Here is a 110,665-nt window from a genome sequence, read left to right on the forward strand (position 1 = left end):
CTGCAAGCGGCCGGTGCTGATGTTCCGGTGAGCCGAGGCAGCGACTCGGCGGCGCCGGACCGGCCAATGAACCCGAACACCAAGCTGTGCGTTGTTTCCCCAAGGACGTTGATGTCGGGGCCCGAAGGGCGTAATTCGGCCTTCGATCGCCGAGCCAGCGGCCGGCTTCCTCCAACAACAAGCGGTTAGACCAATCTTGAAGCCCAAGGATGCGGATTTCGTGGAGCGCCGGAATGCGGCGAAGGATGCCAAGGCGGCGCTTCTCGAGAAGATGAAGGCAAAGAAGGACGATCCGGCCGCCGAGGCGCGGCGGGCCGAACGTGCGGCGATCGTCGCGGCGCGCGAAGAGCGCGAGGCGGCACGGCGCGAGGCGGCCGAGCAGGCCAAGCGCGAGGAGGCCGAACGGCTGGCGGCCGAGGAAGCGGCCAAGAAGGCCGAAGCCGACAAGCTGATCCAGCGGATGGTCGAGGACGAGGCGGCACGCAAGGCCGCCCGCGATCAGCGCTACGCCGCCCGCAAGGCGCGCAAGGGCGGCTGATGTGCAGCCGGGCGGATGCTTCGGCACGTCGGTCCGGTGTCGCAAGACCTCCACTTCGCTCCCTGCCGCCCGTCATGCGGCAGCTTGCCCCCTCAGACGGCGAAGCCGGCCGTGCGCGCGAGCTTGGTCGGCAGCGCGGCCTCGCGCGGCGCGTCCGGGCGAAGCCGGGGCGGCAGCGATGGCGTATCCAGGCGCGCGGCGATGAACGGCCGGACCTCCGCCTCGCGCATCGGCCGGGCGAAGAAGTAGCCCTGGCCGAGCGAGCAGCCGCTCGCGCAGGCGAGATCGAGGTGGTCGGACGTCTCGATCCCCTCCGCCACGACTTCGGCCGACAGGGTCCCGGCCAGGGAGCAGATCGCCGAGACGATGGCGAAGCTGTTGTTGCCGGCGGCCATGTCGGCGACGAATGAGCGATCGATCTTGATCTTCTCGAAGCTGTACTGCCTGAGATAGCTCATCGAGGCATAGCCGGTGCCGAAGTCGTCGAGCGCGATGCGCACGCCGATGTCGCGCAGTTCGGCGAGGATCCGCTGCGCCGCGCCGTTGCTGACGAGGACGCTCTCGGTGATCTCGAGGGTGATCCGGGCCGGCGCGACGCCCCACCGCCGCAGCGCGCCGGAGACGCATTGCGACAGGCCGGGGTCGGCGAACTGGATCGCCGAGACGTTCAGCGACAGGAAGACGTCCGCCGGCCAGTCCCGGGCGATTCGGCATCCCTCGTCGATGACCCAGCGCCCGATCGCGCTGATGTCGCCGCTCTCCTCGGCGAGCGGGATGAAGGCGGTCGGGGGAATGGCGCCGAGCTCCGGGTGGTCCCAGCGCAGCAGGGCCTCGAAGCCGCGGGTGCTCCCGTTCGAAAGGTCCACGATCGGCTGGAAGACGAGGTGGAACTCCTGCTGCGCCAGAGCGGCCGGCAGGTCGTGCTGGAGCTGGCGGCGATAGTCCGCGTCCTTGCGAAGATCGGGCGTCAGGATGACGTGCTGCGCCCGGCCCGCGCCCTTGGCGGCATAGAGCGCGACGTCGGCATCCTTCAGGAGGTGCAGGAGGTCGAAGTCCTCGCCATGCTGCCGCAGTGCGATCCCGATGCTCATGCTGGCATTGATCCGCTCGCCGTCGAGGAACAGCGGCTTGCGCAGGGCCTCCGCGGCGCGCTCGGCGAAGGCCCTGGCGCGGGCCTCGGCGTGATCGCCGGCGATCAGCACCGCGAACTCGTCGCCGCCGAGACGCGCGAGGAATGCGTCGCTGCCCGCGACCTCCAGCAGGCGCTGGGAGATCGCTGTCAGCACCCGGTCGCCGCCGGTGTGGCCGTGCGTGTCGTTGACGTCCTTGAAATTGTCGAGGTCGAGGAAGATCAGCGCGTGGTCCTGGCTCCGGTCGAGCGTCGCCGCGATCTCGTGGAGCGCGGCGCGGTTGGGAAGCCCCGTCAGCCAGTCGCGTTTGGCGGCCTTCTCCATCTGCCGCGACTGCCGCGCCATCAGGCCAATCAGTGCCAGACCGCACAGCACCAGCCCGAGGATGATGACGCAGATGACCGAGAACACGCGGTCGAGGTCCCGCTGGTTCCTCGCTACCACATCGCCCGACAGGGCGTTGGACAGCGAGGCGAGGCGCGCCAGCTGGGCGTTCAGCGGCGACAGGATCTGGAGAATGGCGGCCGCCGTTTCCGGCTCGGCCGCGCGGGCGATCAAGGGATCGATGGCGTTTACGGCGCGGGCGAGAGCCGCGACCTCCCCGCGATGCGTTCCCACCACGTCATGAGAATAGACGCCGGGCCCCTGCAGGACGGACAGGCGGGTCTTCAGGATCGCGAAGCGGAGCGCGACGTCCCCGTCGTCGATCGGCTTGCCCGAGACGAACTGCGCAGCGACGGCCAGCTGCAATCGAAGCGCTTCGGACCGGGCCTGGCTCAGATCGAACGTCCTGTTGTAGCGGGAGGCGTCGATCACGTCGTCCTGGAAGCGGACGGCGAGCGCCGAGCACAGCACGGCCAGCGCCGCCAGCAGCGCCGTGACGGCACCGAGGATCGCGACGCCGCGCCCCTTCCTGCTGAGGATCGAAGCCAGCCGGGGCTTCACAGCAGTTCGATCCGGCACAGCTGCCACACGGCCCGGCTGTAGTAGCTCTGATGCTGAAGACGCGGGTCGTTGTCGAACGGGAACATCAGGAACACCGGGCCCTTGTCGGTGAGAGGCATCAGCGTGCCGTTCTCGCGGATCGCCAGCACGGCGCCCAAATTCTCCACGTCCGCGATGTCGGTTTCGACGACATAGTCGTTGAGCGCGATCAGGCGCAGGCGCCGGATGTTGCCGCCGAGCGTCTCGAGGAAGCTGTCGAGCGGGACGCCGCTGAAGCGTTCGACGCCGGCATGCCACGGGGTGTGGGTCGAGATCGACGCCTGGGGAAAGGCCTCGAGATCCGCGCGCGAGAAACGGCGTTCTTCTGCCGAGCCAGGCCAGAGGACGGTGAGCACCGGCGCGGGCGTGCTCGCCGCCGCGCGGGCACCCTTCTGCAAAACGAATGGCGCGAACGGCATGGTCATCGTCGCGATCACCATTTGACGTCTTGATAATAAACTGCGCATACGGTCGACGCTCCGGCGGTATCTACTGTCATCTACTGGCCGGGAGTCTGCGGATTGTTAACGGCCGGATGAAAGTCCGAGCGACCGGGTGGCATTTGTTCGTAGACGCGACGGCAGGTCGCAGCTTGGCTGCCGCAGCGGTGGTTTCAGATGATGCGGATCATCGGGTGCCGGATATCGGTCCGGTTGCGGCCGCGCGGAAAGTGGGGGCGTAGCGGCTGACCGATCTCACAGGTGCAGACCCTTCCCCGTCGCGAGGAAGGCCGCTTCCTGCAAGGCTTCTCCCATCGTCGGATGGGCGTGGATCGTGCCGGCGACGTCATCGAGGCAGGCGCCCATCTCGATCGCCAGCGTGAAGGCGGCGGAGAGCTCCGAAAGGCCGGAGCTGACCGCCTGGATGCCGAGGACGAGATGATTGTCGGCGCGCGCCACGACCCGCACGAAGCCGTCGTCGCGGGCGAGCGTCATCGCGCGGCCGTTCGCCTGGAAGGGGAAGCGCCCCGTCGCCGTCTCGATCCCGGCGGCCTTCGCCTCTGCGGGCGACAGGCCGACCGAGATGATCTCGGGATCGGTGAAGGCGATGGCCGGGATGGCGCGCGGATCGAAGCGGCGGGGGTGGCCGGCCGCGATCTCCGCCACCATCTCGCCTTCCGCCATTGCCTTGTGCGCGAGCATCGGCTCGCCGGCGACATCGCCGATCGCATAGACGCCGCGCATCGCGGTGCGGCGGGTGTCGTCGGTGCGGATGAAGGGGCCGTCCATGTCGAGCACGAGTTCCTCGCGGCCCCACCCCTCGGTCACCGGCCGGCGCCCGATGGTCACCAGCACCGTGTCTGCCGCGAGTCTGCGCTCGCCGCCGTCCGGCGAGGTCAGCAGAAGGTCTTCCGCCTCTCCGGTAAGGCCGGCGGCCTTCGTGCCGGTGAGGACCTCGACGCCGAGCGCCGCCAGCCGCGCGCGCACCGGCTTGACCAGTTCGGCGTCGTAGAGCGGCAGGATCTCGTGCGCCGCCTCGACGATGGTCACAGCCGAGCCGGCCTTGGCGAAGGCGGTGCCGAGCTCGATGCCGATATAGCCGCCGCCGACGACGGCGAGGCGCCGCGGCGGCGCGGGCAGGGAGAGGCCTTCCTCGGAGGAGATCACCTTGCCGCCGAAGGGCAGCGAGGGCAGCTCGACCGGTTCGGACCCGGTGGCGATGACGATGGTCGTGGCGCTGATGCGCTGCGTCCCGGTCTCGCTCGTCACCAGCACCGTCTTGCCGTCGAGGAAGCGGGCGCGGCCCTCGACCAGCTTCACCCGCGCCTTCTTCAGAAGGCCGGTGACGCCGTTGTTCAGCCGGTTGACGATGCCGTCCTTCCAGCCGACGACGGCGCCCCAGTCGAGCCCCGGTTCGGCCGCGGTGAGGCCGGGTATGGCGCAGCGCTCCGCCGCCTCGCGCATTCGGAAATACTCGTCCGCCGCGTGGATCAGCGCCTTCGAGGGGATGCAGCCGATGTTGAGGCAGGTGCCGCCCGGCTTGCGGTCGTCGACGATGACGGTGTCGAGGCCGAGCTGGCCGGCACGGATCGCCGCGACATAGCCGCCGGGGCCGGCGCCGATGACGAGGAACTGGCAGGTGATGTCGGCCATTCTCGCCTCTCAAGCGTCCGCGAAGATCAGGGCGGGCGTCTCCAGGAGCGCCTTGATCCGCTGGATGAAGACGGCCGCGTCGAAGCCGTCGATCACACGATGATCGAAGCTGGAGGAGAGGTTCATGCGCTTGCGCGGCACGAAGCGCACGCCGTCCCAGACCGGACGCACCTCCATCTTGTTGACCCCGACGATCGCGACCTCCGGATGGTTGATCACCGGCGTCGTGACGATGCCGCCGAGCGCGCCGAGCGAGGTGATGGTGATGGTCGAGCCGGACAGCTCCTCGCGCTTGATGCTGCCGGCCTTCGCCGCCTCCGACAGACGCGCCACCTCGGCTGCGCAGCTCCAGACGTCGCGCGCCTCGCAATGGCGCACGACGGGCACGACGAGCCCGGCTTCGGTCTGCGCGGCGATGCCGATGTGGACGCCGCCATGCTGGCGGAGGACGTTCGCCTCGTCGTCAAAGAGCGCGTTCATCTGCGGCCGGTCGCGGATGGCGATCACCATCGCCCGCATCAGGAAGGGCAGGAGGGTCAGCTTCGGGCGGTCCGTGCGGCGCGTCTCGTTCAATGCGGCCCGCAACTCTTCCAGCGCCTCGACATCGACCTCGTCGACATAGGTGATCGGCACGATGCGATCGTGCGCGAGCGCCATCTTCTCGGCGATGCGGCGTCTGAGGCCGACGATCTTGATCTCGCTGACGGACGTGTCGGCGGCGGGACGTCCGCCGGCCGCGGGTTCGCCGCCGCCCTCGATGTAGGCGTCGAGATCGTCGTGCCCGATACGGCCTGCCGGTCCGGAGCCCGGCACCCGACGCAGATCGACGCCAGCCTCCATCGCCCGGCGCCGCACGGCCGGCGAGGCGAGGGGCTTTTCGCCGGGCTTGCGGGAAGGATGGGGGCTGGATGCGGCTTTCGCGACTGGCCCGATCTTCCCCCTTGCGGTGGGGCCGAAGGACGGGCGAGACCCGTGGTTCGCCCCCTCGGGCGGCAGCCCGGAGGGGGGCGAGCCGCCGCTACCGTTCTGCGCGTCTGATTCGAAAGGATCGCGCTCTTCGGCGCCCCCGTCTGCCTTGCCAGGCATCTCCCCCGCCGGGGGGGAGACCGGCGGCTTCGTCGGCATCGCCTCTTTCGATGTCGCGGCGTTTTCGTCGGGAGCCGCCGGCTCACGCGCGCCGCCGGCCTCGCCGCCCGCCACCTCCAGCCGCACCAGCGGCGAGCCGACGGCGAGCGCTTCGCCGATCGCGCCGCCGAGCCATGTCACGGTGCCGTTCACAGGCGAGGGGATGTCGACCGTCGCCTTGTCGGTCATCACGGCGGCGAGAACCATGTCCTCGGTGACGGGGTCGCCGACGCTCACATGCCATTCGACGAGTTCGGCCTCGGCGACGCCTTCCCCGACGTCCGGCAGCTTGATGGTGTAGCTGCCCATGGCTCAGGCCTCCGCCATCACGCGCTTCAGCGCGCCGCCGATGCGCGCCTGGCCGGGGAAGTAGTCCCATTCCTGCGCATGCGGATAGGGCGTGTCCCAGCCGGCGACTCTCAGGATCGGCGCCTCCAGATGATAGAAGCAGGTCTCGGCGACGAGGGCGGCGAGTTCGGCGCCGAAGCCGGAGGTGAGCGTCGCCTCGTGCACGACGACGCAGCGGCCGGTCTTCTTGACCGAGGCCTCGATCAGCTCGAGGTCGAGCGGCACCAGCGTCCTGAGGTCGAGGATTTCCGCGTCGATGCCGACGGAGGCGGCCGCGGCCTCGGCGACATGCACCATCGTGCCGTAGGCGACGACGGTGACCGCCGCACCCTCGCGCCGCACGATGCCCTTGCCGAGCGGCACCGTGTAGCGCCCGTCCGGCACCTCGCCGAGCGGATGCTTCGACCAGGGCGTCACCGGCTTGTCGTGGTCGCCGTCGAAGGGGCCGTTGTAGAGCCGCTTCGGCTCCAGGAAGATCACCGGGTCGTTGTCCTCGATCGCGGAGATCAAGAGGCCCTTGGCGTCGTAGGGATTGGACGGGACGACGGTCTTCAGGCCGGAGACGTGGGTGAACAGCGCTTCCGGCGACTGCGAGTGGGTCTGGCCGCCGAAGATGCCGCCGCCGGTCGGCATGCGGATCACCATCGGCGCGGTGAAGTCGCCGGCCGACCGGTATCGCAGCCGTGCCGCCTCCGAAACGATCTGGTCGTAGCCGGGATAGACGTAGTCGGCGAACTGGATCTCGACGACGGGCCTCAGACCATAGGCGGCCATGCCGATCGCGACGCCGACGATGCCGCCCTCGTTGATCGGGGCGTCGAAGCAGCGGTTCTTGCCGAACTTCTCCTGCAGCCCGGCGGTGCAGCGGAAGACTCCGCCGAAATAGCCGACGTCCTCCCCGAACACGACGACGCGCTCGTCCTCGGCCATCTTGACCGCATGCGCATCGCGGATCGCCTCGATCATCGTCATGCGCGGCATGGCGACACCGGAACTGCGAAGCGGTCCCTGAAGGAGGTGGTAGCGGCCTTCGCGCCCCCCTCTGCCCTGCCGGGCATCTCCCCCTCAAGGGGGGAGATCGATCTCGCGCAAACGTCTCGCCCCCCTTCGAGCAAGGCAAGCGGCACGCGCCTCTCAAGAAGGAGCCCGGAGGGCAAGACAGCCTGATCTCCCCCCTTGAGGGGGAGATGCCCGGCAGGGCAGAGGGGGGTGCCTCGGCGCTCGCGGACGTCGTTTTCGTAGGGTCGCGCGGAACACCGCGGGAAAACCTGAAACGCCCTCAATACCCCGCCTCCTGGCGCTGGCGCCGGAGATGGTCGGGCATCACCTCGTAGACGTCCTCGAACATGTCGCGCACCGAAGGCTTCGGCCCGGTATGGAGCGTGCCGTGGCTCTCGGCCTCCTTCTGCGCGGCGAGGATTTCGGCGTCGATTTCCGCCTCGGCCTGGACATGGCGCTCCTCGCTCCAGGCGCCGCGCAAGATCAGGTGGTTCTTCAGCCGCTTCACGGGGTCGCCGAGCGGCCAGGCGTCGCTCTCCTCCTTCGGGCGATAGGCGGAGGGATCGTCGGAGGTCGAATGCGCCGCGGCGCGGTAGGTGACCCATTCGATCAGCGTCGGCCCGAGATTCCTGCGTGCCCGTTCCACTGCCCATTGCGCCACCGCATGGACCGCGAGGTAGTCGTTGCCGTCGACCCTGAGCGACGGGATGCCGAAGCCGAGGCCCCTTGCGGCGAAGGTGCCGGCGCCGCCGCGGGCGATGCCCTGGAAGGTCGAGATCGCCCACTGATTGTTGACGATGTTGAGGACGACCGGCGCCTTGTAGGTCGAGGCGAAGACCATCGCGGCGTGGAAGTCGCTCTCCGCCGTGGAGCCGTCGCCGATCCAGGCGGCGGCGATCTTGTCGTCGCCCCGGATCGCCGAGGCCATCGCCCAGCCGACCGCCTGCACGAACTGCGTCGCGAGATTGCCGGAAATCGAGAAGAAGCCGTGCGCCTTCGACGAATACATGATCGGCAGCTGCCGGCCCTTCAACGGGTCGCGGCGGTTTGAATAGATCTGGCACATCATGTCGACCAGCGGGTAGTCGTCGGCGATCAGCAGGCCCTGCTGGCGATAGGTGGGGAAGTTCATGTCGCCGGGGCGCAGCGCCTTGCGCACCGCGCAGGCGATCGCCTCCTCGCCGAGACACTGCATGTAGAAGCTCGTCTTGCCCTGGCGCTGCGCCATCAGCATGCGCCGGTCGAAGGCGCGCACGCGCATCATCGTCTTCAGGCCGGCAAGCAGTTCCGCGTCGGCCAGCGTTCCCGCCCATTCGCCGACCGCCTCGCCGGCGCGGTTGAGGACGCGGATGATGGAAAAGGCGAGATCCCGGATCTCGGCGGGATCGACGTCCACCGGCGGGCGCCGCACCGAGCCGGCCCTGGCGATCTTGACGCCGGAAAAGTCCGGCGCGCCGCCCGGCCGCACCGCGGGCTCCGGGACATGCAGGCTCAGTCGCTCGTCCATGCGTGGCTCTCCCATGCCGGGCGAGCGCGACCGACCGCATCCGCCCGCCGACCTCCCAACCGGCTTCTGCTATGATGACGCCGAATTTCGCAAAGGGAAGGGGATCGTCATGGCAGGGCGTCTTTACGAGGAGTGGACCGTCGGGGATCGTCTGACCCACGACATCCGCCGGACGGTGACCGAGACCGACAACCTCCTCTTCTCCACCATGACCCACAATCCGCAGCCGCTGCATCTCGACGCGGAGGCGGCGAAGGCGAGCGAGTTCGGCCAGATCCTCGTCAACGGCACCTTCACCTTCGCGCTGATGGTCGGCCTCACCGTCGGCGACACGACGCTCGGCACGCTCGTCGCCAATCTCGGCTATGACAAGGTGGTGATGCCGAAGCCGGTGTTCATCGGCGACACGCTGCGCGCCGAGACCGAGGTGTCGGACAAGCGCGAGAGCCGGTCGCGGCCGGAGGCGGGAATCGTCACCTTCTCGCACCGGCTGCTCAACCAGCGGGACGAGGTCGCCTGCCAGTGCCTGCGAACGGCGCTGATCCGGCGGGCCCGGCCATGAGGCTGCGCTCGCTGCTCTTCGTGCCGGGCGACCGGCCCGACCGCTTCGAAAAGGCGATGGCGAGCGGCGCCGACGCGGTGATCCTCGATCTGGAGGATTCGGTGGTGCCGGGACGCAAGGCGGCTGCGCGGGAGGCGGTGGCGGCGTTCCTCTCCGGCCGCGCCGACGGCAGCGACGAAGCACTTCGCTCCGCCGAAACCTCGGTCTTCGTCCGCATCAACCCGCTCGGTCTCGACATGGCGGACGAGGACCTAACGGCGGCCAAGGGCGCGGACGGGGTCGTCCTGCCGAAGGCGGAGGGCAGCGCCTCGCTCGCGGCGCTGGACGCGCTGCTCGCCGACGATCCCGCCGTGATCCTGCCGATCGCGACGGAGACGCCGGCGGCCGTCTTCCAGCTCGGCAGCTATGGCGGCGTCACGCGGCGCCTCTGCGGCCTCACCTGGGGCGCGGAGGACCTGCCGGCGGCGATCGGTGCGGCGGCGAGCCGGGAGCCGGACGGGCGCCTGACGGAGCCATACCGGATCGTGCGCACGCTCGCCCTCTTCGGCGCACATGCGGCGGGGGTTCCGGCGATCGAGACGGTCTACCCCGACATCAAGGACGCAGACGGTCTGCGGGCGACGGCGCAACTCGCCGCCCGCGACGGCTTTTCCGGCATGATGGCGATCCACCCAGCGCAGGTCGGCGCTATCAACGCCGCCTTCACGCCGTCCGATGCCGCCATCGCTGCGGCGCGTGCGATCGTCGACGCCTTCGCCGCGCAACCCGAGGCCGGTGCGCTGCAGGTGGAGGGCCGCATGGTCGACGCTCCGCATCTGAAGCAGGCGCGCCGCGTGCTGGCGCAGGCGGGGAGCGACCGCCCATAAGCACTTTCAGGGCGTGCGGCGGTCCGGTGAGCTACTGCGCAGGCGACGGCCTCGCCGGCACGAGCCCGGGGACGTTCTGCGTCGGCGGCGGCGAGGACACGGAAATCCCGTCCTGCCGGCCGAGGGCCCACCAGAGGACCAGGACAATCACGATGAGGGCCAGAACGACCCAGAGCAGCGTCGATCGGCCCTTGCGCTCGTGGGCCGGGAGTTCGGAGTAGGTCGGCGGCTTGTCCTGCGGGTCACTCATCGCCGTTCGAGCTCGATCGTCAAGGGAGAGAGCCGCGGGCGACCGCTTCGGCCGCCTGATCGCGTCTTCCCGCTGCAGACGACCGGATAAGATCGCGAAGCGGCGTTTCGTTCCCGGCCACCTATCCTGCCCTCTGCTGATGCCTGCGGCAGGAGCCGCAGCGACCGTCCGGAATGGATCGGCGAAGCGTGGAGAATTCTTTGTCCGGGCCTCGCCGGACTAACCGAACGGTAAGAAAGCTTCTCTACAACTGTCCTCGACGAGACAACGTCGCGAGCCCCGGCAAAGGTATTGCGTTCCGGGTCTGCGCCGTCCCGTCGACGGAAAACCGCGCCAGATCTCTCGGCGCGGTTTTGCTGTTTGTCGGGCTGCCTGGGACGTCTCGCTCGGCGAGAGGAGCCGCGATGCGAGCGGCGATCGGGCCCCGCATCGGTTTCCACGGATCTCTCAGGCTGCCATCGGGAGAACGCTCTCGACATCCCGCGTTCGATACGGCTTGGCGATCTTCGGAACGCAGCGGAACGTCGCCGGCAGTCGCTCAAGGCTGCCGGAGACGAAGCAGAACGGAATGTGCTCCTGCATCAGTCTGTGCGCGAGCGGCAGCGACGTCTCGTCTTCCCGCCCGAGATTGACGTCCAGCAGGACGAAGTCGACGCCTGCCTCGACCTGGCGCAACGCCTCGGCCGCATTCGATGCCAGCACGACGTCTGCCGCGACCGAGTTCAGCACGATCTCTTCCAGGTCGATGGCGATGATCGGCTCGTCTTCGACGATGAGTACCTTCATGGCGACTGTCCCTTCTATTACGGGTGCAATGCCACAACGACAACATTGGTTGCAGCGCTCAATCGAATTTTCGAGTAATTGTCGGAATCGCCCTGTCCGGACAATAATCGCATAAAGCAACTGTTAACTATCGCTCGGCCGTTTGCTGCCCGAGGGACGGTCGTCGCGGCCATGCGGCCCGCATGTCAGGCGCAGCGGCGCACCGACTGCAGGCGGTTCGGGCTGCCGGCCGGCTTGCGCTCGGCGAGACGGAACTTGGTAAAGACGTCGGCCGCGACGTCGCCGGCCGGGATCGGGCGGCCGAAGTAGTAGCCCTGGATCTGGTCGCAGCCCAGCCGGCGGAGAAGCTCGACCTGTTCCTTCGTCTCGACGCCTTCCGTCGTGACCTTCATCCCCAGGTGATGCGCCATCGCGATGATGGTCTCGACGATCTGCGGCACGTTCTTCTCGCCGTTCTCCAGCGCCTTCATGAAGCTCTGATCGATCTTCAGCTTGTCGAAGGGGAAGCGCCAGAGATAGCCGAGCGAGGAGTAGCCGGTGCCGAAGTCGTCCATGTCGACCGAGATGCCGAGATCGCGCAGTTCCTTCAGCTGGTCGAGAACCGTGTCGGAGCGCTCGAGCAGCAGCGACTCCACCACTTCCACCTCGAGCCGATGGCCGGCGATCCCGGCGCTCTTCATCGCCGCGCGGATGATCGACAGGAGATCGCCGTCGGCGAACTGGACCGCACTGAGGTTGACCGAGACGAAGAGCGGCTCCGGCCAGAGCGCGATCTGGCGGCAGGCCTCCTGAATGACCCAGGTCCCGATCGTCTTGATATAGCCTCGGGCCTCGGCGATCGGCACGAAGACCGTCGGCGAAATGTAGCTGCCGTCAGGCGCGCGCAGGCGCAGAAGCGCCTCGAAGCCGAGCAGGCGGGCGTCCTCGCCGCTGACCAGCGGCTGGTAGAAGAGCTCGAAGCCGTCCTTCTCGATCGCCTTTCGCAGCAGCGCTTCCACCTCGCGCTTGCGATGCGTCTCCTCGTCCATCCAGCTTTCGAAGAAGGCGAGCGCGTTGGCCTTGTCGCCCTTGTGGTGGTAGTGCGCGATCTCCGCGTGCTTGACGAGTTCGGAATGGGTCCGCCCGGCCTCGGGAACCAGGGCGCAGCCGATCGAGATCTGCGGGATGATCGTGTTGCCGCCGAGATCCACCGGCTCGCACACCGCCTCGGTGATCCGCCGGCTGAGGGACGACACATCCTCGCGCGAGACGACGCGGCGAAAGAGGATCGCGAAGTCGTCCGCGCCGATCCGCGCCAGGATGTCGTCGTCGCCAGTTGCCGAAGCCAGCCGGTTGGCAACGACGCGCAGGAGCTCGTCGCCGCAGGCCTGGCCATAATTGTCGTTGACCTCGGAGAGCTCGTCGAGGTCGATGTAGAGAAAGGCCATGCGCTCGCGCGTCGCGCGGATCGTCGACAGGATCTGGTCGGCTTCCTCCTGCATGCGGCGGCGATTGAGCAGGTGCGTCAGCGGGTCGTGATTGGCGAGGAAGAGGATCCGCTCGTCGGCCTCGGCGATCTTCCGCTTGCGCCGGATGTAGAGAAGAAACGGCGCGCCGGTCGCGATGAGCAGCACCAGCACCACCAGCATCGACGTGCGGGCGAGGGTGACCTGGTAGTGACGGCGTTCGGCGATCATGTTGGCGACGACCGACACATAGGCGACCGTGCGACCGTTGCGGATCAGCGGCTCGATGACGGAAGGATTGGCGCGGCCGTCGTCGTAGACGATCTGCCAGTCGCCGGGGGTCGCCAGCACCGACGGGCCCAGGCGGTCGCCCGAGCTGATGCCGCCCGGCCTGTCGCGCAGCAGCCATTCGTAGCGGTCGGAGCGCGAGCGGAACACTTCCTTCCCGTGCCGGTCGAAGATCGCGAAGCTGTCGATGCCCGCGAGATTGGCGACTTTGCGGACCGTCGCCTCTGCGTCCGGATCGCGCGCGATGCCGGTCAGGAAGGCGTCGAGCTGGCCGTCCGGCGTCAGGAGAAGGTGTGCGAAATTGCTGCCCCGGCTGCGCATCTCCGCCCGGACCAGATTGCCGACCGCGCTCTGTCCGAGGCCCAGCACCGTTGCGACGACGAAGCAGATCATCGCGGCGCCGCCGAGTAGCAGGGTCCAGTGCCGTTTGAGAAAAAGAAGGGCCATCGATCCTTCGCATCCAGAATCGCGGGCAGACTAGGCAAGAGAAGTAAATTTTTTGCCCAGCCTGTGTGCGACTACGATGGAGGCAGGTATCTGCCTTGTCGGACGCTCTGGCGTCGGATCTCCAAACCCGAACGACTTTCGCCACTTGTCAGCCGGCGGATTTCCCCTGAGTGCCCGACGGCGAGCGGTCGAGTTGTGAGATGACCTAAAGGAAAGCCCGCCGTGCCCGGGGGCAATCTGCCGGAAACCATGATCCGGGGTCGACGTAACCATGAAAACGATCGGGCGCGGCGTTCACAACTTCGGCAATTGACCGGCTGGTCCTCCGCCCTTAGTGTTTTTTCTGCGGCGAAAAAAAGTCAGAGTTGAGGCTGGAGCGTAAAATGAAAAGGTTCGCCTTGGCGATCGCCATGATCGCCGGAACTCTCGGGCTCGGCATCGGCAATGCCGAAGCGGGGCTGGTCGCGCGCGTCGATCTCTCGTCGCAGACCCTGACGGTGATCGAGGACGGCGAAGTCATGTACCGCTGGCCCGTTTCCACGGCGCGCCAGGGCTATGTCACGCCGACGGGCTCCTGGCATCCGAAGCGCCTGTATCGCATGTGGTACTCGCACAAGTACGAGATGTCGCCCATGCCTTATTCGGTCTTCTTCCTCGGCGGCTACGCGATCCACGGCACCGGCGAGATCAGGCATCTCGGCCGCCCGGCCTCGCACGGCTGCGTGCGGCTGCACCCGGCCAATGCGCGGATCTTCTATTCCCTGGTGAAGCAGGCCGGCCTGGAGAACACGCGGGTGATCGTCCAACGCTGATCCAGCGCCTGCCTCAGCAGGCAGCGGCTGGTGCGCCCGCAGAAGGGGCCTGAGAGGTCGGCCCCTTTGCCGAATAGAGGTGCGTACGCTTGGAACAGACGCGGGGACGTCTTCCGGCCCCGGAACAGGGATCGCGACCGCTCAAAACCGGATACGGCCGCACCAATGTGCGGCCGCATGCGGCGCGTCCGTGACCGCCGCCAGCGGCTCCTCATAGGCCGGTCAGCGCGGGGCCCGGCAGCGGGCGATGCGTCATTGATGCGGCCGGAGCACCCGTTCGCCGAGCGACGGCGCGCCGGAGGGCCGGGACACCGTCACCCTGACGGTGTGGCCGAGGCGGCCGACGCGGGTCGCATCGTCGACGGCGAACCGCATCGCCTCGACCCGCCGCGGGAACAGGCCGTGCGGCTCGTGGCAGAACGAGACGGCCCAGCGCTCGCCGGCCGGCTCCACGCGAAACAGCAGATCCCGAGAATGCATTTCGGTTCTCCCATCCGGCATGATTCAATGCGCCATCAGAATCGGGATTGGGCTGGATTTCAACAATTCGCGCGTGACGCCGCCGAAAATCGATTCACGAAAGCGCGACCGGCTGTAGGCGCCCGAGACGACGAGGTCGGCACCGACGGCGCCGGCCTCGTTGAGCAGGCCCGCGCCCGGATGGTGCCATTGCGGCACGTTGCGAATCTCGACCGCCACGCCGTGGCGGGCAAGATGCCGCGCCATGTCGGCCGCCGGCTGCAGATGCCGCTCCTCGTCGGCGACATCTTCGGCGACGGAGATCAGGTGGACCTCCTCGGCGCGCATGAGGAAGGGCAGGGCCGCGGCGACCGCGCGCGAGCATTCGCGCGTGTCGCGCCAGCCGATGGCGATCACCTTCGGCTCGCGCGGGCTCGGCGGCGCCTTCGGCACGATCAGCGTCGTGGCACCGGCGGCGAACAGGACGGCCTCGAGGATCTGATCCGAATGGTCGGGATCGGGCACCGGCTGAGCGACGACGAACAGATCCGAGGTGCGGGCGAGCCGCGCCGCCGCCAGCGACAGATCCGCAATCTGGCCGTCGACGCGGCGAAGCTCGTGGATCGGCTCGACGCGTTCGACCCGCTTCTTCAGTGCTTCCTCGAAGGCGTTGCCGGCCTTCTCCGCATTGTTCCAGATCTCGGCGACCAGCCAGTCGGAGCCCGGGCCGAGCGGCATGGAAACGCTGGGGACGACGTTGGCAAACAGGAAGTCCAGATGCGCGTCGAAGACGTTGGCGATGGTCTCGGCATAGGCGATCTTCGCCTCGTCCCGCCCGCTGCCGTCGAGATGGACGGCGATGTCGGCGATCGCGCGGGTGCGCCGCGCACCACCCGTTGCCGCTCCGGCGATGCCGGCTGCCGCGGCTTCGGGGGCTTGGCGCTGGAGTGTCTCTGACATCGGGCAGGTCCTTCGGCCGGTGTGGAAACCATTTGGTCACCATCACTGTGCCGGTTCTGCCTGCAGGATCATTGATCCTGATCAACCATGGCCTTGTGCCGGCGGGAGACCGCCGTTCCGGCCGGTCAGCGCGTGTTGCGCTTGCGCTTCGTCGCCCGCGACTTCGCGTTCCAGCGGTCGTGGAACCACATCCATTGTTCCGGATATTCGCGCACCCAGCCCTCGACGACGTCGTTGAGGCACTGGCAGCTCGCCGCGACATCGATCTCGCCGGCGGCGTTGCGCGGCAGGTCCAGCCGCTTCTGCAGTTCCAGCCGGTAGCGCCCGTTCGGCAGCCGGATCGAGCGGGCGGGATAGACTTCCGCGTCGAACTGGCGGGCGAGCTTCGGCAGGAGCGGGTTCGTCATGCAGGGCCGGCCGAAGAAGGTCGTCTCGACCCCTTTCTTGAACTTCTGGTCGACCAGCATGCCGACGGCGCCGCCGCGCTGCAGGATGCCGGCGAGCGTCCACGCCGCACCGGCCTTGGAGGGGACGAGGTGACCGCTCGCGGTGCGCCGGGCCGACTGCACCTCCTTGGCGATGTAGCGGTTGTTCGGCTGGCGGAAGAGGGCGGTGAACTCCAGGCCGAAGGCGGCGGCGCCGATCGGCAGGAGCTCGAAGCAACCGAGATGGCCGGTGAAGAAGATGAACGGCCCCTTCCGGTCGCGCAGCTCGACGAAGGTCTCGATCCCCTCGACCTCGACGCGGCCTTCGCCCGGCCGCTCCGGGTCGAAGTCGAAGAGGTCGTCGAGATAGACGAATTCGGCGGCGATCCGGCCCATCTGGCCCCAGTTCTCGCGCGCCGTCCGCTCCACCCAGGCGGCATCCTTCTCCGGGAATGCGTGAGCGAGATTGTCCTTGGCGAGGCGATGGCGATCGGTCAGCGGTCCGAGCAGCCGTGCCGCGCGGTCGGCCGCCGCCAGTCCGGCGCGGGCCGGCAGCCGGCGGACGAGCCGCAACAGGGCGAACAGCACCTGTGCGACGAGCCAGTCGTTCCAGCGCTGGGCCCGTAGTGCGAATTTGGCGACCTTCGGGTTCATGCGAGGATGGTGTCGCCGTCCCTGTCGAGCCGCAGGATGATCTTGCCGAAGACCTCGCGCGCTTCCATCCGCTTCAGGGCGAGGCCGATGCCGTCGAAGCCGATCTCGGTGTCGATCACCGGATGGACGAGCCCTCTCGCCATCTTCTGCATGGCGTCCGCCATGTTCTCCATGCGGCAGCCGAAGGAGCCGAGGAGCTTCAGCTGCTGCTGAAAGAGCTGCATCAGGTTGATTTGCGTGGAGACGCCCGATGTCGAGCCGCAGGTGACGAGCCGGCCGCCGCGCTTCAGGCAGAGCATGGAGCCCGCCCAGGTGTCCGCGCCGACATGCTCGAAGACGACGTCGACGCCCTTCTTCTTCGTCAGCTTCCGGGCGACGCCCTCGAAGCGATCGACGCGGTAGTTGATGACGTGATCGGCGCCGAGCGCCTTGGCGCGCTCGATCTTGTCGTCGGAGCCGACCGTGGTGATGACGGTCGCGCCGTGGCGCTTGGCGAGCTGGATCGCCGCCGAGCCGATGCCCGAGCCGCCGGCATGGATCAGGATGGTCTCGCCCGGCTCGAGCTTGGCGTTGTCGAACAGCATGTGCTCGACCGTGCCGAAGGTGACCGGCGCGAGCGCGGCGCCGACGGCGTCGCAGCCCGGCGGGGCCGGGACGAGCAGGCGCGCCGGCAGGTTGATCTTCTCCTGCGCGAAGCCGTCGAGATGGAAGCCGTGGACGCCCGAGACGTGTTCGCAGAGATTGTCGCGGCCCTCGCGGCAGGGCCGGCAGAGGCCGCAGGTCTGGGCGCCGTAGATCGAGACGAGCTGTCCGGGCAGCACGGAAGCGACGCCCGGGCCGATCGCCTCGACCACGCCGGCGGCTTCAGCGCCGACGGTCAGCGGCAGCTTGCGCTTGGCGAAGGCCATGCCGCGCCAGCCCCAGACGTCGATGTGGTTCAGCGCCACCGCCTTGATCGCGACGGTGACCATGCCGGCCTCCGGCGCCGGCGGGGGAGGGATGTCCACCGCCCGGAGATCGCGGTCGCCGAAGAGCTGCAATGCTCGCATGATCTGTCCCTAATGCGTGTCCGGCTCAGGCGCGCGGCTCGCGGCCGATGACGAGGCAGGCGTTCTGGCCGCCGAAGCCGAAGGAGTTCGACAGGACCGTGGCGATGTCGGCGGAGCGCGCCTCGTTCGGCACCACGTCGAGGTCGATGGCCGGATCCGGATGATGATGGTTGATCGTCGGCGGCAGGATGCCGTCGCGCAGCGACAGGACCGAGAAGGCGGCCTCGATCGCCCCGGCCGCCGTCAGCGTGTGGCCGATCATCGACTTGTTGGAGGAGATCGGCGTCGACTTGAGCGCTTCCCCGAACACCGCTCCGAGGCCTGTCGCCTCCATCCGGTCGTTCTCCGGCGTCGAGGTACCGTGGGCGTTGATGTAGTCGATGTCCTCCGGCCGCATGCCGGCGTCGGTGATGCCGGCCTTGATCGTCGCGATGATCGGCGAGCCGTCGGGCTTGGAACGGGTCCGATGGAAGTCGTCGGCGCGCTCGCCGCAGCCGTGGATGATGCCGAGGATCGTCGCCCCGCGCGCCTTGGCGGCTGCGAGCGGCTCCAGCACCAGCGCGCCGGCCCCCTCGGCCATGACGAAGCCGTCGCGGTCCTTGGAGAAGGGCTTGGAGGCCCTTTCCGGCACCTCGTTCTGCGTCGACAGGGCCGAGAGCAGCGAGAAACGGATCAGCGATTCCTGGGTGATCGAGCCGTCGGTGCCGATCGCCAGCGCGCGGTCAGTTTCGCCGCGGCGGATCGCCTCGACGCCGAGCTGGATGGCGCTGGCGCCGGACGCGCAGGCGGTCGACAGCGTGATCGGCAGGCCGCGCGTTCCGAGCTTGTCGGCGAGGAGTTCGGAGATGCGGCTGCACTGGGTGAGATGATAGATCGCGGGGTTCGGCCGGCGGCGGGCGATCTCGAGCAGCCGGTCATAGCCAGCCTCTTCGCGCTCGGCGCCGTCCAGCGCATCGAGTTCCAGCCGGTGCTGCCATTCCATCTCGACCGGCGGCGCGGCGAGGAACAGGGGCCCGCCGAAATCCGTCACCGGCAGGCCGGCCATCGCGACGGCTTCCGTGCCGGCGGCTTCCGCCATGGCATAGGACAGGCCCGTCGAGGTGGACGCTTCCGGCCCCATGAAGTCGACGCTGCCGGAGATGGTGGTCCTCAGGCCCTCGGTCGAGAAGCGCTCGATCCGGTGGATGCCGGAGCGGCCAGCCTTCAGCGCCGCCCAGTTGTCGTCGACCCCGCGCCCGAGCGAGGAGACGATGCCGAGGCCGGTGATGGCGATCACCGGCCGGCCCAGGAAATCGGTTCCGCTGTCACTCATCTGCGTGACCTTTCAAATCTCGTCAGCTGCGGCCGTCGATGGCCTCGATCAGGCACGCGCCTTCGGCATGCAGGTGACCGATGGCGGTGACGACCGCCTGACGCGGCGCCGCCCCGGCCGCCCGCTCCTCGCCGGGATCGAGGGCCGGCACCGCGAGCCCGCGCGCGAGCGCTCCCGCCGCGAGGGCGACGCCGGCCGGCATCTGCGTCTCGAAGGAATGGCCGAGGATCGTGCCATAGGCCCGAACCGGGCTGCCGGGAAGGTGGTCGTTCAGGACGCGCCGTTCAATATCGGCAAGAGGCGAAAGGCCGGTCGCGCCGGAGAACACCAGGGTTTCCTCCGCCGGTGCCGTCGGCTTCGGCAGCACGCCGGCGAAGCGACTGGCGGTGGCCTCCGCGTCGCGCCGGCCACGATCGCCCGAAGCGGCGACGAAACGCGCATAGGGCGTCGCGTGTCGCGCGGCGGCGTGCTCGGCCGCCTCCAGGATCAGGAAGGCGCCGACGCTGCCGACGGCGATGCCGTCATGCGGCGCACGGCGCGAGAAAACCGGGCGCCATTCGTCCTTCAGCAGCAGGCCGGCGAGGTCGAAATTGAGGATCAGGTCCTTGCGCTCCGCCGAGAAGGCGCTGCCGACGAGGCAGATCTCGCTCTGGCCGGCCGCGATCCGCGCCCGCGCCGAGGCGAGCGCCGAGATGCCGGCGGCTTCCTCGCCCATGAAGGTGCGCGACGAGCCGGTGACCTTGTGGACGATGGAGATGTTGCCGGCGAGGAGGTTGGAGAGCTGCGCCAGGAACAGGGTCGGCCTGAGCTCGCTCGACAGCGTCTCGTTGATCACCGCGTCGCGGTCGTTCGCGGACCGGGCGCGCTCCATGACCAGGGCGTCCACCGCCGCGTCGCGTTCGCCGCCGCCGGCCGCGACGATCATGTCGATCTTGCTGCGCACAGCTTCGTCGGCTGGGATGCCGGCATCCTCCAGCGCCAGCCCGGCGGCATAGGTGCCGAGCTTCTGCCAGGTCTCCATCTGCCGCTGGTCGCCCTTCTTGGGGATCTGCTTCGACCAGTCGAGCGGCGGCAGCGGGTGGACGAAATACGGCGCGTAGGCCTCCGTCTCGACATGCGGCTGCAGGCCGGGCCCGCGGGAAAGGCTGTCGAGATGGGCCGCGATCCCCTCACCGAGAGAGGACACCAGCCCGATCCCGGTGATCACGACGTCCCTGGCCCGCTCAGTCATCACAATCGTCCATCAGTCCCGCGCGCGCCCCGGCGGCGAGGCGCGCCGCATCGTTTGAGTCCGCCCGAAGGCGCCGTTGCCGCTCCGCCTTAGCCGGCGGCCTTGGCTGCGCGCAACTCGTCGATCTTGGCGCACAGGTTCTTCAGGACGAAGTATTCCTCGGTCGGAACCTCGCCGTCATTGACTTCCTGCGTCCATTTCTCGAGCGGGATCTTGATGCCGAATTCCTTGTCGATCGCGAAGACGATGTCGAGGAAGTCGAGCGAGTCGATCCCGAGATCGTCGATCGTGTGGCTCTCGGGTGTGATCTGGTCGCGGTCGATCTCGCTCGTCTCGGCGATGATGTCCGCGACCCGGTCGAAGGTAGAAGACAATGGGCTGTCCTTATATGTTTCGAATTCGTGAATCCGGCGCGAAGCTATAGGGACTCGAGCCGCAAAAGCAAAGCCGGAACGCCGGCCGCGAAATCTCGGCGGCAAGGTGTGACATTTCCGGTTTTGCGTGGGCAAGCCGCCCCGCTGTATCTGCCGTTCCGGACGAGCGCCAGCCATGCGCCGAGCAGGAGTGTTGGGGAGGCTGAAAGTTTGGCCCGCTAACTGGCGCGTTTTCCAACGATTGTCGAGGCAACGTCTTGGCAGAATGCGCGTTTGCACTGGACATCCGACCGGGAAACCTTCCCGGCCAATGCAGAACGAGCGGAAGCCATGAGCGCCACGTCAGAGCAGAGCCGCCATCTTTCTGTGACCAATCGGTTGATCCGTGCGGCCACGGCGCTCGGCCGCATCACCGCACAGGTCCACAAGCGCGAGCACGGACTGACGGTGCCGGAATTCGGCGTCCTGATGATTCTGGGCAGCGGCGACAAGGACGCCGCCTGCACCTCATCCTACATCGTCGAGGCGACGGCGATGGACAAGACCAAGGTGAGTCGGGCGGTTTCCTCGCTGGACCACCGGGGCTGGCTGATCCGCAACCGCGCCTCGGCCGACCGCCGCTTCGAACATCTCGCTTTGACCGAGGAAGGGCGGAAGGCCTTTGCCGACCTCGTGCCCAAGGTGCGGGCGGCGGAGCGCTCCATCCTCAAGCATCTCACCGAAGCCGAGCGCCAGGGACTGGAGGCGGGGCTCGACGGCCTCGACCGCGCCCTCGGCCACTGAGCGATCCGGATCCCGCAAGGCGCCGGGGGCGCTTCCTGCCCGGGAAGTTACCGGCGAGCGGTGCGGACGTTCCGAATAGACCGCTGCATCGGCGTTGCTGCGGCATGGTCTCGCTGAAAACGCGACGGGCCCCGCTGATGCGGAGCCCGTGCTGTCTCACGGCCTGGTAGCGCTGACGCGCTTACTTGCCGGGATTGGCGACCTCGGCGTACTTGCCGTTGTCCCACTTGTAGACGACGTAGCCGGGAAGGGTGACGTCGCCCTTCTTGTCGAAGGAGAGGTTGCCGATCACCGTGTTGAAGGTGCCGTTGTCGAGCGCCTTGACGACCGGGTCGAACTTCGTCGAGCCGGCCTTGTTGGCCGCCTGCGCCCAGGCCTGGATCGCGGCATAGGTGTAGAGGACGTAGCCCTCGGCCGTCTCGCCCTTCTTGTTCAGCTCGTCGACGACGGGCTTGGCCTCCGGGTTCTTGCGCGGGTCGGGCGAGAAGGTCATCAGCGTGCCCTGGCCGGCGTCGCCGGTGATCGCCCAGTACTCGTCGGTGACGAGCGCGTCGCCGGACATGATCTTGGTCTTCATGCCCTGCTCTTTCATCTGGCGCGCCATCAGGCCCGCCTCGGTGTGGTAGCCGCCGATGTAGAGCAGGTCGATGCCGGCCTGTTTGATCTTGGTGACGAGCGCCGTGTAGTCCTTCTCGCCGGCGGTGTAGGATTCCACCAGCGCCGGCTTGACGCCGAGCTTCTCGAGGTTCTTCTGCGTCTCGTCGGCAAGGCCCTTACCGTAGGCGGTCTTGTCGTTGATGATCGCGATCTTGGCGTTCGGGAAGTTCTTGGCGATGTACTCCGCCGCCACCTGGCCCTGCTGGTCGTCGCGGCCGCAGACGCGGAAGATGCCGGGGCCGGGGCGCTTGTCGGTGAAGTCGGGATTGGTCGAGGCCGGCGAGATCTGGACGATCTGCTCGTCGGCATAGACCTGGCTCGCCGGGATCGAGGAACCGGAGCAGAAGTGACCGGCGACGAAGGGCACGCCTTCCGACGCGAACTGGTTGGCGACCGCCACGGCCTGCTTCGGGTCGCAGGCGTCGTCGCCGACGGACAGCTTCAGCTTCTCGCCGTTGACACCGCCCTTGGCGTTGATGTCCTCGACCGCCTGCTGGGCGCCGACCTTCAGCTGCTGGCCGAAGCTCGCGTACTGGCCGGTCATCGGGCCGGCGACGCCGATCGTGATGTCCGCGAAGGCGGAGCCGGCGAAGATCAGGTTGAGCGCTGCGCCTGCGAGGAGTGCTTTCTTCATAGGAACCTTCCCTGTTTTTCTATGAGGCGACCAGGCGGTCACGGAACAGCCCCCAGCCGTTCCTGCCTGGCTGCGATTAAAGACCGGATCGGACGCGGTTGAAAGCCGGCCAGCCTAAATTTTCAACCATGGTTATGAAGCAGGCGGTCATGCGCCGCGCCGGTGCAGCGCACCATACTGCCGCGACATCTGCCGGCTCCGGACGAAGCTGCGGCCCGCCGCGGCGAAGGCGAACAGGATGATGTAGTCGACGATGCCGTGATGCAGCCCGACGCCGAAGGTCGACAGCGGCAGGAAGAACGAGCCGCTGAACAGCGCATAGTGGATGAACCGGACGCCGATCGTCAGGAGCAGCACGTAGAAGGCGAGAATGCCCCAGCCGCTCCAGGTGATGGCGGTCGAGCGCCCGATCATCCAGGCGCCGGCGCCGCCGAGGATGACGGTGACGAACAGGAATTCCGACAGCGAGACTTCCCAGATGAGGCCCTGCATCAGTGCGCCCCTCCTTCCAGATAGGCGCTGCGCACCTCTTCGCGGGCGAGCAGTTCGCGGCCGGTGCCCGACAGGGTGATGACGCCGTTGACCATGACATAGCCGCGATGGGCGAGACGCAGCGCATGGAAGGCGTTCTGCTCGACCAGGAAGACGGTCAGCCCCTCGTTGCGGTTCAACTCGCGGATCACCTCGAAGATCTGCTTGACGATCAGCGGCGCCAGCCCGAGCGAGGGCTCGTCGAGCAGCAGCAGCTTCGGCCGGCTCATCAGCGCCCGGCCGATCGCCAGCATCTGCTGCTCGCCGCCCGACAACGTGCCGCCGCGCTGGCCGCGCCGTTCCTTCAGCCGCGGAAACAGCTCGAAGACCTTGCGCAGGTCGTCGTCGAAATGCCGCTCGTCCTGCAGGATCGCCCCCATCTGGAGGTTCTCCATCACCGTCATGCGCGGGAAGACGCGCCGGCCCTCCGGCGACTGGGCGATGTCGCGCGACATGATGTCGTGGGTCGGCAGGTGGGTGATGTCGTCGCCGCGATAGACGATCTTGCCATCGCGGGCCTGCGGATTGCCGCAGATCGTCATCATCAGCGTCGACTTGCCGGCGCCGTTGGCACCGATCATCGTGACGATCTCGCCCTCGTAGACGTCGACGTCGACGCCCTTCAGCGCCTGGATCTTGCCGTAGAAGGTGTGGACGCCCCGGATCGAGAGGAGGGGCGCCTCGTCCCGTGCCGGTGCGGTCCTGGCTCCGGTTTCGCTCGCCGCGATCGCGCTCATGCCATGTCTCCCGAAGCGCCCGACGCCCGGACGTCTCTCCGAGCGGCCGCTTCCTCGGCGGCGAGGTTCTCCTCGACCGCATCCACTTCCTCGTCGTCGACGCCGAGATAGGCGGCGATGACCTTCGGATCGCTGCGCACGCGCTCCGCCGTGCCGTCCGCGATCTTCTTGCCGTAGTCGAGGACGACGATGTGGTCGGAGATTTCCATGACCACGCCCATGTCGTGCTCGATCAGGAGGATCGAGACGCCGTTCTGGTCGCGGATGTGCTTCAGAAGCGTGTTGAGTTCAGTCGACTCGCGCGGATTGAGCCCCGCAGCCGGCTCGTCGAGGCAGAGGAGCACCGGATCGGTGCACATCGCCCGGGCGATCTCCAGGCGGCGCTGGGCGCCGTAGGGCAGGTCCGAGGCCGGGTCGTCGGCCCGGTCGAGGAGGTCGGTCAGGCGCAGCCACTCCACCGCCTTGTCCTTGGCGGCGGTGGCGGCGCGGCGATAGCCGGGCAGGCCGATCAGCCCGCCGATGGTCATCCCCGAGGCGCGCATCAGCTTGTTGTGCTGGGCGACGAGGAGGTTCTCCAGGCAGGTCATGCCGCCGAACAGGCGGATGTTCTGGAAGGTGCGCGCGACGCCCGCGACCTCGGTGATCCGGAAGTCCGCCATGCGCTCCAGGAGGTAGACCGCGCCGTCCTCGGCCCGGTCGAACTGGCGGCCGCTCCTGGTCAGTGCCGCGACCCGCTCGTCGGTGACGCTCTCACCGCGGCGGAGCGCGATCCGCCCCTCGGTCGGCTTGTAGAAGCCGGTGACGCAGTTGAAGACGGTGGTCTTGCCGGCGCCGTTCGGCCCGATCAGCGCGGTGATGTCGCCGCGCCCGGCATTGAAGGACAGATCGTCGATCGCCACGAGGCCGCCGAATCGCATGGTCAGGCGCTCGACGGTGAGGACCGGGTCGTGCATCCAGCTCTGGGTCTCCTTGAGCATCAGTGTCCCTCGCCCTGGCTGACCAGATCAGCACCGATCTTCTTCTTTTCCTTGTAGATCGCCGATGGCGAGCGCGACGAGACAAGACCGCGCGGCTTCCAGACCATGATGCAGACCATGGCGAGGCCGAAGATCAGCATGCGGTACTGCGTCGGGTCGAAGCTGGCGCCGAAGACCGCGTGCAGGAAGCCGAGATTGCGCAGGAGCTCGATGCCGCCGATCATCACCACCGCCGCGATGGCGACGCCGAGCTGCGAGCCGAGACCGCCGAGGACGACGATGGCGAGGATGATCGCCGACTCGATGAAGGTGAAGCTCTCCGGCGAGATGAAGCCCTGGCGGGTGGCGAAGAAGGCGCCGGCGAAGCCGCCGAACATCGCGCCGGTGGCGAAGGCCGTCAGCTTGACGTTGACGGTGTTGATGCCGAGCGAACGGCAGGCGATCTCGTCCTCGCGCAGCGCCTCCCAGGCCCTGCCGACCGGCAGCTTGCGCATGCGCAGCGTGACGAAGTTGGTGAGCAGCGCCAGCGCCAGGATGATGTAGTAGAGGAAGACGAAGCGCTGCGTCGGATCGTAGTGGATGCCGAAATAGTCGGCGAAGGAGTTGTCGCCGCGGGTGAATTCGAGGCCGAACAGCGTCGGCTTCGGAATCCCGAGGACGCCGTTCGGGCCGCCGGTGAAGTCCGACCAGTTGAGCAGGACGACGCGGATGATCTCGCCGAAGGCCAGCGTCACGATGGCGAGGTAGTCGCCCCGCAGGCGCAGCACGGGGAAGCCGAGCATCACGCCCCAGGCCGCAGCGAACAGGCCCGCCATCGGCAGGCAGACCCAGAAGCCGAGATTGAAGTTCTGCGCCAGCAAAGCGAAGGAATAGGCGCCGACCGCGTAGAAGGCGACGTAGCCGAGATCGAGCAGGCCGGCGAGCCCGACGACGATGTTGAGCCCCCAGCCGAGCATCACATAGGTGAGGATCAGGATCGCGAGGTCGAGGAGGTAGCGGTTCTGGCTCGGCAGGAAGCTCGCGAGCAGGAACGGCAGGGCGAGCGCCAGGCACAGGAACACCACGGCGACGATCTTGCCGACCGGCAGGCGGCTCGGCCCGGCCTGCGTGCGCTTGAACCAGCCGGTGACCGGCCGCTCGGCCTTGAAGATGAAGAAGGAGAGCAGGAAGCGGCCGACGAAGGCGATGCCGACCCAGATCACCCAGAGCCAGGGTCGGGTCGTCAGGTCGAGCCCGCCGACGCCGATATCGGTCTTGACGGCGAAGAAGAACACGGTGATCGCGGCGATCAGCGCGGCGGTGATGCCCGCTTCCTTCAGCGAGGCGACGAGGCGGCTGTCGGTGACGGGCTCCGGCGCGAAGGGCGGCTCGCCGCGCATGGCGGCGCGGCGCTCCTCGGACTCCCGCTCGGCGCCCTCCGGGCGGTTGATGGAGGCTGCGGTGGTCTCGGAGGCCATCGTCTCAGACCTTCTCGACTTCGGGACGGCCGAGCAGGCCGGAGGGCATGAAGATCAGGACGATGGCGAGGATCGAGAAGGCCGCGACGTCCTTGTATTCCACGGTGAAATAGCCGGACCAGAAGGTCTCGATCAGGCCGATCGCCAGGCCGCCGAGCATCGCGCCGGGGAGCGATCCGATGCCGCCGAGCACCGCCGCGGTGAAGGCTTTCACGCCGGCGATGAAGCCGATGTAGAAGTCGATGACGCCGTAATAGAGCAGGTACATCATGCCGGCGACGGCCGCGAGCGAGGCGCCCATGACGAAGGTCAGCGAGATCGTCCGGTCGACGTTGACGCCGAGGAGCGAGGCCATCTTGCGGTCCTGCTCGCAGGCCCGCTGCTGGCGCCCGAGCGAGGTGCGCGAGATGATCAGCGAGAAGGCGGTCATCAGGACGATGGTCATCGCGATGATGATGATCTGCATGTAGGACAGGTTCACCACGATGCCGTTCGGCGAGTTCATCAGCGTGATGCCGCCCTGGATCTGCGGCGGCAGCGGCTTGACGCGCGCCCCTTGGGTCACCTGGACGAAGTTCTGCAGGAAGATCGACATGCCGATCGCGGTGATCAGCGGCGCCAGGCGGAAGGAGCCGCGCAGCGGCCGGTAGGCGACGCGCTCGATCGTCCAGCCCCACATGGCGGTGAAGATCATCGCGACGATGACCATCAGCAACAGGACGATCGGCAGGAAGGCCACCCCGAGCGCGGCGAGCACCAGGAACACCGTCAGGGAGATGAACGCGCCGATCATGAAGATCTCGCCATGGGCGAAATTGATCATGCCGATGATGCCGTAGACCATCGTATAGCCGATGGCGATCAGACCGTAGATCGACCCGAGGGTGATCCCGTTGATCAGCTGCTGAACGAAATATTCCATGAACCGCCCGTGTTCCGGTGCTTGTTTGATGGCCTCGATGGGGCTGGAACGGCGGATCTGTCAGGAACGCCACCCCATGAGGCATGGTGATTTCCATAGCAGTGTGACCCGTGCAAGTTAATCCCGCAAGCTCCGATCGCTCGTCCACAACCCGGTGGCGGGCGAGCGGGGGCTGGTGACGGGCGGTTTCCAGCGGCAATCGGGGTTATCAGGAGTGGCCTCGGACGGCGCGGTCGCGCAGAGGCCGGAGCGGCGGCGGATGCGGCTTGCGGGGCGCTGCGCCGGCCGATAGGCTTCCTTCGCCGGCGAACTTCGGGAGACTGCGCCGGTGCGGGAGGAGGATGTGGAGGCGATCGAGCCGTCCGAGACGCGCCAGCATGCCTGCGGCATCCGCACCGCCGTCTACCGGGGCGCGGAGACGCGCGGGCTCTGCGATTTTGCCGCACGTCTGGCCGGGGAGGAGGACTTCTCCCTCGCCCTGATCTTCTACGATCCGACCTTTGACGGGACGGACCTTGCCCGGGAACTGCAGCGCAACCTGCCCGTCCCGACGCAGATTTGCTGTTCGACCGCCGGTGCCATCGGCCCGTTCGGCTATCTCGACGGCGGCGCCGTGCTCATGCTGTTTCCAGCCGCGTCGTTCGAGGCGTTGGCCGCCGTCGTGCCGGACCTTGCGGTGGGCGGCTTTCGCGAGAGCGCCGAGATCGCCGAGGGGCTGCGCCAGCGCTTCGATGGCCTCACCGCCGGTCAGGAGGACGGCGCTCCCCTGGCGCTGACTTTCATCGACGGGCTGTCGATGCATGAGGAGATGGTGGTGGCGGCCTTCGAGTCGGTGCTGCCGGACATCCCGCTCGTCGGCGGCTCCGCCGGCGATCGCCTCGACTTCGGCGTCACCCGCGTCTCGCTCGACGGCCAAAGCTACGACCACGGCGCGGTGATCTGCCTGATCTGGTCGAAGGTGCCCTTCCGCATCTTCAAATCCGACCACTACCGGCCGACGCAGACGCGGCTGGTGGTCACCGAGTCCGATGCCGACAGGCGCCTCGTCGTCGGCCTCAACGGCGCCCCGGCCGCGCGGGAATACGCCACGGTGCTCGGGCTCGACCCGATGGGGCTCGACCGGTTCAGCTTCGCCTCCTATCCCGTCGTGGTCCGGATCGGCGGCGAGCATTACTGCCGCTCGATCCGCCGGATGGAGAAGGACGGGCTCTCCTTCTTCTGCGCGGTGGAGACCGGCGTCGTCCTGACGCTCGCCGAATCGCGCGACATGGCCGAATCGATGCGCGATGCGCTGGCAGAGGTGGCGGAGGATCTCGGCGGCGTCGATCTCGTCGTCGGCTTTGACTGCGTGCTGCGGCGGGTGGAGGCCGAGGAGCGCCAGCTCGGCCGGCAGGTCGCGGCGGTGTTCTCCGACTACAAGGTCTTCGGCTTCACGACCTATGGCGAGCAGTACCGCGCCATGCATCTCAACCAGACCTTCACCGGCGTCGCCTTCGGCGCGCCGGCGGCGTTGAAGGTCGCGGCCGAATGAACCGCATCGTCCTTGGCACGCTCGGCGCGATCGGCGAAACCGAGACGCCCGACCGGGGGCCGGACGAGGTGCGCCGGCTGGAACTCGTCAATGCCGCGCTGATGCGCCGCATCGAGCAGGTCACCGACAGCCAGGCCCAGGCCTATTCGCTGTTCCAGACGGCCATCGACCTCGAATCGCAGGTGCGCCGCCGGACCGCCGAGCTCAGCCAGGCGCTCGCCCGCGTCGAGCAGACCAACCGCGAGAATCTCACCGCCCGCGAGGTCGCCGACCTCGCCAACCGGTCCAAGACCAAGTTCCTCGCGGCCGCCGGCCACGACATCCTGCAGCCGCTGAACGCGGCGCGCCTGTCGCTCTCGGCGCTAACGGCCTCCGGCGTGTCGGACGAGGGGCTGCGCTACGCCGCGAGCATCGACCGGTCGCTCGAAACGATGGAGGACCTGATCACCAGCGTCCTCGACATCGCCCGGCTCGACGCCGGGGCGCTGGAGCCGGAGATCGGCGAGATCGACCTTCGCGCTCTGATCGCCAGCCTCGTCGCGGAATTTTCGCCGGTGGCCGAGGGCAAGGGGCTGACGATGCGCATCGCCGGCCCGCCGCTGACGGCGCTCAGCGACGCTGCGCTGCTGCGGCGTCTCGTCGCCAACCTGATCTCCAACGCCATCCGCTACACGCGTGACGGCGGCGTGCTGATCGGGCTTCGCCGCCGCGGCGACCTCGTCCGGCTCGACGTCTGCGACACCGGCATCGGGATCGCGCCAGACCAGTACGAGCTGATCTTCCAGGAATTCCATCGGGGGAAGGTCGCGGGCGAGGATCCGCGTGCCGCGACCGGCACCGGCCTCGGCCTCGGCCTGTCGATCGTGCGCCGCATCGCCGAGGCGCTCGGGCATCGCCTGTCATTCCGTTCGGTGGAGGGGCGCGGCACGATCTTCTCGCTGCTGCTGCCGCTGGTCGCCGAGCCGGTACGCATCGAGGGCGCCCGCCGGAGCGAGTTCCGGCCGTCCGGTTTCGGCCTGGCTCTGGCGAAGGTGCTGGTGATCGAGAACGACCAGAGCGTGATGGACGCGACGCTGTCGCTGCTCGAGCGCTGGTCCTGCACCGTGCGGGCGGCGAGCGGGATGCGCGACGCGCTGCCGCTCCTGTCCCAGGAGCGCTTCCATCCCGACGTGATCCTCGCCGACTACCGGCTCGACAACGGCCAGATCGGCCTCGATGTGGTCGAGGCGGTGCGGGCGATGGCGGGCTGGGCGGTCCCGGCGATCGTGATGACCGCGGACTATTCGCCGGAGACCCGGGCTGCCGTCGAGCGGGCGGGGTGCGAACTGCTCCTGAAGCCGGTCAAGCCGGCGGAGCTGAGGGCGCTGCTGGCCCATATGGCGGCATGACCGTCGGCCCATCGGGATCGTGCTCCCGCCGATGAGACTTTGCCGGCTCGCTGCCCGGCGCGTCTGCTGCGCTCAGTGCGGCGGGGGCAGGGACGCCGTCGCGGAGGCCGGCGCCGCCGCGGCGAGCTTGTCGAAGTCGAGCTTCGCCACCTCGATCACCGCCTGGGTGCGGCTGAAGACGTTGAGCTTGCGCAGGATCTCCGAGACGTGCGCCTTCACCGTCGTCTCGCCGACACCCAGTTCATAGGCGATCTGCTTGTTGAGAAGGCCCTGGCGGATCATCGACAGGACGCGCAGCTGCTGCGGCGTCAGGCTCGCGATGCGTGCCGGCAGGTCGCCGGGACCCGCCGGCCGCTCCGGCTCGGCGGCGATCAGCCCCGGCTGGACGTAGACCGAGCCGGCCAGCACCTCGGTGATCGCGGTCGAGAGATCCAGCTTCCTCGCCGACTTGGAGACGAAGCCCGCGACGCCGTAGGCCAGCACTTGGCGCACGATCTTCGGCTCGTCGAGCGCCGAGACGACGAGGATCGGCAGCCGCGGGAAGCGGCCCCGCAGCTCCAGCAGGCCCTCGAACCCGGCGGTGCCCGGCATCGTCAGGTCGAGAAGCGCGAGGTCGAAGGAGCGCGTCGCGGCAGCGAGGACTTCGATCGCTGCCTCGATCGTGCCGGCCTCGGCGATCTCGGCTTCCGGGTCGGCGAGCGCAACGGCGCTGCGCAACGCCTCGCGGAACAGCGGATGGTCGTCGACGATGAGGAAGCGGTTCATCCTGGCACTCCGCATGGCCACGGCGTCAAGCCGTCGCGCCGGGCCTGTTCAGCCGAGAGGTTAGGAGTGCGGTCCGGGCCGGGCAAGCGGTTCTTTGGGCGAAGCGGCAGGCGTCCCGGCGTCCGCATCGCCCGCGCCGAGATCGGGATCGGCGGCGCCATGGCTCTCCAGCCACTTCGCCAGCAGCCACCAGCCGAACGCCCAGGCGCCGCCGGCCGTCCAGCCGGCGAGGACGTCGCTCGGCCAGTGGACGCCGAGATAGACCCGGCTGATCCCGACGAGCACGGTCAGGAGGCAGGCGCAGACGATGAGATAGGCTCGCACGCGCCGGCGCGGCTCGACGCGGGCGGTCAGCGTCGCCAGCGTCAGGTAGACGATGGCCGACATCATCGAATGGCCGCTCGGAAAGCTCGCCGTATAGACGTAGGAGCCGTGCGGCACGAGGTCGGGGCGCGGCCGGTCGAACCCCATCTTCAGGAGCCGGTCCATCAGGAAGCCGGAGCCGATCGCCGCCAGCACCAGCCACATCGAGCGGCGCTTGCCGGCGAAGAGGAGATAGAGCGAGACGAAGACGGTGATCATGATCATCACGCCGGTCCCGCCGAGCGCCGTCATGTCGCGGCCAAGTTCCTCCAGCCAGGGCGGCCCGAACGGATCGGACGGGTCGGCCGGATTGCGGAAGGCGAGCAGGATCGTCGTGTCGAAGGCCTTGGTGTCGCCCTCCACGACCTCGCCCGCGAGCGCCACGAAGGCCCAGACCGCGGCCGCGGTGATGAGGGCGACAACGAGCGTGGTGATCTCGATGCGCCCGGTGATCCAGGTCCAGACGAGCCTCAGCCTTGCCATCGTCACGCGCGTCCTTGCTTTGTTTTCCCGCCGCCCATCGCCCGAAGATCGACGGGTGGCCCTCCGCTTTCAGTGCTCGCGCCTCCGGCCCGGCAGGGCGCGAAAATCTCGCGTGTGGGTAGACGCCGGACGATCCGCCCGCAAGGCGAGGCCGGTCGCATCGGCGTGATCGGTCGGCGCCCAACCTGCACGACCGCTGTGGAGAGCATCGTGCGGATCTGCGTCGAGCAGACGCCGGTCCGCAGTCAGGCCGGCGGCAGGGACAGGAGCGCCCGCGCCTCCGCGACGTTCGCCGGATGCCTTCCGTAGCGAGCACAGAGCGAAGCGGCGCGTTCGACTAGGGCGGCGTTGGACGGGGCGAGGGTCTCCCGGTCGAGGCGGACATTGTCCTCCAGCCCCGTGCGGACATGGCCGCCGAGCTCGAGGCTCCATTCGTTCAGGGTGATCTGGTGCCGGCCGATGCCGGCGCCGGTCCAGGTCGCGTCGGGAGCGAGCCGCCTCAGCGTGGCGGCGAAGAATTCGAAGCTCTCGCGGTCGACCGGCATGGCGTTCTTCACGCCCATGACGAACTGGACGTGCAGCGGACCGCGGATCAGGCCGCGCTGCTGCAGCGCCACCGCCTGGAAGATCATCGACAGGTCGAACGCCTCGATCTCCGGCTTCACGCCATGGCGCAGCATCTCGTCCGCCAGCCATTCCACGAGGTCCGGCGGGTTGTCGTAGACCCGGGTCGGGAAGTTGCACGAACCGGTGGCGAGCGAAGCCATGTCCGGCTTCAGCTGGAGCATGCCGCCGCGCGCCATGCCGGCGCCGGAGCGCCCGCCGGTCGAGAACTGCACGATCATGCCCGGGCAGTGCCGGCGGATGCCCTCCATCAGCCGCTGGAACCGCTCGGGATCGGAGGAGGGCGTTCCGTCGTCGCCCCGCACATGGCAGTGGACGAGGCTGGCGCCGGCCTCGAAGGCTTCCTGCGTCGATTCGACCTGTTCGGCGATGCTGATCGGCACGGCCGGATTGTTCGCCTTGGTGGGCAGCGAGCCGGTGATGGCGACGGTGATGATGGCGGGCGTGGTCATGCCCGTTATCTGACCGCCGAACGCCGCAAGTCGAGAGCAGGAGCCGCGTTCCGCGCCGCCGTCAGATGCGGCCGCCCGAGAAGAGGCCTGCGGCCAAGCCGAGGAACACCCGCACGCGCGGCGAAAGACGCCGATCGGGCGCGCGAGTGGCGGGCCGGCGCCGGCACGTCCATTCGACAGGGCAGGGGCGGCTTTGCGGCCGCCCCTTGCTTTATCGGGCTCAGTAGCCCCAGACGTCGTGGGCGACGGACACGCAGCGCTCGAGCTTGCGCCACTGGTCGTCCTCGGTGAGGTCGTTGCCGTGCGCCGTCGAGGAGAAGCCGCACTGGTGCGAGAGGGCGCACTGGTCGAGATCGACGAACTTCGACGCCTCGTCGATCCGCTTCTTCACGAGGTCGGCCGGCTCGACCTCGCGCGACTTCGACGACATCAGGCCGAGCACCACCGTCTTGCCCTTCGGCATGTGGCGGAGCGGGGCGAAGTCGCCGGAGCGCTCGTCGTCGTATTCGAGGAAGAAGCCGTCGATCGCCATCTCGTTGAACAGGATCTCGGCGACCGGCTCGTAGCCGCCCTGCGCCACCCATGCGCTCTTGAAGTTGCCGCGGCACAGGTGCACCGAGATCACCATGTCGGACGGGCGGTCCTTGATCGCGTCATTGACGAGGCGGCAGTAGAGATGCGTCAGCATGTCCGGATCGTCGCCGCGCTTGGCGGTCTCGGCGCGGATCGCCGGGTCGCAGAGATAGGCGAGGTTGGTGTCGTCGAGCTGCAGGTAGCGCAGGCCGCGGTCGGCGAGATCCTTGATCTCCTCGCGATAGGCGGCGGTCAGGTCGTCATAGAAATCTTCGAGGTCGGGATAGGCGGTCTCGGAAATGATCTGGCGGCCGCCGCGGAAGTGCAGCATCGAGGGCGCGGGGATCGAGACCTTCGGCGTCTGCGTCACCACCGACTTCAGAAAGTCGTAGTCGGCGCCCTGGATCGGCATCGAATGCTTCAGCTTGTCGCGCACGTGCATCGTCGGCGGCGCGAAGCCGACCTCTTCGCCGCTGTCCTTGCGGAAATGCGTCTTGAACTCGCCATAGGTGACCTCGACGCCGTCGAGCTTCTCCAGGAAGTCGACATGGAAGAAGGTGCGGCGGAACTCGCCGTCGGTGATGCCCTTCAGCCCGACCGATTCCTGCTTCTTGACGACCTCGCGGATGCATTCGTCTTCGATCGTGCGCAGCTCGGCCGCTTGCAGCTTGCCGTCGGCGAACTTGGCGCGGGCTTCCTGCAGGCGCTGGGGCCGGAGGAAGCTGCCGACATGGTCGGCCTTGAACGGAGGTGTGGTCATGACATTGCCCTGTCGTTTCCTCTCGCCGGCGAGCCGGATGCAGCCGGTCTGCCGGCATCTGAGGAAGGCGGGCGAATTTGTCAAAGGCTTCGCGACGCCCCGCACCGGTGCGGCAGGGCAGAACCCCAAATTATGAGCGCCAGGTTATTCCTCGACGCGAATCCTCATGATCGCGTCGCTGCCGAGGCGGGGCCGGCGGGGGCGCCCTCGGAGCGTCAGCGCGCCTGGGCGGGTGCCGGCGGCGCGAAGGCTTCCTTGAGCTTCTTCGACAGGTCCTTGAACGGCTTGTCGGCGACCGGATCGCCCGGATGCTGGATCAGGTAGTCGTAGATGTGCGGCACGAGGTCGACCGCCTGGTCGAGCACCTGGTCCGAGCCCCTGTTGTAGCCGCCGAGGAGGCGCAGGTCGCGCGTGTCCTCGAAGCGCGCGATCATCGAGCGCAGCCGGGTGACGAGCTCGCGCTCCTGCGCGCTCCAGGCGCGGTCGGCGAGGCGCGAGATCGACTTCAGGACGTCGATGGCCGGAAAGCGGCCCTGTTCGGCGATGGCGCGGTCGAGGACGATGTGGCCGTCGAGCGTGCCGCGGATGGCGTCGGCGATCGGGTCGTTATGGTCGTCGCCGTCGACGAGGACGGAGAAGACGCCGGTGATCGTGCCGGAGCCGTCAAAGCCCGGGCCGGCGCGCTCCAGGAGCTGCGGCAGTTCGGAGAAGACGCTCGGCGGATAGCCTCGGGCGACCGGCGGCTCACCGGCGGCGAGCGCGACGTCGCGCGCGGCGTGGGCGAGGCGGGTGACGCTGTCGACGATCAGGAGGACGTTCTCGCCCTGGTCGCGGAACCACTCGGCGACGGCGGTGGCGGTGCGCGGCGCGAGCCGGCGCATCATCGGGCTCTCATCGCCGGTCGCGACGACCGTGACGAGCTTGGAGAGGTCGCCGCCCATCGTCTCTTCGAGGAATTCGCGCACCTCGCGGCCGCGCTCGCCGACCAGCGCCACGACCACCGTGTCGAAGCCCTGCGCCCGCGACAGCATGCCCATCAGCGTGGACTTGCCGACGCCCGAGCCCGCGAAGACGCCGATGCGCTGACCCTTGATCAGTGGCGTGAAGATGTCGATGGCGCGAATGCCGGTGGGAACCGGCTTGCCGACACGACCGCGTTTCAGGGCGGGTGGCGGCGCCGAGTCGGCGAAGCGCTCCTCGAGGCCGGCTTCCAGCGGACCGAGGCCGTCATAGGGGCGGCCGAAGGCGTCGACGACGCGGCCCTTCCAGGCATGCGACGGCGCCACGGTGAACGGGCCGATGCGCCGCGCCGCAGCCTTGACGCCGAGCGTCGAGCGGGTGCCGAACGGCTTCACCGTCAAAGCGTCGGCCTCGATCCGCACCACCTCGCCGATCTCGTCGCCGTTCTCGCCGGGGCAGGCGATGCAGTCGCCGAGCCGCACGAAGGGCGACAGGCCCGCCACGCGGAAGGCCTGCGGCGAGACGTCGACGATGCGCCCCGAGATGGAGATGCAGGCGGCGTCGAGCGGGGAGGCGTCGAAGATGCGGGTCTGGGCTGTCACGATGTGCTTCCGAGTGTCTGGATGGCGTCGGAGAGGCTGTGCTCGTTGGTCTGGACGAGATTGGCGGCGCTGTCGAAGGCACGCTGCAGCTCGATCAGCCGGGTCATTTCGAGAATCGGATTGACGTTCGAGCCTTCGACATACCCCTGGATGACGCCGTTCTGGGAGAAGTCGAGCACCGCCTGGGCCGGCTTGTCGGGAACGACGCCGGAGGTGTCGGCGCGGCTGAGCTTGGCGCCTTCCGGCATGGCGAACAGGCCGACGGCGCCGATCTGCTGGCCCTTCTGGGTGATCATGCCGTCCCGCGCGATGATCAGCGGGCCGCCGTTCGGATCGACCTGCAGCGGCGCGCCGCCGACATCGAGCAGCGGATGGCCGGTGAGCGTCTCGATCCCGCCGCTCTGGTTGATGCGCATGCGGCCGTCGCGGGTGTAGGCGGTCTGGCCGTTGGCGCCCCGGTAGGCGAAGAAGCCGTCGCCGGTGACCGCCATGTCGAGCGGGTTGCCGGTCTGCGTCATCTCGCCGACCGCGGTGGAGATGTAGGTGTCGCCCTCGGAGGCGAGGCTGGTCGGATCACCGCCGCCCGCGGCCTGCTTGATCAGTTCATCGAACTTCACTTCCTCGGCGCGAAAGCCCGCGGTCCTGGCGTTGGCGAGGTTGTTGGCGAGGGTGTCGAGGCGCCTTTCGACGGCGAGCTGGGCCGAAAGTGCCGGGGCGAGCGATGCGTCCATGTCAGTAGGTCGTCCGATCGGTCTGCAGCGTCAGAAGAGGGCGGCGGCCAAAGCGCCTGCGGGAGACGAAGCCGGCGTCCGCTCCCTCCCGCCGCGCACGCTGCCGGCATCTCGGCTGACGGGCGAAGGGGGCATGACGGCGTTCATTTCGGCCAGGCTCCGGCACGGCGATTATCGGGCCGGACAATCGCCGTAGAGGCTTGTCTCAGCCTGTCCCGCAAGCTCCGCATCCATTTCGTCCCGCTATGGCGGCCGAGGACAAGGCTCGCACAAGCGGCGCTTCCTAGGGCAGTTGCATAACTTTCGCGTTGGGGATCGGCATGAGCGTTCTTATCGGGCTCGTCGTCACACTGGCCTGCCTGCTCGGCGGCTTCATCGGGATGGGCGGACATCTGTCGGTCCTGGTCCAGCCGTTCGAATACATCGTCATCCTCGGGTCCTCGATCGGCACCTTCATCGTCGGCAATTCGATGAAGACGATCAAGGACACCGGCAAGGGGATGATGGAGGCTTTCAAGAACAAGATCCCCAAGCAGAAGGACTATCTCGAGGTCCTCGGCCTGCTGCATTCGCTGATGCGCGAGATGCGCTCGAAGTCGCGCTCGGAGGTCGAGGCGCATATCGACGACCCCAAGGAGTCGACGATCTTTCAGGCCTATCCCAACATCCTGAAGAACACCTCGATGCTCCACTTCATCTGCGACTATTGCCGACTGATCATCATCGGCAACGCCCGGCCGCACGAGATCGAGGCGCTGATGGAAGAGGAGATCCAGACGATCAAGCACGACGCGCTGAAGCCGAAGATGGCCATGCAGGACATGGCGGACGGTCTTCCCGCGCTGGGCATCGTCGCTGCGGTTCTCGGCGTCATCCATACGATGGGCGCCCTCGACCAGTCGCCGGCGGTGCTCGGCGAAATGATCGGCGCGGCGCTGGTCGGCACCTTCGCCGGCGTGTTCTTCGCCTACGGCCTGGTCGGCCCGATTTCCAACAAGATCAAATACTGCCGCGACAAGCAGTGCCGCGTCTACATCATCGTGAAGTCCACCCTCATCGCCTACATGAACGGCGCGATGCCGCAGGTGGCGCTGGAATACGGCCGCAAGACGATCTCGGCGCATGACCGTCCGAGCATCGACCAGGTCGAGAGCGAGACGATCGGCGGTGGCGCGGGTGCGTAAGGTCAGACGATGAGCGACACCGCACTCGCCTCCGATCCGGTGGATATCGGCGCACGGCTGAAGAGCGCCGCCGAGATCGAGCCGAAGCGCCTGCCGCGCCTGACCCGCATGGGCGAGGAGTGGGCCGAGGCGCTGGCGACCGGCGTCACCCGGCTCGCCGTCGCCGCGCCCGAAGTCGAATTTCTGGAATGCGATGTCGAGGACGCGCCGGATCTCGGGGACGCCGCCATCAAGGCGTCGCTCCTGGCGGTGATCGACTCGCGCCGCTTCGACCAGCCGGGCTATGTGCTGTTGCAGCGCACCGCGATCGAGGCCCTGGTCGCCGCGTTCTTCGGCGCCGAGCCTTCGGCCGATCTTGCCGCTTCGCGCGAGCCGACGGCGCTCGACAAGCGGCTCCTGACGCTGCTCCTGCAGACGCTCGCCCAGACCGCCGGGCCGGTCTTCGCGCCGCTGGTCGAGCTCGACGTCACCGTCGGCGGCTTCGTCGCGCCCGACGGTCTGGCCGAAGAACTCGGCGAGAACCCCGGGCGCTTCCTGCAGTTTCGCTTCACGCTGAGCGTGTCCGGCCTGGAGACGCCGATCATCGTCGCCCTGCCGGTCAGCTTCTTCGCGCCGCATCGCCGGCTCCTGAGCGACATCCCGCAGGTCCAGAAGGTCGACCCGGACGAGACCTGGTCGAAGGGGATCGAGGCGAGCTTTGCCCGCAGCGACCTTCGGATCGAGGCGGTGCTGTGCAAGAAGAAGATCCTGCTCTCGGAGGTCGCGGGCTTCCGCGTCGGCGCGACCGTGCCGCTCGACGTCGCCCTCACCAGCCTGATCCCGCTCGAATGCGAGGATCGGCCGCTGTTCAGGGCGCAGGTCGGCCGTTCGCGCGATTCCTACGTCGTGCGGATCGAGGAACGGGTCGATCCCGCCCAGGAGTTTTTCGATGGAATCCTATCTGATTGATCTCGCCCTGATGGCGGCCCTGGTGGTCACCGCCTTGCGCAGCGGCCGCATGTATCGCGAGTTGAAGGCCCTGCGCGAGGCGGAAGGCGGTCTCGGGGCGGCGCTGCTCGAATCGGAGCAGGCGCTCAACCGCGCCGCCGAAGCCGTCGTGGCGCTCAAATACGAGGGCGTTGCGACCGTCCGGTCGCTGGAGGCGCAGATCGCCGCCGCCCGCGCCGCGACCGAAGAGCTGGAAATGCTGGTCGCACGGGCGGAATGGCATGTCTCGGGCCAGCCGGATGCCGCGTCGACGGCCTCGGACATCGGCGGGATGCGGGCGGCGGGCGACGCCGGCAGGCTTCGCGCCAGTCTGGTCGGCTAAGCCCGGAAGGGGGCGCGACGCGGCGGTGACAAGCCGGCGACGGAGCGCCGATCCGGTCGATGATCGACCGCAGTTTTGGGGATGACTTCCACATGAACGACCTGGACCTTGATCTGGACGAAACCGAGAACGAGGACGAGGAGGAGACCGGCTTCGGCGCGGCTCCCGGATTCTCCCTCGGCGGCGAGGACGAGGACGAGGAGGACGGGTCCGAGGTCGAGGAAGCCGAGGAGGCCGCCTCCGACCATGTGGACATCAACCTCGTCATGGATGTCCCGGTCACCATGCAGGTGGTGCTCGGCTCGACGACGATGACGGTCGCCAATCTTCTGAAGCTCGGGCGCGGCGCCGTGGTCAAGCTCGACACCAAGGTCGGCGATCCCGTCGACGTGGTGGTGAACGGCCGGGTGGTCGCGCGCGGCGAGATCGTGGTGATCGACAAGGAGGAGCAGCGCTTCGGCGTCACCCTGACCGAGATCGCCAAGCCGGGCTCGCGGCTGCAGTCGCGCCATCAGCGGGCCGCTTAAGACCTCATGTCTATCGTCGCCGCCTATCACGACGACGGCTCCGGCCTGCCGCAGAGCGGCAGCGCCCGGGCGGCGATCCTGCTCCTCGCCCTGGGGTCGTCGGGCGCCGCGCGTCTGCTGAAGCACCTCTCGCCGAGCGAGATCCGGATCCTGAAGGAGAGCGCGGCCGGCCTGCCGCCGATCGCGCCCGAGCAGATCGACGAACTCGTCGACGACTTCCACGAATCCTTCAAGAAGGGCCCTGGTCTCGACGGTCCGGCCCGGCAGATGTCCGAGCTCCTCCAGAGCGCGCTGACGCCGGAGGAGTACCGGTCGCTGTTTCCCCAGGCCGCGCTCGAGCGGGACTTGGAGAACGACAGCCAGATCGACGTCTGGGACGCGATCGGCCGGCTGGAAGGGCCGGCGATCGCCGCCAAGCTCACCGGGGAGCATCCCCATCTCGTGGCGATCGTCCTGTCCAAGGTCACGTCGGACATCGCCTCGGCCATCGTGCGCGAATTCCCGGCGGCGTACCGCAACGACGTGATGAGCCGCATCCTGACGCTGAAGCCGCTCGCCGAGGAGGTCCGCACCGTCTTCGAGGGGCATCTGCGCGGCAGCTTCCTCGCGAGCTCCGACGGCGGCGGCGAGAGCACCAGTCACGCCTTCCTCGCCGAGATCGTCAACCGGCTGGACAAGGAGCAGGGCGAGGCGCTCATCGAGACGCTGCGGGTCACCCGCCCGAGCGACGCCGAGGCCTTGCAGCGGCTGCTCTTCGCCTTCGACGATCTGCCGATCCTGCCGGTGAAGTCGCGTCTCACCCTGTTCGACGCGGTTCCCACGGACGTGACGATCCTGGCGCTTCGCGGCGCCTCCGACGCGGTCAAGGAATGCGTCCTCTCCGCGCTCGGCGCGCGCAACCGCCGCATGGTCGAGGCCGAACTCGGGCAGGAAGCGACGGTGCAGAAGAGCGAGATCGAGGGCGCCCGCCGCCGCATCGCCAACGACGCGCTGCGGCTCGCCGGCGAGGGCAAGATCACCTTGCGCGAAGGTGAAGAGTAGCCCGCTCGCGTAACGGCGAGGAAACCGTGTTTCGCGCCGCGTCTTCGCCTTCATCGGATATCAACGGCTGCAAGGACTAATCGCCATTGGCCGAGAGCGAGGACAAGTCCTCAAAGACTGAGGAGCCGACGGAGAAGAAGCTGAGCGACACGATCGAGAAGGGCAACCTTCCGGTCTCGCGCGAGGCTCCCATCCTGGCATCGTTGCTTGCGACGATGGCGTTCCTCTCCTTCCAGCTTCATGACGGCGCGTCCCGCCTGCTTCTCAGCCTCAAGGCCACGATGGAGAACCCGCTCCAGTGGCAGCTGGAGACGAGCGCCGATGCAACCCATGTCCTCAGTATGTTCGCCGTGGAAACCGCGCGCTTCATCATGCCGGCCGTGGGCTTCCTGCTGGTCGGCGGGATCCTCGCGTCGGTCCTGCAGAATCCGCCGCAGATCAACGTCGAACGGATCCGTCCGAAATTCTCGAACATCTCCATCTCGTCCGGTGCCAGCCGCATGTTCGGCATGCGCGGCGTAACGGAGTTCGGCAAGGCGATGTTCAAGTTCATCACCATCGGCGTCGTCGTCGGCACCATCCTCGTCGGGGGATTCCCCGAGATGATGAAGATGATGCAGGCCGATCCCGTCCTGGTGCCGGAGATGATCCTGCGCATGGCGATGAAGCTGTTGTCGTGGGTCTCGATCGCCACCATCGTGCTCGTCGCGGCCGATCTCGCGATGAGCCGCCTGCACTGGCGCCGCGACCTGATGATGTCGAAGCAGGAGATCAAGGACGAGGCGAAGAACATGGAGGGCGACCCCATGGTCAAGGCGCGCCAGCGCCAGATCGCCCGACAGCGCCTGCGCAAGCGCATGATGGCCTCGGTGCCGAAGGCCACGCTGGTGATCGCCAATCCGACGCATTACGCGATCGCGCTGCGCTACGTGCGCGAGGAAGGCGGCGCGCCGGTGGTCGTCGCCAAGGGCACCGACCTCCTGGCCCTGAAGATTCGCGAAATCGCCGAAGCCAATGACGTGCCCGTGATCGAGGACAAGCTACTAGCAAGGTCTATGTACGATCATGTCGAAATCGATCAGATGATTCCGCCGCAGTTCTTTAAAGCCGTCGCCGAAATCATTTATTATCTGCACACCCGGACGGGTTCCAAGGTCGGAGTCGCCACGGCGTAATCATGCTCGAGATCAAGAAGCGGACGACGATGGCGCGCGAGCGGGTGCTCGCGGACGGGATCAAGGAGGTCGCGGCGGAGCTGCGGCTGGTGGAGGTTGTCGACTATGTCGCCTTCCTCCGGCTCGAACGCTTCGGCAATCTCGCCGACATCGTGACGTCGTCGGCCGAGCTTTACTTCAAGCCCGGCGTCCTGCGCTTCGCCAACAGCGGCGACATCCAGCTGACCTGGGGAACCGTGCCGATCGTGATCCTCGGCCTGGAGTTCCGGCATGCCGGCTTCGACATCCGGTTCCGGCTGGAGCTGGGCGCCTCGATCGCCGCAGTCGACATCACCTACATGACCTTCGACGGACCGGAGGTCTCGCCCGAGCTCGCGACGGAAGACCTGCGGCGGGCCGTCGCGGACGCGCATCTGTCGGCCTGAGCCGACGACGAGCCTGAGCCGACGCCGGCGTCGATGCTGTTCCGGCGCCGCTCGGATCGCCGGCCTATCCCCGCCCGACGCCAACCGGCGTCCGCCGCGATACTGCCGGCGCGTTTTCCCGCGAGCCTGTTCCCTCCCGTCATCCCGGAAGCATCGGCGCGCCGCCAAGGCCGCGGCGCCGATGCCGCTTTGCTTGCGCCGCCCTTGCGGCCTACGCCTCCGAGCTGTCCACTGAACCAGTTTCGGACAAGCGCATCGTCCTAGAGCTTGAACAGCAGAAAGGAGATGCGTTTCCGCCATGGATCAGACTTATCTTTTCGGCCTCGCATCCCGGCGCGCGTCCTGGCTCAGCAATCGTCAGGCTGTCGTCGCCCAGAACGTGGCGAACATCGACACCCCCGGCTACACGACCAAGGACATCGCTCCTTTCGACGACGTCATGCAGGCGACGGCGACGCGGCTGTCCGGCACCAATTCGATGCACCTCGCGTCGATCGCCATGGACGACGGCGGCGCGGCGATATCCGACACCAATGCCTGGGACGTCGAGAGCACCAAGAAGCCGGTCGTGATGGAGCAGGAGATGCTCAAGGCCGGCCAGATCTCGCGCGACTACTCGCTGGATACCTCGGTGATCAAGGCGTTCAACCGCATGCTTCTGATGACCGTCAAGAGCTGACGCCATGATCGACCCAATCCTCGCCTCCCTGAAAATCGCCTCGAGCGGCATCACCGCGGAATCGACGCGGCTGAAGGTCGTCTCGGAGAACATCGCCAACGCCAATACGACGGGCTTGACCCCCGGCAGCGACCCGTACCGGCGCAAGACGATCACCTTCCAGAGCGAGATGGACCGCCTGACCGGCGCCGATCTCGTGAAGGTCGGCCAGATCGGCACCGACAAGACGCCCTTCGTCGTCGAGCACGACCCGGGCAATCCGGCGGCGAACGCCGACGGCTACGTGAAGATGCCGAACGTGCAGATGCTGGTCGAGATGGCCGACATGCGCGACGCCAACCGCTCGTACGAAGCCAATGTGCAGGTCGTGAAGCAGGCCCGCGAACTCATCAACATGACCATTGATCTCCTGAGGAGCTGACCATGATCCCTGCGATCGGTTCATCCCTTCCCAAGCTCGACGTCGCCCCCCTGAGCGGTGGCCCGACGATGCCGAGCGTTGCCGGCCCTTCGACCCACACCGACTTCGGCGCCATGCTGTCGCAGATGGCGACCGAGGCTGTGAACACCATCAAGACGGGCGAGGCGACCTCGATCAAGGGAATCAACGGCGAAGCCTCGACGCAGTCCGTGGTCGAGGCCGTCATGTCGGCCGAACGCACGCTGCAGACGGCTGTGGCGATCCGCGACAAGGCCGTCTCCGCCTATCTCGAACTCTCGCGCATGGCGATCTGAGCCGGTCGCAGGCCGCTCGGAATCTCCGGCCTGCGCCACGCCTCGACGAGGCGAGCCCTGTCCGGTCTTCGGCGACGGCTTTTCCGACAATGCCGTCCGCGCCTGGTGCGGGCAGCCCATCCGGCCGGACGAACGCGGCCCCATTCGACCGTTGCCGGCCGATTTCCTTGAAGGAGCTTTTCCATGCGAGCGCTAGCAATCGCGGCGACTGGGATGAACGCCCAGCAGACCAATGTCGAGGTGATCGCGAACAACATCGCGAACATCAACACGACCGGCTTCAAGCGGGCGCGCGCCGAGTTCACCGATCTGCTCTATCAGGTCGAGCGGATGCAGGGCGTGCCCAATCGCGGCGGCGACAACGTCGTTCCGGAAGGCGCTCAGCTCGGCCTCGGCGTCCGGCTTGCCGCGATCCGCAACTTGCACATCCAGGGCACGCTGAACCAGACCGGCAACAAGCTGGACATGGCGATCAACGGCGGCGGCTGGTTCCAGGTGACGGGCCCGGGCGGCGAGACACTGTATACCCGCGACGGCGCCTTCAACACCAACGACAAGGGCCAGCTCGTCACGCTTGACGGCTATCAGGTCGAACCCGCGATGACCGTGCCGACCAACGCCACGGACGTGACGGTCAACGACACCGGCCAGGTCTTCGCGACGATCCAGGGCCAGACGGCGCCGCAGCTGCTCGGTCAGCTGACGCTCGCGACCTTCCCCAACGAGGCGGGCCTCGCCGCGCAGGGCGGCAACCTGTTCCGCCAGACGACCGCCTCCGGAACCCCGGTCGCCGGCGTCCCCGGCGATCCCGGCTTCGGCTCGATCCAGCAGGGCTATCTGGAAGATTCCAACGTCGATCCGGTGAAGGAAATTTCGGAGCTGATTTCGGCGCAGCGCGCCTATGAGATGAACTCCAAAGTGATCTCCGCCGCCGACGACATGATGAGCACCGTCTCCAAGGGGCTGCGGTAAGTCATGCGCGCGCTTTCGATCGTCCCGGCAGCCTGGCTCTGCGGCATCGCAGCGACGGCGGCGCTCGGCCTCGTCCGGCCGGCCGCGGCGGCCGAGATGAACATGCCGGTGCCCGTCACCGTCGTCTATCCCGGCCAGAGCATCACCGATCACGGGCTGGAGTCGAAGGCGTTCATCGTCAAGGACGACAAGATCGACCTGTTCGTCACCTCGGAGAAGATGCTGGACGGGATGGTCGCCAAGCGCACGCTGCTGCCGGGCGAGGCGATCCGCCTCACCGATCTGAAGCAGCCCGATCTCGTGCGCGCGGGGGCGCGGGTGACGCTCCGCTATTCCGAAGGCGGCCTCGTCATCACCACCGTCGGCACGGCCCTGCGCTCGGCCCAGGAGGGCGAGACCGTTCGGGTCCGCAACGACGACAGCGGGATCATCGTCTCGGGCGTCGTCGACCCCGACGGCACGGTGAAGGTCCAGAGCTGATGCTGCGCGTCTTCACATTCTGCCTGGCCGTCGCGGTTGCGGTCGCGCCGGTCCGCGCGGCCGATCTGCCGCAAATGGCCAGCGTCGGGGCGCCGATCGAACCGTTCCACCCGGTGCGCGGCAATCCGCAGGATGCCGCCGGCACGGTCCGGATCAAGGACATCACCACCGTCGACGGCGTCCGCCCGAACCAGCTCGTCGGCTACGGCCTGGTGATCGGCCTGCAGGGCACCGGCGATTCCATGCGCAATTCGCCTTTCACCCAGCAGTCGCTGCAGTCGATGCTCGACCGCATGGGCGTCAACATCCGCGACCAGAACCCGCGCGGCAAGAACGTTGCCGCCGTGACGGTGACGGCGGAGCTCCCACCCTTCGTCGGGACCGGCTCGCGGGTCGACGTCACGGTCTCCTCGCTCGGCGATGCGACGTCGCTGATGGGCGGCACGCTTGTGATGACGCCGCTCTACGGGGCCGACGGCGAGATCTATGCCGTGGCGCAGGGGTCGGTGGCCGTGTCCGGCTTCACCTCGCAGGGCACCAGCGAGACGCTGACGCAGGGCGTGCCGACGTCGGGACGGGTGCCGAACGGCGCGCTGGTCGAGCGCGAGGTGCCGGGCCGGTTCAACGACGACGGTCATCTCGCGATCGAGCTGATGAACCCGGACTTCAAGACCGCGATCCGCGTCGTCGACATCATCAACGACTATGCCGTCAAGCGCTGGGGCGTTGCCGTCGCGCAGGAGGAGGATCTGCGCACGGTCCATCTCCGACGCCCGGCGAAGGTCTCCTCCACGCGGTTCATCGCCGAGATCGGCGATCTGAGGATCACGCCCGACCAGCCCGCCAAGGTGGTCATCGACGAGAAGACCGGCACCGTCGTCATCGGCAAGAACGTGCAGATTTCAACCGTCGCCCTGACCCATGGAAGCCTGTCGGTCCGGGTGAGCGAGGCGCCCTCTGTCTCGCAGCCGGCTCCGCTGTCGGACGGGCAGACGGTGATCACCTCCGACACCATCGTCCAGGCCCAGCAGGACGGCGGCAACTTCGCCTTCGTCGGCGGCGCCGATCTCGAAACGGTGGTCCGGGGACTGAACCGCATCGGCCTGAAGCCGACCGGGATCATCGCGATCCTGCAGGCGATCAAGTCGGCCGGGGCTCTACAGGCTGAACTGGTGGTGCAATGATGACCAAACAGCTCTTCTGCGCGAAGAAGATCGCCATGCTCATGATCGCCGCGTCGGCGCTCGGCGCCTCGGTCGGCGAAGTCGGCGCCTCGGGCGCGCAGCCGCCGGCGGCGCCACCGGTCACCACCTCGCAGGGCATCCGCATCCTCGACGAGAACGGCAACGTCGCGACCGCGCCGAAGCCGACCACCGAGGTCGAGAAATACTGCCTGAACATCGCCGACAAGGCGCAGGATGCACGCTACGCCCTGCAGCAGGACAAGCTGAAGCAGCTCGAGGGCGCGGTGTCGAAGCAGATCGACGCGCTCGAGGCCAAGCGCAAGGAATACCAGGACTGGCTGGCGGAGCGGAAGAAGTTCCTCGACAGCGCCTCCACCATCGTCGTCGACATCTACGCCAAGATGAAAGCCGACGCCGCGGCAGCCCAGCTTGCCCAGCTCGGCACCGATTCCGCAGCCGCGGTCATCATCCGCCTGAAGGCGCGGCAGGCAAGCGACATTCTCAGCCAGATGCAGCCGGAAGTCGCGGCCGCGATCACCAAGCGCATCGTCGACAAGACGTCGAGCGGCGGTGAAACGGGGAAACCGTCTTGAGAGCCATCTGCATTTTGGCCCTTGCGGGCCTGGCCGGCTGTTCGACGTCCGGACGCGACGCCATGCGCGAGCCCTCGCTCTCGCCGGTGGGAACGGGCCTCTATCAATACCCCGCTGTCAACGTGCAGCCGGCGTCCTTTCCGGCGCAGGCGCCGCGTGCGCCACATTCGCTGTGGACCGACGATCGCGCCGATTTCTATCAGGATCCGCGCGCGCTGAACGTCGGCGACATCGTGACGGTGCTGATCAAGATCCGCGATCAGGCGTCGCTCGACAACAACAGCCAGCGCTCGCGCGAGTCCGGCATCGGCGCGACCCTCGGCCTCAGCGGCGCGTTCGGCAGCTGGGCCGTGCCGGCCGTCGACGCGACGCTCTCCGCCAAGGACAAGTCCGACATGACCGGCAAGGGCACGGTCAACCGCAAGGAGGACATCGATCTCTCCGTCGCGGCAGTGGTCACCCAGAAGATGCCGAACGGCAATCTTTTCATCAGCGGACAGCAGGAAGTTCGCGTCAATTTCGAGGTGCGGGTCCTGTCGATCGCCGGCATCATTCGGCCGCGCGACATCCTGCCGGACAACACCATCAACTACGACAAGATCGCCGAGGCCCGGATCTCCTACGGCGGCCGCGGACGCCTGACGGATGTCCAGCAGCCGGGTTGGGGACAGCAGGTCTACGACGCCGTCGCACCCTACTGACGCTCCGGCGACGCGCCGGGGGTCTGCCGGTCCCGGCGTTCGTGGGAGAATCCGGATCGGGACGCCGCCGTTCGCGACGGGGCGTCTCCTGCAGTGCGGTTGCCGACGGTCTCGGAACGGCGGCTTCGCGGGGGCTCGCAGAGCGGTGCGCGTCGAAAAAGTTCCGCGCGCCGATCGCCGGTCTCGCGACGGCCGGCACGGGCTGCGGGCGCCCAAGGCTCCCGCGCAAGTTCCGCGATAGGCTGGAACGCTATCGCTCGGTCGCCGGCTGAGCCGCGGCCATGAGGGCCCCGCCGCCGGTGCATGAGCGGAAAGGGTTTCTCGAATGTCCGAGATCAGCCTGCCGATGCCGGACGACGGCACCAAGAAGCGTGGCGGCCTCGTTCCGACGATCGTCGCCGTCGTTCTTCTGACGCTGATCGCCGGCGGCGGCGGGGCGCTCGTTGGAAAGCTGTTGGCCGCCGCGCCACCGCCACCGGCCGCCGCTGCGCCGGCCGCCGCCGCTCCGGCTGCCCCGGGAGCCAAGCCGACCGAGGTGACGCCGACCGACGGTGCCGGGGACCTCGCCGCGGCCGAGAAGAGCAAGCTCCCGCTCAAGCTGATTCCGCTGCAGCCGGTTCTGACCAACCTCTATTCGCCGCCCAACGTCTGGCTGCGGATCGAGGCATCGATCGTCGTCCAGGACGACGGCAAGGTCGACGCGAACGTTCTGGCGGCCGAGATCGAGTCCGACACCACGGCGTTCCTGCGCTCGGTGCAGCTCGCGCAGATCGAAGGTTCGCGTGGTCTCCTGCATCTCAGGGACGACCTGCGCGAACGGGCCAAACTCCGCTCGCCCCAAGTGGTCGACTATCTCATCCGCACGATGGTGGCCGAGTGATGAAGCGGCTCCTGATCGTCGTCGTTCTCCTGCTTCTCGCCCATCCGGCGCTGGCGCAGACTTCGACAAGCGTCAAGACGCTGGCCGACCTCATCCCCTCCGGCGACGCCTCGGTCTCCGGGCGCATCGTCCAGCTCTTCGGCATCGTCACCGTGCTGTCGGTGGCGCCGGGTCTCCTGGTGATGGTGACGTCCTTCACCCGTATCGTCATCGCGCTGTCCATCCTGCGCACCGGCCTCGGGCTGCAGACGACGCCGGCCAATCTGATCCTGATTTCGCTGGCCCTGTTCATGACCTTCTTCGTCATGGCGCCGACTTTCGACAAGGCCTGGAACGACGGTCTGCAGCCGCTTTTGAACAACCAGATCACCGAGCAGGAGGCGTTCTACCGGATCACCGACCCGTTCAAGGACTTCATGCTGAGCCAGGTGCGCCCGGCCGATCTGTCGCTGTTCAGCGATCTCGCTTCGGCGGAGAGTCACGACCGGGTCGAGCCGCCGGCGCAGGGCGATGCGAACGATCCGCAGAACGTCGACCTGCGGGTGCTGATTCCGGCCTTCATGATCTCCGAACTACGGCGCGGATTCGAGATCGGCTTCCTCATCGTGCTGCCCTTTCTCGTCATCGACATGATCGTGGCGACGTTAACCATGTCGATGGGCATGATGATGCTGCCGCCGACGATCATCTCGCTGCCCTTCAAGATCCTGTTCTTCGTCCTAATCGACGGGTGGAACATGCTTGTCGGCTCTCTGGTGCGCTCGTTTTTCTAGCCGCCGGAGGCCCTCGGCGAGACCGGATTTACCGTCGATTAACGTTAATGCCGTAAACGTCCATCTCGTGCTGCCGAGCATGAAGCAGAGGTCCTTTGGAAAGCGCGTCCATGAGGGGCGACGATCGTGAGTGGGTTCTAAGATGACGAGTATCATCACCAACGTCGCTGCAATGACGGCACTGCAGACCCTGCAGGCCACCAACAAAATGATGGACGAGAACCAGAACCGGATCTCGACCGGCTACCGGGTCGCCGACGCCAGAGACAACGCAGCCTACTGGTCGATCGCCACCACGATGCGCTCCGACAACGGTGCGATGTCGGCGGTGAAGGACTCGCTCGGCATCGGCGCCGCCACCGTCGACACTGCCTATACGGCGCTCAATTCTGCCAAGGACGTCCTCAACCAGATCAAGGACAAGCTGACCACCGCCACGCAGGACGGCGTCGACCGCACCAAGGTGCAGGACGAGATCACGCAGCTTCAGGAGCAGCTGAAGTCGATCGCCAACTCCGCCTCGTTCTCTGGCCAGAACTGGCTCTCGATCGACTCGAACGCCACAGGCTACGACGCCAACAAGCAGGTCGTCGCCAACTTCTCGCGCGACACTTCGGGCGCTCTGACCATCGGAACGATCACTGTCGACACCTCGAAGGTGGCGCTGTTCGATTCCAGCCCGACCGGCGGCTCGGCAATCCTCAACGGCGGCCAGGGCGGCAATACCAACCTCGGCGTGGTGGCGAACGGCAGCGCCTCGACGACGACGAACGGCTCGTTCGGCACGCTCGCGCTGACGGCGTTCGCCACAGCCTCCACGATCGTCACGCTCGATTCGAACGACAGCATCAGTTTCGAAATCTCCGTCAACGGCGGAGACGCCAAGGCGGTGACCATCAACAAGTCTGTCGTCGACACGGCCCTCGGCACGACCGACGGCAAGATCGACAGCCAGGCACACTGGATCGCTGTCCTCAACGGCGCGCTCGCGGCCGCCGGCGTCGGAGCGCAGGCCGTCGCCAACGGCGCTAACGGCATCGACATCAAGAGCAATTCGGCCAGCGACGGAACCACCGCGTCGTCCGTCAAAATCTCCAGTTCGGCCGCCGACCAGGGCACCAGCGTCGACAAGATAGACATCTCAAAGGCCGGGACCACCTCGGACGACATCAAGAAGTACCTGCTAGTGGTGGACGATGCGATTTCCAAGGTGACGGCGGGGGCCTCGACGCTTGGCGCCCTCCAGAACCGCATCGACAGCCAGAAGACCTTCGTCTCCAACCTGATGGACACGATCGACAAGGGCATAGGCACCTTGGTCGACGCCGACATGACGGAAGAGTCGACCAAGCTGAAGGCGCTGCAGACGCAGCAGCAGCTCGGCGTCCAGGCGCTGTCGATCGCGAACGCCTCCAGCCAGGCGATCCTCAAGCTCTTCCAGGGCTGACAACCAACTTCCAGCGCAGTCGGGGAGGGCCGTTCCGCAAGGGGCGGCCCTCTTGCTATTGGGGCCTTAGTTTTACCGGCGATTTACCGTAACTTCTTTCCAACCGGAACCGGTCGAATTGTTTAAGACCTCGGAAGGGGGTTGCCGCCAATTATCGGGGCATAGCGAAGTGGCCGAACGGGAACTCCTCGCCACAGGCATGATGCCGATTTGCTATCCCGGCCGATCCGGACTGTCCCATCCCTGATTTGTATTTCGTACGGGACGATCAGTATGAGCAGCTTGATGACCAACACTGCGGCGATGACGGCGCTGCAGACCCTCCAGGCGACCAACAACTCGCTGGAGGACACCCAGAACCGCATCTCCACCGGCTACCGCGTCGCCGACGCGAAAGACAACGCGGCCTATTGGTCCATCGCCACCACGATGCGCTCCGACAACGGCGCGATGTCGGCGGTGAAGGACTCCCTCGGCATCGGCGCCGCCACCGTCGACACCGCCTATACCGGCCTGAACTCGGCCAAGGACGTCCTCAACCAGATCAAGGACAAGCTGACCACCGCCACCCAGGACGGCGTCGACCGCACCAAGGTGCAGGACGAGATCGGCCAGCTGCAGCAGCAGCTGAAGTCGATCGCCAACTCGGCCTCCTTCTCCGGCCAGAACTGGCTGTCGATCAACTCGGGCGCCTCGGGATACACTGCCGACAAGACGATGGTTGCGAACTTCGCACGTGACCAGTCCGGGACGCTGTCGCTCGGCTCGATCACCGTCGATACCTCGAAGATCGCGCTGTATGACAGCAGCTCGTCGAGCAAGGCGATCCTGAACGGCGGCGCCGGTGGCATCAGCAGCGCCCTCGGCCTGACGGCCGGCACCAAGTCCGTTGGCGCCAGCGGTACCGCGGCCACGATCGCTCTCGGAACGCTCGGCGCGACGTCCGTCACGCTGGATCTGAACGACTCGCTCTCCTTCGATCTGAACCTCAACGGCACGACCAAGACCGTCACCATCGACCAGGCCACCGTCAACGCGGCCCTGGGCGAAACCAACGGCAAGATCTCCGGCACGACCGGCTTCAAGACGGTGTTGAACCACGCCCTCGAGTCGGCCGGCTTCGACAGCACCAAGGTCACCGCGGCGACCGGCGGCATCCACACGGTCGGCGGTGCGACCGGCGACACGCTGTCGATCAGCAACGTCGCCTTCTCGAACGACTCGGTCGACAGCCTCGACATTTCCGGGTCGGGTGTGACCGCTTCGAAGATCAAGCTGTACATCAAGACGGTCGACGACGCGATCAGCAAGGTGACGGCGGGGGCCTCGACGATCGGTGCCATTCAGAACCGCATCGACATGCAGACGACCTTCGTCGGCAATCTGATGGACACGATCGACAAGGGCGTCGGCACGCTGGTGGATGCCGACATGACGCAGGAATCGACCAAGCTGAAGGCGCTGCAGACGCAGCAGCAGCTCGGCGTCCAGGCGCTCTCGATCGCCAACTCCTCCTCGCAGAGCCTGCTCTCGCTGTTCCGCTGATCCGGATCGGCCTGAACTGAGTGCGACCGGGTCCGGCCTCTGGCCGGGCCCGGTTTTTTCATGCGGCGAGCGCCCACGCTTGCCGGCTCCAACTGTTGTTAACCATTCATTAACCGGGGTCTCGCGCAAGCTTTGGCCGGCATGGTCCCAGCGTCGAAACGTGCTCAGTACGAAGACGCGGGGAATACGCATGGCGTTGGCAATTGGCGGACAGGCACAACAGGTTCTCACCAACCTGCAGTCGCTCGGACCGCGCAAGCTGGCTGGTCTCGGGATCGTCGGCCTTCTGATCATCGCGCTCGTCGGCCTGGGAAGCTATTTCCTGTCGCGGCCGCAGATGGACACGCTGTATTCCGGTCTCGACCGCACGGACGTGACGCGAATCGGCGCTGCGCTGACCGAGGCCGGCATCCCCTTCGACGTGAACGCCAAGGGCGATGCGATCCTGACGCCGTTCTCGCAGACGGCGCCGGCCCGCATGCTGCTCGCCGAGAAGGGCCTGCCGCAGTCGCAGAACGCCGGCTACGAACTCTTCGACAATATCGGCTCGATCGGGCTGACCTCGTTCATGCAGCAGATCACCAAGGTCCGCGCGCTCGAGGGGGAACTGGCCCGGACCATCCAGACGCTGAAGAACGTGCGCGCCGCTCGCGTCCATATCGTGCTCGGCGACGACGGCTCCTATCGCCGTGAGCGGCAGAAGCCGTCGGCGAGCGTGGTGATCCGCACCGACAGCACCGGCGACTTCACTGCGGCTCAGTCGATCCGCTACCTCGTCGCCGCCGCGATCCCGTCGATGACGCCGGACGAGGTGACCATCCTCAACACCGACGGCACGCTGCTCGCCGCCGGCGACGACTCCGCCAATGCGGGGCCCGACAAGCTCTTCGGCATCGAGCGGATCGTCTCCAAGAGCGTCGAGGACTCGATCCGGCGCACGCTCGCGCCCTATCTCGGCGTCGGCAACTTCCAGACCAGTGTCGTCGCGCGGCTCAACACCGACAAGAAGCAGACGAACGAAAAGATCTTCGATCCGGACGGCCGCGTCGAGCGTTCGGTGCGCACGATCCGCGAGACCGGCCAGAGCCAGAATTCCTCGACCCAGGCCGCCGTCGGCGTGACGCAGGACATCCGCCCTGCCAATCAGACGACGCCGTCCAGCGGCGACACCTCCAAGCAGGCCAACGACCGGCGCGAGGACCTGACGAACTACGAGATCAACGAGAAGACGATCTCGACCACCAGCGAAGGCTATTCCGTCGATCGCCTGTCGATCGCCGTCGTCCTCAATCGCCAGCGGATCAAGGAGTCGCTCGGCAAGAACGCGAGCGACGCCGACGTCGAGAAGCGGATCGGCGAGATCCAGGCGCTGGTCGCCTCCGCCGCCGGCCTGAACGAGAAGCGCGGCGACCAGCTGAAGGTGACCGCTGTCGACTTCATGGCCAGCGACACCGCTCTGGAGCCGGTTCCGGGCCCGGGCCTCGGCGAGATGTTCATGCGCCAGTCCGGCACGCTGATCAACGCGCTCACGCTCCTCGCCGTCGCCGTCCTCTTGATCTGGTTCGGCCTGAAGCCGGCGATCCGGGCGATCGCCGCGACCTCCCCGGCGGCCGAAGAGGGTGGCCTCGCCGCCCTCGGCCTCGGCGACGACGGGATGCCGGGCGGACTGGAACTCCCGGGCGGCTTCGACTTCGGCGCGGCTCAAGGTTCCGACGGTACATCCGAGCTCGGCGGCGTGCAGCCGGCGTTCCTCACGCAGTTCGACGATCCGCCGAAGGAGACGGCGCAACAGCGTCTCGAGCATCTTCTGGACCTCGACGAGGCCCAGGCCGCCAACGTCCTGAAGCAGTGGATCCACCAGAAAGAGGCGGCCTAGTCCATGATCCCTCTCGCCCAATATCTCACCGAGTTCGAGGACAAGCAGAAGGCGCCGTTCCAGGGCTCCCAGCGGCCGCCGAAGGCGAAGAAGGCCCGGCCGGCGCCGTTCGAGCATCTCACCCTCGTCGCCGACCGCGAGACCCCGCGCGAGGATGCGCCGAACCTGCGCAGCGCCTCGGCCATTCCGCAGATGGCGGTCGACGGCGAGGCCCTGGCCTTCGATTCATCCGACCTGTCCGGCGACGGCACCCTCGATCTCTCGCCCGAGGACGGCGACGGCGGCTTCGGAGCCCTGACCGAGGAGGATCTCGATGCGGCCCGCGAAGCCGGCCGCGAAGAGGGACGCGAGGAGGGCCGTGAGGCCGCTCTGGCGGAAGGCGCCGAAGAAACTCGGCGCGCCGTCGCCGAGGCCGTCGCGGCCGAGCGTGCGCGCGCCGCAAAGGAGCAGGCCGAAGCGATCGAGGCGGCGCGGGCCGAATGGCTGGCCGGCGACGGCGAGCGGCTCGGGCGCACGGTGGCGGACCGGCTGGACCGGATCGAGTCGGCCGTCCGCATCTCATTTGCCAGCGTGCTGAAGCCTCTCGCGCTCGACGCCCGCAAGCGGCAGACCATGCTGGAGTTGGCCGGCGCGGTCGGCAGCCTCGCCCTCGACGGCGAGGCCCTGTCCCTGCATGCGACCGGTCCGAGCGACCTCGTCGAGGCGTTCAAGACGGCGCTCGAGGGCCGCAGCGCCTTCGTCACCTTCGAGGTCGACGAGGCGGCTTGCGACGTGCGCATCACCTGCGACCAGACGACGCTGGAGACGCGGCTCGCCGGCTGGCGCACCGCCCTGGAAGAGGCGCTTTCGTGAGCGGACCATCCGAAGCGGGTCACCTGGAGCACCAGGAGATCATCATCGTCAGACGCGGCCACGACGACCACGACGACCATCACGGTGGCGTCTGGAAGATCGCGTTCGCCGACTTCATGACCGCGATGATGGCCTTCTTCCTGGTCATGTGGCTGACCAATGCGTCCGACACGGCCACCCGCAAGCAGGTCGCGCAGTACTTCAACCCGATCAAGCTCAGCGACCCGTCGCCTGCGACGCGCGGCCTCAAGCGGAAGGACGACGGCGCCGACCGCAAGGCCACGACCAACGGCGAGAGCGTCGCCGCGACGAACGGCGACCCGCACGGGAAGCCGCTGGCCGGCGACCAGAAGGGCGGCGAGGAGAAGGCGCTGTTCCGCGATCCGTATGCCGTGCTCGCCGAGATCGCCGCGCAGAGCACCTCGACCGGCAATGACGGAAGCAACGGCAAGCCCAACGGGTCGGGCCTTCCGGGCCTCAACGGCGGCGACGCCTATCGCGACCCGTTCGACCCGACCTCCTGGCAGCTGACGCCGAACCTCACCGAAAGCGGCGGCCGGCTGAAGGATCTGCCGCCGATCGAATTCCGCACCGCGGTCATACCGCCCGAAGATCCGATGACCGATCCGAAGGGCACGGATGTCGGAGCCGGGCCGAACGAGACGACGGCGCCCAAGGATGGCCCGAAGGCCGACAAGGCGGCCGTGCCCGCCGGGAAGGGCGGCAACACCACCAAGGACGGCAAGGGTGACAAGGAAGGCGCCGGCAAGAGCGACGCGGAGAAGCTGAAGGCGGCCATCGACGCGAAGCTCGCCGACATGGGCAAGAACGTGCCCTCGCAGGTCGAGGTCAAGGCCGGCGACGGCGGCGTGACGATCTCGCTTTCGGACGAGATCAGCACCGGGATGTTCGACATCGGCTCGGCTCGCCCGACGCCTGCCGCCGTCGAGATGATGGACAAGATCGCGACGGTGCTCGCCACCCGCAAGGGCGACATCACCATCCGCGGCTATACCGACGCGCGTCCGTTCAAGAGCCAGGACTACGACAACTGGCGCCTGTCCACCGCGCGCGCCCACATGGCCTATTACATGCTCGGGCGCGGCGGCCTGGACCTCGGCCGCGTCAAGGCGATCGAGGGCTTTGCCGACCGCAAGCTCAAGGACCCGGCCCATCCCGAGGCGGCGGTGAACCGGCGCATCGAGATCCTGTTGACCGAGCCGACAAAATGACAGGACGCCGTCGCCGCCGTTCCGGCCTGATCCTCGCGCTGCTCGCGTCCGGCGCGCTCGCCCCGTCGCTCGCGCGCGCGGACGGTCAGCCTCCGGTGGCGGCTGACGCGGTCGCCCGGCAGGTCCGGCAGGCGGGCGAGGACGCGCAGCGTGGTGCCGTCGCCGAACCCGCCGGATCGCCATCCGGCCACGACGCACAGACATCTGGTCCCGACACCGGGGCGGAGGCCGCGGCTGCGCCGGAAGATGGCGCGGCCGGCACAGATGCGGCGGCGCACGGCACTGCGGCGACGGAGACGCGCCCGCCGCAGCCCTACGAGGTGATCCGCTCCCTGCAGTTCCTGCAGGACGAGATCGCCCAGGGCAACGCCAAGGCCATCCCGGTGCAGGCCCAGCTGCTGCGCTATTACGGGCCGACCTTCCTGCGTCAGCCGCTCGACGTCTGGAAGGACCCGCGCAACCTGCGGGCTCTGGCTCTCTACGCGCTCAGCGGCGGACCGCCGGACGTTCTGCGCGAGCTGATCGCCAAGCTTCAGCCGAAGGGGGACGACGAACTGCTGCTGGATGGCTCCCTGGCCTATGTCGAGAACCAGGTCGACAAGGCGATGAAGAAGCTGTCCGCGCTCGACCTCACCTTCGCCGAGCCGGATCTTGCCGGGCAGCTGAACCTCGCGCTCGCCCAGGTCGAGCAGCTGCGGGCGCCGGAGGATGCGCTGAAGCGGCTGGAGCAGGTGATGCTCGTCGCGCCGGGAACGCTGCTCGAGGAGGCGGCGCTGCGCATGGGCGTTCTCCTGGCGGAGCAGAACGGCGACCACGCCAAGGCGGACCGCTACGCCCGCCAGTATTTCGACCGGTACGGCAACTCGGTCTATGCCGGCAACTTCCGGGCGCGCTTCTCCGCAGTCTATGCCGAGCGCCCGGCCGGCACGGAACAGGATACGATGGACACGGTCGCGGACTGCGTCGCCAAGCTGCCGACCAGCCAGCAGATCACGATCTACCTGGCCGTCGGTCGGCGTGCCCTCGTGGCCGGCAATCTGACGCTTGCCGGGATCGCATCGAACAAGGCGCTCGCAATCCAGGACGGACCGAAGAAGGATCGCGAGCGCGCGCTCCTGTATCTTGCGGCTGCAACGCTGACGCATCGCGACAAGTCGGCGATCCAGACGGACCTCGAGGCGATCAACCCCGATGATCTCCACCCGGCCGACCGCAAGCTGTTTGCGGCGACGTCCGACGTCCTGAACCAGATCACCAAGCCGCTGATGATTTCGGCGGCACTGGAGGAAAGCGTGGCGCAGGAGCCGCCGCCGGTTCCCGATTCGGCGGTACTCGCACGCGGCGAGGAGCTCCTGAAGGCCGTCCGCGGCGATTTGGCGAAGACCAGCCAATGAGGCTTCCGCCGCGATTGGACGCCGAGGCGGCGACCGCTTCCCTCAGCCGCCCGGCGCCCCGCCAGCCGGGCGCGTCGAAGTCGGGCGGCGACGGCTTTTCCGACCTGCTGCGGCGGGCGGCGAAGCAGGACGAGGCTGCGCGGCTCCCACAGGGTGGCGAAAGGCGGGGTCGCGGAGGAGCCAGCGCTCCCGCTGCGAGCAGTATATCGCCAGTTCTGGCCGATCGGGCAGAACGTTCCGATGTGGTTGTCGCACCCTCAGCCATGAAAACGATGCTGCCTCACGGGATCGAACGGCAGAACGACAGACAAGGCGAAGGACCATCGAAACCCGCGGATGCGGACAGCCGCACGATGGCCTCGTCGCGTAACGAACCGGCTGCGCCGCGCAGATCCGGTTCGCAATTCAGTTCGTACGGAGCGGCGTCAGCCTTTCCGAGCATGACCGGCAGCGAGAGCGATGTGTCGTCGCTGCCGCAGGAGAGTGATGGCGTGAACCCGCAGAGAACAGTGTCAGCAGCCGACATCCAGGACTGGCCCTTGCGGTCCAGGCGGCAGATCGATCGCGGCCCCAAGACCAATGGGCACGACGGTGGCTTCCAGGCGCTGATCGCGCAGTCGGCCGGCGAGGCTTCCGAAGCCACCACGCGGACACCATCCAGCTCGTCGGCGGCGGAGACGAGGACGGATCCGTCCAAGCCGGCGGGCAAGCATGCTTCGAATGACGAGGCGGCGGCGCATGAGGATACGGCGGCGCCGGTCGACCGGATGCGCGCGTCGATGAGCGCGCTGGCAAGCCTTCTGGCGGATGTCGGAGAGCGGCTGCACGACGGCGGCCGGATCGACGAGCGGCAGCGGGCAGGCGCGGAGGACGGCAAAAACGTTCCCGCTGATGCGACTTCGCAGCAGGCGCCGGACGCACACGGCGACGATGGCAGGCCGCATCGGACGACCGCCTCGGCGGCGACGGCGATGGGGATGACGGGCCGGATATCGAAAGGGACAGTCGAACCGGGATCGGGACCGGCGTCCGCGGTGTCTTCCAAGGCGGACTATGCGACGATCGCCGACGCGCAGCCGGACGCGGATGCCGTTCAGCTGGCGCTCCTGTCCGGAGCGGCCGCTGCGGTGCAGCCGCAGCCCGCCTTCGCCGGGGTCCAGGGTGTCAACGCAACGGCGCCCGCGGCGACATCGCAGGACGATCACCTTTCCAAGGGAATGGCCGACACCGCGTCACCGGGCAAGGCGGACGGCGTCTCCGCTGCGATCGATCACGCAGGATCCGCCGGCCCGCATGACGGCAGCTCGATGCCGGCTTTTCCCGCCGTCGGCAGAGGCGCCGCGGAGGCGACCATCGGCAGTCTTGCGACGGGCGCGGCCGCTGCATCCAGCGTGTCGCGCTTCGTGCGCGGGATCGGGGGCGACGCCGGGCCGCAGAGCGCGATTGCGGCCCGTGCCGACTTCGTCAGCATGCGCACCGACTTCGAGCCGGCGGGACGACGCGTGACGCGTCCCGATGCCGCTTCGGCCGAAACCGCACGCGCCACCGTCTCGCGCAGCCCGGGGCAGGGGCCGGCGAATGCACTTGCGGGCCAGCTCGCCGGCGCCGGCAACGCCGACCATGGCGGACGGCAGCCAGCGCCGATCCCGAACGTCGGCGGAACGCCCTCTTCGCAGAAGGGGGCAACCCTGCCGCAGCCAATGGGCGCGAACGGTGCGATATCCGGGGCGCAGACCCTGACGCCGTCGCACGTCCCGTCGGCCCGGCGCGGATCGGCTTCCGCTGTGCGCGGTTCGGATGCCGACCGTTCTGCGTCCCAGTCGGCCGGGACCGGGCAGGTCGTGACGAGCGTGCCCTCGGCGGCGATGGCCATGGCCGCCGTTCCGACTTCCGACCGCGATCCTGGCAGCCGCTCGGCGGAACGAAGGGCGGCCGCGGACGACCTGCAGGTGGCGGACGACCCGAAGACGGACGCGCTCGGCAACGACGCCGATGTCCGGACGGACAATCGCGCGGCAGTGCTCGGCGGATCCAGCGCCGCGACGCTCGCGGCGGCCGGATCGCCGACGCGCCAGGTCGCGAGCGCCGTGACGCAGGTGCTCCCGCATCTCGTTCCGCCGGGCAGCGCCCAGGCCGCGGCCGAGGATCGCACGCGGCTGCGGGCGGGCGGCGCGGCGCTGAAGACGATCCAGATCCAGCTGCAGCCGGAGCAGTTCGGCAAGGTGGACGTGACGATGCGGCTGGTCGAGGGGCATCTCCAGGTGCATCTCGAAGCGAGCGAGCCGGACACCGTCCTAAAGCTGAAGGACGACACCGAGGGCCTGAAGAAGCTGCTCGGCAAGGCAGGGTTCTCGCTCGACGACGCCGCGATCAGCATCGGGATCCGCGACCCGAATGCAGCCCGGCAGAATTCGGCGGCTCCCATGCCGCAGCCGAACGGGGGCGCCGGCGGCGGAGCCCAGCGCAACGACGCCGGCGCTTCGGCCGGCCAGAACTGGTCCGCCCAGAGCGGCCAGGGCGGATCGCGCGGCGGTGACGGCCGGCGCGCGCCGGCCGGCGGCGGAGCGGTTTCGCCGGAGCGGGTCGAGCCGAGCCGCCGGCGCTCGGATCTCGATCCGTCGGTCTATGTCTGATGCGCTTTGCGGGGGGCGGGTTCAGGCCCTGCCTTCTGCGGACCGGCAGACGGGCCAAGCGGGCGTCACCGCGCCCGTTAAGACTTCGTTAACCAAAAATATTTCGTTAAAGATCAGTGTGTTAGCGAAAAGCCGCAAGGGAGGGTTAACGAACCACTAAATCTTGGGATAGGCGCAAGACTCGCGTCAGGTTACCTCTTGTTTACCAACAGCGCGGCGGCGGCCTTGGAGGGGTAAAATGATCGTAGTGGTTGATAATCGTGAGCTTGTGACGAGCGGCTACCAGTCTCTGTTCGCACGTGAAGGCGTGTCGGCGGCGGGCTTCGGTGCCGAGGAATTCCGCGACTGGGTCGAGACGGCGCCGGATGCCGATCTTTCGGCGGTCGAGGCGTTCCTGCTCGGCGATTTCGACGACCGCGCGGTCTCGCCGCGGCTGATCCGCGCCCGTTCGAAGGCGCCGCTGATCGCGCTCTCCGAAAGCCGCAACCTCGACGGCACGCTCGACCTCTTCGCGGCCGGCGTCGACGACGTCGTCGCCAAGCCCGTGCATGTGAAGGAAATCCTCGCCCGGGTGGGCGCCATCCGCCGGCGTGAGGCCAGCGAGGCGGCCCAGACCGTCGTCGGCGAGATCGCCGTCTTTCAGGACGGCCGCGACGCCGAGGTCGCCGGCAAGCCGATGGCTCTGCCGCGGCGCGAGCGCCGCATCCTGGAATATCTGGTGGCCAATCGCGGCCGGCGCGTCTCCAAGCAGCAGCTCTTCAACGCCATCTACGGCATCTTCGACGAGAACGTCGAAGAGAACGTCATCGAGAGCCACATCTCCAAGCTGCGCAAGAAGCTGAAGATGCGGCTCGGCTACGATCCGGTCTCCTCCAAGCGATATCTCGGATACGGCATCGGGGTAGAGTAAAGAAACTTCCTTAATTAAGTACTAACAAAGAGCGCCTCGCATGAACATCATGCGGGGCGTTCGCGTTTGCAGGCGATTACTTCCACGCGGGGGCGATCCGACAGCTAGAGACAAGCTTCCGTGCCTATTGCTGCGGCCGTATGGACGGCACGGAGCACCAGGCCATGAGCATTAACGGCGTCTTTCGAACGAGCGTCTCCGGAATGAACGCGCAGGCGAACCGCCTGTCGGCCATCTCCGACAACATCGGCAATGCCGACACCGAGGGATACAAGCGCAGCGAGACGGAGTTCTCCTCGCTGATCCTTCCGCAGTCGGGCGGCCAATACAATTCCGGTTCCGTCAGCACCCATATCCGGAAGACGATCAGCCAGGCCGGCACCACCGCCACGACGTCGTCGGCAACGGACGTCGCGATCCAGGGCGACGGCTTCTTCGTCGTCCAGGACGGCAGCGGCCGCGACTACTACACGCGTGCCGGTTCATTCGTCGAGAAGACCCAGAACAATGGCGGGACGGAGACGACCTATCTCGTCAACTCGGCCGGCTATCGGCTGACCGGTACGTCGCTGACCGACGGCAGCGCCGGCGCGATCGAACTCCCGGTCGGCAAGCTGATCGCTCCGACGCAGACGAAGTCCGCGGATTTCTCGCTCCAGCTTCCGGCATCGTCGGAGGTCGTCAGTGCGGCTCCGACCGCGACTTCGGCGGCCGGGGCGGCATACACCAAGAAGACATCGGTCGTCGTCTACAATCAGCTCGGCGAGGCGCGGACGCTCGACGTCTACCTGACCAAGACCGCGGATGGCGACGCTACCGCTTCGCCTGCGACGGACGACACCTGGAAGATTTCGATCTTCGATCAGGCTCAGTCGACCAATGGCGGCTTTCCCTATACCAACGTGGCGACCGGAGACACCGGCGTGCACGAAGAGTTCACCGCCACGTTCAATCCCGTGACGGGCAAGGAGACGTCTGGTCTCGGGAAACAAGCGATCGCCTTGGCGGACGGCAGCAGCGTCGACGTCGACTTCTCGTCCCTCACGCAATACGACTCCGATTTCTCCGCCAAGCTCACCGCCGACGGCAACCCCGCCGGCTATATCAGCGACTTCGAGATCAGCGACCAGGGCGTGGTCAACGGTGTGATGAACACCGGCAACAGCATCCCGCTCTTCCAGCTCAATCTCGCGCGCTTCTCCGCCCCGGACCAACTCACCGCGGGCGTCGGCAACGTCTATTCGGCGAGCCTCGCCTCCGGCACGCCCGAGATCGGCGTGCCCGGCGTGAACGGCTTCGGCGCGCTCCAGTCGAACGCGCTGGAACAGTCGAACGTCGACCTCTCCACCGAGCTCACCGACATGATCCAGTCGCAGCGCTCCTACGGCGCCAACTCGAAGGTCTTCCAGACCGGCTCGGAAATTCTCGACGTCATCATCAATCTGAAGCGCTGAGCCGTCGCGCTTCGCCTTTGTGAGGGAACCCCCACGCCATGTCGCTGCTCTCGGCGCTTTCCAACGCAAGATCCTCGCTGGCGACCGTGTCGGCCCAGACGGCGCTGGTGTCGCGCAATATCGGAAATGCGCAGAACACGGCAGCGACACGCAAATACGCCAATCTGTCGGCGGGTGCCGCCGGCGGCGTCCAGGTCGTGTCGATCGCCCAGTCGCAGAACCACGCGCTGTTCCAGTCGATGACGTCGGCCACCGGCGGCCTCGCCGCGGCAAACGCCATGTCGGACTCCCTCACCAGCATCCAGAATGTCGTCGGTGACGTGGACGCGACCACCACGCCCTCCAACACCCTGACGGCGCTGCAGGCGGCGCTGTCGCAATATGCCGTCTCGCCGGAGGACCCGCAGACGGCACGTGCCGCGATCGACGCGGCCAAGGACGTCGTCAACAGCCTCAACAATGCGACCAAGGCGGTCCAGAGCGCCCGCAAGGACGCCGACGACCAGCTGACGGCGGCCGCCTCCGACATGAACGACATCCTGTCGCAGTTCCAGGCGCTCAACGACGGGATCGTGAAGGGAACGGCGACCGGAAGCGACGTAACCGACCTCGTCGACCAGCGCGATCAGCTGGTGACGAAGCTGTCCGGCTATGTCGGCGTGAACGTCCAGGTCCGCAGCGGCAACGACATGGTGCTGACCACCGACTCCGGCATCACGCTATTCGAGACCACCGCACGCTCGGTCGAGTTCACGCCCCAGACGGCGTACGACGCGACGGTGACCGGCAGTCCGTTCAAGATCGACGGGGTCAGCGTCTCGGGAGCCAATTCCGCGATGCCGATCAAGAGCGGCAGCGTCTACGGCCTCTTGACCTTCCGCGACGAGACTGCGGTCACATACCAGGGACAGCTCGACCAGATCGCATCGACGCTCGTCGACGACTTTTCAGAGAGCGGTACTTATAACGCTCAGACCGGTAGCTTTGACCCGGCGACCGGTACCTCTGCCTCCCCGATCCAGAAGTTCCAGGGATTGTTCAATGTCGCCTTGGGCTCGACGGTGGGCGCGGCCGGCTCGATCAGCGTCGATCCGGCCTTCGACAACGACCCGACGCTCCTGCGCGACGGGCAGACCGTCGACTACAACACCACCAACTCCAGTGGCTTCACCGGCCGCCTCAACCAGCTGATCTCCGCCTTTTCGACCCAGAGGTCGTTCGACGGCTCGCTCGGGGCCGGCTCGCAGGGCTCGATCATCAGCTATGCCGGATCGTCGACCGCCTGGCTGCAGGCTCAGCGCTCGGCGGCCAAGGACGACATCGACTACCAGTCGACGCTCCTCTCCGGCACGAAGTCGGCCTTGTCCGACAAGACCGGCGTCAACCTCGACGAGGAGATGACCAATCTCCTCGACCTCGAGCGCTCCTATCAGGCCTCGAGCAAGATCATCTCGACGATCGGCAACATGGTCGATTCGCTTCTCAACATCCGCTGATCGAGGGACAGATGTCGAATTTTCTCGTCTCAAACTATTCGCTTCTGAGCGCGCCGCGCACCGCCGTCTTCAAGATCCAGGACGAGCTGACCTCCCTGCAGAAGGAAGTGACGACCGGGCGTCTCGACGATGTCGGGCTGTCGCTCGGCGGCCGGACCAGCCAGACGGTCTCGCTGCGCTCGCAGCAGACGATCGTCGACAAGCAGCGCGACGCCAACTCGGTGCTCACGCAACGCTTCGACATCATGCAGACCTCGCTGCAGTCGATCGCCGACACGGGCAACACGCTTTTGTCCTCGCTGATCGCCAACGGAACCAGCGATACCGGCACCGCGGCGACCGAGCAGCAGGCCATGTCCAGCCTGCAGCAGATGGTCGGCGCGCTGAACACGTCGTCGGGGACCCGGTTCCTGTTTTCGGGCGCCGCCAGCGACCAGCAGACGCTCAAGTTCAGCGACTTCGTCGGCTCCGGCGCACAGAGCAGCGTCGCGTCGGCGCTGTCGAACTTCATGACGACCAACGGCATCAGCGACATGTCGCAGATGACCGACAGCCAGCTCGACAGCTTCCTCAACGGCGACTTCGCGAACCTCTTCTCCGGTTCGAACTGGACCGCCAACTGGTCCAATGCGGACGACACGCCCGTCTATAACAAGATCAGCGATTCCGAGACCATCAACACCAGCTACTCCGCGAACGACGAGGCCTTCCGCAACATCGCCAAGGCTTACGTGATGATGTCGAGCCTCAACTCCAGCGGGATGAGCGACTCGGCCCGCCAGCTTCTCTCGAACCGGGCGACGCAGAGCCTGAGCCAGGGCCTGTCGCAGATGACCACGCTTCAGGCGCAGATCGGCGGAAGCCAGCAGCGGCTCGACGCGACCGACGCGCAGCTGAAGAGCCGGAGCAACGTGCTGACGCTGTCGATCTCGTCGATGGAGGAGGTCGATCCCTACGAGGCTTCGACGCGCGTGACCAATCTCACCAACCTCCTGGAAGCATCCTACTCGCTGACGGCGAGGATCTCGAAGCTGAGCATCCTGAACTACATCTCGTAAGGCACGCGGTAGGCCGACGGCCATTGTGCGGCCCGGAGCGCCTGACGAAGCCACCGACGCAGATGCCGGCGAGCAGCGGATCCGGCCAAGCCACAGGCAGCGAAAGCTCGGCGGAGACGCGTGAAGAGCCATCAAGCCCGGGGTTTCAGGCAGGGGATGGATCTCACGTTTTGCATGATGCGGGCGGACCGGAGGGACAGATGACGATGACGAAGACGGAAGGAGCCGCCGACGCCATGTCGTTCAAGCGCAGGCCGCTGCGTTCGGCCAAGCTCTCCTGCGGCTGCCTTCGGCTCGCCGTGGGCGGCTGCTGCGAGGGCGCTGCGCCTTGCGCAAGGTGTCGCCGCAGCGCTCGCGCCGAATCCATGCGGGCGGGAACCGGCCTCGGCCGGGCCCTTCCGCTGCCGCGGAAGATGCGCGCGGTCGACGGCGCGCCGTTCTGAACAATTCATCGGTCGGCCGCCCCGGACGTCAGGTCTCGGCAAGATCGACCGGCCAATATCAAGCTTCGCAAAGCCCGGACATGACGACGAGGCGTCGTCCGGGCGATGATCAAGGGGTAGGAATGTACCAGTTCTCTTATGCGGAAGTCGCCCGGGACGTTGAAGTCGATGCACGCGAGCGCGAGCGGCGCGCTCTCGATCACTCGATCGAACTTCTGCGCAAGGCGGAAGAAAATGGCCCCCGCTCACGCGATGCGATCGAGGCGATCTACACCACGCGGAGCCTCTGGGCGATCCTCGTCGAGGATTTGGCGAGCGCCGAGAACGGGCTGCCGGAGGCGCTGCGCGCCGAGCTGATCTCGATCGGCCTGTGGATCATGCGCGAAGCCGAAGCGATCCGGCTCGGCCGTTCGCAGAACTTCGCCGGCATTATCGAGATCACCACACTCATCCGCGACGGATTGAATTGACCATGGCGACGCTCCGCATCTCCCTTCGGGCCGGGGAGCGAATCTTCGTGAACGGCGCGGTCCTGAAGGTGGACCGCAAGACGACGCTGGAATTTCTCAACGACGTGACGTTCCTCCTGGAAAGCCACGTCCTGCAGGCGGAGCAGGCTACGACGCCGCTGCGCCAGCTCTACTTCATCATCCAGATGATCCTGATGGATCCCGACAGCGCCGAGGCGGCCCGAAAGCTGTTTGCCGAGACGCTGCCGACGATGCTGAAGAGCTACAGCAACCGGGACGTCCTCGATGGTCTTCTGGACATCGAAGGTCTGGTGGAGCGAAACCGCAGCTTCGAGGCGCTGAAGCGCCTGCGCACGCTGATCCCGATCGAGGACGACATCCTCGAGGGGCGCACGAGCAAGTCCGCCGCATCCCCCCAACTGCCGCGCCAGGTAGTGCGGCTCGCAGCCGGAGCCTGACAGCGATGACCCTGAGCAGCGTTTCCGGAACCACGACCGGCTCGAACGCCGCCGCCGGCACGGCCGCGGCGACCAAGAAGGCGAGCACGCTCGACTACAACGCGTTCCTGACGCTGCTCGTCGCGCAGATGAAGAACCAGGATCCGCTGAACCCGACGGATTCGACCCAGTTCGTCTCGCAGCTCGCCAGCTTCTCCTCGGTCGAGCAGGCCGTGCAGACCAACACCAAGCTCGATTCGATGATGAACGTCACGGCGCTGACCCAGGCGGACCAGATCATCGGCCGTACCGCGACCTCGGCCGACGGTTCGGTCTCCGGCAAGGTCGCGGCGCTGCGCATCGCCGACGGCGGCGTCCAGGCGGTCCTCACGGATGGCCGGACGCTATCGCTCGCGGCATCCGGAACCACAGTGGAGTAACCGGCATGAACCAGGCCGAAGCCATCGAGATCGTCCGCTCGGCGGTCTGGACCATCGTGCTCGCCTGCGGGCCGGCGGTCGCCGTCGCGATGCTGATCGGCATCCTCATCGCGCTGTTCCAGGCGCTGACGCAGATCCAGGAGGTGACGCTCACCTTCGTGCCGAAGATTCTCGGCATCTTCGTCGTCATCGCCCTGACCGCATCCTTCACGGGGCAGGAGGTCTATTCCTTCACCCAGCAGTCCTATTCGCGCATCGAACACGGCTTCAAGTGACGGCCGAGCGTCGGTAAGCGGCCGCGCCGGCTTCGTTCGCTGCCGACATCGTCATGGAAGCGCACACCGAAGGGTGAACCGCCCGCCATCTTCATCGCCTCCGATCTGAGGCCGGCATGAAACGGGCAGGGGCCGTCACCGACCTCTGCCCGCTCTCTTTCTGGCAGCCCGTGGCTCAGCGGGTCGCCGCGGAGGCGCTGCCGGTCTGACCGGACGTGGTCCCCTGTCCACCGTTTGGCAGGATCCGCACCGTGCCTGCCGTGCCTCCAGCCCCGGAGGTCGCGACGCCCGCTTGGCCGTTCGCGCCGGTTGAAGCGCCGCCGGCCTGGCCGTTGGCGTTGGTGGAACCGGTGAGCGTGCCGCCGGCTGCAGCGCCGTTGCCGGCCTGCCGGCCCGCATTGCGGGACGCGGTGCCTCGCGCTCGCGTTGTTCCGCCGGCCTTGCCTGCGGCCGCGGCCTGCCCGACGCCCTGTCCGTTCTGCACGCCCTGGACGCCCTGCGCCGTGCCGGCGCGGCTCCCCTGCGCCAGCCCGGTCCGGGCGCCGGCATTGCCGAGGTTTCCGGCTCCGGCCTGTGCCCCGACGCCATTGCCGACGCCGTTCGTCTGCTGAAGTCCGCTTCCGCCCGTCCGCGCGGTCGACCGGCCGGTGCCCGCGCCGGGAAGCCAGGTGTTCAGCCCGATCGCGGACAGGAAGGCGGTCGTCAGCCGCCCGGTCGGCTCCAGCCCGTGCGCCTGCTGGTAGTTGAGCACAGCCTGTCTGGCCTGCTTGCTCCACTGTCCGCTGACCGGACCCGCGGAATAGCCGGCCTGGTTGAGCGCCTGAGCCAGCACCCGCACGCCCGCGGGGCTCAGATAGAGCTGCGTTCCGGAGATGGCCTTTTCCTGGGAGAGGCGCTGATTGCTGCTGCCGGACTGGCCGCCGGCCGCGGTGCCGCCGGCTGCTCCCCGCCGGTTCGATGGCGCCGTTCGCCCCGCCGCGTTGCCCTGCGATGCCCCGCCTGCGGCTGTCGCTCCGCCGGACACGCCGCCGGCTCCCGTCCGGCTCCCGGCGTTGCCGCCGGCATAGACCTGGTTCCCGATCCCGAGTGTCTGGATGAGGCTGACATCGAGCAGGCCGACCGGCTCCAGCCCGCGAGCCTGCTCAAAATTCGCCGCCGCCTGCGACGTCTGCTGCGTCCATCGGCCGGTCACGCCGCCGACATTGTAGCCCATCTGGTTCAGCGCCTGCTGGACGACGCGCACCCCGGCCGGACTGATGGTGAGCGGCGCACCGCCGTTCTGCGCCGCGCTTTCCTGTGCGATCCGCTGATTGGTCGACTGGCCCGCGCCCTGCGTTCCGGCGCCTGCGCCTCCGCCGAGGAGGTTGCCGAGACCGAGCGAGCGGACGAGCGAGACGGTCACGCTGCCGCTCGGGGCGAGACCCTGGGCCTGCATGAAGTTGGCCGCGGCCCGTGCCGAGCCCTTGCCCCAGACGCCGTTGACGGCGCCGACATTGTAGCCCTTCTGGTTCAGCGCCTGCTGGATCTGCCGGGTGCCGGCGGGGCTGATGTAGATCTCGGTGCCACGATAGCGGGCCTGTTCCTGGGTGATCCGTTGGCTGCTCACATTCGTGCCCGTGCCCGTGCCTGTGCGCGTGCCCTGGGTGCCTTGCGTCTGCCGAGCCTGCTGGGCGTAGGCCGATCCTGCGGCGAGGACCACGGCGAGGGCCGTCGAGGCCGCGATGCGGTTTGCGTTCATGGCAAATCCACTCCCTCTTGCGTCGATTGAACTTTTTCGGGGCGCTGCGGTTCGGAGCGTCCTGACGGCCGGGCGACCCGGCTCTGTCTCTGCAAGTTCTCCGCCCGGCAGTGGGTTCGCCGAAGATTGCATGGATCGCCAAGCTCTTGCCGGCTAACGGCCGCGCGGTCGGCGGGCCGCCGGTTCCGCCGTTCCGCGGCCGAGGCCAGCCCTGAGCAATCTTCGTTTGCGAGGACCTTTCCTGAACATCGCCGGGGGACGCGACGCGTCGCCTGCCGGCCGCCGCAATGATTGCAGCAACAGGGAATGCGCCATGGCTGTCGACGCGCTGAAATCGGGGCCCGCCGCGGCGCCGAAAAGCAACCGCGACATCGGCTTCGCGATCGCCGTCGTCTTCATCCTGACGGTGCTCTTCGTCCCGATCCCGTCCTTCCTGATCGACATGGGCCTGGCGCTGTCGATCTCGCTGTCGGTCCTGATCCTGATGGTGGCGCTGTGGATCCAGCGCCCGCTCGAATTCTCCGCCTTTCCGACCATCCTCCTGCTCGCCACCATGCTGCGGCTGTCGCTCAACATCGCGACGACGCGAGTCATCCTCTCGCGCGGCAACGAGGGCGTGAACGCGGCCGGTCACGTCATCGGCGGCTTTTCGCAATTCGTCATGGGCGGCGACTTCGTCATCGGCATCGTCGTCTTCCTCATCCTGATCACCATCAACTTCATGGTGATCACCAAGGGTGCGACGCGTATCGCCGAGGTCGGGGCGCGCTTCACCCTCGACGCCATCCCCGGCAAGCAGATGGCGATCGACGCCGATCTTTCCGCCGGGCTCATCGACGAGAAGGAATCGCAGCGCCGGCGCAAGGAGCTCGAAGAGGAGAGCTCCTTCTTCGGCTCGATGGACGGCGCCTCGAAATTCGTGCGCGGCGACGCGGTCGCCGGCCTGATCATCACCGCCGTCAACGTCTTCGGCGGCATCGTCATCGGCATCACCCGCCACGGCATGGACGCGGCGAGCGCCGCCGACGTCTTCACCAAGCTGTCGGTCGGCGACGGTCTCGTCTCGCAGATCCCGGCGCTGATCGTCTCGCTCGCCGCCGGCCTCCTGGTCTCCAAGGGCGGTACGCGCGGCGCGGCCCAGTCGGCAGTCCTCGCCCAGCTCGGCCACTATCCGCGCGCCCTCTGGGTCGCCTCGGTGCTGATGGGCGTGCTCGCGCTGCTGCCGGGCCTGCCCTTCATTCCCTTCACCCTGATCGCCGGGCTCCTCGCCACCGTCGCGTACCTCGTGCCGAAGAAGCGGGAAGAGGAGCTGCGGGTCGTCGAGGCTGCGCGGGCGGAGGAACAGAAGACCGCGCGCGCCGCCGAGAAGAACTCGGTGAAGGAGTCGCTGAAGATCGTCGAGATCGAGCTGGTGCTCGGCAAGCAGACCTCGGCGCATCTCCTCCTGCAGCGGGACGAACTGGCCCTGCGCGTCCAGAAGATGCGCCGGCGCTTTGCCTCGCGCTACGGCTTCGTCGTGCCGGAGATCAAGCTGTCGGACGATCTGTCGATCGACACCAAGTCCTACGAGATCAAGATCCACGGCACGGCCCTCGCGACGCAGCAGCTGCGCCTCGGCGAACTGATGATCGTCCTCGGCGATGCGCCGGCGCCGGACGTGCCGCACGACGTCACCAAGGAACCGGCCTTCGGCATGCGCGCCGCCTGGGTGTCGGAGACCTTCTCCTCGGAACTGAAGCGCCAGGGCTTCGAGCCGATCGACACGCTGTCGATCGTCCTCACCCATCTCTCCGAGGTGATCCGCAACAACCTGGCCCAGCTCCTGTCCTACAAGGACATGCGGGCGCTGCTCGACCGGCTGGAGCCGGAATACAAGCGGCTGATCGACGAGATCATCCCGACGCACATGTCCTATTCGGGCTTGCAGGCGGTGCTGAAGCTGCTGCTCGCCGAGCGCGTCTCGGTGCGCAATCTGAGCCTCATCCTCGAGGCGATCGCCGAGATCGCGCCGCATGTGCGCCGCTCCGAGCAAATCGTCGAGCATGTGCGCATGCGCATGGCGCAGCAGATCTGCGGCGACCTCCTGCACGACGGCAAGCTGAACGTCCTCAGGCTCGGCAATCAGTGGGATCTCGCCTTCCACCAGGCCCTGAAGCGCGATGCCAAGGGCGACGTCGTCGAGTTCGACATCGACCCGCGCCTGGTCGAGCAGTTCGCCACCGAGGCCACCAGGGTCATTCGCGAGAAGATGGACCAGGGCGAGATGTTCGTGCTCGTCTCGGCGCCGGACGCCAGGCCCTATGTCCGGATGATGATCGAGCGGATCTTCGTCAACCTGCCGGTCCTCAGCCATGTCGAGATCGCGCGTGGCGTCGACATCCGGCCGATCGGCTCGATCTCGTGATCACCGACCTGCCGGACGTCGTCCTCGGGATCTTCGTGATCTTCTGCCGGATCGGCAGCTGCCTGCTGCTCCTGCCCGGCGTCTCGTCCAGCCGCATCCCGACGCAGATCCGCCTGTTCCTGGCGCTCGCCATCTCGCTGGCCCTGTCGCCGACGCTGATGCCGATCGTCGAGCCGCTGGTGCGGGCCGACAACGACAACATCCGCCTGCAGCTGATGGTGACCGAGCTCCTCAACGGGCTGTTCATCGGCCTGCTCGGGCGAAGCTTCATGATCGCGCTGGAATTCGCCGGCCATGTTGTCGCCAACTCGATCGGCATGGGCCAGGCGCTGGGCGTTCCGATCGAGGATCGCGAGGCTGCGCCGGCGATCTCCTCGCTGATTACCATGACGGCGACGACGCTGATCTTCGTCCTCAACCTGCATGCCGAGATCGCGCGCGCGCTCGTCGCCTCCTACAACGCGATGCCGCCGGCTGCCGGATTTGCCGCGCGCGGCGACCTGCGGAACATCGTCGACAATCTCGACCAGGCGTTCCACCTCTGCCTGCGCCTGTCGAGCCCGTTCATCCTCTACGCGGTGATCGTCAACTTCGCCATCGGCCTCGCCAACAAGCTGACGCCGACGATCCCGATCTACTTCATCTCGCTTCCCTTCGTCCTGGCCGGCGGCATCGTGCTCTTCGGCTATTCGATCGGGGACTTCCTGATCATGTTCATGAACAACTTCCAGCAATGGGTGTTTCGCGGATGAGCGACAAGAGCGAACGCGTGCGCCGGCTGAACCGCATCCTCAAGGTCCAGGCGCAGAAGCGGCTGCTCGAGGAGTGGCGGATCGGCCAGATGCGCGAGGAGCGCGACGCGCTCGACCGCAGCGACGCCGAACTGATCGCCAGCCTCGGCGAGACCTCGAAGCTGCAGGGACTGTTCATGGACACCAAGGTCCGCACGCTTCGGCGCAACGACCTCGAGCGCCGGGCGATCCACGAGCGCAAGGTGGCGGCCGAGGATCGGCTGCTCGCGGTGCGCCGGGTCGAAAAGGGTGTCGAGAAGGTCCGCGACAAGGCGAAGCTGACGGCCAAGGCCGAGGGCGAGGCGAAAGACCTCGATTCCAGCATCGAATCCTTCCTCGCCCGCAACGGGTCAAGCTTCGAATAAGCCGGCTCTTCTAGAACTCTCGCCAGGGGCCATGCCGCCCAATCCCGAACCGCCGCCAGAGCCATGACCGTTTCGTCGATCTCGCCCAATGCGATGCTTGCGCTGATGCCGGCGCTGACCGACGGCGCCGCGAAGACGCAGGCCGCGGCCAAGGCGGACACCGACTTCGCCGCGACGCTCTCCAGCCTGTCGGGCGATGCCGCGGCGCAGGCGCCGGAGCAGCCGTTCGAGCCCCAGCTTCAGCCGCTCGTCAAGCATGTCTCGCAGAAGGCCTCGCCGCTCGAACAGTTCGAGGGCTTCGTCCTGCGCAGCTTCGTGGAATCGATGCTGCCGTCCGACGCGTCCGAGTTCTTCGGCAAGGGCACGGCCGGCTCGATCTGGAAGTCCATGCTGGCCGAACAGATCGGCGACGAGATCGCCAAGAATGGCGGGATCGGCATCGCCGCCGCCATCGCGAAGAAGGACAAGGTGGCGGGCTCCGCCAAGAATGCCGCCGGCGGCGGCGCGGACGGGCTCAAGACCATGCTGGCGCGGGCCGACTTCACCCGTGCCGCCACGCTGAAGACGCCTGCCGGCGAATAGGAAGGATACCCGGATAGAATGACCCTGCCCATCGAAAAAGCCGTCGACCGGCTGGAAGCGATCCTCACCGCGGAAGTCGAGGCGCTGCGCTCCGGCAACGCCATCAATCTCGCCGAGATCACGACCCGGAAGAACCAGAGCCTCCTGGAGTTCACGCGGCTGGCGCGCGGCCTTTCCGACCCCGATCCGACCCTCAGGGTACGGCTGGAAGGGCTGAGGAAGTGCGTCGAGGAAAATCAGCGCGTGCTCGGCCTGCACATCCAGGCGAGCCACGAGATCGCCTCGCTGATCGCCCGCTCGATCACCGAGGCTGATTCGGACGGCACCTATAGCGCGCAGATCCGCCGCAAGAGCCTCGCGAAGTGATCAAGCTCCTCGCCATCGGTCTGTGGGTCTGCGCCGTCGCGCTCGGCTCGAGCTATGTGATGGCGTCGATGTTCTCGCCCGCCGCCGAAGCCGGGGTGAAGCCGAAGGACCCGGACTACTTCCATGGCCTCGACTACAAGAGCACGGATTCGATCACGATTCCGATGATCGCGCACGAGAAGATTCAGGGCTACATCCTGGCGCGCTTCGTCTACACGATCGACGGCAAGACGGCGAGCGAGCTGAAGGTGCCGCCGGATCCGTTCATCCTCGACGAGGTGTTCCGGCGGCTCTACTCGACCAAGAACTTCGACTTCGACCGTCCCGAGCGCTACGACCTGAAGAGCCTCACCGACGGCATCAAGGAAGACGTCAACAAGCGCTACGGCCAGAAGGTCGTCCACGAGGTCCTGGTCGAGCAGTTCGACTACATCCCGAAGGGCGAAACCCGGGGCTCCGGACAGCAGGCTTCGCCGGCGCCAAAGCCGGGGCACTGAGCGCAGCGACGGCAGGCTCATCAAAGCCGGATGGCTGGTGCGCGACCGCCAGATCCCTCGTTCCGTCGCCGTTCCGACCGATCGCCGGTCTGTCTTCAGACGGCGTAGTACCGCCCGGTGAGCCGTCGCAGATCGGCACGGCTGGCCGGGCGTTCGGGGCCCAGGAAGCGGACACCGATATCCAGCCCGCGCGTCCAGACGATCGCCGCCGGGCGAAGGCGGCCGTCGGCCTCGTCGAGGATCATGATGCGGCCGGGCAGGGGGCACGGCGCGTAGTGCCGTATGCGGGCGCCGCCCTGCGACATGTCGAAGGCCATGCCGTCGTCGAGAAACCGCCGGTCGAGGCTCGCGAGCTTGACCGGACGCAGCCGGGTGCGCCGCCGCACCCATGCGCGGCTCTCCGGTCCGGGGTGGCGTTCGTCGTCCTGCATGGCCGACACTCTAGGGTCTGCTTTGCCAACGAATGCTGAAGCCGCGGGCCGCGTAGCCGCGGATTGAGCATTATCGTGAACGCCCTCCTGCCGGTGGCGAGGAATCGTTAACCCCAGGCTGCGATGCTCCCTGCGACCGAGAACCGATCTCGGGCGAGGGGACCAGGCACCGAGGCCGGCATGAGCGCTACGACTTCTTCGACCTATTCCGGCAGTGACCGCGCGGGCGCGCCGTTCGGCGGCGATCCCGCCGCGTCGAAGAATTCCGACCGGCTGGTGAAGTTCCTGGCCTTCTGCGTCTTCGTCCTGTCGACCGGCTTCTTCTGCGCCGTGGCGATCATCTCCTATCTCGATCCGAACTATTTCGACCGGATGCTGATCTCCTCGATCAAGGCGAATGTCGACACCATGGCGGTCGGCTCCACCGAGAAGGCGCCGAAGCAGCTCGAGGTGACGCCGCTTCCGGTCGCGCAGGTCGTGCGTCCGATCTCCCTGACGCCGAAGGACTTCGCCATCGTCATGGTGTTCCAGGACGAGGCGCATCTCGCTTCGCCGGGCGAACTCTGGCGCGTCAAGGTCGGCTCGGTCGTGCCGGGCCTCGGCAAGATCCTGGCGATCGAGCCGAGCAAGGACGGCGGCATCGTCAAGGCCGAGAACGCCACGCTCAAGGCCGTCGCGTCGCGGTAACGCGCGGGCGCGCGCGGCGGACGAGACCGCCGCAAGCCGCAGGGGGCCGTCCGCCCGCCGGCGGACGCTCGCCGCATTCCCTTCGGGACGAGCCGGTCCGATGGCCGTTCGCGTCAGTTGGACCAAAGCCCGCGCTATTTCTTCTCGAGCAGGATCTGGCCCTCCTGCCGCAGCCGGCCCTTCAGCTTGTCGGCGATCGCGGCGAGGAATGTCGGCAGGTCGATCTCGACATGGACGTCCGTGTCCCGCACGTCGAGCCGGCCGGTCACCGACTGGCCCATCACCCGGGCTCTGAAGTCCAGTCGGTCGCCGGTCCACACGTCCTCGAACTTGACCATTCCGCCGACGATGTCCTGGCGCAGCCGGCCGAAGCCTTCGTCGATGCGCTGGCGCGCCTCGGCGCGCGTCAGCTTGTGGGGGATGTCGACCTTGACCGTCTCGGCCATCACTGTCTCCTCGCGGGTTGCCTCGCCGCGATATGGCGACGGGCGCGGCGAAGGACAACGCAAGGGCTGGAAAACAGAAAGCGGCCGGCGGCGGATCGCTCCGCCGCCGGCCGCTTCGTTCGACTGAGAGCCGCGGAGCGGCCGAAGATCAGACCGCTGCGAAGCGCGGCTTGCCGGCGCCGCTGCGCCGGCGACGCCGGGCCTGGCCGTTCGGCTTGCCGGCATTGGCGCGGGCCTCGCCGCCGCCATTGCCGCCGTTCCCGCCCGGGCGCCGCTGCCCCTGCGGGCCGGCACCGGGCTTGCGGGCGGCCGGGCGGCCATTGCCGTTGCCGCGGCTCGGGCGGCCGGAGCGGACCGGCGGCGCTTCGGCCGCGGCGAGGTCGCCGGCCGAGGCGTAGTCGGTCTTCTGCAGGTCGAAGCTCTGGCGCGTCAGCTTCTCGATCGCCTTCAGCTTGGCGCGCTCGGACGGGTCGATCAGCGAGACGGCGATGCCGGAGCGGCCGGCACGGGCGGTGCGCCCGATGCGGTGGACATAGCTCTCCGGCTCTTCCGGCAGTTCGTAGTTCACGACATGGCTGATGTCGTCGACATGGATGCCGCGCGCGACGATGTCGGTCGCCACCAGCACCTTCGTCTGGCCCTTGTGGAAGGCGTCGAGCGCCTTCTGCCGGGCGCCCTGGCTCTTGTTGCCGTGGATCGCGAGGCTGGCGATGCCGGCCTTGTCGAGATCGGCGGTCAGGCGGTTCGCACCGTGCTTGGTGCGGGTGAAGATCACCACCTTGGAGTATTCCGGCCGGGCGAGATTATCGATCAGCCAGAGCTTCTTTGCCTTCTGCGGGACGAGGTAGACGCTCTGGTCGATCTTCTCGACCGTGACCACCTCGGGCGTCACCTCGACGCGGACAGGGTCGGTCAGGATCTTCGCGGCGAGGTCCTCGATCGACTTCGGCATCGTCGCCGAGAACAGCAGCGACTGGCGCTGCTTCGGCAGAAAGCCGACGATCTTCATGACATCGCGCACGAAGCCCATGTCGAGCATGCGGTCGGCCTCGTCGAGGACGACATGGCCGACGGAGCCGAGCGACAGGGCGCGCTGGTTGACGAGGTCGAGCAGCCGGCCCGGCGTCGCGATGACGATGTCGGTGCCGCGGGCGAGCGCCTGGATCTGCGGGCGGATCGACACGCCGCCGAAGACCACGTGATGGGTCAGCTTGGTACCGGCGGTATAGGACTTGACGTTGTCGGCGATCTGCGAGGCGAGCTCGCGCGTCGGCGTCAGGATCAGGACCTTCGTCGTCCGCGGCGCGGGACGGCCGCCGGTCTCGATCAGGGCGTTGATCACCGGCAGCGAGAAGGCCGCGGTCTTGCCGGTGCCGGTCTGGGCGATGCCGAGGACGTCGCGGCCCTTCAGGACCGGCGGGATGGCCTGCGCCTGGATCGGCGTCGGCTGAGTGATGTCGAGGCGCGCAAGCGCGGCGAGAAGCGTGTCGGCGAGGCCGAACGCCTGGAACGTGGAAGAGGTCAAACTATGCCTTTGGGATCGCGGAGCAGGAAGGCTCCGCTGGTCATGTCGATCGTCGTCGCGCGGGCGGACGTCTCGACGGGCCGTGTCGGTCGATGAAGCGGCTTGGGGCCGCCCGGCGATCCGATGACGCTGGCAAACGTCCCGAGCCAAGGGGGCTTCAGGAAACAAGCGGGCGCTGCGCGATCACGGCGTGATGCGCTGCATATCGGCCTTTCGCTGCGCCGCGTCAAGCCGCTTGTCGCCGTGCCGGCCGCCACAACCCGCGCGTCACTGCGCGCCGGCCAGTTCCGTGGCCGCCGGGCGCGGATGCCAGGTCAGCTGCCTGGCGATCGTCGAGCCGATGCGCCAGATCAGCCCGACGCGGGGCACCGCTTCGCCGGCATAGAGTGGCACCTGGCGCACGGTCTCGTCGCCCTTGGCGAACCGCGCCCAGCCGAGCCGCTGGCCCTTCGCGACCGGAGCGGGGAAGGGGCCGTTGGTGACGATGGTGCGCTTGACGTCGGACAGGCTTCCGCGCGGCACGAGGAGGCTGAGATCGTTCCTGGCGACCAGCGGTACGGTATCGCTCGACCCGTCCCGCACCACGGCTTCGCCGACCGGCTTGTCGGCGGAGACCAGCGTCACCTCCTCGAAGTCCTGCAGCCCGTAGTCCATCATGCGCCGGCCCTCGCGCTCGCGCTCGGCGGCCGTCTGCAGCCCGGCCATGGCGAAGACGATCCGTCGCCCGTCCTTCTTGGCCGAGGCGACGAGGCCGAAGCCGGCCTCTTCGGTATGGCCGGTCTTCAGCCCGTCGGCGCCAAGCGCCAGCAGCGGGTTGCGGTTGCGCTGCCGGATGCCGTTGTAGGTGAAGCTCTCCTCGCTGAAGAGATGATACTCCTCGGGGAAGGTGTTGATGAGATAGCCGGCGAGCTTGGCGAGATCGCGCACGGTGACGTGCAGGTCCGGATCCGGCAGGCCGCTCGGATTGGTGAAGTGCGAATGGGTGAGGCCGATCGTCTTCGCCTCCGCATTCATCTTGGCGACGAAGGCGTCGACGCTGCCGGCGATGCCCTGCGCAGCGACGATCGTCGCGTCGTTGCCTGACTGGATGATGATGCCCTTGATGAGGTCGGCGAGGCTGACCCTGGAATGCGGCTTCAGGAACATGGTGGAGGAGCCGGAGGGCGCGCCACCCGTCCTCCAGGCATATTCGGAGACCTCGAACTCCTGGTCGCGCGTCACCGTCCCCGCCTTCAGCGCGTCGAAGATCACGGCGACGGTCATCAGCTTGGCGAGGCTCGCCGGCGGGATCTCCTCGTCGGCGTTCTTCTCGTAGAGCACCCGGCCGGTGCCGGAATCGATCAGGATCGCGGTCGGCGCGCTGGTCTCGAAGGCCTGGGCGGCGTGGAGCGGCGTAGCGATCAGGAAAAGCGCCAGGGCGATCAGGCGCCAGCGCGTGCGCTCGCCGCGGCTTGCCGGCGAGCCGAGCCGCCGGATCGTGTCGATCGAGATCACGCCCATCGCGCCAGGTCTCCGCTGTCCGTCATGCTTCCGTGCGACCATGGTTAGGTCGCGACGCGAGCCGCATCAAGGACTTCACGGATCCGTGGTGAACGCGCGCACCCGCAAACGTCCGCGCCGGGCTTGCCGGAGACGCCGGGAAGCCCGGGTGCCGCTGGAGTAGGGACGGGCCCCGTCCCTGCCGTGGAGCGCGTCGGTACCTCCCGAGGTTCCGGAAAAGGAGGAGGCGCCGTGACGCCGACGGTGCGAGGCGGCGGTTACGCCTTCGGACGACGCGGCCGGCCCTTCGAGTTCGGCCGCCTGCCGGCCGTGTCGCGCGTCGCATCGCTCGAGCGTGCGGCGGCGACGGCCGGAGCCCTCCTGGATTTCCTGCCGGCAGCGGGCGCCGACGGGGCCGAAGGAGACACGCCAGTGGTGTCCGGCGCAAGCGCCGCCTTGGCGGAGGCGCCCGCGTCCGCCGCAACATGCGCCGGCTCGGCGTGCGATGCGGTCTCGGTGGCCGGCGCGGCATCCGACGCCTGGACTGCCGGCGCCTCTGCCGCGGCCGGCGACGCCGTGGCAGCTTCAGGTGCGGCAGCCGGCGTCGGCTCCGGGGCTCCGGTCGCCTCGGCCGAATTCGCCGATCCGGACGGATCGACGAAACGCGGCGCGGCGAAGCCGGCGCTGTTCGTACCGGCGAAGGAGCCGAACGACGCCATGACGCCCATCGCACTGTCCAGCATCGCCTTGGCGGGACCGGACATGGCGCGCATCGGCGAGTCCGCCGAGGTCAGCCCGGCAATGCCGATGCCGAGCTCGCCGGCATTGCGGCGGTCGCGGCCGAGCTGCCCGGCCTTGGCCAGACGCTCCGCATAGGCGCCGATCCTGCGCGGGCCCTTGCCCTGCTCGCCGGCTTTCGGCGGCTTGGCGCCGGCGTGGGTGGTGCCGTGCGTCAGGGCGAAGTCGACGATGCGCGGCGCGATCTCGGCGCGGTAGCGCGAGCCGTTGAAGACGCCGTAATGGCCGACCTTCGGCTGGACATAGTGGACCCGCATGTCGTCCGGAATGTTGACGCAGAGCGTCTGCGCCGCCTCGGTCTGGCCGACGCCGGAAATGTCGTCGTTCTCGCCCTCGACGGTCAGCAGCGCGGTGCGGCGGATGGCGCTGAGATCGACGCGGCGGCCGCGATGGGTGATCTCGCCCTTCGGCAGCGAGTGCTTGATGAAGACCTCCTCGACCGTCTGCAGGTAGAACTCGGCGGAAAGGTCCATCACCGCATTGTACTCGTCGTAGAAGGTGCGGTGCTTGTCGGCCGAGTCGCCGTCGTCCTTGACGAGGTGCCAGAAGAAATCCTTGTGCGCGATCAGGTGGCGGTCGAGGTTCATCGACATGAAGCCGGTCAGCTGCAGGAAGCCGGGATAGACCATGCGCATGAAGCCGGGCTGCGGGAAGGGCACCGGCATGACGACGTTCTCGCGGAACCAGTCGATCCCCTTCTCCTGGGCGAGATCGTTGACCGCAGTCGGATTGATGCGCGTGTCGATCGGCCCGCCCATCAGCGTCATCGTCGCGGGCGCGCAGGGGTCGGCATCGGCCTCCATCAGCGCCGTCGCCATCAGAACCGGCACGGCCGGCTGGCAGACGCCGACGATATGCGTGTCCGGCCCGAGGAAGTGCAGCATCTCGATGACGTAGTCGACATAGTCGTCGAGGTCGAAGCGGCCTTCGGTGACCGGCACCGTGCGCGCGTCGGTCCAGTCGGTGATGTAGACGTCGGCATAGGGCAGCAGCGCCTCCACCGTGCCGCGCAGAAGCGTCGCGTAGTGGCCGGACATCGGCGCGACGACGAGGATGCGGGGATCGGCCCTCCGGCCTTTCGGCAGTTCGCGCTCGAAGTGCAGGAGCCGGCAGAACGGCTTCTGCCAGACCGGCCGGTCCTGAACCGGCACGCGGCGGCCGTCGATGACCGTCTCGTCGAGGCCGAATTCGGGCTTGCCGTAGACGCGCGTGGTGCGCTCGAACAGCTCGGCGGCCGCAGCGATCGAGCGGCCGGCCGTCGTGTGCGACATCGGGTTGAGCGGGTTCTGGTAAAAGAGCCGAGTGGCGTCCGCCATGGCGCGGAAGGGCGTCAGGGCGGCGTGGTTCCATTCGTAGAGCTGGTAGAGCATCAAACCTGCTTTCGGTTCAACCGCGGTGTCACCTTCGGTTGCTGCAGTGCACATATATAGGCGACAGCCGGTTTCGGTCCAAATCGCCGGTGCTGCACGACGGCGATCCGGGCCCGATCGGACTGGTCCGGCGCGGCTGGTCCGAGCGCCACCGGAGGGGCCGCCGTCACAGCCAGCGCAACATCGCGATGCGGTCGCGGCCGTCGCCGCCCGGCGGCGTCTCGTCGATGCGTCGTTGCGTCAACCATGCCGGACAATCCTTGTCCGGAACTCTCAGGAAGTGAAGCCGCTCGTAGAACACGGCGCCGCAAGGAATGTCGCAATAGGTCGAAAGTCCGACGGCGCGGTAAAAATACCACGCCGCCCGCTGCGTCACCGCCGTCACCAGCGCAGAGCCGATGCCCTTGCGGCCATGGCCGGGATGAACCGAAAGCTCGGCGAGCCAGTAGACGTCGGTAAGGCCGCAGGCTGCCGCGAATCCCACCGCCTCGCCCGTCGCCTTCTCCTCGGCGACGAAGACCTCGTGGTCGAGCAGGAACCGCACGAAGCTTTCGAGGGGAGCGGCGGCGATCGCCGCGATCTCGCGCTTGCCGGCTGCGACCAGGAGTTCGTCCGCTGCCCGCTGGATGCCAAGCAGCCGCTCCGCCTCGCCGGGCTCCATCACGCGGATCCGGTAGCCCTTGGGTGCAATGCCCTTGAACGCCCTGCGCCCGTTCCGCGGACTTGCGGCCGCAGCGGGATCAGCCGTCATAGCCCTCGACGATGATCATCTCGGAATCCGCGACCTCGTGGCGGATGGCGGCGGCCTTCTGATACTGTTCGCTGTCGTAGCAGGCCTTGGCCTTCTCGACGCTCTCGAACTCGATGATGACGTTGCGCCCGCGAGGCTGGCCCTCGAGATTGGTCACCGGACCGCCGCGGGCGATGAACTTCGCGCCGTACTCGCGAAACGCCGGAGCGGCCGTCTCGACATAGGCCTTGTAGCGCTCCGGGTCCTTCACGTCGACGCGTGCGATCCAATATCCCTTGGCCATGCCTGTCTCCCTGATGTCTGATTTCAGCCGGACGCGGCGAGCGCCCCGGCCATCTCCGACAGGATCGCCTCCGCCGCCCGCTTCGGATCCTCGGCAGCGACGATCGGCCGCCCCACGACGAGATGCGAGGCACCGGCGGCGAGCGCCTCGGCGGGCGTCGCGATCCGCTTCTGGTCGCCGGCCGCGCTGCCGGCGGGGCGCACCCCCGGCGTGACGAGCGCGAGGTCCGACCCGATGACCTGGCGCAGGGCCGCCGCATCCGTCGGAGCCGCGACGATCCCGCCCATGCCTGCGTCGCGCGCCTGCCGTGCCCGAAGGTCCACGAGGTCGGCGACGCCCATCCGGTAGCCCGAGGCGTCAAGATCCGCATTGTCCAGCGAGGTGAGGACCGTCACGCCGAGGAGCGTCGCCTCCGATCCCCGGGCTGCGCCGACGGCCGCCGCCATGACATAGGGATAGGCGTGGACGGTCAGCATCGCGGCGCCCTGGCCGAGCGCGCTCTCGACGCCCTTGGCGACGGTGTTGGAAATGTCGTGGAGCTTCAGGTCGAGGAAGACGCGCTTGCCGGCGCGCGACAGCTCCCGCACCAGCGGAAGACCGTCGGCGAAGGCCAGCTGATAGCCGATCTTGTACCAGAGCACGGCGTCGCCGAGCGTCTCGACGATCGCCTCGGCACGCCGCCGGTCGCCGACGTCGAGGCCGACGATCAGGCGTTCGCGCGCGGTCTTCCCGGCAGATCCGCTCAAGCCTCTTCCTCCGGCGGGATGTCGACGGTGACGGTCGTGCCGATCGTGTCGGAATTGACGTCGAGATGCGCGTTGAGGCCGCGGACCAGCGACACCGTGATGCGGCCGCCGAGGCCGCCCTGCGCCTCGCGCGCCCGCTGGCGCCGCACGCCCTGCTCGCCCGCCTCGACCACGTCGCTGCCGCCAGCGCCGCTCCGCCTGCTTCCCATGCCGATCGAGTCGGCAATCTCGCGCGCCGCGTTCGGACGCTTCTCCTCGGCCTCGCGCTCCGCCTGCTCCTCCACCGCCTCGACGGTCTCGCCGTCGAGCGGCGGGGGCGCACGGCCGGGGCCGAACGGCCAGTTGCTGCCGTCAGGCAAGCCGACGCCGTCGTCGGTCACCGTCATGCGGATGACGCCGGAGGACAGCATCTTCAGCCGCGCCTCGACGAGGCCCTCGTCGCGGCCGGCGAAGGCATGCTTGAGCGCATTGGTGAGGAGCTCGGAGAACAGGAGGCCGATCCGGGCCGCACGGTCGACATTTACCTCGACGGCGTCGCAGTCGACGTTGATGCGGACCGACCGGCGCCCGTCCAGATGGCCGATCGTCGCCGCGATCCGGCTGACATAGGCGCCGAGTGGCACGCGCTTGGCTTTCGACGAGGCGACGCCGGACTCCGTCATCTCCTGATAGAGCAGCTGCAGGCTCTCGATCCGCCGGGCGAGCGCATGGAACGCGTCCTCGCTGGTCTGCGCGCGCGCCTGCATCCGGATCATGCCGATGATCATGGCGAGGTGGTTCTTGACCCGGTGCTGGATCTCACCCAGCGCCGTGTCGGCTGGCGAGCTCTGCGCCGGCTCCGCCGATCCCGGAGTCGCCGTGTCCGCGCCCTCGCTGAGGTCCTGCTGCACGCCGAGGAAGCACTGCAGCCGATCTTCCTGGTCGTAGAGCGGCGTGATCATCAGCCGGTTGAGGAACTTGGTCCCGTCGGCGCGATAGTTGACGATATCGACCGCCACGTCCTCCTGCGCCTTCAGCGCCTCGCCGATCTGCTTCACCTGAGCCGGGTCGGTCTCGTCACCCTGCAGGAAGCGGCAGTTGCGGCCGATCGCCGCCTCCGCGGCATAGCGGGTGATCCGCTCGAAGGCGCGGTTGGCGTAGACGATGGGATTGTCGTCCAGATGCGGGTTGGTCAGGACGAGCGCCAGCGGCAGCTTGGCGAGCGCCGCCGTGCTGACACCGTCCGGCATCGTGCCCGAGGCATCCTTCTGAAAACCTTGTTCTCCCATTCCGTCCTCTATGCAGCGGCGAGGTGTCGCGGCACCAGGGTCTCCGGCGTCTGGAAGACTGGACGAGAATCTGGGGAGCCGCGTGCGAAGGCCGTCTTATCACATCCAGAGCATACAAATGCCCTGAGCGAAAGATCGCCGCGAGCTTCGCGATTTCAAGCCCTTCGCCGGTGCGACGATATTGCGCGGCGGGGGAGCGCCGCCCGACGCGACAGCCTGGGGCTGCGTCAGTGGGCCTCGTCCCAGTTGCCGGCCGCCTTCGCCTCGACCTCGAGTGGCACCGACAGCGACACCCGCGGGGCGGCGGCGTTCTCCATGACGTGGCGGACGACAGGCAGGGTCGATTCCACCTCTTCCTCCGGCACCTCGAACACCAGTTCGTCATGCACCTGCAGCAGCATCTTCGCCGACAGGCCTGCGGCGCCCAGCGCCGGCTCCATCCGGATCATCGCGCGGCGGATGATGTCGGCGGCCGTGCCCTGGATCGGCGCGTTGATCGCGGCCCGCTCGACCGCGGCGCGCACCGACGGGTTGGAGTGTCCGATGTCGGGATAGTGGGCGCGGCGGCCGAACAGCGTCTCGACATAGCCATGCTCCTTACAGAACGCCTTGGTCGCGTTCATGTAGTCGCGAATGCCCGGAAAACGCTCGAAATAGCGCTTGATGTAGGCCCCGGCCTCCTCGCGCGGGATCGACAGCTGGTTGGCGAGGCCGAAGGCGGAGATGCCGTAGACGATGCCGAAATTGATCGCCTTGGCCCTGCGGCGGATCTCGGGCGGCATGCCCTCGACCGGCACGCCGAACATCTCCGACGCCGTCATCGCGTGGATGTCGAGGCCCTCCTGGAAGGCCGCCTTCAGCTGCAAAATGTCCGCGACATGGGCGAGGATCCTGAGTTCGATCTGGCTGTAGTCGGCCGAGACCAGCCGCGTTCCCTCCGGCGCCACGAAGGCGGTGCGGATGGCGCGGCCCTCCTCGGTGCGGATCGGGATATTCTGCAGGTTCGGCTCGGAGGAGGACAGGCGCCCCGTGGTCGTCGACGCCATCGAGTAGGACGTGTGGATGCGGCCGACCTCGTCGAGATAGGCGGGCAGGGCGTCGGTATAGGTGCCCTTCAGCTTGGTCAGCTGGCGCCATGCGACGATGCGTCGCGGCAGTTCGTGGCCCTCGGCGGCGAGTTCGTCGAGCACTTTGACGTCGGTCGACCACTGGCCGGTCCTGGTCTTCTTGCCGCCGGGAAGCCCGAGCTTGCCGAACAGGATCTCGCCGAGCTGCTTCGGCGAACCGGGATTGAACTCCTCGCCGGCCATCTCGGCGATCTCGGCCTCGAGCGCCGCCTGGCTCTGCGCGAAGCGGCCGGAGAGTCGCGACAGGATCTGCCGGTCGGTCTTGATGCCGCGATGCTCCATGCGGGCGAGCACCGGCACCAGCGGCCGCTCCAGCCGCTCGTAGACCGAGGCGAGCCCCTCCGCCGCCAGCCGCGGCTTCAGCACCTGCCACAGCCGCAGCGTCACGTCGGCATCCTCGGCGGCGTATTCCGTGACCTTGGCGATCTCGCAGGCGGCGATCGGCTTGGCGCCCTTGCCGGAGCCGCAGAGGTCCTTGTAGGCGATCGGCTTGTGGCCGAGGAAGCGCACCGACAACTCGTCCATGCCGTGCCCCTCGAGCGACGAGGAGGCGTCGAGCGCATAGGAGATCAGCATGGTGTCGTCGAAGGGCGCCACCGAGATCCCGTGCCGCAAGAGGACGAGGTAATCGTATTTGAAGTTCTGGCCGATCTTCAGGACCGCGGGGTCCTGCAGCACCGGCTTGAGGATCGCCAGGGCTTCGTCGAAGGGGATCTGCGGCCCGACCTCGTCCGCGGCGGCGGCCTTGTCCGAGAGAAGATCCGCCTCGCCGGACGGCGGGACATGGGCGAGCGGCACATAGGCGGCGCGGCCCGGGCGCGTGGCGAAGGAGACGCCGACCAGTTCGCCCGACATCGCCGACAGCGAGGTGGTCTCGGTGTCGAAGGCGAGCAGCCCCACCTCGCGTGCCTCGTCCATCCAGGCCTGCAGCGTATCGGCATCGCGGATCGTCTGGTAGCCGGCATGGTCGAAGGGCAGGGCGGCGACGGCGGCGCGGCGGCTCTCGACCAGCGCCTGCGGGGTCAGCGGCAGCGCCGCCTCGCCGGATGCGGGAGCCGCGCCGACGGCCGACGCGGGATCCAGATCCGGTCCGTGTGCCGGCCCCTCCACCGCAATCGCCGCCGCCGAGACGTCCGAGGCTTCCGTCCCGAGCTTTTCGGCGACGCGCCGGGTGAGCGTGGTGAACTCCATCGCCTTCAGGAAGGCGATCAGCTTCTCGCCGTCCGGCTCATGGATGAAGAGGTCGTCGAGGGGCGTGTCGAGTGGGGTGTCGCAGTCGAGCGTGACGAGCTTCTTCGACAGCCGTGCCTGCTCGGCGAACGCGACGAGGTTCTCGCGGCGCTTCGCCTGCTTGATCTCCGAGGCCCGGGAAAGGAGCGTTTCGAGGTCGCCATATTCGTCGAGGAGCTGCGCCGCGGTCTTCGGCCCGATGCCGGGGACGCCCGGCACGTTGTCCGAGGTGTCGCCGACGAGCGCCTGCAGGTCGATCATCTTCTCCGGATAGACGCCGAACTTCTCCTTGACCTCTTCGGGGCCGAGCCGCTTGTCCTTCATCTGGTCGTAGAGGATGACGCCGGGGCCGACGAGCTGCATCAGATCCTTGTCGGAGGAGACGATGGTGACGTCGCCGCCGGCCGCGACCGCTTTGCAGGTATAGGCGGCGATGAGGTCGTCCGCCTCATAGCCTTCCTTCTCGATGCAGGGCAGGTCGAAGGCGCGCACCGCCTCGCGGATCAGCGCGAACTGCGGGACGAGATCCTCCGGCGGCGCCGTCCGGTTCGCCTTGTACTGGTCGTAGAGCTCGTTCCGGAAGGTCTTGGAGGAATAGTCGAAGATGACGGCGAAATGCGTCGGCGCGACGCCGACCGAGGTGTTGCGGGCGTCCTCGATCAGCTTCCACAGCATGTTGCAGAAGCCCGACACGGCGCCCACCGGCAGGCCGTCCGACTTGCGCGTCAGCGGCGGCAGCGCATGGTAGGCCCGGAAGATGTAGGCCGAGCCGTCGACGAGGAAGAGGTGATCGCCTTTGTTCATGGCGAGGGTGGTATCGCGCGGCCTCGCGGGAGTCCATCTCGGCTCTCGGCAGGGGTGGCAGAGAGGCAACAGGGGGCGCTCTCGCGCCAAGAAGTTCGGCAAGGGCCTTGCGCATCAGGTGCTTCCTGTGTTTCTGTCCGAAAGTTTAGTAATCGATCACATCGATGTGAACGTGCGCACGCGCGCGTGACTTGATTTCGCTTTCGCCGAGTCGCATCTTTTCTCTCGACGGCGCCGATGAGCGTCGTATTCGGCCAAGGCACGTCCCCCGCTTTAGAGCCGAATTTCAGGTGATCGGTCCTCTTCCCCCCTCTCCGGGACCGGCACCGCTAGAATGCGAGAGAGTCGTTGCGGCGTATCCCCCTCCAGGCCGTGGCGGCTCTCTTTGCATGTCCGGCGCACGCTTTGTGCGGCTCCTCCTCCTTGCCCGCACGCCACCGGCGGCTCGCCTGTGCGAAGGCGATCCGCCCGCGCGCCGATCGTTTCCGCCGCGTTTGGCCGTTCCGCTCCCCGCCCGCATCGCGTAAGCTGCCCGACAGTGCAAGCGCCGACGGGAGGACATGCCGATGTACAAGGCGGTGGGAATGCCGGGTTCGCGGCTCACCCGCGTGACCTGGATGCTGGAGGAACTGGGCGAGCCCTACGAGATCGTCCCCTGCATGCCGAACGACGCGACGATCAGCGCGCTGAATCCCTCGGGCAAGATGCCGGCGCTGATCGACTGCGAGTTCACCTTGGTCGATTCCGCCGCGATCGTCAGCTATCTCGCGGACAGACACGCGCCGGAGACGCTGACCGCGCCATCCGGCACGCGTGAGCGGGCGCTGATCGAGAGCTTCGTCTATTTCGTCCAGAGCGAGTTCGAGGTGCCGCCCTGGCGCAAGGCGCAGAACCGCTTCGTCCTGCCGGAGGCGCTGCGGCGCGACGTCGACGATGTCGTCGCCTATGAGCTGGGCCGCGCGGTGGGGGCGCTGGAGGCCCGGCTCGGCGGTCGCGCCTTCGCCGTCGGCGACCGCTTCACCATCGCCGACCTGATGATCGGCCACGCCGGCGCCTGGGTCCGCGGCGCCAGGCTCTCCATCGGATCCGACGCGGTCAACGCCTATCTCGACGCGATTCTGGCGCGGCCGGCGCTGGCGAGGGCGCGCGAGCGCGAGGCCGCGGCAAAGGCGGCGCAAGCCGCAGCCTAGGCGGTCGCAGGCGGGGGCTCGCGCGCCGACCGGCCAGCCCTCGCCACCCTGTTCAGCCACCGGCGCGGCACCCTGCTGTCGGCTGCCGTCGATGCTCAGACGGCGGCGAGCGCTGCGGCCGCGCTGTCGTGCACATCGGCCGGATAGCCCGCCGCAAGCGTCGCGATCGTGGCGGATGGGGTCAGCACTGTGACCATACCGCCAAGAATCGGCTTCGCCACGTCATAGCCTGTCATGCGCCAGCGCAGCAGCTGGCCTTGCCGGACGAGGTGCGGCGTGCCGTCCGAAAGGACGAACGTCCCGTCCGGGAGGCTCTCCGCCGCGGCCTCGTAGCGGATCTGCCGCCGCGTGCGGCTGTCCACCCGGCAGGCATGCAGGCGGTCGTCGATCGCCTTGGCCGAGGCCGCGACGGCCTCGCCGTGAGCCGCGGCGAAGGCTGCCTTGAAGGCGAGGTACTCGGCGCGGCGGCATTCGGCGCAGGGGCGATGGCCGGCGGCGAGCGCGACGGCTTCGTCGAGGAAGAACAATTCCGTCCACCGCCCGGGCGTCATCACCACGCGGTGCCGGTTCTTGAATTCGAGGCGGCAGGCGATCCAGGCCTTGTGTCGCCAGCGGCTGTCGCCGAGGGTCCGGTCGACCCGGTGCAGGACGCCGCGATTGCCGGTCAGCGTGCCGCGGGCCGGGTCCGCGACGATGTCGCCCTCTGGTGTGACGCGATTCTGCAGCGGCATGGCATCCTCCCTCGGCCGGTCCAGCGCTGTCGCCCGTCTTTGCGCCTTCGGCACCGCGGCAGGACTGGCGAGCGGGCCGTCGCCGCCGTATCTTGTCCGCGCAGCCACGGCACGGAGTGATGAAGATGATCGTCGGCAATTCGGTCAAGCGCCGGGGCGAATGGGCCGATGCGGCCGATACGATCACCCTGGAGGAATCCGCCCGCCATCGCCGGCGCATGGCGATGGTGACGGACGGCGGCATCGCCTTCCTCCTCGATCTTCCCGAGGCGACGCTCCTGCGCGACGGCGACGCGATCCTCCTCGACGACGGCCAGATCGTCGAGGTGAAGGCCAAGCCGGAGCCGCTCTACGAGGTGCGGGGGCAGGACGCCGCCCATCTGGTCGCGCTCGCCTGGCAGATCGGCAACCGGCACCTCTCGGCGCAGGTCTTCGGCGACCGCCTGCTGATCCGCCGCGACCCGGTGATCCGCGACATGCTCCAGGGGCTCGGCGCGGCCGTCGCGGAGGTGGAGGCGGCGTTCGACCCGGAGGGCGGCGCCTATGGCAGCCATCTGCACGGCGCGGGCGACAACCATTGAACCTTGCCTCGGCGAACGGGTCGCCGGCATCGCCGGAAGAGCCGTCTGCGGCCGCGAGCCGGACGGCCGGCCCGCATCTTCCCGCGCTGCTGACGCTGTTCTCGTCAGCCTTCCCGATCGGCGGCTTCGCCTATTCGCACGGGCTCGAGGCGGCGGTTCGGGAGGGCACGCTTCGCGACGCGACGGGTGTCGAAGCCTGGGCGCGTCTGCTGCTCTCGGCCGGGAGCGGCTGGAACGATCTCGTGCTGCTGGCAGGAGCCTGGCGGGCGACGAAGGCGGACGATACCGACCGGCTCGGCGCGGCGGCGGAACTGGCGACGGCTCTCTGCGGCAGCGCCGAGCGGCGGATGGAGACGCTGGCGCTCGGCGCGGCGTTTACGGAGGCGTCGCAGCCCTGGCTCGATCGTGCCGCTCGCGGGGCCGATCACGCGAGGGCCGCTGCGTCAGCCGCTGACGAGGGGAGCGTTGCCGAAGCGGCGAGCCCAGCAGGCAGATCCGGTCCGCCTGGATCACTTGCGCCGCCGATGCCTTATCCCGTCGCGGCCGCCGGGCTCGCGGCACACGCGGGCCTGCCGCTCGGCGAGACCCTGACCGCCTATGCCCACGTCTTCGCCGCCTCGCTGGTGTCGGCCGCCGTGCGGCTCGTGCCGCTCGCCCAGAGCGAGGCCGTCGGGGTGCTTCACCGTCTCGAGCCGGACATCCGCCGGGCGGCCGAGCGCTCGCTCGTCTCGACGCTGGACGATCTCGGCTCGGCGGCGCTAGGCTCGGAGATCGCCGCCATGCGGCATGAATCGCTGCAAACGAGGCTCTTCCGCTCATGACATCCAGAAACGGCCCGTTGCGCGTCGGCATCGGCGGCCCGGTCGGCTCCGGCAAGACCACGCTGACCGAAAAGCTCTGCAAGGCCGCCCGCGAGACCTGGTCGATCGGCGTCGTCACCAACGACATCTACACCCGCGAGGACGCCGAGGCGCTGGTCCGGCTGCAGGCGCTGCCGGCGGACCGGATCATCGGCGTCGAGACCGGCGGCTGCCCGCACACCGCGATCCGCGAGGACGCCTCGATCAACATCGCCGCGATCCGCGAGCTGACCGGCCGCCACCCGGACCTCGACCTCGTCCTGGTCGAATCCGGCGGCGACAACCTCGCCGCGACCTTTTCGCCGGACCTCGTCGACCTCTCGATCTACGTCATCTCGGTCTGCCAGGGCGACGACATCCCGAGGAAGGGCGGCCCGGCGATCACCCGTTCCGACCTCCTGATCGTCAACAAGACCGACCTCGCCCCCTATGTCGGCGCCGATCTCGAACGAATGCGCGCCGACGCGGCGAAGGGCAGGGGGCCGCTGCCGACGGTCTTCGCGGACCTGTCGCGCGCCAAGGGCATCGGCGACATCCTCGCCTTCCTCGCCAGCCAGGGCGGCCTGCCGGCGATCGAGACGGCCGCGTGAGCCGGCTGTTCCTGAAGAACCCGCTGGCGATCCTTTCCTCCGGCGCCGAAGGCGGCCTCGTCGTCGAGGACGGCAGGATTGCGGAACTGGTGCCGGCCGGGGCTGCGCCGTTGCAGCCGGTGGACGAGACGGTGGACGTCTCGGCGCATGTCGTGCTGCCCGGCCTCGTCAACACGCACCACCATTTCTACCAGACGCTGACCAGAGCCCATCCGCAGGCGATCGACCGCGAGCTCTTCCCCTGGCTGAAGGCACTCTACCCGATCTGGTCCCGGCTCGAGCCGGAGAGCTTCCGCCTCGCCACGCGTCTCGCCTTGACGGAACTCCTGATGTCCGGCTGCACGACGGCCGCCGACCATCACTATCTCTTCCCCGGCGGGCTGGACGACGCCATCGACATCCAGGTGGAGGAGGCGGCGAAACTCGGCATCCGCGTGACGCTGACCCGCGGCTCGATGGACCTGTCGGAGAAGGACGGCGGCCTGCCGCCGGACAGCGTCGTGCAGGACGCCGACACCATCCTTGCCGATAGCGAGCGCCTCATCGCGCGCTATCACGACCGTTCGGAAGGCGCGATGACCCGGATCGCGCTCGCGCCCTGCTCGCCCTTCTCCGTCACCAAACGACTGATGATCGAATCGGCGGCGCTTGCGGAACAGCACGACTGCCGGCTGCACACCCATCTCGGCGAGACCGAGGACGAGAACCGCTTCTGCGAGGAGGTCTTCGGCTGCCGGCCGGTGGACTATCTGGAGGAGGTCGGCTGGCTCGGCCCACGCACCTGGCTTGCCCACGGCATCCACTTCACCACCGAGGAATGCCGGCGGCTCGGCGCGCACAAGGTCGGCGTCTGCCATTGCCCGGCGTCGAACGCCGTTCTCGCTTCCGGCTTCTGCCCGGTGAACGACCTGAAGGCGGCCGGCTCGCCGGTCGGGCTCGGCGTCGACGGCTCGGCCTCGAACGACGCCTCCAACATGATCGAGGCGGTGCGCCACGCGCTGATGGTCGGCCGGCTGAACTACCGCTCGGCCGAGGCGGTCACCGCGCGCGACGCGATCCAGATGGCGACCGAGGGCTCGGCCGCCTGTCTGGGGCGCACCGACATCGGGACGATCGCCGTCGGCATGCAGGCGGACCTTGCGCTCTTCAACCTGGATGAGCTGCGCTTTTCCGGCGCGCACGATCCGGTCGCGGCGCTCGTCCTCTGCGGCGCGACGCGGGCGGACAGGGTCATGGTGAAGGGCGAATGGCGCGTCGTCGACGGCATGCCCGTCGGCCTCGATGTCGCGCGGCTGCGCGCCGAGCACGGGGCGGCGGCGCGGCGCTTCGCGTGAGCGGGCCCCCCGCCGGACCTCTGGCGCGGGCGATCTGGCTTGGCCGGAGGCGCCGGCCAGGAGCGGGGGCCCGGCCCCTCCGTCGCTCTCAGCCGAAGAATTTCAGCAGCGCCTTGAGCGTCTCCTCCGGCGCCTCCTCAACGATGAAGTGTCCGGCGTCGATCGCGTGGCCCTCGACATGATCGCACCAGCTCTGCCAGACCGCGAGCGGCTGGACGCCCTTGCCGGGAAGGCCGTTCGCACCCCAGAGCGCCAGCGTCGGCGCCTTGATCTTGCGGCCCGCCGCGCGATCGTCGCGGTCGAGGCGCCAGTCGATCGTCGAGCCGGCGCGGTAGTCGTTGCAGGCCGCCTCGACATAGGCGGGCCGCGAGAAGCTCTGCCGGTACTCGGCGAGCGCCTCCGGAGCGAAGGCGGCGAGCGATTTCGCCTTGGTCCAGCTGGCGATGGTGTGGTCGAGATAGAAGACCGAGTCGGCGGCGATCAGCCGCTCGGGCATCGGGTGCGGCTGCGCCAGGAACGCCCAGTGATAGGTCGTTAGCGCCTCCTTCGCGCCCATGTGCTCCCAGACGTCCGAGACCGGCACGATGTCGAGCACCGCAAGTTTCGCCACCCGCTCGGGGAGGTCGAGCGCCATCCGGTAGCCGACCCGCCCGCCGCGGTCGTGGCCGGCGATCATGAAACGGTCGTGGCCGAGTTCGTTCATCACGGCCGCCATGTCGCGGCCCATCTGGCGCTTCGAATAGGCGTCGTTGCCGGCATCGTTCGACGGCGCCGAGGAGCGGCCGTATCCGCGAAGGTCCGGCACGATCAGGGTAAAGCGTCCCGCGAGGCGCGGCGCGATCTGCGCCCACATCGCGCCGGTCTGCGGATAGCCATGCAGCGCCAGGAGCGGCGGCCCGTCGCCGCCGATCCGGCAGAAGATGTCGGCGCCGTCGCCGGCAACCGTCCTCTCGTCGAAGCCTTCGAACATCTCTCGCTTTCCTCCGCGTGCCCTGGCCGGAGAACTTCGGCTGGGGACGCGGTTCGGCAAGGGTTGCGGGGCGCACCCGCGCTCCTTAAGCCGGATGCGAACACCCCGCCTGCCGAAAGCCCCGTCTCATGCCCTTCTCCATCGCCACCTGGAACATCAACTCCGTGCGGCTGCGCATCGGGCTCGTCGAGCGGTTCCTCGAGGAGGAGGCGCCGGACGTCCTCTGCCTGCAGGAGACCAAGTGCACGAACGACCAGTTCCCGGAGAAGGCGTTCCGTGCGCTCGGCTACGAGCACATCGCGCTGCACGGGCAGAAGGGCTATCACGGCGTCGCCACCGTCTCGAAGCGCCCGTTCGAGGATATCGTTCGGCAGGATTTCTGCGCCGTCGGCGACGCGCGGCATCTGTCGACGCGGATCCGGGTCGGCGAGAGGCGCATCCGCATCCACAATCTCTACGTCCCGGCCGGCGGCGACGAGCCGGACCCGGAGATCAACCCGAAGTTCCGCCACAAGCTGGACTTCGTCGAGGAACTTCGCCGGGTGAGCGCGGAGGCCGAGCCCGGCGTCTCGGCGCTGCTACTCGGTGACCTCAACATCGCGCCCTATGAGACCGACGTCTGGTCGCACAAGCAGCTCCTGAAGATCGTCTCGCACACGCCGGTCGAGACGGAGGGCCTGCTGCGGGCGCAGGCCGACGGCAGCTGGGTCGATCTCATGCGGCACCACATTCCGATGGAGGAGGTGGTGTTCACCTGGTGGAGCTACCGGGCCAAGGACTGGGCGGCCTCCAACCGCGGCCGGCGGCTCGATCACATCTGGGGCTCGGCCGACCTCGCGCCGCATCTCTCCGGCATCGACATCCGCGCCGAGGCGCGCAGCTGGGAAAAGCCGTCGGACCACGTGCCGGTCATCGCGCGCTTCGGCTTCTGAGGCGGCCGCCCCCCAGGCGCCTCGGTGGCGTAGGCGCATCGTTCGGCGCCTGTCGCGGCGAGCCCGCGGGAGGCACGCCGCATTCCCGATGAACAGACCTGCCGGGTCAGCCCGAACGCCCGTCCGACCTCTGCGTCAGCCCGTGAATCGGCCTTCCATTGCGATGATCTCGGCCATCAGCGTCTCCAGCTGATCGCGCAGGCGCGTATGCAGCCTGGCGGCGAATTCCGGATATTCCTCCAGCATGCGCCGGAACAGCGGGCGCGTGATCCGGATCAGATCGCAGTCGGTCTCGGTCTTGGCGCTCGCCGGCCGCTTGGTCTCGGTGATCAGCGCCAGTTCGCCGAGCAGTGCCCCCGGCCCGTAGGAGCCGACCACCGTCTCCGCCTCGCCGCGGCCGCGCACCAGCGCCACCTGGCCGGACGCGATGACGAAGCCGGCGTCGGCGCGGGCGTTCTCGCGGAACACGAACTCGCCGGCGCGCAGGCGGCGGTGCTCCGCGCCGAAGGCGAGCAGACGCAGCTGATCGGTTTCGAGATCGTCGAACAGCGGGACCGTGCGCAGGATGGCGATGTCGCTCTCAAGGCTCATCTTGTCAGCGCACCGCTCCCCGTTTCCCTCTGCGACCCTCGTGCCGTCTGGTCGCGGCCGTCAGACGTGTGGTGTCGCATCCCCGGGGACGACACCGGCTCTTCGAAGGCCGGCGAAGAGCGTCGTCACACCCTCGTTACAGTGAACGGGATTGGTAGACAAACCGTAAAGGCCGCCGCAGGCCGGCCGGCGACATGGGCTTTTGCTGCAGGGAAGCCGCCCGCCAGGTTAAGGGACGAGCTTGTACCCGCCGGACTCGGTCACCAGGATCCGGGCGTTCGACGGGTCCAGCTCGATCTTCTGGCGCAGCCGGTAGACGTGGGTTTCGAGCGTGTGGGTGGTGACGCCGGAATTGTAGCCCCACACCTCTTCCAGCAGCACGTCGCGGGTGATCACCCGGCGGTCGGCCCTATAGAGATAGCGGATGATCGCCGTCTCCTTCTCGGTCAGCCTGATCTTGCCGCCCTTGTCGTCGATCAGCACCTTCTGGCTCGGCTTGAAGACGTAGGGGCCGACCTGGAAGGTGGCGTCCTCGCTCTGCTCGTGCTGGCGCAGTTGCGCCCGGATGCGCGCGAGGAGGACCGCGAAGCGGAACGGCTTGGTGACGTAGTCGTTGGCACCGGCCTCGAGCCCCAGAATGGTGTCGGAATCGGTGTCCTGCGCCGTCAGGATGATGATCGGTGCCTTGAAGCCGCCTTTGCGCAGCACCTTCACCGCCTCGCGGCCGTCCATGTCCGGCAGGCCGACATCCATCACGACGAGATCGATCAGGCCAGCGCGTGCCGTCGCGATGCCTTTGGCCGCCGTCGCCTCCTGCAGGACGGAGAATTCCTCGTGAAGGGAGAGCTGCTCGGCCAGGGTCTGACGCAGGTCGTCGTCGTCGTCGACGATGAGAATGCTTCTTGCGCTCATGCTTCGGTCGTTCGGTTCCGGCACTTGTGACCGGAGGTCGCTCCGGTTCGCTGCAATATTCCGTGATATCAGATAGGTCGTTTTCCAGGGATAACAGGGGGACCAAGGTCGGATGCAGAGGAAAATCGGCCGGATCGTCGTCAGGCGGGCGCCGGGACGGGCGAGTCGCGGCATCCTCGCCGCAGGTCTGCTGCGCGTCCCCTGCGCCATCGGCCGTTCCGGAACCAGCATCGTCAAGCGCGAGGGCGATGGCGCGACCCCCGTCGCGTCGATGGCGGTCCTCTCCGCCTGGCACCGGCCCGGCCGGATGGTCCGGCCGCAGGCGCGCCTGCCGATCCGCCGGATCCGACAGGATTTCGACGGGTGGTGCGACGCGCCGCAGCATGCGGCCTATAACCGCCACGTGCGGCTGCCCTTTCCCGCCAGCGCCGAAAGCCTGGCGCGCGCCGACCGGCTCTACGACTTCGTCGTGGTGCTGGACTGGAACATCCGCTCCCGGGCGAGGGGCAGGGGCAGCGCGATCTTCCTCCACATCGCCAAGGAGGATTATCCGCCGACGGCCGGGTGCGTCGCGGTGGCGCCGAAGGACATGCTGCGCCTTGCGCCGCTTCTCCGGCGCGGAAGCCGCGTCGTCGTCCTCCGATAGCGCCAGCCGCTACTGGCGCAGGTATTTCACCAGCGCCGCCGCAGCCAGGATCAGGACGAGCAGGAGCACGAGGCCGAAGAGGCCCATGCCGCCCCCCATCCAGCCAAATCCGTCATACATCATGATCGCTCTCCCCAGGTTCGTGCGGCGATCCTAGGAGGGCGAAGCGACATCGCCTTGATCGAGATCAGCAGGATCCGGCGGCTGCCGGCCTGCGCTGGCGGCGGCAGCTCGCATGCGGTTTCACCCTACCGTCGCCGGGGCGGCTCCTGTAAATCTCGCGCCGAAAGGGAGTGATTGCGTTCATGGACCGGCTCGACAAGAAGATACTGCGGCTCCTGCAGGAGGACGCGACGCTCGCCGTCGCCGACGTCGCCAAGCGCGTGGGGCTGTCGACGACGCCCTGCTGGCGGCGCATCCAGAAGCTGGAGGAGGAGGGCGTCATCAAGCGGCGGGTGGCGATCCTCGACCCGCAGCGGGTGAACGCCCGCGTCACCGTCTTCGTCTCGATCCGCACCAACTCGCACTCCAGCGAGTGGCTGAAGCGCTTCTCGGAGGTGATCGGCGAGTTTCCGGAGGTGATCGAGTTCTACCGGATGAGCGGTGACGTCGACTATCTCCTGCGCGTCGTCGTGCCGGACATCGCCGCCTACGACGCCTTCTACAAGAAGATGATCGCCAAGATCGAGATCCGCGACGTCTCCTCGTCCTTCGCCATGGAGCAGATCAAGTACACGACCGAGCTGCCGCTCGACTACATGGTGCTGGACAAGGAACCGCGGGGGGAGTGAAGGCCGGCCGGTGATCGCCGGTCCGGCAAACGGACAGCGACATGAACGGACCGGACAACCGGATCGAGCCCTACGAGCCGCTCAATGTCCTCAAGCCGGTCGCCGACGACATCTTCATCGTCGACGGTCCGGTGATCGACTTCTCCTATGCCGGGCTGAAGCTGCCCTTTCCGACCCGCATGACGGTCGTGCGGCTCGCCGACGGATCGCTCTGGCTGCACTCTCCGACGCATCCCGATCCGACTCTCGTCGAGACCATTCATGGCCTCGGCCCCGTCGCCCACATCGTGGCGCCGAATACACTGCACTACTGGTACATCCAGGATTGGGCCGAGCTGTTCCCGCAGGCGCGGCTTCACTACGCGCCGGGGCTCGATCGCAAGGCGAAGCGGCCGCTTCCGGCCGGCCAGACCCTCGACCCCCGTTCGCCGCCCGACGGCTGGGACGGGGAGATCGACTTCGTCGTGGTGACGGGCGATCTCTTCGACGAGGTCGATTTCTTCCACCGCGCCAGCCGAACCCTGATCCTGACCGACCTGATCGAGAACTTCGAGCCGGAGCGAGTGAAGTCCTGGCTTTTTCGGCAGGCGGTGAAGCTTGCCGGTGCCGCCGATCCCGATGGCTCCGCGCCGATCGACATGCGGCTCACCTTCGCCCGCCACAAAGCGCTCGTTCGCGCAGCCGTCCGGCAGATGATCGCCTGGGACCCGGAGCGGGTGATCATCGCGCACGGGCGCTGGTACGGGACCAACGGTGCGAGCGAGCTGCGCCGCGCCTTCCGCTGGGTGCTCTGAGGTCCTGTCCCTCGATATCCGGCCGTGGCTTCGAGGGCCGATGCCATGCAGATGACGCGGACGATCGGGCTATGTCCGGTTGAGCAGCGCCAGGAGGCTCGACGTGTCCCAGCGCTTGCCGCCCATCGCCTCGACCTCGGCGTAGAACTGGTCGACGAGCGCGGTGACCGGCAGGCGCGAGCCGTTGCGCTTGGCTTCCGCGAGGCAGATGCCGAGGTCCTTGCGCATCCATTCCACCGCGAAGCCGTGGTCGTAATGGCCTTCGTTCATCGTCTTGTGGCGGTTTTCCATCTGCCAGGACCCGGCGGCGCCCTTGGAGATCACGGAGACGACCTTCTCGATGTCGAGGCCGGCATTCTGGCCGAAGGCGATCGCCTCGGACAGGCCCTGGACGAGGCCGGCGATGCAGATCTGGTTCATCATCTTGGTGAGCTGTCCGGAGCCTGCCGGCCCCATCAGCCCGACCATCTTGGCATAGGCCTCGATCACCGGCTTGGCGGCGTCGAAGTCGGCCTGGTCGCCGCCGCACATGACGGTGAGCGCGCCGTTCTCGGCACCCGCCTGGCCGCCGGAGACCGGTGCGTCGATGAACTTGAAGCCCCTTTCGTTTGCGGTCTCGGCGAGCTCGCGGGCGAGTTCCGCCGAGGCGGTGGTGTTGTCGATGAGCGTCGCGCCGCTCTTCATGCCGGCGAAGATGCCGTCGTCGCCGTAGACGACCGAGCGCACGTCGTCGTCATTGCCGACGCACATGAAGACGAAGTCGCAGTCCTTCGCCGCCTCGCGCGGCGTGGCGGCGTGGCCGCCGCCATACTGCTCCGCCCACTTCTGCGCCTTCGCGCCGGTGCGGTTGTAGACGGTGACGTCGTGGCCGCCCTTCTGCTTCAGGTGCCCGGCCATGGGATAGCCCATGACACCCAAACCGATGAACGCGACCTTGGCCATTGCTCCGCCCTCCAGGATTCAACACGGCTCGAACCTAGCCGCAGGCGCGGCTTTTTCAATCCGGACGCTGACGGGAACAAGTCGCGGAACTCGTTCGACGGCGACTGGTGGGGTGAGAAAAAACGACCGCGTGGCTGAAGCGATTCATGGAGCGGCCGCCATGAACCTGTCCATCAGCAGGTGAGGACAGAGGTCCTGTGCCCGTGTCCTTGTAGCGTTCCGCCGAAATGGTAGGTCCGCGCGACGTGTGGCGGCCTGTCATCTGCTGCCGGGAATGCGCTTCTCGTCGTCTGCGGCACGACGATGGTCTGCGACGACGATAAGAGCGCAGCCTGGCGGGGCACGTTTCGAACTCCTGCGTCGCGTCCTGCCGCACGGGCACCGTCTTCCGGCAAGATCTGGCTGACGATTCTGACGAAATGGATCCATCCGGCGCAGTTCTCGAAGGACTGCGCCGACCGGCGCGTGCCCCAAGGGGGGCGACCTCATCGACATCGACGGCACGGCCTCGCGCCGGAGCCAAGACAGGAGCGCCGATCGAGGGCTATCCTTCCGACCTCCGCCTTCGCCACATTGCCGCGATAGACCATGCGGTCCGGGCGAAGGAGCCGACTGTCTCCTCGCCGTCAAAGCCAACCAGCCGACGCTGCGGGTACAGCTAGGGGCGGCCCTTCCATGAGGCGCCGGCGAAGAGCCTTCGAAGCTTTGCCGGACAGACGAAACGGATGGCCGTATCTAGAATCGCAGCGTCAGCTTACCGGCCGAGTCGGCGGGCTGGCTGGGGGGCGTCGATTCGCCTACGAACTGCGTCTGGCCGTTGTGCCTGCCTTGCGCGGGTCCGGAACTTGGAAAGGTCCAGATTTGCCATGGCCGGGCCGGCGTTCTAGCTGGAGAGCAGCCTGTGCAGATCGAAGGAACCACCCGTTGCCCGACGCGACCACGCTCCTGTCCACCCGCCGCTCGATCCCGATCCCGATGCTCGCTGAACCGGCTCCCGCCGGGACGGAACTGGACGAAATCCTGACGATCGCCGCCCGCGTGCCCGATCACGGCAAGCTCGCGCCCTGGCGCTTCGTCCTCTATCGCGGCGAAGCGGCGGCGCGCATCGGCGAAGCGCTCGCGGACCTCGCGCAGTCCCGTGAGACCGAGCCGCTCAGCGAGACGCGGCGGCGGGTCGAAGCGACCCGCTTCACCCGGGCGCCATTGGTGGTCGGCGTGGTGTCGCGGGCCAGGGAGCACGTGAAGATCCCGATCTGGGAACAGGTCTTGTCCGGCGCGGCGGCGGCGATGAACCTCGTCAATGCAGCGCATGCCAAGGGCTATGCGGCAAACTGGGTGACGGAATGGGTCGCCTATGACGACGGAGCGAAGGCGATCCTGTCGATCGCGCCGGAAGAGAAGGTGATCGGCTTCATCCATATCGGCACACCGCAGGAGCCGCCATCCGAGCGGCCGAGACCGGCGCTCGCCGACATCGTCACCGAGGCACGCGGCCCGGGGAAGACCGCCTGATGCGCTTCTACACCACCGACACCAATCAGCACAGCCTTCCGCACGATCCCTTCAAGGCGATCGTCGCGCCGCGCCCGATCGGCTGGATCTCGACACGGGCCAAGGACGGGCGGGTGAATCTGGCGCCCTACAGCTTCTTCAACGCGATCAGCGACCGGCCGAAGCTCGTGATGTTCTCTTCGGCAGGCATGAAGGATTCGGCGAGCTTCGCCATCGAGAGCGGCGAGTTCGTCGCCAACCTCGCGACCCGCAAGCTGGCGGAACATCTCAATCGGACCTCGGCGCCGGCCGAGCGGGGCGTCAGCGAGTTCGGCTTTTCCGGCCTGACCGAAGCTCCGTGCAACCTCGTCTCTGCGCCGCGCGTCGCCGAAACCCCGGCGGCGCTGGAGTGCAAGGTCACCGAGTGGTTCCAGCCGAAGGGTCTCGACGGCACGCCGTCGGAAAACACGGTGGTGATCGGGCAGGTCGTCGGCATCCATCTCGACGAGAGCATCCTGACTGACGGCCACGTCGACATGCGCCTCGCCGAGCCGCTCTCGCGCCTCGGCTATTTCGACTATGCGGTCACCGATACGGTCTTCCAGATGTTGCGGCCGAGGACGCCGGACGCAAGCGACGTGTAGGACGCGGCTGCGCCGTCCATCACGCGTCCCCGACGATCTCCCGGACATAGCCGGTGCCGGCGCATTCCGGGCATGGCTCGCCGTCGATCTCGCCGGTGCCGTGGCAGGCGCGGCAGGTGTTCTCGGCAGTCTGCGGCGCCGATGGATCGCCCTCGTCGCCGGGCTTCGGCGTGGTCGTGTCACTCATCTGTTCTCCTTCTTCTGTTCCGAGGAGCGCGTGCTTCCTCCGCAACCGCATGGCCTCCCGCTTCGTTCCTGCTTACGGAAACGCGGAGGCGCCCGTTGCAAAAGCCGATCCTCATCACCGTACTCGTCCTGATCCTGTCGGGCTGTAGGACGTCGAACCCGGTCCCGCTGCGCGAATCGCACGGACCGTTTGGCTTCCGCGGCATGTCCAATACGCCCTCGAACGGGCTCGTTCCCGGACAGATCCCGCATTGAGGGAGGCGCGGCGGATGTGTCGCGGGCGACAGGCGCAACTGCGCTCGGAAGACGGCGCGGCAAACCGGCTCGAAAGGAGATGGCAATGAACAGGCGCGTGATCGCTGGACTCGTGGGATTCGCCTCGCTGATGACGGTCTTCCCGGCGGCTGCCGCGAGCAACTCGCCGCCATCGCACCCCGGCGTCATCCTCTCCCGGCGCGAGCGGGAGGCGGCGCGTCCCGTTCGGCTGCCGGACGGGCGGGTCGTCTACCAGGCGGGAAACAGCGGGATTCCCTGGCTCTACGGGCTGGGCGACGCCTACGGCAGGGCATCGGCGGACCCGCTGGTCGGCGGCGTCACGCCGTCGATCATCGATTCGACGCCCTCGCGCGGCATTGTCCCGGGACAGGAGCCCGACTGACCGAGCCGGTTCCTCGATAAAGACAGGCCGGCCCCCGGAGCGATTGTTTGTGCGGCGTCGGGAAACTGTCCCGTGTGCGGATAGCGGGCTTGCGCCGACGTCGGAGGCCGCAGATGTTGGGCCGCGAACCGATGAGAAGAGTGCTGAGATGAGATCTGCCGCCGTCGCCCTTGCCGCCGCCCTGCTCGGGATGGTCCTCAGCGGCTGCGCCCAGCCTTCGGCCCAGGTCAAGAGTGCCAGATGGGAACAGCAGGCAGGCTCATTGAACACGCCTGCGGCACCGAATTGATAATGCAGCGCAACCGCGTTCGGCGACGGGCGGGGCGAGAGACCGTTCCTGCCAAACAAGTCATGCAAGCCGCTGTTGCGAGACCGACGGAAGCCTTCGCCTTGTTCTACGGGGCAGGGGACCCTCGACCTCGGCGACAAGTCGGGCCGGGGTGTGCTGGGAAGTCGGCAAGGTTGGCGATCATTGCGCCGCTCGCCGATCAGGATCGGCCGCACAGCGGCGTCGGTCGGCTCGAACTCCGCAAGCTGCACCGTGTCCGACCACCTCGACGGCCACTTTCCGCTTCACTCCGCGGTGCGATCGCAGCGTTTCCCAAACAAGCCGCTCCCGTGGCGGCTCTAACCTACAACTCCGTCAGCCGCTCGGTCGCAGACCCGGTCATTTCTCGCAGAATTTCGGCGTGGGCGCTCTGTTCGAACGAGCGCGCGCAGGCCCATCATGGGTTTGGTGACCGGGGACAAGCCCTCGGTTCGGTTGCGTTTCGCAACTCGACCCTACCGCCGGACCTCGGTGACGGCTTAGCGCGCTACCACAGGGGACACCGCCTAGTTCTGCAACGGCTCGGAAACCGAGCGACAGGAGCCCGTTCCGCCGGAAGGCGACCATGGCGGGACAAGCGATATAAAAAGGCTGGAGACCTCGAAGAACCTCCCCAACCGGCTCGTTTGGTGATTCGATCGGGCCTCGACGGGATCGGGAGGCATGGATACGGGGACAGCCGGGGTTCTGGGATATCGACGAGCGCCATGGGCGGCTGAGCGAGGCGGGAGACCCGCTGGAGAAGCTGAACGCGATCGTGCCGTGGGAGGTGTTCCGCAAGCCGCTGGCGAAGGCGCTGAAGCGCTCGGACGGTTCGAAAGGCGGCAGACTGCCCTACGACGCGGTGTTCGGGCTCGCCCTTGAACTGGTGGCGGGCTGAGCCCTCACTGTTCAAGGTGCTGGTCCTGCAGGCGCTCTACAACCTGTCGGACGATCAGGCCGAGTTCCAGATCCAGGACCGGCTGTCGTTCACGCGCTTTCTCGGGCTCGGCATGGCCGACCTGGTGCCGGACGCTAAGACGATCTGGCTGTTCCGCGAACATCTGGCGCAGGCCGGGGCGGTCAGGAACCTGTTCGCCCTTTTCGACAGATACCTTGCCAAGGCCGGTTATCTGGCGATGGGCGGGCAGATCGTTGACGCCACCATTGTCGCCGCGCCGAAGCAGCGCAACACCGAGGACGAGAAGGCCGCGATCAAGGCCGGCGAGGTGCCGGAGAGCTGGAAGGAGAAGCCGGCCAAGCTGAGGCAGAAGGACCGCGATGCCCGGTGGACGGTGAAGTTCTCCAAGGCCAAGCCGGCGACGGATGCAAGCCGCAGCAGGGCGACATCGCCGTGCCGGTGTTCGGCTACAAGAACCACGCTGGCATCAACCGGCAGCACGGCTTCATCCGCGGCTTCACGGTCACGAATGCCGCCGCCTATGACGGTGCGCAGCTCTCGCACGTCCTCGACCGCTCCAACACCGGCTCGAAGGTCTGGGCGGACACGGCCTATCGATCGGCGAAGAACGAGGAATGGCTGGAGAAGAACGGCTACGTCTCGGACATCCACCGCAGGAAGCCGAAAGGGCGGCCGATGAGCGAGAGAACATCCCGGGCCAATGGCCGGCGCTCGCGGATCCGCTCGGCGATCGAGCATGTCTTCGCCCGCCAGAAGGGCCCGATGGCGCTGTTCGTCCGCACCATCGGCATCGTGCGCGCCGAGATGAAGATCGGCATGGCGAACCTTGCCTACAACCTCATGCGCCTGGTCTGGCAACAGGGGCGAAGTGAGCCCGCCTGACGGCGGAATCTGCCTTGAGAGAACGCCCCGGCAGCCTCGGTGCTTCAAAAATCACCTCGGCGGCGCACGGCAGCAGAATCCGTCCTACTCGGGCCGGAAGGCCGGGTTCTTCGAGGTGTCCAGCTCGCGCTCGGAGCGGATCGAATAGAACGCCTGGAGCAGCATCGCCCGCAGCAGCATCTCCGGCGCGATCGAGGGCCGCCCCATGCCCGAATAAAGCGCGGCGAAGTCGCTCGACAGCGCCCCCAACGCCGCATCGGCGAATTTCCGGATCAGCCGCAGCGGATGATCCGGGCGAACCCGCTTCTCCAGATCCACATAGGAGAACAGCTCTCCCGTCCGCTTGTCCGTTCCGCGCATCCGTCCCTCGCTTCCGGGGACGGATTGAATCACGCCAAAATCGCCAATGCGAGCGACTTCTTCACACTTGCTAGCCCTGCTCGACCCACGCTTGGACCATGAGGATAGACCACAGCCGGTTCCCGCATTGGCGTCGTCTCGTCAGGTGCTGGCGCCAAACCGAGCGCACCTGCTCGACATCAAACAGGTTAGAGGCCCGAAGCTTCTCTGGCGACAGCAGATCTTCTGCCCAGTCCCTCAATCCGCTTCTCAGCCAATCGTCCAGTGGAACGGCAAATCCCTGCTTCGGCCGCTCGATCAAACTCTTCGGGACGTGCCTGTACAGGAGACGACGCAGCACACGTTTGGTCTCCCCCCCGGAGATCTTCTCGGACAGCGGGAGGCGCCAAGCGAATTCCACGACCCGCGGGTCGAGATAGGGCGCTCGCGTCTCAAGCGAGGCAGCCATAGCCGCACGGTCCACCTTGATCAGGATGTCGTCCGGCAGGTACGTCAGAGTATCCGCGGCCATCAGGCGAGACGCGCCCTCGCGCAGCTTCGGCCACTGCTCGGGCGAGGAAGCCATCGTTTTCGGCGCGCCACCATCAATGACGACGGCATCCGTGTCCATCCATTCACTGACGATACCGATGTAGACCTCGTCGAAGGTCCTTGCTGAGCCAACGGTTGCGCCCAGCTTGGAGAGTTTTCGTGACAGGGTCACGGGAAGACCTAGACGAACACTCGCCGGCTCTATGAGACGGCCAAAATCAGGGGAGGAAATTCCGAGCAGCGCGTGTCCGATCAGATGTCGAAGCGGCCGCGGTATTCCTCCAATACTCCTCCAGAGCTTCGGAGCCCAGACGTAGCGATTGTATCCGCCGAACAATTCGTCAGCTCCATCGCCGGACAAAGCGACCGTCACATATTGGCGGGTCAAGCGCGACAGGATCGCCGTCGGAATTTGCGAAGCGTCAGCAAAGGGCTCATCGTAGAGTGACGGCAGATCCTGAGCCGTTTCAAGCGCGTCCGCCTGCGTCACGACCAGTTCGGTATGATCCGTTCCGAGATGAGCCGCCACGGCAGCCGCATGTTCGGCCTCGTTAAATGCGGCTTCGGAAAAGCCGATCGAGAATGTGCGGACGGGGCGAGAGGAGCGTGACTGCATCAGCGCCGCAATTGCCGAGGAGTCGACTCCTCCGGACAGGAACGCCCCGAGCGGCACGTCCGACAGCATCTGGCCTTCCAACACATCGCCCAGAAGCGTTTCCAGCCTGTCGGCCGCCGCATCCGTGCTTCCGTGGAACGGGTTGGCGGTGGCTTGCTCCGCGAGATCCCTGAATGACCAATACGACTGCGGAATCGCCGAAGCGCCGTCCCCGATCTGCAGATATGTCGCCGGCGGCAACTTCGATATTCCAGCAAAGATCGAATGCGGCGCCGGGATCGCATTGTACTGCAGCAGCAGCGCGACGGCATTTCTGTCGATCGCACAGTCGAATTCCGGATGCGCCCGCAGCGCTCGCAGTTCCGAACCGAAGACGAGCGATTTGCCGACGCGGCCGTAGTAGAGCGGCTTCTCGCCCATCCTGTCGCGCGCCAAGGTGAGAGTGCGCTCGGCACGATCCCATACCGCGAAGGCGAACATGCCGGTCGCGCGCCGAAGCGTCGTCTCGATTCCCCACCTCTCGATCGCGGCCAGCAGCGTTTCTGTGTCGGAATGTCCGCGCCAATTGGGGGCAAAGCTGTCGTTCGCCATTTCGCGGCGCAGATTCAGATGGTTGTAGATTTCGCCGTTGAAGGTGATGAGGAAGCGCCCGGTTTCCGAAGCCATCGGCTGATGACCCGCCTCAGTCAGGTCAAGGACGGCCAAGCGGCGGTGCGCCAGCGAAATGCCGGCCTCGGCGTCAGCCCATACTCCCGATCCATCGGGGCCGCGATGGCGGATGGCCTCGCCCATCGCCCTCGCCGTCGATCGAAGCACATTCTCCGGCGTATCGGCTGAAGCGCGCAGGAACCCGGCGATTCCGCACATCGGCTAGGCCACGACCGAACGGATCAGTTCCACAACACGCGGTGCCTGGACCTGAAGGGAGTACTCCCGCTCGACCCGGCGGCGACCAGAGGCCCCCATCCGTTGGCGCAACTCCGGATCTCGTGCAAGCCTCGTCAAGGCTTCCTCCCATTCAGCTTCCGTTTCGGCCAAGAATCCGTTTTCGCCGTGCCGCACGATCTCCGTGTTGACCCCAACCGGTGACGCAACGACGGGCTTGCCGCAAGCCATATATTGGATCAACTTGTAGCCGCACTTGCCTCTCGCCCAAGGCGTGTCAGGAAGCGGCATGATGCCGATGTCGATGTCCTGCAGCAAATCCACTTCTGCGGCTTCTGTCCATGGCTGTGCCGAGAAGGTGCCGTCTCCCAGTTGATCCGCCTTCGCGCCGATAGCCACGCAATCGAAGCCAGCTTTTGCCGAGGCCCGACTGACGGCACCTGTGACGGAGTCGAGATAGCGCGTGGTGCTGGGGGAACCGATCCACCCGACGGTGACGGCGCCGCCGGCACGGTTGCGAGGCCGGTACCTCTCAGCATCCACAACAGTCGGTACGACCTCCACCCGTGGTGCCCCCGCCGAACGCGCCCGAGCAGCAAGGTAGCCGTTACCGGCCGCGACCAGATCGGCTCGCCGCATCACCGCGTCGATCTTGCTGCCAAGCAGCCACCGTACGCCACGCGACGAGTGCATATCATAGCGATGGAAGACAGCATCGTCGCAATCGAGGATCAGCGGGATGCCACGCGGCAGAAGACCGCCCTCGATCAGCCACGGCATCCAGGGCAGCGCCTCCTGCTCCATCCAAATCAAGTCGAGCTCGCGGGCCGGCCAAAGAACGGAAAACCGCCGTAGCATCGCCCGCCCCGCCAGGCCGAGCGTGGAGCGTCCGCCGTATAGTGCCTCGACGTAGTCGTCCTTGAACAGCGGGGAAATGACGAAGGAGAGGCCCCTCCTTTCCAATTCCGGCAAGTATTGCAGGAAGCGCAATCGGCTGCTCGCCCCGAGCCGACTGTATCGAGTAAGCGTCAGGATTCGCATCAGGCCGCCGCGAGAAAGGAGGAGTAAGACGCCGGCGTCCGATGATCGTTGCGCACTGGCGCATCCAGGGAAAAGGCATCCGGCCCGCACTGTCGAGCCTCTGATGCCCTCCCCGGGGGCCGCGCGAAAGCCACGTCCAAAATCAACTGCCTTCCTTCGACACCGCTATCGGGCCACGGTCGATCTGCCGGATTGAACACACCTTGCTTGATCAGCAAATCGATGTCGCCACTCCCCGCAATTCCAATCCCCGGCAGGCGAGGGAGCAGATACTCGCCGATCTTGATCGGAGCCACGGGCTGCATCGAGAAGCTCGGGTGCCGCAATGCCGGTCCGGCGTCAGCCGCAGCCTCGTCCACACCACGTTCAGTCCGCACCGAGGAACCTTTCGCATGAGCCAGAAGGCTGGGACAGAGCGGACTCCAGCCCCTTCGTCCCCGATCAAAAACGCCTGGGCCCCACGCGCCTCCCAGGCGTGCCGCCATCGCATGCCATCTACAGCCGGCCGTCCGTGGTGCCTTTCGGGAAAACACCCTTCACGTCGTATAACACGGCATCAGGACTGCCCAAGTCTCTGATCGCGTCCACCCCCATCTCTATAAACTGGCGATGGCCCACAGCCACTATGACCCCGTCATAGCTCCCGGGCTCCGGCGGCTCTGCCAGACAGTCGAGGCCATATTCGTGCCGAGACTCTTCACTCGACACCCAAGGATCGAAAATGTCGACGGCCGCGTTGAACTGCTGCAGTTCGGAGACGATGTCGACGACCTTGGTGTTGCGGATGTCCGGGCAGTTCTCCTTGAAGGTCAGCCCCATGACAAGGATCCGGCTGCCGACGACCGGTAGGCCGCGCTTCATCATGAGCCGTGAGACCTGATCGGCCACGTGCGCGCCCATCCGATCGTTGATCCGCCGACCCGCCAGAATGACCTCGGGATGGTAGCCCGCCTCCTGGGCGCGGTGGGTCAGATAGTAGGGATCGACACCGATGCAGTGCCCTCCGACGAGGCCCGGTCGGAAGGGCAGGAAATTCCACTTCGTCCCCGCGGCTGCGAGCACCTCCAGGGTGTCGATCCCGAGCCGGTTGAAGATGATCGAGAGCTCGTTCATCAGCGCGATGTTGAGGTCGCGCTGGGTGTTCTCGATCACCTTGGCGGCTTCGGCGACCTCGATCGAGCTCGCCTTGTGCGTGCCTCTGACAACGATCGACCCATACAGACGGTCGACGGCATCGGCTGCTGCCGGCGTGGAACCGCTGGTCACCTTCACGATGGTGGTCAGCCGGTGCTCCTTATCGCCCGGATTCGCCCGTTCCGGGCTGTAGCCGAGGAAGAAGCTTTCGTTCAGCTTCAGCCCGGACAGCCGCTCGATAATAGCTCCGCACACTTCGCGCGTGCAGCCCGGATAGACCGTCGATTCGAAAATGACGATGGCGCCGCGTGAGATCACCTTTGCGACCGTTTCGGTGGCCCGGATCAGCGGCGTGAGGTCCGGCCGCTTGGCCCGATCGATCGGAGTCGGCACCGTGACGATGAAGATACCGCACTTCCTCAGCGCATCCGGATCGTCCGTATATTCAACGAGTTCAGCCGCCTGAAGACCTAGAGGCTCGACCTCTCGCGTTGCGTCGTGACCACGTTGCAGTTCCTCGATCCGCTCGCGGCGGATGTCGAAGCCGACTACCGGACGTTGCTTGCCGAATTCGACCGCGACGGGGAGCCCGACATAGCCGAGCCCGATGACCGCGATCGCCGCGTCATCGATATCGACCATGACCGATACGGCCGGGTTGGGATCGCAGGGATCGGAATTCTCCTGCGGCGAGCGCTGGCTGTCGTCGAAGGTGACCATCGAAATCCTAATCAGTCGTGACCAGCGGGCGGTTCTTGCGCCAGCTGATCGCCCCGGGAGCCGGCTACCCTCTACCCCGCCGCCCCGGCAATCGACAAAGCCGTTGGCGCATCGCCTGACTACCTGCGACCGCCGAGGTTCGCCACAGGCGGATGAACACGCCGCGGCGACCCCGCCGTGCTTGGCACCGACGCTGCCCTCATATATGCGAGCGCTGTCACGCCAGTCGAATAAAAGTCGCTCCGCCATGAAGATTCTCGTCACCGGTAATGCCGGATTCATCGGCTTTCACGTCGCGCGGCGCCTGATCGAGCGGGGCGACACGGTCATCGGCTTCGACGTCGTCAACGACTATTACGACCCGGCCCTGAAAGAGGCGCGGCTACGGCAGCTGAGCCAGGCCGCGACGACGGGGCAGGGCGACTACGTCTTCGTCCGGGCCAATCTCGCCGACCGCGCGTCGGTCGAGGCCTGCTTCGCGCAGCATCGGCCGGACCGGGTCATCAGCCTCGCCGCGCAGGCGGGCGTGCGCTACTCGCTGGAGAATCCGAACGCCTATGTCGAGAGCAACATCGTCGCCTTCACCAACATCATCGAGGCCTGCCGCCATTACGGCGTCGAACATCTGACCTATGCCAGCACCTCGAGCGTCTACGGCGCGAACACGGCGATGCCGTTTTCCGAGCATCAGGGGGTCGACCATCCGCTGCAGTTCTACGCCGCGACCAAGCGCGCCAACGAGCTGATGGCCCACGCCTACAGCCACCTCTATCGCCTGCCGACGACGGGACTGCGGTTTTTCACGGTCTACGGCCCCTGGGGCCGTCCGGACATGGCGCTGTTCCTGTTCACCCGGGCGATCCTAGAGGGCAAGCCGATCCAGCTGTTCAACGGCGGAAATCACACGCGTGACTTCACCTTCGTCGACGACATCGCCGAAGGCGTGATCCGCGCCAGCGACGATGTCGCGCGCCCCAATCCGGATTGGGACAGCGACCGGCCGGATCCCGCGACCAGCAACGCGCCGTTCCGGATCTTCAACATCGGCAACAACTCGCCGGTCAGGCTGCTCGACTATGTCGAAGCGCTTGAGGAGGCGCTCGGTCGCAAGGCGCAACGCGAGCTTCTGCCGCTGCAGGCGGGTGACGTTCCGGATACCTTCGCCGATGTCGGCGAGCTGGAAAGGGCGGTCGGCTACCGGCCGGCGACGCCGGTGAAGGACGGCGTCGCCGCCTTCGTCGAATGGTACAGGTCCTATTACGGCTAGAGCGGCATGATGGCTTCTACGCGCCGGCTGTGGCTGGCTCGGGAGCGAAGGGCCGGCAGCAAGGGCGACGGGGCTGGCTGCTGCCCGCGAGCCGCCGCCCTGGCGCATCTGGACTTCCCCAGCCAGCACCGGACGCGGATCCGTTCGACCAATTCCCTGGAGCGCCTGAACAAGGAGGTGAAGCGGCGCGCCGATGTCGTCGGCATATTCCCGAACGAGGGTTCCATCATCCGCCTCATCGGCGCCGTCCTCCTTGAGGCCAACGACGAATGGCA

Annotated in this window: 111 protein-coding genes and 4 pseudogenes (2 of these 115 only partly in view); 64 read left to right on the forward strand and 51 right to left on the reverse strand. The window is 67.4% G+C overall.

The window, feature by feature from the left end:
- Together AB5S17_RS00995 and AB5S17_RS01000 are read left to right on the forward strand one after the other, a co-directional pair.
- Positions 1–31, forward strand: the end of a protein-coding gene (locus AB5S17_RS00995) for a universal stress protein (protein WP_369235216.1). Its footprint begins 830 nt before the window's first position; 31 of the gene's 861 nt are visible here — the last part of the coding sequence; the start codon falls outside the window, past its left edge; the stop codon is at positions 29–31.
- 162 nt (positions 32–193) lie between these two features.
- The gene (locus AB5S17_RS01000) at positions 194–538 is read left to right on the forward strand and encodes a DUF6481 family protein (protein WP_369236100.1); all 345 of its coding nucleotides are present in this window, start codon (positions 194–196) and stop codon (positions 536–538) included.
- Between the two features lie 92 nt (positions 539–630).
- Here the strand turns inward: AB5S17_RS01000 and AB5S17_RS01005 are convergent, their stop codons facing one another.
- From AB5S17_RS01005 to AB5S17_RS01030, 6 genes are all read right to left on the reverse strand, one after another.
- Positions 631–2,613, reverse strand: coding sequence for a putative bifunctional diguanylate cyclase/phosphodiesterase (locus AB5S17_RS01005; protein WP_369235218.1), 1,983 nt, complete (start codon positions 2,611–2,613; stop codon positions 631–633).
- On the reverse strand, positions 2,610–3,092 hold the full coding sequence (locus AB5S17_RS01010) for an oxidoreductase (RefSeq protein ID WP_369235220.1): 483 nt from the start codon (positions 3,090–3,092) through the stop codon (positions 2,610–2,612). Before AB5S17_RS01010 ends, AB5S17_RS01005 begins: the two co-directional genes overlap by 4 nt.
- Positions 3,093–3,347: 255 nt before the next feature.
- Positions 3,348–4,745: a dihydrolipoyl dehydrogenase gene (gene lpdA, locus AB5S17_RS01015; RefSeq protein ID WP_369235222.1), complete on the reverse strand. Its 1,398-nt coding sequence runs from the start codon at positions 4,743–4,745 to the stop codon at positions 3,348–3,350.
- Positions 4,746–4,754: 9 nt separating this feature from the next.
- On the reverse strand, positions 4,755–6,179 hold the full coding sequence (locus tag AB5S17_RS01020; protein WP_369235224.1) for a dihydrolipoamide acetyltransferase family protein: 1,425 nt from the start codon (positions 6,177–6,179) through the stop codon (positions 4,755–4,757).
- Positions 6,180–6,182: 3 nt separating this feature from the next.
- Positions 6,183–7,199 carry an alpha-ketoacid dehydrogenase subunit beta gene (locus AB5S17_RS01025; protein WP_369235226.1) on the reverse strand — a complete coding sequence of 339 codons (1,017 nt, stop codon included), beginning with the start codon at positions 7,197–7,199 and terminating at the stop codon, positions 6,183–6,185.
- Between the two features lie 298 nt (positions 7,200–7,497).
- The gene (locus tag AB5S17_RS01030; protein ID WP_369235228.1) at positions 7,498–8,724 is read right to left on the reverse strand and encodes a 3-methyl-2-oxobutanoate dehydrogenase (2-methylpropanoyl-transferring) subunit alpha; all 1,227 of its coding nucleotides are present in this window, start codon (positions 8,722–8,724) and stop codon (positions 7,498–7,500) included.
- 109 nt (positions 8,725–8,833) lie between these two features.
- Here AB5S17_RS01030 and AB5S17_RS01035 point away from each other — a divergent pair, with 109 nt between their 5' ends.
- Both AB5S17_RS01035 and AB5S17_RS01040 read left to right on the forward strand, forming a co-directional pair.
- On the forward strand, positions 8,834–9,286 hold the full coding sequence (locus AB5S17_RS01035) for a MaoC family dehydratase (protein WP_369235230.1): 453 nt from the start codon (positions 8,834–8,836) through the stop codon (positions 9,284–9,286).
- The gene (locus AB5S17_RS01040; RefSeq protein WP_369235232.1) at positions 9,283–10,152 is read left to right on the forward strand and encodes a CoA ester lyase; all 870 of its coding nucleotides are present in this window, start codon (positions 9,283–9,285) and stop codon (positions 10,150–10,152) included. Before AB5S17_RS01035 ends, AB5S17_RS01040 begins: the two co-directional genes overlap by 4 nt.
- Before the next feature lie 31 nt (positions 10,153–10,183).
- Here AB5S17_RS01040 and AB5S17_RS01045 read toward each other — a convergent pair whose 3' ends face one another.
- From AB5S17_RS01045 to AB5S17_RS01055, 3 genes are all read right to left on the reverse strand, one after another.
- Complete coding sequence (locus AB5S17_RS01045; RefSeq protein WP_369235234.1) at positions 10,184–10,402, reverse strand: hypothetical protein; 219 nt, start codon at positions 10,400–10,402, stop codon at positions 10,184–10,186.
- Between the two features lie 447 nt (positions 10,403–10,849).
- Positions 10,850–11,188, reverse strand: coding sequence for a response regulator (locus AB5S17_RS01050; protein WP_369235236.1), 339 nt, complete (start codon positions 11,186–11,188; stop codon positions 10,850–10,852).
- 185 nt (positions 11,189–11,373) lie between these two features.
- The gene (locus AB5S17_RS01055; protein WP_369235238.1) at positions 11,374–13,368 is read right to left on the reverse strand and encodes a putative bifunctional diguanylate cyclase/phosphodiesterase; all 1,995 of its coding nucleotides are present in this window, start codon (positions 13,366–13,368) and stop codon (positions 11,374–11,376) included.
- A 383-nt stretch (positions 13,369–13,751) separates the two neighbouring features.
- Here AB5S17_RS01055 and AB5S17_RS01060 point away from each other — a divergent pair, with 383 nt between their 5' ends.
- The gene (locus AB5S17_RS01060; protein WP_369235240.1) at positions 13,752–14,180 is read left to right on the forward strand and encodes a L,D-transpeptidase; all 429 of its coding nucleotides are present in this window, start codon (positions 13,752–13,754) and stop codon (positions 14,178–14,180) included.
- A 252-nt stretch (positions 14,181–14,432) separates the two neighbouring features.
- Here AB5S17_RS01060 and AB5S17_RS01065 read toward each other — a convergent pair whose 3' ends face one another.
- The 7 genes from AB5S17_RS01065 to AB5S17_RS01095 all read right to left on the reverse strand — a co-directional run bounded on the left by AB5S17_RS01065 (position 14,433) and on the right by AB5S17_RS01095 (position 20,644).
- Positions 14,433–14,660: a hypothetical protein gene (locus AB5S17_RS01065; RefSeq protein ID WP_369235242.1), complete on the reverse strand. Its 228-nt coding sequence runs from the start codon at positions 14,658–14,660 to the stop codon at positions 14,433–14,435.
- Between the two features lie 24 nt (positions 14,661–14,684).
- The gene (locus tag AB5S17_RS01070; protein WP_369235244.1) at positions 14,685–15,599 is read right to left on the reverse strand and encodes a universal stress protein; all 915 of its coding nucleotides are present in this window, start codon (positions 15,597–15,599) and stop codon (positions 14,685–14,687) included.
- Between the two features lie 125 nt (positions 15,600–15,724).
- Positions 15,725–16,678, reverse strand: a complete 954-nt coding sequence (locus AB5S17_RS01075) for a lipid A biosynthesis lauroyl acyltransferase (protein WP_369235246.1) — start codon at positions 16,676–16,678, stop codon at positions 15,725–15,727.
- Entirely contained in the window at positions 16,675–17,727 is a 1,053-nt protein-coding gene (locus AB5S17_RS01080) for a zinc-binding dehydrogenase (RefSeq protein ID WP_369235248.1), read from the reverse strand. The genes AB5S17_RS01075 and AB5S17_RS01080 overlap by 4 nt, the downstream gene beginning before the upstream one ends.
- A 25-nt stretch (positions 17,728–17,752) precedes the next feature.
- A complete protein-coding gene (locus AB5S17_RS01085; protein ID WP_369235250.1) occupies positions 17,753–19,039 on the reverse strand; it encodes a beta-ketoacyl-ACP synthase in 1,287 nt (428 codons plus the stop codon).
- A 22-nt stretch (positions 19,040–19,061) separates the two neighbouring features.
- On the reverse strand, positions 19,062–20,270 hold the full coding sequence (locus AB5S17_RS01090; RefSeq protein ID WP_369235252.1) for a beta-ketoacyl-ACP synthase: 1,209 nt from the start codon (positions 20,268–20,270) through the stop codon (positions 19,062–19,064).
- Between the two features lie 89 nt (positions 20,271–20,359).
- Positions 20,360–20,644 (reverse strand): acyl carrier protein, encoded by a 285-nt coding sequence (locus tag AB5S17_RS01095; RefSeq protein WP_229153693.1) that lies wholly within the window; start codon positions 20,642–20,644, stop codon positions 20,360–20,362.
- A gap of 330 nt (positions 20,645–20,974) precedes the next feature.
- On the opposite strand from AB5S17_RS01095, the gene AB5S17_RS01100 reads away from it, so the two are divergent.
- A complete protein-coding gene (locus AB5S17_RS01100) occupies positions 20,975–21,427 on the forward strand; it encodes a MarR family winged helix-turn-helix transcriptional regulator (protein ID WP_369235254.1) in 453 nt (150 codons plus the stop codon).
- 181 nt (positions 21,428–21,608) lie between these two features.
- Here AB5S17_RS01100 and AB5S17_RS01105 read toward each other — a convergent pair whose 3' ends face one another.
- The 6 genes from AB5S17_RS01105 to AB5S17_RS01130 form a co-directional block, all read right to left on the reverse strand.
- Positions 21,609–22,718: a branched-chain amino acid ABC transporter substrate-binding protein gene (locus AB5S17_RS01105; protein WP_369235256.1), complete on the reverse strand. Its 1,110-nt coding sequence runs from the start codon at positions 22,716–22,718 to the stop codon at positions 21,609–21,611.
- A gap of 147 nt (positions 22,719–22,865) precedes the next feature.
- Positions 22,866–23,210 (reverse strand): DUF6867 family protein, encoded by a 345-nt coding sequence (locus tag AB5S17_RS01110; RefSeq protein ID WP_369235258.1) that lies wholly within the window; start codon positions 23,208–23,210, stop codon positions 22,866–22,868.
- Positions 23,210–23,986 (reverse strand): ABC transporter ATP-binding protein, encoded by a 777-nt coding sequence (locus AB5S17_RS01115; protein ID WP_369235260.1) that lies wholly within the window; start codon positions 23,984–23,986, stop codon positions 23,210–23,212. Before AB5S17_RS01115 ends, AB5S17_RS01110 begins: the two co-directional genes overlap by 1 nt.
- Entirely contained in the window at positions 23,983–24,963 is a 981-nt protein-coding gene (locus AB5S17_RS01120) for an ABC transporter ATP-binding protein (RefSeq protein ID WP_369235262.1), read from the reverse strand. Before AB5S17_RS01120 ends, AB5S17_RS01115 begins: the two co-directional genes overlap by 4 nt.
- Positions 24,963–26,420, reverse strand: a complete 1,458-nt coding sequence (livM, locus tag AB5S17_RS01125) for a high-affinity branched-chain amino acid ABC transporter permease LivM (protein WP_369235264.1) — start codon at positions 26,418–26,420, stop codon at positions 24,963–24,965. Before livM ends, AB5S17_RS01120 begins: the two co-directional genes overlap by 1 nt.
- A 4-nt stretch (positions 26,421–26,424) precedes the next feature.
- Positions 26,425–27,342, reverse strand: coding sequence for a branched-chain amino acid ABC transporter permease LivH (locus tag AB5S17_RS01130; RefSeq protein ID WP_369235266.1), 918 nt, complete (start codon positions 27,340–27,342; stop codon positions 26,425–26,427).
- 328 nt (positions 27,343–27,670) lie between these two features.
- Here AB5S17_RS01130 and AB5S17_RS01135 point away from each other — a divergent pair, with 328 nt between their 5' ends.
- Positions 27,671–28,873, forward strand: a complete 1,203-nt coding sequence (locus AB5S17_RS01135; RefSeq protein ID WP_369235268.1) for an FIST N-terminal domain-containing protein — start codon at positions 27,671–27,673, stop codon at positions 28,871–28,873.
- A complete protein-coding gene (locus tag AB5S17_RS01140; protein WP_369235270.1) occupies positions 28,870–30,261 on the forward strand; it encodes a hybrid sensor histidine kinase/response regulator in 1,392 nt (463 codons plus the stop codon). The genes AB5S17_RS01135 and AB5S17_RS01140 overlap by 4 nt, the downstream gene beginning before the upstream one ends.
- A 72-nt stretch (positions 30,262–30,333) precedes the next feature.
- Here AB5S17_RS01140 and AB5S17_RS01145 read toward each other — a convergent pair whose 3' ends face one another.
- The 6 genes from AB5S17_RS01145 to flgF form a co-directional block, all read right to left on the reverse strand.
- Positions 30,334–31,026 (reverse strand): response regulator, encoded by a 693-nt coding sequence (locus AB5S17_RS01145; protein ID WP_369235272.1) that lies wholly within the window; start codon positions 31,024–31,026, stop codon positions 30,334–30,336.
- 60 nt (positions 31,027–31,086) lie between these two features.
- A complete protein-coding gene (locus AB5S17_RS01150) occupies positions 31,087–31,872 on the reverse strand; it encodes a phosphatase PAP2 family protein (RefSeq protein WP_369235274.1) in 786 nt (261 codons plus the stop codon).
- 245 nt (positions 31,873–32,117) lie between these two features.
- Entirely contained in the window at positions 32,118–32,948 is an 831-nt protein-coding gene (locus AB5S17_RS01155; protein ID WP_369235276.1) for a 3-keto-5-aminohexanoate cleavage protein, read from the reverse strand.
- A 220-nt stretch (positions 32,949–33,168) separates the two neighbouring features.
- On the reverse strand, positions 33,169–34,281 hold the full coding sequence (locus AB5S17_RS01160; protein ID WP_369235278.1) for a 5-methyltetrahydropteroyltriglutamate--homocysteine S-methyltransferase: 1,113 nt from the start codon (positions 34,279–34,281) through the stop codon (positions 33,169–33,171).
- Positions 34,282–34,496: 215 nt separating this feature from the next.
- Entirely contained in the window at positions 34,497–35,843 is a 1,347-nt protein-coding gene (gene fliI / locus AB5S17_RS01165) for a flagellar protein export ATPase FliI (RefSeq protein WP_369235280.1), read from the reverse strand.
- Positions 35,840–36,574: a flagellar basal-body rod protein FlgF gene (gene flgF / locus AB5S17_RS01170; protein WP_369235282.1), complete on the reverse strand. Its 735-nt coding sequence runs from the start codon at positions 36,572–36,574 to the stop codon at positions 35,840–35,842. Before flgF ends, fliI begins: the two co-directional genes overlap by 4 nt.
- A gap of 320 nt (positions 36,575–36,894) precedes the next feature.
- On the opposite strand from flgF, the gene motA reads away from it, so the two are divergent.
- The 23 genes from motA (at position 36,895) to AB5S17_RS01285 (ending at position 57,578) form a co-directional block, all read left to right on the forward strand.
- Positions 36,895–37,758, forward strand: a complete 864-nt coding sequence (gene motA / locus AB5S17_RS01175; RefSeq protein WP_369235284.1) for a flagellar motor stator protein MotA — start codon at positions 36,895–36,897, stop codon at positions 37,756–37,758.
- 9 nt (positions 37,759–37,767) lie between these two features.
- Positions 37,768–38,706, forward strand: a complete 939-nt coding sequence (locus tag AB5S17_RS01180; protein WP_369235286.1) for a FliM/FliN family flagellar motor switch protein — start codon at positions 37,768–37,770, stop codon at positions 38,704–38,706.
- Complete coding sequence (locus tag AB5S17_RS01185; RefSeq protein WP_369235288.1) at positions 38,687–39,067, forward strand: hypothetical protein; 381 nt, start codon at positions 38,687–38,689, stop codon at positions 39,065–39,067. The genes AB5S17_RS01180 and AB5S17_RS01185 overlap by 20 nt, the downstream gene beginning before the upstream one ends.
- A 92-nt stretch (positions 39,068–39,159) precedes the next feature.
- Positions 39,160–39,594: a flagellar motor switch protein FliN gene (gene fliN, locus AB5S17_RS01190; protein ID WP_369235291.1), complete on the forward strand. Its 435-nt coding sequence runs from the start codon at positions 39,160–39,162 to the stop codon at positions 39,592–39,594.
- 6 nt (positions 39,595–39,600) lie between these two features.
- Entirely contained in the window at positions 39,601–40,635 is a 1,035-nt protein-coding gene (locus AB5S17_RS01195; protein ID WP_369235293.1) for a FliG C-terminal domain-containing protein, read from the forward strand.
- A gap of 86 nt (positions 40,636–40,721) precedes the next feature.
- A complete protein-coding gene (gene flhB / locus AB5S17_RS01200) occupies positions 40,722–41,810 on the forward strand; it encodes a flagellar biosynthesis protein FlhB (RefSeq protein WP_369235295.1) in 1,089 nt (362 codons plus the stop codon).
- Between the two features lie 2 nt (positions 41,811–41,812).
- Positions 41,813–42,235 (forward strand): hypothetical protein, encoded by a 423-nt coding sequence (locus tag AB5S17_RS01205; RefSeq protein ID WP_369235297.1) that lies wholly within the window; start codon positions 41,813–41,815, stop codon positions 42,233–42,235.
- A 298-nt stretch (positions 42,236–42,533) separates the two neighbouring features.
- Positions 42,534–42,914 (forward strand): flagellar basal body protein, encoded by a 381-nt coding sequence (locus AB5S17_RS01210; RefSeq protein ID WP_369235299.1) that lies wholly within the window; start codon positions 42,534–42,536, stop codon positions 42,912–42,914.
- Between the two features lie 4 nt (positions 42,915–42,918).
- Positions 42,919–43,335, forward strand: coding sequence for a flagellar basal body rod protein FlgC (gene flgC, locus AB5S17_RS01215; protein WP_369235301.1), 417 nt, complete (start codon positions 42,919–42,921; stop codon positions 43,333–43,335).
- 2 nt (positions 43,336–43,337) lie between these two features.
- Positions 43,338–43,649 carry a flagellar hook-basal body complex protein FliE gene (locus AB5S17_RS01220; RefSeq protein ID WP_369235303.1) on the forward strand — a complete coding sequence of 104 codons (312 nt, stop codon included), beginning with the start codon at positions 43,338–43,340 and terminating at the stop codon, positions 43,647–43,649.
- 183 nt (positions 43,650–43,832) lie between these two features.
- A complete protein-coding gene (gene flgG, locus AB5S17_RS01225; RefSeq protein WP_369235305.1) occupies positions 43,833–44,621 on the forward strand; it encodes a flagellar basal-body rod protein FlgG in 789 nt (262 codons plus the stop codon).
- 3 nt (positions 44,622–44,624) lie between these two features.
- Positions 44,625–45,101 carry a flagellar basal body P-ring formation chaperone FlgA gene (gene flgA / locus AB5S17_RS01230; RefSeq protein WP_369235307.1) on the forward strand — a complete coding sequence of 159 codons (477 nt, stop codon included), beginning with the start codon at positions 44,625–44,627 and terminating at the stop codon, positions 45,099–45,101.
- Entirely contained in the window at positions 45,101–46,285 is a 1,185-nt protein-coding gene (gene flgI, locus AB5S17_RS01235) for a flagellar basal body P-ring protein FlgI (protein ID WP_369235309.1), read from the forward strand. Before flgA ends, flgI begins: the two co-directional genes overlap by 1 nt.
- A complete protein-coding gene (locus tag AB5S17_RS01240) occupies positions 46,285–46,878 on the forward strand; it encodes a MotE family protein (protein ID WP_369235311.1) in 594 nt (197 codons plus the stop codon). The genes flgI and AB5S17_RS01240 overlap by 1 nt, the downstream gene beginning before the upstream one ends.
- Positions 46,875–47,579: a flagellar basal body L-ring protein FlgH gene (gene flgH / locus AB5S17_RS01245; protein ID WP_369235313.1), complete on the forward strand. Its 705-nt coding sequence runs from the start codon at positions 46,875–46,877 to the stop codon at positions 47,577–47,579. The genes AB5S17_RS01240 and flgH overlap by 4 nt, the downstream gene beginning before the upstream one ends.
- Before the next feature lie 325 nt (positions 47,580–47,904).
- Positions 47,905–48,459 carry a flagellar basal body-associated FliL family protein gene (locus AB5S17_RS01250; protein WP_369235315.1) on the forward strand — a complete coding sequence of 185 codons (555 nt, stop codon included), beginning with the start codon at positions 47,905–47,907 and terminating at the stop codon, positions 48,457–48,459.
- The gene (fliP, locus tag AB5S17_RS01255) at positions 48,459–49,232 is read left to right on the forward strand and encodes a flagellar type III secretion system pore protein FliP (protein ID WP_369235317.1); all 774 of its coding nucleotides are present in this window, start codon (positions 48,459–48,461) and stop codon (positions 49,230–49,232) included. Before AB5S17_RS01250 ends, fliP begins: the two co-directional genes overlap by 1 nt.
- 142 nt (positions 49,233–49,374) lie before the next feature.
- Complete coding sequence (locus tag AB5S17_RS01260; RefSeq protein WP_369235319.1) at positions 49,375–50,679, forward strand: flagellin; 1,305 nt, start codon at positions 49,375–49,377, stop codon at positions 50,677–50,679.
- 273 nt (positions 50,680–50,952) lie between these two features.
- Entirely contained in the window at positions 50,953–52,224 is a 1,272-nt protein-coding gene (locus tag AB5S17_RS01265) for a flagellin (RefSeq protein WP_369235321.1), read from the forward strand.
- 190 nt (positions 52,225–52,414) lie between these two features.
- Entirely contained in the window at positions 52,415–54,100 is a 1,686-nt protein-coding gene (gene fliF / locus AB5S17_RS01270; protein WP_369235323.1) for a flagellar basal-body MS-ring/collar protein FliF, read from the forward strand.
- A gap of 3 nt (positions 54,101–54,103) precedes the next feature.
- On the forward strand, positions 54,104–54,952 hold the full coding sequence (locus AB5S17_RS01275; protein WP_369235325.1) for a hypothetical protein: 849 nt from the start codon (positions 54,104–54,106) through the stop codon (positions 54,950–54,952).
- Positions 54,949–56,184 carry a MotB family protein gene (locus AB5S17_RS01280; RefSeq protein ID WP_369235327.1) on the forward strand — a complete coding sequence of 412 codons (1,236 nt, stop codon included), beginning with the start codon at positions 54,949–54,951 and terminating at the stop codon, positions 56,182–56,184. Before AB5S17_RS01275 ends, AB5S17_RS01280 begins: the two co-directional genes overlap by 4 nt.
- Positions 56,181–57,578, forward strand: a complete 1,398-nt coding sequence (locus tag AB5S17_RS01285) for a hypothetical protein (RefSeq protein ID WP_369235329.1) — start codon at positions 56,181–56,183, stop codon at positions 57,576–57,578. The genes AB5S17_RS01280 and AB5S17_RS01285 overlap by 4 nt, the downstream gene beginning before the upstream one ends.
- 280 nt (positions 57,579–57,858) lie before the next feature.
- Here the strand turns inward: AB5S17_RS01285 and AB5S17_RS01290 are convergent, their stop codons facing one another.
- Positions 57,859–58,275, reverse strand: a complete 417-nt coding sequence (locus AB5S17_RS01290) for a hypothetical protein (protein ID WP_369235331.1) — start codon at positions 58,273–58,275, stop codon at positions 57,859–57,861.
- An 82-nt stretch (positions 58,276–58,357) separates the two neighbouring features.
- On the opposite strand from AB5S17_RS01290, the gene AB5S17_RS01295 reads away from it, so the two are divergent.
- The 10 genes from AB5S17_RS01295 (at position 58,358) to fliQ (ending at position 67,194) form a co-directional block, all read left to right on the forward strand.
- Positions 58,358–60,211 (forward strand): flagellar hook-length control protein FliK, encoded by a 1,854-nt coding sequence (locus tag AB5S17_RS01295; RefSeq protein ID WP_369235333.1) that lies wholly within the window; start codon positions 58,358–58,360, stop codon positions 60,209–60,211.
- A 238-nt stretch (positions 60,212–60,449) separates the two neighbouring features.
- A complete protein-coding gene (locus AB5S17_RS01300; RefSeq protein WP_369235335.1) occupies positions 60,450–61,121 on the forward strand; it encodes a response regulator transcription factor in 672 nt (223 codons plus the stop codon).
- Positions 61,122–61,285: 164 nt separating this feature from the next.
- A complete protein-coding gene (locus tag AB5S17_RS01305) occupies positions 61,286–62,575 on the forward strand; it encodes a flagellar hook protein FlgE (RefSeq protein ID WP_369235337.1) in 1,290 nt (429 codons plus the stop codon).
- A gap of 38 nt (positions 62,576–62,613) precedes the next feature.
- On the forward strand, positions 62,614–64,071 hold the full coding sequence (gene flgK, locus AB5S17_RS01310; RefSeq protein ID WP_369235339.1) for a flagellar hook-associated protein FlgK: 1,458 nt from the start codon (positions 62,614–62,616) through the stop codon (positions 64,069–64,071).
- A gap of 11 nt (positions 64,072–64,082) precedes the next feature.
- Positions 64,083–65,129 (forward strand): flagellar hook-associated family protein, encoded by a 1,047-nt coding sequence (locus AB5S17_RS01315; protein WP_369235341.1) that lies wholly within the window; start codon positions 64,083–64,085, stop codon positions 65,127–65,129.
- Between the two features lie 200 nt (positions 65,130–65,329).
- Positions 65,330–65,572 carry a hypothetical protein gene (locus AB5S17_RS01320; protein ID WP_369235343.1) on the forward strand — a complete coding sequence of 81 codons (243 nt, stop codon included), beginning with the start codon at positions 65,330–65,332 and terminating at the stop codon, positions 65,570–65,572.
- 122 nt (positions 65,573–65,694) lie between these two features.
- The gene (gene flaF, locus AB5S17_RS01325; RefSeq protein ID WP_369236102.1) at positions 65,695–66,042 is read left to right on the forward strand and encodes a flagellar biosynthesis regulator FlaF; all 348 of its coding nucleotides are present in this window, start codon (positions 65,695–65,697) and stop codon (positions 66,040–66,042) included.
- A 2-nt stretch (positions 66,043–66,044) separates the two neighbouring features.
- The gene (gene flbT / locus AB5S17_RS01330; protein WP_369235345.1) at positions 66,045–66,500 is read left to right on the forward strand and encodes a flagellar biosynthesis repressor FlbT; all 456 of its coding nucleotides are present in this window, start codon (positions 66,045–66,047) and stop codon (positions 66,498–66,500) included.
- Positions 66,501–66,505: 5 nt separating this feature from the next.
- Positions 66,506–66,919: a flagellar hook assembly protein FlgD gene (gene flgD, locus AB5S17_RS01335; RefSeq protein WP_369235347.1), complete on the forward strand. Its 414-nt coding sequence runs from the start codon at positions 66,506–66,508 to the stop codon at positions 66,917–66,919.
- Between the two features lie 5 nt (positions 66,920–66,924).
- Positions 66,925–67,194 carry a flagellar biosynthesis protein FliQ gene (gene fliQ / locus AB5S17_RS01340; protein ID WP_369235349.1) on the forward strand — a complete coding sequence of 90 codons (270 nt, stop codon included), beginning with the start codon at positions 66,925–66,927 and terminating at the stop codon, positions 67,192–67,194.
- Between the two features lie 175 nt (positions 67,195–67,369).
- Here fliQ and AB5S17_RS01345 read toward each other — a convergent pair whose 3' ends face one another.
- On the reverse strand, positions 67,370–68,932 hold the full coding sequence (locus AB5S17_RS01345; protein ID WP_369235351.1) for a peptidoglycan-binding protein: 1,563 nt from the start codon (positions 68,930–68,932) through the stop codon (positions 67,370–67,372).
- Positions 68,933–69,245: 313 nt separating this feature from the next.
- Here AB5S17_RS01345 and flhA point away from each other — a divergent pair, with 313 nt between their 5' ends.
- The 6 genes from flhA to AB5S17_RS01375 all read left to right on the forward strand — a co-directional run bounded on the left by flhA (position 69,246) and on the right by AB5S17_RS01375 (position 73,937).
- Positions 69,246–71,336, forward strand: a complete 2,091-nt coding sequence (gene flhA, locus AB5S17_RS01350; RefSeq protein ID WP_369235353.1) for a flagellar biosynthesis protein FlhA — start codon at positions 69,246–69,248, stop codon at positions 71,334–71,336.
- On the forward strand, positions 71,333–72,088 hold the full coding sequence (locus AB5S17_RS01355) for a flagellar biosynthetic protein FliR (RefSeq protein WP_369235355.1): 756 nt from the start codon (positions 71,333–71,335) through the stop codon (positions 72,086–72,088). The genes flhA and AB5S17_RS01355 overlap by 4 nt, the downstream gene beginning before the upstream one ends.
- The gene (locus AB5S17_RS01360; protein ID WP_369235357.1) at positions 72,085–72,492 is read left to right on the forward strand and encodes a hypothetical protein; all 408 of its coding nucleotides are present in this window, start codon (positions 72,085–72,087) and stop codon (positions 72,490–72,492) included. Before AB5S17_RS01355 ends, AB5S17_RS01360 begins: the two co-directional genes overlap by 4 nt.
- Positions 72,493–72,555: 63 nt before the next feature.
- Positions 72,556–73,074 carry a rod-binding protein gene (locus tag AB5S17_RS01365; RefSeq protein ID WP_369235359.1) on the forward strand — a complete coding sequence of 173 codons (519 nt, stop codon included), beginning with the start codon at positions 72,556–72,558 and terminating at the stop codon, positions 73,072–73,074.
- A gap of 18 nt (positions 73,075–73,092) precedes the next feature.
- Complete coding sequence (locus tag AB5S17_RS01370; RefSeq protein ID WP_369235361.1) at positions 73,093–73,440, forward strand: hypothetical protein; 348 nt, start codon at positions 73,093–73,095, stop codon at positions 73,438–73,440.
- Positions 73,437–73,937: a hypothetical protein gene (locus AB5S17_RS01375; RefSeq protein WP_369235363.1), complete on the forward strand. Its 501-nt coding sequence runs from the start codon at positions 73,437–73,439 to the stop codon at positions 73,935–73,937. The genes AB5S17_RS01370 and AB5S17_RS01375 overlap by 4 nt, the downstream gene beginning before the upstream one ends.
- A 95-nt stretch (positions 73,938–74,032) precedes the next feature.
- Here AB5S17_RS01375 and AB5S17_RS01380 read toward each other — a convergent pair whose 3' ends face one another.
- Complete coding sequence (locus AB5S17_RS01380) at positions 74,033–74,368, reverse strand: PilZ domain-containing protein (protein ID WP_369235365.1); 336 nt, start codon at positions 74,366–74,368, stop codon at positions 74,033–74,035.
- Between the two features lie 180 nt (positions 74,369–74,548).
- Here AB5S17_RS01380 and AB5S17_RS01385 point away from each other — a divergent pair, with 180 nt between their 5' ends.
- Entirely contained in the window at positions 74,549–75,055 is a 507-nt protein-coding gene (locus AB5S17_RS01385; RefSeq protein WP_369235367.1) for a hypothetical protein, read from the forward strand.
- A gap of 134 nt (positions 75,056–75,189) precedes the next feature.
- Here the strand turns inward: AB5S17_RS01385 and AB5S17_RS01390 are convergent, their stop codons facing one another.
- From AB5S17_RS01390 to polA, 9 genes and pseudogenes are all read right to left on the reverse strand, one after another.
- Positions 75,190–75,501: a polyhydroxyalkanoic acid system family protein gene (locus AB5S17_RS01390; RefSeq protein WP_369235369.1), complete on the reverse strand. Its 312-nt coding sequence runs from the start codon at positions 75,499–75,501 to the stop codon at positions 75,190–75,192.
- 148 nt (positions 75,502–75,649) lie between these two features.
- Positions 75,650–77,026 carry a DEAD/DEAH box helicase gene (locus AB5S17_RS01395; RefSeq protein WP_369235371.1) on the reverse strand — a complete coding sequence of 459 codons (1,377 nt, stop codon included), beginning with the start codon at positions 77,024–77,026 and terminating at the stop codon, positions 75,650–75,652.
- A 267-nt stretch (positions 77,027–77,293) separates the two neighbouring features.
- On the reverse strand, positions 77,294–78,526 hold the full coding sequence (locus AB5S17_RS01400) for a D-alanyl-D-alanine carboxypeptidase family protein (protein WP_369235373.1): 1,233 nt from the start codon (positions 78,524–78,526) through the stop codon (positions 77,294–77,296).
- Between the two features lie 938 nt (positions 78,527–79,464).
- Positions 79,465–80,673: pseudogene (locus tag AB5S17_RS01405) on the reverse strand (polyhydroxyalkanoate depolymerase); the annotation flags it as partial.
- Positions 80,674–80,839: 166 nt separating this feature from the next.
- A complete protein-coding gene (locus tag AB5S17_RS01410) occupies positions 80,840–81,424 on the reverse strand; it encodes a GNAT family N-acetyltransferase (protein WP_369235375.1) in 585 nt (194 codons plus the stop codon).
- The gene (locus AB5S17_RS01415; RefSeq protein ID WP_369235377.1) at positions 81,414–81,707 is read right to left on the reverse strand and encodes a DUF1330 domain-containing protein; all 294 of its coding nucleotides are present in this window, start codon (positions 81,705–81,707) and stop codon (positions 81,414–81,416) included. Before AB5S17_RS01415 ends, AB5S17_RS01410 begins: the two co-directional genes overlap by 11 nt.
- 23 nt (positions 81,708–81,730) lie before the next feature.
- Positions 81,731–82,453, reverse strand: coding sequence for an orotidine-5'-phosphate decarboxylase (gene pyrF, locus AB5S17_RS01420; RefSeq protein ID WP_369235379.1), 723 nt, complete (start codon positions 82,451–82,453; stop codon positions 81,731–81,733).
- A complete protein-coding gene (locus AB5S17_RS01425; protein ID WP_369235381.1) occupies positions 82,450–83,721 on the reverse strand; it encodes a PAS domain-containing protein in 1,272 nt (423 codons plus the stop codon). Before AB5S17_RS01425 ends, pyrF begins: the two co-directional genes overlap by 4 nt.
- Positions 83,722–83,948: 227 nt before the next feature.
- The gene (polA, locus tag AB5S17_RS01430; RefSeq protein WP_369235383.1) at positions 83,949–86,882 is read right to left on the reverse strand and encodes a DNA polymerase I; all 2,934 of its coding nucleotides are present in this window, start codon (positions 86,880–86,882) and stop codon (positions 83,949–83,951) included.
- Between the two features lie 560 nt (positions 86,883–87,442).
- On the opposite strand from polA, the gene AB5S17_RS01435 reads away from it, so the two are divergent.
- Positions 87,443–88,072: a glutathione S-transferase family protein gene (locus AB5S17_RS01435; protein ID WP_369235385.1), complete on the forward strand. Its 630-nt coding sequence runs from the start codon at positions 87,443–87,445 to the stop codon at positions 88,070–88,072.
- 95 nt (positions 88,073–88,167) lie between these two features.
- Here the strand turns inward: AB5S17_RS01435 and AB5S17_RS01440 are convergent, their stop codons facing one another.
- A complete protein-coding gene (locus AB5S17_RS01440; protein ID WP_369235387.1) occupies positions 88,168–88,803 on the reverse strand; it encodes a hypothetical protein in 636 nt (211 codons plus the stop codon).
- A gap of 119 nt (positions 88,804–88,922) precedes the next feature.
- Between AB5S17_RS01440 and AB5S17_RS01445 the strand changes: the two genes are divergently transcribed.
- From AB5S17_RS01445 to AB5S17_RS01460, 4 genes are read left to right on the forward strand one after another with little or no spacing between them, the layout of a single operon-like run.
- Positions 88,923–89,384 (forward strand): urease accessory protein UreE, encoded by a 462-nt coding sequence (locus tag AB5S17_RS01445; RefSeq protein WP_369235389.1) that lies wholly within the window; start codon positions 88,923–88,925, stop codon positions 89,382–89,384.
- Positions 89,381–90,205, forward strand: a complete 825-nt coding sequence (locus tag AB5S17_RS01450) for an urease accessory protein UreF (protein ID WP_369235391.1) — start codon at positions 89,381–89,383, stop codon at positions 90,203–90,205. The genes AB5S17_RS01445 and AB5S17_RS01450 overlap by 4 nt, the downstream gene beginning before the upstream one ends.
- Entirely contained in the window at positions 90,202–90,834 is a 633-nt protein-coding gene (gene ureG, locus AB5S17_RS01455) for an urease accessory protein UreG (RefSeq protein WP_369235393.1), read from the forward strand. Before AB5S17_RS01450 ends, ureG begins: the two co-directional genes overlap by 4 nt.
- Positions 90,831–92,168: an 8-oxoguanine deaminase gene (locus AB5S17_RS01460; RefSeq protein ID WP_369235395.1), complete on the forward strand. Its 1,338-nt coding sequence runs from the start codon at positions 90,831–90,833 to the stop codon at positions 92,166–92,168. The genes ureG and AB5S17_RS01460 overlap by 4 nt, the downstream gene beginning before the upstream one ends.
- A gap of 88 nt (positions 92,169–92,256) precedes the next feature.
- Here AB5S17_RS01460 and AB5S17_RS01465 read toward each other — a convergent pair whose 3' ends face one another.
- Positions 92,257–93,138: an alpha/beta fold hydrolase gene (locus AB5S17_RS01465; protein WP_369235397.1), complete on the reverse strand. Its 882-nt coding sequence runs from the start codon at positions 93,136–93,138 to the stop codon at positions 92,257–92,259.
- A 128-nt stretch (positions 93,139–93,266) separates the two neighbouring features.
- On the opposite strand from AB5S17_RS01465, the gene AB5S17_RS01470 reads away from it, so the two are divergent.
- Positions 93,267–94,070, forward strand: coding sequence for an exodeoxyribonuclease III (locus AB5S17_RS01470; RefSeq protein ID WP_369235399.1), 804 nt, complete (start codon positions 93,267–93,269; stop codon positions 94,068–94,070).
- A gap of 135 nt (positions 94,071–94,205) precedes the next feature.
- Here AB5S17_RS01470 and AB5S17_RS01475 read toward each other — a convergent pair whose 3' ends face one another.
- Together AB5S17_RS01475 and AB5S17_RS01480 are read right to left on the reverse strand one after the other, a co-directional pair.
- A complete protein-coding gene (locus AB5S17_RS01475) occupies positions 94,206–94,661 on the reverse strand; it encodes a cyclic nucleotide-binding domain-containing protein (RefSeq protein ID WP_369235401.1) in 456 nt (151 codons plus the stop codon).
- Positions 94,662–94,889: 228 nt separating this feature from the next.
- On the reverse strand, positions 94,890–95,573 hold the full coding sequence (locus tag AB5S17_RS01480; protein ID WP_369235403.1) for a response regulator transcription factor: 684 nt from the start codon (positions 95,571–95,573) through the stop codon (positions 94,890–94,892).
- 112 nt (positions 95,574–95,685) lie between these two features.
- Between AB5S17_RS01480 and AB5S17_RS01485 the strand changes: the two genes are divergently transcribed.
- The 3 genes from AB5S17_RS01485 (at position 95,686) to AB5S17_RS01495 (ending at position 97,804) form a co-directional block, all read left to right on the forward strand.
- Positions 95,686–96,219 (forward strand): L,D-transpeptidase, encoded by a 534-nt coding sequence (locus AB5S17_RS01485; protein WP_369235405.1) that lies wholly within the window; start codon positions 95,686–95,688, stop codon positions 96,217–96,219.
- A 305-nt stretch (positions 96,220–96,524) separates the two neighbouring features.
- Positions 96,525–97,010 carry an Lrp/AsnC family transcriptional regulator gene (locus AB5S17_RS01490; protein ID WP_369235407.1) on the forward strand — a complete coding sequence of 162 codons (486 nt, stop codon included), beginning with the start codon at positions 96,525–96,527 and terminating at the stop codon, positions 97,008–97,010.
- Positions 97,011–97,051: 41 nt separating this feature from the next.
- Positions 97,052–97,804 (forward strand): DUF4336 domain-containing protein, encoded by a 753-nt coding sequence (locus tag AB5S17_RS01495; RefSeq protein ID WP_369235409.1) that lies wholly within the window; start codon positions 97,052–97,054, stop codon positions 97,802–97,804.
- A gap of 69 nt (positions 97,805–97,873) precedes the next feature.
- On the opposite strand, the gene AB5S17_RS01500 is transcribed toward AB5S17_RS01495, so the two are convergent.
- Positions 97,874–98,746, reverse strand: a complete 873-nt coding sequence (locus AB5S17_RS01500; RefSeq protein WP_369235411.1) for an NAD(P)-dependent oxidoreductase — start codon at positions 98,744–98,746, stop codon at positions 97,874–97,876.
- Positions 98,747–99,670: 924 nt separating this feature from the next.
- On the opposite strand from AB5S17_RS01500, the gene AB5S17_RS01505 reads away from it, so the two are divergent.
- Complete coding sequence (locus AB5S17_RS01505) at positions 99,671–100,258, forward strand: nitroreductase (protein WP_369235413.1); 588 nt, start codon at positions 99,671–99,673, stop codon at positions 100,256–100,258.
- The gene (locus AB5S17_RS01510) at positions 100,258–100,881 is read left to right on the forward strand and encodes a flavin reductase family protein (protein WP_369235415.1); all 624 of its coding nucleotides are present in this window, start codon (positions 100,258–100,260) and stop codon (positions 100,879–100,881) included. Before AB5S17_RS01505 ends, AB5S17_RS01510 begins: the two co-directional genes overlap by 1 nt.
- A gap of 19 nt (positions 100,882–100,900) precedes the next feature.
- On the opposite strand, the gene AB5S17_RS01515 is transcribed toward AB5S17_RS01510, so the two are convergent.
- Positions 100,901–101,068 (reverse strand): hypothetical protein, encoded by a 168-nt coding sequence (locus tag AB5S17_RS01515; RefSeq protein WP_369235417.1) that lies wholly within the window; start codon positions 101,066–101,068, stop codon positions 100,901–100,903.
- 95 nt (positions 101,069–101,163) lie between these two features.
- On the opposite strand from AB5S17_RS01515, the gene AB5S17_RS01520 reads away from it, so the two are divergent.
- From AB5S17_RS01520 to AB5S17_RS01530, 3 genes and pseudogenes are all read left to right on the forward strand, one after another.
- Positions 101,164–101,322: a membrane lipoprotein lipid attachment site-containing protein gene (locus AB5S17_RS01520; protein ID WP_369235419.1), complete on the forward strand. Its 159-nt coding sequence runs from the start codon at positions 101,164–101,166 to the stop codon at positions 101,320–101,322.
- A gap of 85 nt (positions 101,323–101,407) precedes the next feature.
- Complete coding sequence (locus AB5S17_RS01525; RefSeq protein ID WP_369235421.1) at positions 101,408–101,725, forward strand: hypothetical protein; 318 nt, start codon at positions 101,408–101,410, stop codon at positions 101,723–101,725.
- Positions 101,726–102,720: 995 nt separating this feature from the next.
- Positions 102,721–103,836: pseudogene (locus AB5S17_RS01530) on the forward strand (transposase).
- A 120-nt stretch (positions 103,837–103,956) separates the two neighbouring features.
- Here the strand turns inward: AB5S17_RS01530 and AB5S17_RS01535 are convergent.
- The 5 genes and pseudogenes from AB5S17_RS01535 to AB5S17_RS01555 form a co-directional block, all read right to left on the reverse strand.
- Positions 103,957–104,196, reverse strand: a pseudogene (locus AB5S17_RS01535) (transposase); the annotation flags it as partial.
- Between the two features lie 70 nt (positions 104,197–104,266).
- Entirely contained in the window at positions 104,267–106,210 is a 1,944-nt protein-coding gene (asnB, locus tag AB5S17_RS01540) for an asparagine synthase (glutamine-hydrolyzing) (RefSeq protein ID WP_369235423.1), read from the reverse strand.
- A gap of 3 nt (positions 106,211–106,213) precedes the next feature.
- A complete protein-coding gene (locus AB5S17_RS01545; RefSeq protein WP_369235425.1) occupies positions 106,214–107,218 on the reverse strand; it encodes a glycosyltransferase family 4 protein in 1,005 nt (334 codons plus the stop codon).
- Positions 107,219–107,268: 50 nt separating this feature from the next.
- Positions 107,269–107,574 carry a hypothetical protein gene (locus tag AB5S17_RS01550; protein ID WP_369235427.1) on the reverse strand — a complete coding sequence of 102 codons (306 nt, stop codon included), beginning with the start codon at positions 107,572–107,574 and terminating at the stop codon, positions 107,269–107,271.
- Positions 107,575–107,764: 190 nt separating this feature from the next.
- A complete protein-coding gene (locus AB5S17_RS01555) occupies positions 107,765–109,045 on the reverse strand; it encodes a nucleotide sugar dehydrogenase (protein ID WP_369236104.1) in 1,281 nt (426 codons plus the stop codon).
- Positions 109,046–109,370: 325 nt separating this feature from the next.
- Between AB5S17_RS01555 and AB5S17_RS01560 the strand changes: the two genes are divergently transcribed.
- Positions 109,371–110,390 carry an NAD-dependent epimerase gene (locus AB5S17_RS01560; RefSeq protein WP_369235429.1) on the forward strand — a complete coding sequence of 340 codons (1,020 nt, stop codon included), beginning with the start codon at positions 109,371–109,373 and terminating at the stop codon, positions 110,388–110,390.
- Between the two features lie 99 nt (positions 110,391–110,489).
- Positions 110,490–110,665, forward strand: a pseudogene (locus AB5S17_RS01565) (transposase); its annotated part runs 97 nt beyond the window's last position; the annotation flags it as partial.

Origin of the sequence: Jiella sp. M17.18, assembly GCF_041027365.1 — a bacterium.
In the GTDB taxonomy this organism is placed as follows: Bacteria; Pseudomonadota; Alphaproteobacteria; order Rhizobiales; family Rhizobiaceae; genus VKMB-3413.

What these genes read in the sequence shown, in the direction of transcription:
- AB5S17_RS01010 (WP_369235220.1), bottom strand. Translation starts at nt 3,092, where the DNA reads ATGGTGATCGCGACGATGACCATGCCGTTCGCGCCATTCGTTTTGCAG.
- lpdA (WP_369235222.1), bottom strand. Translation starts at nt 4,745, where the DNA reads ATGGCCGACATCACCTGCCAGTTCCTCGTCATCGGCGCCGGCCCCGGC.
- AB5S17_RS01020 (WP_369235224.1), bottom strand. Translation starts at nt 6,179, where the DNA reads ATGGGCAGCTACACCATCAAGCTGCCGGACGTCGGGGAAGGCGTCGCC.
- AB5S17_RS01025 (WP_369235226.1), bottom strand. Translation starts at nt 7,199, where the DNA reads ATGCCGCGCATGACGATGATCGAGGCGATCCGCGATGCGCATGCGGTC.
- AB5S17_RS01030 (WP_369235228.1), bottom strand. Translation starts at nt 8,724, where the DNA reads ATGGACGAGCGACTGAGCCTGCATGTCCCGGAGCCCGCGGTGCGGCCG.
- AB5S17_RS01035 (WP_369235230.1), top strand. Translation starts at nt 8,834, where the DNA reads ATGGCAGGGCGTCTTTACGAGGAGTGGACCGTCGGGGATCGTCTGACC.
- AB5S17_RS01040 (WP_369235232.1), top strand. Translation starts at nt 9,283, where the DNA reads ATGAGGCTGCGCTCGCTGCTCTTCGTGCCGGGCGACCGGCCCGACCGC.
- AB5S17_RS01045 (WP_369235234.1), bottom strand. Translation starts at nt 10,402, where the DNA reads ATGAGTGACCCGCAGGACAAGCCGCCGACCTACTCCGAACTCCCGGCC.
- AB5S17_RS01050 (WP_369235236.1), bottom strand. Translation starts at nt 11,188, where the DNA reads ATGAAGGTACTCATCGTCGAAGACGAGCCGATCATCGCCATCGACCTG.
- AB5S17_RS01055 (WP_369235238.1), bottom strand. Translation starts at nt 13,368, where the DNA reads ATGGCCCTTCTTTTTCTCAAACGGCACTGGACCCTGCTACTCGGCGGC.
- AB5S17_RS01060 (WP_369235240.1), top strand. Translation starts at nt 13,752, where the DNA reads ATGAAAAGGTTCGCCTTGGCGATCGCCATGATCGCCGGAACTCTCGGG.
- AB5S17_RS01065 (WP_369235242.1), bottom strand. Translation starts at nt 14,660, where the DNA reads ATGCATTCTCGGGATCTGCTGTTTCGCGTGGAGCCGGCCGGCGAGCGC.
- AB5S17_RS01070 (WP_369235244.1), bottom strand. Translation starts at nt 15,599, where the DNA reads ATGTCAGAGACACTCCAGCGCCAAGCCCCCGAAGCCGCGGCAGCCGGC.
- AB5S17_RS01075 (WP_369235246.1), bottom strand. Translation starts at nt 16,678, where the DNA reads ATGAACCCGAAGGTCGCCAAATTCGCACTACGGGCCCAGCGCTGGAAC.
- AB5S17_RS01080 (WP_369235248.1), bottom strand. Translation starts at nt 17,727, where the DNA reads ATGCGAGCATTGCAGCTCTTCGGCGACCGCGATCTCCGGGCGGTGGAC.
- AB5S17_RS01085 (WP_369235250.1), bottom strand. Translation starts at nt 19,039, where the DNA reads ATGAGTGACAGCGGAACCGATTTCCTGGGCCGGCCGGTGATCGCCATC.
- AB5S17_RS01090 (WP_369235252.1), bottom strand. Translation starts at nt 20,270, where the DNA reads ATGACTGAGCGGGCCAGGGACGTCGTGATCACCGGGATCGGGCTGGTG.
- AB5S17_RS01100 (WP_369235254.1), top strand. Translation starts at nt 20,975, where the DNA reads ATGAGCGCCACGTCAGAGCAGAGCCGCCATCTTTCTGTGACCAATCGG.
- AB5S17_RS01105 (WP_369235256.1), bottom strand. Translation starts at nt 22,718, where the DNA reads ATGAAGAAAGCACTCCTCGCAGGCGCAGCGCTCAACCTGATCTTCGCC.
- AB5S17_RS01110 (WP_369235258.1), bottom strand. Translation starts at nt 23,210, where the DNA reads ATGCAGGGCCTCATCTGGGAAGTCTCGCTGTCGGAATTCCTGTTCGTC.
- AB5S17_RS01115 (WP_369235260.1), bottom strand. Translation starts at nt 23,986, where the DNA reads ATGAGCGCGATCGCGGCGAGCGAAACCGGAGCCAGGACCGCACCGGCA.
- AB5S17_RS01120 (WP_369235262.1), bottom strand. Translation starts at nt 24,963, where the DNA reads ATGCTCAAGGAGACCCAGAGCTGGATGCACGACCCGGTCCTCACCGTC.
- livM (WP_369235264.1), bottom strand. Translation starts at nt 26,420, where the DNA reads ATGGCCTCCGAGACCACCGCAGCCTCCATCAACCGCCCGGAGGGCGCC.
- AB5S17_RS01130 (WP_369235266.1), bottom strand. Translation starts at nt 27,342, where the DNA reads ATGGAATATTTCGTTCAGCAGCTGATCAACGGGATCACCCTCGGGTCG.
- AB5S17_RS01140 (WP_369235270.1), top strand. Translation starts at nt 28,870, where the DNA reads ATGAACCGCATCGTCCTTGGCACGCTCGGCGCGATCGGCGAAACCGAG.
- AB5S17_RS01145 (WP_369235272.1), bottom strand. Translation starts at nt 31,026, where the DNA reads ATGAACCGCTTCCTCATCGTCGACGACCATCCGCTGTTCCGCGAGGCG.
- AB5S17_RS01150 (WP_369235274.1), bottom strand. Translation starts at nt 31,872, where the DNA reads ATGGCAAGGCTGAGGCTCGTCTGGACCTGGATCACCGGGCGCATCGAG.
- AB5S17_RS01155 (WP_369235276.1), bottom strand. Translation starts at nt 32,948, where the DNA reads ATGACCACGCCCGCCATCATCACCGTCGCCATCACCGGCTCGCTGCCC.
- AB5S17_RS01160 (WP_369235278.1), bottom strand. Translation starts at nt 34,281, where the DNA reads ATGACCACACCTCCGTTCAAGGCCGACCATGTCGGCAGCTTCCTCCGG.
- flgF (WP_369235282.1), bottom strand. Translation starts at nt 36,574, where the DNA reads ATGGACGCATCGCTCGCCCCGGCACTTTCGGCCCAGCTCGCCGTCGAA.
- motA (WP_369235284.1), top strand. Translation starts at nt 36,895, where the DNA reads ATGAGCGTTCTTATCGGGCTCGTCGTCACACTGGCCTGCCTGCTCGGC.
- AB5S17_RS01180 (WP_369235286.1), top strand. Translation starts at nt 37,768, where the DNA reads ATGAGCGACACCGCACTCGCCTCCGATCCGGTGGATATCGGCGCACGG.
- AB5S17_RS01185 (WP_369235288.1), top strand. Translation starts at nt 38,687, where the DNA reads ATGGAATCCTATCTGATTGATCTCGCCCTGATGGCGGCCCTGGTGGTC.
- fliN (WP_369235291.1), top strand. Translation starts at nt 39,160, where the DNA reads ATGAACGACCTGGACCTTGATCTGGACGAAACCGAGAACGAGGACGAG.
- AB5S17_RS01195 (WP_369235293.1), top strand. Translation starts at nt 39,601, where the DNA reads ATGTCTATCGTCGCCGCCTATCACGACGACGGCTCCGGCCTGCCGCAG.
- AB5S17_RS01205 (WP_369235297.1), top strand. Translation starts at nt 41,813, where the DNA reads ATGCTCGAGATCAAGAAGCGGACGACGATGGCGCGCGAGCGGGTGCTC.
- AB5S17_RS01210 (WP_369235299.1), top strand. Translation starts at nt 42,534, where the DNA reads ATGGATCAGACTTATCTTTTCGGCCTCGCATCCCGGCGCGCGTCCTGG.
- flgC (WP_369235301.1), top strand. Translation starts at nt 42,919, where the DNA reads ATGATCGACCCAATCCTCGCCTCCCTGAAAATCGCCTCGAGCGGCATC.
- AB5S17_RS01220 (WP_369235303.1), top strand. Translation starts at nt 43,338, where the DNA reads ATGATCCCTGCGATCGGTTCATCCCTTCCCAAGCTCGACGTCGCCCCC.
- flgG (WP_369235305.1), top strand. Translation starts at nt 43,833, where the DNA reads ATGCGAGCGCTAGCAATCGCGGCGACTGGGATGAACGCCCAGCAGACC.
- flgA (WP_369235307.1), top strand. Translation starts at nt 44,625, where the DNA reads ATGCGCGCGCTTTCGATCGTCCCGGCAGCCTGGCTCTGCGGCATCGCA.
- flgI (WP_369235309.1), top strand. Translation starts at nt 45,101, where the DNA reads ATGCTGCGCGTCTTCACATTCTGCCTGGCCGTCGCGGTTGCGGTCGCG.
- AB5S17_RS01240 (WP_369235311.1), top strand. Translation starts at nt 46,285, where the DNA reads ATGACCAAACAGCTCTTCTGCGCGAAGAAGATCGCCATGCTCATGATC.
- AB5S17_RS01250 (WP_369235315.1), top strand. Translation starts at nt 47,905, where the DNA reads ATGTCCGAGATCAGCCTGCCGATGCCGGACGACGGCACCAAGAAGCGT.
- fliP (WP_369235317.1), top strand. Translation starts at nt 48,459, where the DNA reads ATGAAGCGGCTCCTGATCGTCGTCGTTCTCCTGCTTCTCGCCCATCCG.
- AB5S17_RS01260 (WP_369235319.1), top strand. Translation starts at nt 49,375, where the DNA reads ATGACGAGTATCATCACCAACGTCGCTGCAATGACGGCACTGCAGACC.
- AB5S17_RS01265 (WP_369235321.1), top strand. Translation starts at nt 50,953, where the DNA reads ATGAGCAGCTTGATGACCAACACTGCGGCGATGACGGCGCTGCAGACC.
- fliF (WP_369235323.1), top strand. Translation starts at nt 52,415, where the DNA reads ATGGCGTTGGCAATTGGCGGACAGGCACAACAGGTTCTCACCAACCTG.
- AB5S17_RS01275 (WP_369235325.1), top strand. Translation starts at nt 54,104, where the DNA reads ATGATCCCTCTCGCCCAATATCTCACCGAGTTCGAGGACAAGCAGAAG.
- AB5S17_RS01285 (WP_369235329.1), top strand. Translation starts at nt 56,181, where the DNA reads ATGACAGGACGCCGTCGCCGCCGTTCCGGCCTGATCCTCGCGCTGCTC.
- AB5S17_RS01295 (WP_369235333.1), top strand. Translation starts at nt 58,358, where the DNA reads ATGAGCGCGCTGGCAAGCCTTCTGGCGGATGTCGGAGAGCGGCTGCAC.
- AB5S17_RS01300 (WP_369235335.1), top strand. Translation starts at nt 60,450, where the DNA reads ATGATCGTAGTGGTTGATAATCGTGAGCTTGTGACGAGCGGCTACCAG.
- AB5S17_RS01305 (WP_369235337.1), top strand. Translation starts at nt 61,286, where the DNA reads ATGAGCATTAACGGCGTCTTTCGAACGAGCGTCTCCGGAATGAACGCG.
- flgK (WP_369235339.1), top strand. Translation starts at nt 62,614, where the DNA reads ATGTCGCTGCTCTCGGCGCTTTCCAACGCAAGATCCTCGCTGGCGACC.
- AB5S17_RS01315 (WP_369235341.1), top strand. Translation starts at nt 64,083, where the DNA reads ATGTCGAATTTTCTCGTCTCAAACTATTCGCTTCTGAGCGCGCCGCGC.
- AB5S17_RS01320 (WP_369235343.1), top strand. Translation starts at nt 65,330, where the DNA reads ATGACGATGACGAAGACGGAAGGAGCCGCCGACGCCATGTCGTTCAAG.
- flaF (WP_369236102.1), top strand. Translation starts at nt 65,695, where the DNA reads ATGTACCAGTTCTCTTATGCGGAAGTCGCCCGGGACGTTGAAGTCGAT.
- flbT (WP_369235345.1), top strand. Translation starts at nt 66,045, where the DNA reads ATGGCGACGCTCCGCATCTCCCTTCGGGCCGGGGAGCGAATCTTCGTG.
- flgD (WP_369235347.1), top strand. Translation starts at nt 66,506, where the DNA reads ATGACCCTGAGCAGCGTTTCCGGAACCACGACCGGCTCGAACGCCGCC.
- fliQ (WP_369235349.1), top strand. Translation starts at nt 66,925, where the DNA reads ATGAACCAGGCCGAAGCCATCGAGATCGTCCGCTCGGCGGTCTGGACC.
- AB5S17_RS01345 (WP_369235351.1), bottom strand. Translation starts at nt 68,932, where the DNA reads ATGAACGCAAACCGCATCGCGGCCTCGACGGCCCTCGCCGTGGTCCTC.
- flhA (WP_369235353.1), top strand. Translation starts at nt 69,246, where the DNA reads ATGGCTGTCGACGCGCTGAAATCGGGGCCCGCCGCGGCGCCGAAAAGC.
- AB5S17_RS01360 (WP_369235357.1), top strand. Translation starts at nt 72,085, where the DNA reads ATGAGCGACAAGAGCGAACGCGTGCGCCGGCTGAACCGCATCCTCAAG.
- AB5S17_RS01365 (WP_369235359.1), top strand. Translation starts at nt 72,556, where the DNA reads ATGACCGTTTCGTCGATCTCGCCCAATGCGATGCTTGCGCTGATGCCG.
- AB5S17_RS01370 (WP_369235361.1), top strand. Translation starts at nt 73,093, where the DNA reads ATGACCCTGCCCATCGAAAAAGCCGTCGACCGGCTGGAAGCGATCCTC.
- AB5S17_RS01380 (WP_369235365.1), bottom strand. Translation starts at nt 74,368, where the DNA reads ATGCAGGACGACGAACGCCACCCCGGACCGGAGAGCCGCGCATGGGTG.
- AB5S17_RS01385 (WP_369235367.1), top strand. Translation starts at nt 74,549, where the DNA reads ATGAGCGCTACGACTTCTTCGACCTATTCCGGCAGTGACCGCGCGGGC.
- AB5S17_RS01390 (WP_369235369.1), bottom strand. Translation starts at nt 75,501, where the DNA reads ATGGCCGAGACGGTCAAGGTCGACATCCCCCACAAGCTGACGCGCGCC.
- AB5S17_RS01400 (WP_369235373.1), bottom strand. Translation starts at nt 78,526, where the DNA reads ATGGGCGTGATCTCGATCGACACGATCCGGCGGCTCGGCTCGCCGGCA.
- AB5S17_RS01410 (WP_369235375.1), bottom strand. Translation starts at nt 81,424, where the DNA reads ATGACGGCTGATCCCGCTGCGGCCGCAAGTCCGCGGAACGGGCGCAGG.
- AB5S17_RS01415 (WP_369235377.1), bottom strand. Translation starts at nt 81,707, where the DNA reads ATGGCCAAGGGATATTGGATCGCACGCGTCGACGTGAAGGACCCGGAG.
- AB5S17_RS01425 (WP_369235381.1), bottom strand. Translation starts at nt 83,721, where the DNA reads ATGGGAGAACAAGGTTTTCAGAAGGATGCCTCGGGCACGATGCCGGAC.
- polA (WP_369235383.1), bottom strand. Translation starts at nt 86,882, where the DNA reads ATGAACAAAGGCGATCACCTCTTCCTCGTCGACGGCTCGGCCTACATC.
- AB5S17_RS01435 (WP_369235385.1), top strand. Translation starts at nt 87,443, where the DNA reads ATGCCGATGTACAAGGCGGTGGGAATGCCGGGTTCGCGGCTCACCCGC.
- AB5S17_RS01440 (WP_369235387.1), bottom strand. Translation starts at nt 88,803, where the DNA reads ATGCCGCTGCAGAATCGCGTCACACCAGAGGGCGACATCGTCGCGGAC.
- AB5S17_RS01445 (WP_369235389.1), top strand. Translation starts at nt 88,923, where the DNA reads ATGAAGATGATCGTCGGCAATTCGGTCAAGCGCCGGGGCGAATGGGCC.
- ureG (WP_369235393.1), top strand. Translation starts at nt 90,202, where the DNA reads ATGACATCCAGAAACGGCCCGTTGCGCGTCGGCATCGGCGGCCCGGTC.
- AB5S17_RS01465 (WP_369235397.1), bottom strand. Translation starts at nt 93,138, where the DNA reads ATGTTCGAAGGCTTCGACGAGAGGACGGTTGCCGGCGACGGCGCCGAC.
- AB5S17_RS01470 (WP_369235399.1), top strand. Translation starts at nt 93,267, where the DNA reads ATGCCCTTCTCCATCGCCACCTGGAACATCAACTCCGTGCGGCTGCGC.
- AB5S17_RS01475 (WP_369235401.1), bottom strand. Translation starts at nt 94,661, where the DNA reads ATGAGCCTTGAGAGCGACATCGCCATCCTGCGCACGGTCCCGCTGTTC.
- AB5S17_RS01480 (WP_369235403.1), bottom strand. Translation starts at nt 95,573, where the DNA reads ATGAGCGCAAGAAGCATTCTCATCGTCGACGACGACGACGACCTGCGT.
- AB5S17_RS01485 (WP_369235405.1), top strand. Translation starts at nt 95,686, where the DNA reads ATGCAGAGGAAAATCGGCCGGATCGTCGTCAGGCGGGCGCCGGGACGG.
- AB5S17_RS01490 (WP_369235407.1), top strand. Translation starts at nt 96,525, where the DNA reads ATGGACCGGCTCGACAAGAAGATACTGCGGCTCCTGCAGGAGGACGCG.
- AB5S17_RS01495 (WP_369235409.1), top strand. Translation starts at nt 97,052, where the DNA reads ATGAACGGACCGGACAACCGGATCGAGCCCTACGAGCCGCTCAATGTC.
- AB5S17_RS01500 (WP_369235411.1), bottom strand. Translation starts at nt 98,746, where the DNA reads ATGGCCAAGGTCGCGTTCATCGGTTTGGGTGTCATGGGCTATCCCATG.
- AB5S17_RS01510 (WP_369235415.1), top strand. Translation starts at nt 100,258, where the DNA reads ATGCGCTTCTACACCACCGACACCAATCAGCACAGCCTTCCGCACGAT.
- AB5S17_RS01515 (WP_369235417.1), bottom strand. Translation starts at nt 101,068, where the DNA reads ATGAGTGACACGACCACGCCGAAGCCCGGCGACGAGGGCGATCCATCG.
- AB5S17_RS01525 (WP_369235421.1), top strand. Translation starts at nt 101,408, where the DNA reads ATGAACAGGCGCGTGATCGCTGGACTCGTGGGATTCGCCTCGCTGATG.
- asnB (WP_369235423.1), bottom strand. Translation starts at nt 106,210, where the DNA reads ATGTGCGGAATCGCCGGGTTCCTGCGCGCTTCAGCCGATACGCCGGAG.
- AB5S17_RS01550 (WP_369235427.1), bottom strand. Translation starts at nt 107,574, where the DNA reads ATGCAGCCCGTGGCTCCGATCAAGATCGGCGAGTATCTGCTCCCTCGC.
- AB5S17_RS01555 (WP_369236104.1), bottom strand. Translation starts at nt 109,045, where the DNA reads ATGGTCGATATCGATGACGCGGCGATCGCGGTCATCGGGCTCGGCTAT.
- AB5S17_RS01560 (WP_369235429.1), top strand. Translation starts at nt 109,371, where the DNA reads ATGAAGATTCTCGTCACCGGTAATGCCGGATTCATCGGCTTTCACGTC.